The following is a 115343-nucleotide window of genomic DNA, read 5'->3' as shown; positions in this document are numbered from 1 at the left end:
TCTGCCACTTGGTCAATTTCCACTTCTGTATTGAATCGTCCAATCCCGAACCGAATGGAAGCATAAGCCAATTCCGGCGATCGCCCTAAAGCAGTCAACACATGGGAAGGTTTGATTTCAGCCGAAGTGCAAGCGGAACCAGAAGAAATTGCCACCACCGATTGCAACCCCAACAACAATGCCTGCCCATCTACTCCTGCCACACTGACATTGAGATTGCCAGGGAGACGTTGCGTGGGATGACCGTTGAGATAAATATTGCCGACTGTGCTGAGCTTTTGCCACAGGCGATCGCGCAGTTGCGCGAGCCGTTGAGTTTCTGTTGCTTGCTCTGCCAGCGCCAACTCTACCGCTTTAGCAAAGCCAACAATCTGCGGGGTGTAAAGCGTGCCCGATCGCATCCCTCGCTCATGCCCACCGCCATGTAGCTGAGCCGCGACTTGTACTCTAGGATTGCGCCGCCGCACATATAACGCACCAATCCCCTTTGGTCCATACACCTTGTGAGCGGTGAGCGACATCAGATCAATCTGCATCGCTGCCACATCTAGAGGAATTTTGGCGATCGCTTGAGCTGCATCGGTGTGAAACAGAACTTGATGCTGGTAACAAAGCGCTCCAATCTCAGCCAGTGGCTGCAACACCCCAATCTCATTATTGGCAGCCATCACCGAAACCAAAATCGTGTCAGGCCGAAAGGCTCGCTCCAGTTCTGCGAGGTCGATCAAGCCATCGGGCTGTACAGGTAAATAAGTAATCTCAAAACCCAACGATTCCAGATAGCGACAGGGATCGAGAACCGCATTGTGCTCAGTACTCACGGTAATGATGTGTCGTCCCTTGCTAATGTAAGCCTCCGCCACCCCTTTGATCGCCAAATTATTCGCTTCTGTAGCGCCACTGGTAAAAACAATTTCCTCTGGTCCGCAGTTGATGGTAGTTGCTAAAATCTCCCGCGCTTTAGCGATCGCGGCTTCGGCTTCCCAACCGTAGGCATGAGTCACACTCGCCGGATTACCAAAATACTCCGTAAAGTAAGGCAGCATCGCGTCTAGCACTCTGGGGTCTACCGGAGTCGTAGCGTGGCAATCTAGATAAATCGGACGGTGGGTCATAAATTCAAGTTAGACCAAGTCAAACAGATATTTTCTTCATATAGAAAAGGCTATTTTAGCTAAGACTTGGCTACTAGTAAGTAGATAAAAATATTACTTATATAGATATATGTGCAAAAAATAAGCTCCCTATTAATAAAATAATAAAAAAATAATATGCTACATGTGCCTTAATCTTGTAAAAATACTCTTCTATAATTGAAAATATAGTGAAAATAAACTCGAACCAAAGCAATTAAAAACTTGAGACAAATATTATTTAATACACCACATTTTAATCGTTCCATCTTTACTACCACTGATAAGATGTTGACCATCCGGGCTAATGACTAATGAACTTATACCATCTAAGTGGCCTTGAAAATTGTTTAATTCCCGCCCAGAAGCTATATCCCAAACTCGTATTATTCTTTCGTGTAAGCTCCCACTCACCAATGTTTTTCCATCGGGACTAATTGCCAGAGCTGAAACAGCCCCTTTATGTCCGACAATAGTATGAATTAGTTCTCCACTCTTTAAATTCCATATTTTGACTTCACCAAATTCTCCATTTTGGCTACCACTAGCTAGAACATCACCATTAGGACTAATTACTACATAACGAACGGTATCTGAATGACCAGTAAGAATATGATCAGTCCACACTATGACTGTTTTGTCATAGCTCCCACTAACTAAAGTTTGACCATTGGGGCTAATTGCAATAGAAGTGACACCACTGGAATGCCTAGCGTGCGTATGAGTTGGTCTTCCACTTTTTATAGACCAAGCATTTGCTAAGTTCCAAACATTAATAGTTTTATCTCCGCTACCACTGAGTACTGTTTGTCCATTTGGGTCAAATGCTACTGACATTACTTGACCTGAATGTGAAAAAGCATGAGTCTGTTGCTTGCTTTTAATACTCCATAGTCTTACCGTTTTATCTGAGCTTCCACTAGCTAGAATTTCTTGGCTAGGGCTAATTGCTACAGAGTTTACTTCGTCCCCATGGCCAGCAAGAGTAAAAACTTCCTTCTTATTATTTAAATTCCAAACTTTTATCGTATGGTCTGCACTACCGCTTGCTAGGAGCATTCCATCATTACTTATAGCTAATGATTTGACAGGAGCTGAATGCCAGGAGGACAAATCCCCAAGAGTACATTCAGGGACGATGTTTTGCCAACTTTTTCCTATCTTTGAGGTAGAAAAATTGGAGACTGAGTTTATATTCGGATATAAAGTATATTCAAGCTCTCGTAAGTCCTTTAGAATAATTTGAGTGTCTTGAGGCCGCTTCTTATATGAGCGAGCCATTAGAGAATCAATAAAGTCTGCCAATAACGAGGAAATTTGAGGAGCTTCATCACGCCAGTTCCATTCGTCATCAGTATTGGGGTCACGATAGGCTGTGCCAAGATCGCAAGGGTGCTTCCCTGTTAACAAATAGACAAAAGTACGTCCCAAAGCAAAAAAGTCAGATTGTGGTACAGCTTGTCCATTTATCTGTTCTAAGGGAGCGTAACCTTCAGAATAGTATTTTGTTATCTCTCTAGCCACTAATTTCTTTGCGTGTGTTTCATTAATTTCTCCTACTATACCAAAGTCAATTAATGTGAGCTGTCCATCGGCGTCAAGCATGATATTTGACGGCTTAATATCTCGATGATAAAGTTCTTTTTGATGAACTTCATGTAGGATATTAATCAATTGCTTAAGCCAGTTAATGGCTACTTTTTCCTGAATCGGTCGATTATTTCTCCTCTCTAACCACTCTTGCAAGTTGACTCCATTGACCTTACCCATGACTAAGCAATGAAGCAACTTTTCTTTATTACTTAGATAATAGTCAAAATATATTTCTCCTTTAGGAATTCCTCTGTGATCTAATTGTTTTAAAACTTTAGCTTCACGCTCAAATAGCTCTACCGCTTTCGATTCATCTCGAACAAGAACCTTTAAGGTTTTGAGTGTTTCACCATCAAATATTTCGTAAATTCGAGCAAAGCCACTTTTGTCACTAAGTAACCGCGTTGCTTTATACAATCCTTCTATAAGAAGCTCAGAACCGCAAGCTTGGCAAAAGAACAAGTTTTCATCGAGGTTCTCAGGATTTGGACAGTGAGGATTAATACAAAGACTCATTTATAATTAACTAAATTCTATAATATCTGTTAGTTTAGCTTGACTGATAAAAAGCTGCTATATAGCCTATTAATCACTATACTGAATTAATAATTTAGGTGCTTTTATCTAAGCTGTCAGATAGTAAAGATAAAACAGGTTACTGGCTATTACAGCAATACATTCAACTCAAGCGAGAAGTTAGGTACGATATCCTCACCACGGAGAACCGCTGTGGCTGGGTACTGGGTCACGGATTGATCGGCTCGATAGACATAAGCTTGCTGATTTTGGCGATCGATCAGCCACCCTAAACGAACTCCGTTGGCAATGTATTCCTGCATTTTGGTTTGCAACGTGTCCAGACTGTCAGTTTTGGAGCGAATCTCAATCACAAAATCTGGTGCTAGGGCTAGAAACTCATCCTCTCCCTGATCCCAGCCTTCCGGTAAACGTTCCTTAGCTACGAATGCCACATCCGGCGATCGCACCGCACCATTTGGTAATCTGAATCCTGTGCTAGAGCTGAAGACTTCGCCTAAATCGTGATTGATCACCCACAGCATCAGGTAAGTAACAGCTCTGGCCTTACGATTGCCAGAAGTGCCTCCGGTCGGTGCCATAGTCACAAGGTTTCCATTTGCATTGCGCTCAAAGCGAAGATTTGGGTTTTGAGAGTTTAATTGCATTAACTCCAAATCTGTAATAATCCGTGACTGCACCACGTTTCTTGCTCCCACGGCTCCAGCTCTCTAGCGCCAATATAGCAACTCTGTAACTTGGGCATGGGGCGGGCTTCTACAACTTGCGACATGCTCTCTGACTACTGAATCCCTCAAGGAGGGAATGTAAGGCACAGGCGATCGCGCTACTGTTGAGAAAAATTTGCTTCCCTGGTATGGAATTCCTTAGCTTAGCCAAAACATTTATAGATGTTCCAGTTCTGGTCAAAACCTTTGTGGCGGTCTTCGTCTTAGCTGATGCTTTGGGGAATGCCCCTATTTTCTTAGTTTTGACCAAGGGCATGGAAATAGAGCAGAAAAATAGCGTAGTCGATCGCGCTAGTCTTGTTGGCACTGCGGTAATTCTAGCCTTTGCCTTTGGTGGTCAAACAGTCTTGGATTACTTGCACATCAGCATGGGTTCCTTGGAGATAGCTGGCGGTTTGTTGTTGCTGATGATCGCCTTAAAGATGTTGGAAGGACATACAGAGACTCCAGTTATGGAGCAAGGTCGAGACGTAGCCATTACCCCGTTAGCATTTCCGCTCTTGGCAGGACCAGGCACCTTAACCAGTGTGATGTTGTTGATGTCTGACGCAGACTCCGCGATCGGTCATTTCAGCGTTGCGATCGGCATTGTGGGTGCGATGTTTGTCACTTGGTTTATTGTGCGGCAGTCTTCTCGGATTGATCATTGGTTAGGGGCAGAAGGCGCAATCATCATCACGCAACTTTTAGGGTTTCTGCTAGCGGCACTGGCGATTGAGATTAGCAGTTCGGGAATTCGAGAGTTATTTCTGAAGTGAACTGCAATCAATAAGACTTGCCATCACTGCCAAAGTACTCGCGGTAAGCACAAATTTTGTCTCCGCGTACATCAAAAGCAACAGCTACTCGATTTTTGTAGGGCTGACCGCGCATCATCCCCTCATCTCGAAACTCAAAAACAACGGTCGTTTCGTTGCTCATAACGCGATCGAGCGTCACAGTTAGACCATCCTCAAACGTATCAGAGACATACTGGAAGAACGCCTCAGTCCTCGCTTTTCCGGTATTGAGTCCGTGATACGGCCCGATCGGAAACCAGAAGCTGAAATCTTTGGTGAGCATGTCCAAAAAGGCCTGCCACTCTCCTGTTGCTAAACCGTGGGTAAAGTGCTCAAAAGCTTGATGAGCAGTTCTGAGGGTGTCAGTCTGAGCTGTATCCATCCTGGCTCACTCGCGACTCAAAAGTAGTACTAATGACGTTACTGCTTACCTTCCGCAGTTTTGCTCTTTCTAGCGAAATCTCAATAATCTAAATCCGAAATTCCACGCAGAGGGTAGTAGGTAATTCCATCAGTCTGGGTAAACCTGCGATCGCATCTCTGAAGATTCCCAGTTACAAACAAGAAGCTAGAGCGCGATCGCGGCTCAATCCGTTGACGCTAAAATTCAATTCGCTGGAGTAGAGTTGCATGGAATTTACCACTACGCTAGGACTAATTGCAGGTAGTTTAACCACGATCGCCTACTTGCCCCAACTGATTAAAACCTGGAAATCTAAGTCAGCCGATGACCTTTCTTGGAGCATGCTGATCACGCTTTGCGTCGGGATTGTACTGTGGCTCGTCTATGGCAGTTATGTTCACGATATTCCAGTCATTTGCGCCAATGTTGTGACCCTAGTTCTTTCCTCAATCATTTTGGGCCTCAAAATTCGCTACAAGCGTAGTGGGGAGCTAGGGTGAGGGGCTATGGAATGCAGCACTCTTACAGCTAACGCTTGGTTGTCTTTTTGAGAGGGATGAAAAGAAGGCCGAGCATAGCGCAACCCGCTGATGATTGCCCTGAACAAAAGCTTCTCTTTGAAGAACCAAAATTGCATTAGGTCTTGCCAAACTTGGCGATCGCTCCACTTTTTGTCTTGCTGCAACAGCAGGATTATGCCCCAGTTCATCAGACCCAGCATTAAAAGATTTGAGATGACTAAACCCAAGAGGCGCACTCCATAATTGCGAGTTGCAGATTGCAACACCTCAAAGGCCACTACTTGGTGTTCTATTTCTTCAGCGGCGTGCCATTCAAACAACGCTTTGAGATTGGGTTCTGCTGGATCGAGGAAGCGTTCAGTCAAAATGACCTCGGCCATCAGCGAGGTCAGGTGCTCTCCCCCAGCCACGATCGCTAGATTCAGGATCAAACTCCCATGTTGCGTCAGCCATCGCCAAATCCCCTGGGCATAACGGACATATCCCTCAAAGCAATACCCCTGTTGTTGGAGATTTTTCCAAAAATGGGTGTGCTGGCTGGCATGTTGCGACTCTTGGGCAACAAACGCTCGCACCTGTTGCTGAAGTTGGGGGTCAGTAACGTGAGGCAATTGCTGCTTAATGATGTGATTCATGTAGCGCTCGATATCAGGGAGCAGCAACGTCAAGCTATTTAGCAGATGAGTATTGTAAGCACTGTCACCGAGCCAATAGCGCTCAATGGTATCGGGAAAACGGAAGTGAATCGGACGTACCTGAATCTTGGGGATTGCCATCATGGGTACGGGGCACCGAGTTGCTTCGAGAGATATCTTTTCTATCACCTTGTAAGAGCGATCGCGGCGGAGTAACTCTATCCCTAGGAATGAAGAGCCCTAGGAATGAAGGTTCCTATAACCGAACGCTAAAGTGCGGCTTCCGCCCTAGTGAAAGCTGAGAGAATTGTTTACATTTGTTTACAGTAAAAGTAAACAATTTTTAGAGGTGCCCCGTATGAACGGCACTCTGCGCGTCGGTAATCTGTTTGGCATTCCGTTTTATCTCCATCCGTCTTGGTTTCTGGTCCTGGGACTTGTCACTTGGAGTTACGGCAGTGGGCTGGCGGCTCAGTTTCCTAGCTTGGGTGGCTTGCTGCCCCTTGGACTTGGCTTAGTCACAGCCTTATTGCTCTTTGCCTCGGTGTTGGCTCACGAACTGGGTCATAGCTTTGTCGCTCTGCGGCAAGGGATTGGCGTGAAATCGATTACGCTGTTTCTCTTTGGCGGACTCGCCCAATTAGAAAAAGAATCGGAGACTCCGGCTGAGGCCTTTTGGGTAGCGGTTGCAGGTCCCGCAGTTAGTCTCATAATTTCTGGACTTCTGACCGCGATCGCTCTAGTTAGCCCTGTCTCAGGTCCACTGGCCGCTATTTTAGGATTGGTTGCCTCCATTAACTTAGCCTTGGCCCTCTTTAACCTAATCCCAGGCTTGCCGCTCGATGGCGGAAACATCCTCAAGGCGCTGGTGTGGAAGCTTACCGGAAATCCTTACAAAGGAGTCGCCTTCGCCAGCCGAGCGGGTCAAGTTTTGGGTTGGGCCGCGATCGCCTCTGGCTTAATTCCTCTCTTGATCTTTGGCAGCACTGCTAACTTCTGGAACTTGCTGATTGGGTGGTTCTTGCTCCAGAATGCAGGCCGAACGGCTCAATATGCCACAGTGCAATCCAAGTTGTCAGGATTTACGGCAGCCGATGCGGTGACTCCCAATGGCCCAGTCGTACAAGCTGACTGGACCCTACGAGAATTTGCCGACTGGTCTTTATTCCACCAGATGGCTTGGCAACGCTTTTTAGTCACTGATACTACAGGACAGTTGATGGGAGCGATCGCGCTGGCTGACCTGCAACAGTTACCAGTAGAGCGTTGGGCTACAACTCAAGTCTGGAATGTGATGCAACCCATTAACCCAGAAACCACAATTCAGGCAGACCAACCGCTGAGCGATGTAGTGAATTTGCTAGAGCAACAACAACTGACAGCGTTACCTGTAGTTCGGACTAATGGCATTTTGGTTGGGCTTTTAGAAAAAACGGCCATTCTGCGCCTACTTCAAGGCAATCTCCAAGCTACGCCTGCCTAACTGGTTAGTTTTCCTCTCCTAGATTTCATAATTCCTACCCCCTTCCCTAGAGCCACAAATGGCCTGGGGAATTTTTTATGACTGAACTTTTATGGTTCAACTAATATCCAAGCGCTCTAATGGCCGTGAGTTTGAGTAAAAATGCACACACCAGGACGTTGCGGAGTAGGGTTTAGGAAAAAATTGCGGTAGCCACATAGGGACTGTCGTGAGCCAACCCAGAATGCTGCCAAAGATCAAGAGGGCGATCGCTACTTCACAGAAGTTGGTCATGGCTCGTTCGCTAGTTTGAGCTGGCTCCCCAGACAACTTCGCAGTTGTAGGAGCGGTTGCAGGGACAAGTTGTTCCTCAGCTTGGGAGTTGTTATGAATCGATGACTCAGCAGGATCAGGAGGAGCGATCGCTTCTCCCACCACACCCCCGCAAAGTGGCAACACGATGTAGGTCAGCGGTGTTCCTAGGAAGGCTGAAGGGTGAGTTACAAAAGGCTGATCCTTTGCAAACTCCCGCTGTTTATTTGTCATGATAAAAAGTAACTCCTAAGTAATACGGTCTTGGGAGAACAACCAGGGTTAAGTGTGGTAGCTGGACCCTGGTTGCCACCTAGAACAAATGCGATAAATTCAGTACCAGTCGTGACGCCAACCTAACTAGATTGGCGGATACCCCTGGATCAACACAGCTAGTTTCAGTGTTATTACTGTTTTCCTACTGTGATCTATTTTTTCGTTCGATCGGGTGATGACACGCCTATAAACCTGTGACCGTAATCGTCCGGAGACGTGATAAAGATTGGGTAAAGATGTGACTGACCTCACCCCGCTAAGCAAATTAGGCGTTAATTCAGTCACGAGATGATTGGAACCTGAGCGGGTCTGAGGTAAATTTTGAATAATTCCAGCGTCGTCCATCTGAGCCAGTCACAAAGATCCAGCCACAAAGATAGGGAGAGCCGCCGATGAGCAGTAACCAAAATAACGAGCAAACTCCCACCACACCCCTGTTGGCAAACCAGTTGGCCAATACTGCCACCACCCGCATGCGGAATTGGGGTACAGTCACCGCCCTAGAAGAAGGCAAGTGCTACCGCATCAATCGGATTGAGCTACAGCCAGGGCACCACATCAGCACCCAAATGCACTACCACCGCAGCGAGCACTGGATCGTGGTTTCTGGGACGGCCAAGGTAATCTGTGACGGCCAAGAAAAAATTCTGATTGAAAAGCAATCCACTTATGTGCCGATGTGCATGCCGCACCGAGTTGAGAATCCAGGCGTGATTCCGCTGGTGATGATTGAAGTGCAAAACGGCGAATATCTTGGAGAAGACGACATTATCCGCTTTGGGGATGCCGAAGAAGGATAAACGGTAGCAATCATCAGGCTTCTAGCGATTTGTTAGACTGAAACCAATAGGCTTGTCAGTCAACTTTCTGTAAGGACGCCCGCAGATGACGTTATCGATGCCTCCAAAGACTTTGTTGCTCTCTAAAGAATTACCCACCCTCCAATACAACTCCACCCGCGATCGCTTTGACGAAACCTGGCAAGCTCCCCTCTCCACACTGTTAGGGCTAGGACGAGCAGCGGGTGCTGATTTTATCGAATTTTTCTTGGAGCGCACCAACTACATCAGTTGCTTGGCAGAAGATGATGGCATTAGCAGCATTGCGCCTCGCTTATCGACAGGTGCAGGCGTGCGGGTGTTTCATGGCAAGTCGGACTGCTACGTCAGCACTAACGACCTGACTTTTTCTGGCCTCAAATCTGCTCTGGAAAAAGGCTTGTCGATCCTCGGTTTACACCTGCCTGCCCCCAGTGCTTTTGTCCCCGAAATTAACCTGGAACTGCTGCGCGACTACGCCACCAAAAAAGGCAAAGAAGCTTGGCTCGGTGGTTGCAGCTCCATGAGAGAGATGGGCGACATTCTCTTAGCTGCCAATGCTCAACTGCAAACCAAAGCTACTCACGTCCAGTCTCGACGGGCCGCTTACTTCCGCGATTGGCAAGAAGTGTTAGTTGCAGCTAGTGACGGCACTTTCGCGCGAGACATCCGCCTGACCCAATCCGTTGGTTACAGCTTGCTCTGTGCGGATGGTGCCAATCGTTCCTCCATTAGTCAGCGGGTGGGAGACACCAGCAACCCTGACTTCCTCCGAGGTTGGGACTATGCAGCGACCGCTGAAGATGTCGCAGAATCCGCAGGCAAGATGCTCTACGCCGACTATGTAGAATCGGGCACCTACCCGATCATTATGGCGAACAAGTTTGGCGGCGTGATCTTCCACGAAGCTTGCGGCCACTTGCTAGAGACCACTCAGATTGAGCGAAAGACCACGCCCTTTATCGACAAAAAAGGCGAGAAGATTGCCCACGAAAGCTTAACCGCCTGGGATGAAGGTCTGTCTACCGATGAGTTCGGCACCATCGATATGGACGACGAAGGCATGCCCGCTCAACAGACGCTGTTGATTGAAAATGGCATCCTGAAGAACTTCTTGAGCGATCGCACAGGTTCTATCCGCACCGGACATCCCCGCACAGGCAGCGGTCGTCGCCAAAGCTATACTCACGCGGCAGCATCCCGAATGCGGAACACTTACATCGCCCCTGGTGAGCACTCCGTTGAAGATCTATTTGCCTCGATCGACAAAGGGATCTACTGCAAGAAGATGGGCGGCGGTAGCGTCGGCCCTACCGGACAATTTAACTTCTCGGTGGATGAAGCCTACCTGATCGAAAACGGCAAAGTCACCAAGCCTCTCAAAGGCGCAACTCTGATCGGTGAAGCCAAGGAAATCATGAACAAGATCTCCATGTGCTCTCAAGATTTAGGCTTGGCAGCAGGCTTCTGCGGTTCGGTCAGTGGCAGCATCTACGTCACCGTCGGCCAACCCCACATCAAGGTGGATTCGATCACCGTCGGTGGACGTTAGGGGGTCCCCTGAAGACCTAATCCCCAGCCGCTTCCCCTCGGAGGGAAGGGGAGCCAAATTCAAAGCCCCTCGCCTCGCCTCGCAGGAGAGGGGTTTGGGGAGAGGTCTACTAAGACTCAATACAAGGTTTTTACAAAGACATACGTTAGCCAGTAAGACTGCAATATGCCGAATATTCAAGAATTATCGACTTACGCCAAAGAAAGTGCCACAAAACTTGGTATCCAAAAATTTGATATTTATGGTTCCTCAGTGGATGAAACCAGCGCTCAGGTAGACCAGGGAGAACCGAAGCAGGTTAAGGCATCGAATCGTTCTAGTGTCACGGTGCGGGTGTGGAATGAAGAACACCGAGTGGGAATTACCTCTACCACGGATGTTGATCCGGCGGGTGTGGACTTGGCGCTGAAAACCGCTTACGAAGCTAGTTTCTTTGGCGCTAAAGAGCATGTGCCTGACTTTAGCCCTGAAGCGACCGCTCCAATTCCCGAAACCTCTCACGAGAAGACTCCCCAAGCTCCAGTTTCAACGCTGATTGAGACGTTAGTGAAGGCGGAAAAAGAATTACTGGAGGCCCATCCGGCGATCGCTGGCGTTCCTTACAACGGCATGGCGCAACGCGATTTCGATCGCTTCTATCTCAATAGTGAGGGAGCGCAGCGGTACGAAGGTGGCTCCTATGCCTCGGTGTATCTCTACAGCAAAACTGAGGAAGAAGGCAAAAAGCCGCGTAGTGCTGGGGCCTTCAGGGTTGGTTATGGTTTCCCAGAGCTAGATGTGCAAGCTTGCGTGCAGGAAGCTGCCGAGAAAACTATCAGCCACCTGAACTACAACAAAATTCAGTCGGGCAAATATTTGGTGGCGTTCTCTCCAGAAGCGTTTTTGAGCTTGTTAGGAGCGTTCTCCAACCTGTACAACGCCCAAAGTATCCTCGACAAACAAAGTCTTTCTACTCCCGAATCTCTGGGAACACAGATTGCTTCGCCTCTACTTTCCGTCTGTGATGACCCACATCATCCCGGCAATATTGGCGCGGAGATGTTTGATGGCGAAGGCACCCCAACTCGCAAAGTCCCGCTGATTACCGAGGGTGTATTGAGCGGCTTTCTCCACAGTGCGGGAACTGCCAAGCGAATGAACGCGCAGCCGACAGGCAATGCCAATATGGGCGCAAAAATCACTGTGGGGCCGCACTACTACCATGTTGCTCCAGGTCAGGCAGTAGACACAACTTATAGTCTCGATACCGCTGAAAATGTGGTTTTGATTGACGATTTGCAAGCCCTCCATGCAGGAGTACAATCCTTGCAAGGCTCATTCTCACTACCATTCGACGGTTGGGTTGTGAACAAAGGCGATCGCGTCAGTGTGGAATCAGCCACCGTAGCGGGAGACTTCTTGGAACTGCTCAAGGCGATCGCTTATGTGGAGCCAGAAGCCGAAGTGACTCCCGGTGGGGTCTCTCCTCGGATTTGGGTCGATGGTCTCGCGATTACTGGCGAATAGCCATAACCCTTGAGGGCGGAGCGTTCGTATAAAAACACAGGTTGGCTGATGAGCCTGTTTACGAATGCTTCGCCCTGACAAACAGCCAGATCCCTGCCCCCGGCATGGAACTCTAAGCGGACTGGCTCTCAACAAGTTGATTGTCTTGGCGTAGACAAGCTTGGATGAAGAAATCTAGCTCGCCATTCATCACATCTGCGATCGCCGTAGTCTCCACCCCAGTTCGCAGATCCTTCACCAATTGGTAGGGATGGAAGACATAGTTACGAATTTGGTTGCCCCAAGCGGCTTCCACCATATCTCCCCGGATGTCGGCAATTTCCTTGGCTCGTTGCTCTTGAGCAATAATCAGCAATTTTGCCTTCAAGATTACCAGGGCTTTTTCTTTGTTTTGGAGCTGCGATCGCTCCTGCGTACAGCGCACTGCAATGCCCGTAGGAATGTGGGTAATCCGAACCGCTGTTTCTACTTTGTTGACGTTTTGCCCTCCCTTACCCCCCGCACGCGAGGTCGTAATTTCCAGGTCTTTCTCTGGAATCTCTAGGTTTACAGAGTTGTCAATCATCGGCATCACTTCTACACCAGCAAAACTGGTTTGCCGCTTGTCATTGGCATTAAAGGGAGAAATACGAACGAGGCGATGGGTCCCCTTCTCGACTTTGAGGTAGCCGTAGGCGTATTTGCCATCCACTTCTAGCGTGACTGACTTAATCCCCGCTTCATCTCCTTCCGAGATTTCTGCCAGATGTACTTTATAGCCGTGGTCTTCGCCCCAACGGGTATACATCCTTAACAGCATTTCAGCCCAGTCTTGAGCATCCGTACCTCCAGCCCCCGCATTGATTGTCAAGACTGCCCCTTTAGAGTCGTAGGGTCCAGAGAGCAGCTGTTGTAGCTCCCACTGATCGAGTTCGCGGCTCAGTTGGGAAACATTATTCTGGGCCTCTTGCAGTAAGGCTTCATCTGCCTCTAACTCCAGCAACTCCAAGATAGCCCTAGTATCTTCCAAGCTAGTTTTCCACTGTCCTAGCTGATCTAAATGAGATTTAAGGTCATTTAACTCTTGCAGGGTTTTTTGCGCCTGAGTTTGGTCATCCCAAAAGTCTGACTGGGCCGCAATTTGTTCTAAATCTTGAATTTTGGCATTTAAGGCTGGAACGTCAAAGATAGTCCTGGGTTTTACCCAGGCGCTCAGACAACGTTTCAACTTCGCGTTTAATCTCTAGTGCATCCATAGACAGTAACTATTAGCTCCTAAGCCACAAAAGGTTGCATAGTTCATCTTAGCGAGAGTCAGCGATCGCATTCATCGTTTAGCTCTGATTCCACTCCACTATGCCCTAATCCCTATGATGCTAAAAAAAGCTGCGGCCCGAAAGACCACAGCTCTGCATAATTTTAGACAATTGATTTTGCCAGTGCTCTCAGAAGTACCGCGGTCTTAATCGCGGCTGTTGATCGCAATTAGCAATCTCAGAATGAAAACAAACAAGTTGATGTAGGTCAGATACATCGACAAAGCTGCGGGCAAATACTGATCATCCCGATAGGTGCGGGGTAAAACATAGAAGTCTACAACCGCCACCCCAGCGAACAGCAACACGCCAAGGCCAGAAATAGCGATTTCGAGCCAAGTCGGCGTATAGATACCGAAGAAGCTACAAAGCAGCTGCCCCACTAAAACTACCAGCAGGGCGATAACGCCAAGGCGGACAGTTTGAGCTAAGGCCATGCCATCCTGCTCAGACAAGTTGGAGCCAATTTGCCGAGCCGCGATGAAGGTAACCCCACAGCCCAGCGCCGCAAAGCCCATGCCAGGCAAACCAACGCCAGGTGTCCCTAAGGCTACCGCTACCAACCCAGTCAAGGTATAACCTGACAACAAGCTATAGGTTGCTAGTAGTGGCAAGGCAACACCATTCTGCCCCCTCTCTGCAACTCCACTCGCAACGAAAAATAGAATCAGCTCCAGGATCAGAGCGCCCCAAAAGGTCGGGAAGAAGAGACCTGGATTGGCACTGAAGACCTGTAAGCCCCCATAAGTACCTAGCGCTGTTAAGAGCAACCCTGCCCCTAGGTAAGGCAGAGCATTAGCAATGACATTGGGACCAATTAACGCTTGCGTCTTGGCCTCACGAATGGCATTGCGGAAGTTACTGGTATTGCTCATAAGACTTCCTTGTTATCCACCAACAATAGAGCCCAACTACGCCCATTGTGACGTAAATCTTGCTTTCCCGCAGTTCCTCAGCTTTCAAAGTTAAAAATTTTCTTTGAAGGAAATTAGAAGCAGCTGTACCACAGACTGGGAAAGGAACACCCTCAAATTTGCGGGGTGACACTTACGTATTTCCGCCGACACCCTCCGGAGCACCCCAAAGGAGTACCGTGAAACAACGATAGTTCGACTGGGCTGCTGTAGGGAGAATGAGTTCAACTCTGATGCAAGGCTCTGTGTGATGACTACTCAATCTTCTCCCCGCTCTCAAGTCATGGAACTCCTGGTTGCTTACCACCAGAACCCCTCCGTCTCTCGTCGCAACCAACTCGTCCGCCTTAACGCTGGACTCGTGCGGAAGATTGCTCACCAAGTCAGCCATCAGTGTGCAGAACCCTACGAAGACCTGGAGCAAATCGGCCACCTCGGTCTCATCCGCGCCATCGAGCGCTTCAACCCCTCCCAAGGTTGTGCCTTCAGCTCCTTCGCCGTTCCCTACATTCGCGGTGAAATGCTCCACTTCCTCCGCGATCGCGGCAACACGGTAAAGATTCCCCGTCGCTGGCAAGACTTGCAGAAGGAAGGCCAGAAGGTAAGAGAAGCGTTGATGAAAGAGTTGGGACGGCAACCCCAGGACGCAGAAGTCGCCACTGAGCTAGGCGTCTCGGTCAACGAGTGGAGAGAAATCAAACTCGCAGGCAAGAATCGCTCCTTGTTGAGCTTAGACGCGACTGTTTCGCAGCAAGTAGACTCAACCGTAACATTGGGCGACATGCTCCCCGATGCCCACTACCAAACCTTGCAGTTACTCGAAGAAGACCGTCAGCAGTTGCAGAGAGCGCTGAGCCAGCTAGAAGACAAGACAAGAGCGGCGATCGAGCTTGTTTACTTCAGCGACTTGTCCCGCAAAGAAGTGGCAGAGCGGATTGAAGTCAGCCCGATGACAGTGACCCGCCGCATTCAGAGAGGCATCCAGCAGATGGTGGCCTATCTCCAGCCTCAAGAATTACAAAGCGATCCTTAACTTCAGGACTTAGTAAAAGCAGGTCAAGCTCCAATATTCATCGCAGCTAATTTTCTCGTCTTCTAGCAGGGTGCCTAGCACATCTAATAAAGCTTGAATTGCGACTTCGCGATCGATAAAATGACGTCCTGCTACCAAGGCAGCCGCAAAGCTGTTATAGGTCTCTCCTTCATTCATGCCACCCGGTACACTGGGGTGATGGGCATCGAACCTGAAGGAATCACCATAAGGGATGACCTCAAGGAGCCAGCCATGATAAGGCATCCGGTTCGGCTCGCTCTTCAACATCATAATCGTCTCCAGCAATCTCGTTATTCAGTACCAGGTGTTCAGCCGTCAATTTTGGCTGATGGTGTCATTATTCCCACCTGAACTGCCAGAAGAACCAGTCAAACCTAGAGTTGAACCTAGATTGCTAAACCTACAGGAATAGGCTAGTCTGTGAACAAAAAAGGTGGAGAGAACTTTGCTACATCGTTTCGCATTACCACTTCTTGCACTTCTAGCAACGAGTCCAAGTTATGTAATCGCGCAACCCAGTTCCCCATCTAACGTTGCTAAATCTTCCTCACTCACTACTACGTTGCCTGCTAATGTTGCGGGTGTAGTATTTGTCAACACCAATACTGAGACTTGGACCACACTGACACAGTTTCAGTTGTTTTCCCAAGCTGGACCTTTTCTAGCCGGACTGCCCGCTCTTTTTCTAGGTCTAGACTTAACCACAGATGTACAGCCTTGGCTAGGTGAGCGAGTGGCGATCGCTCTCATGCCCTTTACGGGTTCAGAAAAGAATTCCGACGATCGCTTAGAAAATAGCTCGGAACTTCTTAACGCAAACCATGCGCTTTTGCTAGCCCCAGTTAAAGACACTCAGCTTTTGAATGCTTTTTTGACAAAGCTCAAGGCATCTCGAAGCCAACCTCCGATCGAGCGTCAATATAAAGGAGTTACCGTTTGGGAGTGGCCTGCGGAAAAGCCAGCGCAGTGCGACAGTGCCTCACCAAACCAGCCAGGCTGCGAGTCAGCTCCAGAAACTGAATTAGAGCCTGAAACCACACCTCAAGCACCCTCTGAAGAAGAAATTCAGCCGACTGAACCAACGACTCAGACTTCGATAGGCAAGCCACAGGCATTTTCCAAACTCAAAGCTGTCGGTTCTACGCCTACTTTACCTTTACCTCCCATTCCCGGAGGGGGACTCTCGATTCCCTCCATTCCTAGCCCTCAGGCAGGTTTAGCGATCGCTGTCTTGCCTGGTTACTTGGTGACAGCTACCACTCCAGCCCCGATCGAACAATTAATTGATGCCCGCCGCAGCAAGAGCCCAGCGCTAGCAACGAATCCGCAGTTTCAGCGCACAATGCAGCATCCCCAGTTTCAGCGATCGCTGCTGGTAGCTTACGGCAACATCGCCGAGATTGCTCGCTTCCCTCAACCCCAATTTCCGATTCCCACAACGCCTCCCCCTGAAGAACCTACTTCTCCCCAGCCGCAAACTTCTCTGCCTCGTAAATTAAAAGCAGCTTCTCAGCCACCCAGCCCAGTGCCAATGGAAAGCCTGACGGTTGGTCTGGAACGCTTAGCCCAAGATTACAGCACCGTTGATGGCTATGTATGGTTGCAGCCAGAAGGCATTCACACCCAAATTAGTAGCTACTACAAAACGCCACAACCCACCAAGGCTGATGTTTTGACTCCCAATGCCGAGCAGATTCTAACGCGGATGCCAGGGGCCACTTATCTCGCCAGCACTAGCCGGAATCTCAAGCAGCAATGGCAATCCTTCGTAGATATTACTCAAGCGGAACCAACCCTACAACCAGCTTTACAACTCATTCGCGATGGAATTCGGACCTTTAGTGGTTTGGATTTGGAACGCGATTGGTTGCCCTGGATGGATGGGGAATATGCAGCGTTTTTGTTCCCCGACAATCAAGGCCCCTTCAGCCGCCTCTATCCCAACTTGGACCTGGGCTTGGGTTTGGTGATGCAAACCAGCGATCGCCCTGCCGCTGAAGCTGCCCTGACAAAGTTTGACCAGTTCATCAAATCGCAATCCGGTGGAGCTTTGAACATTGCCACCCGGGGCATTCAAGGCCAACCCGTCACCAGTTGGGAATTTGTAGAAGCAGGCGATCGCCAAAGTTTCTTCGCCCATAGTTGGGTGGATCAAGATACGTTAGTGGTCACAACTGGGCTCGGTCCCATGAAGGCACTCAACCCTAAACCGTACCTACCGCTTAACCAAAATCGCACCTTCAAAACCGCTACTGACTCTTTTTCACGTCCCAATCAAGGCTACTTTTATACGAACATGGGAGCTTCCCTGTCGTTTATCTACGGCCTATTTCAGCCTTATAGCAACGCCCCAGAGATGAGAGAAGTCAAGCGCTGGCTCGGCACAGTTTATAGCATTAGTGCTTCTAATTCTGCTACACCAGAAAAGCAACAGTTTGATAGTCTACTCGTTCTGGCACCAACCAGAAAGCCATAGCAGCGCCCATTGTCATGCTTAGTCAGATTAAAGAGATCGCTCATACCCTTGCCCCACGTTTAATTGAAATTCGTCGCCATCTGCACAGTCATCCAGAACTAAGCGGCCAGGAATATCAAACGGCTGCTTATGTAGCGGGTGTCCTTTCCTCCTGCGGGTTGCATGTGCAAGAAGCAGTAGGCAAAGTTGGAGTCGTAGGTGAACTGCCAAATCAAGGCACCGACCCACGGTTGCTCGCGATCCGGACAGATATGGATGCCCTGCCAATCCAGGAGCGAACTGGTCTAGAATTTGCTTCGCGACAGCCTGGGATTATGCACGCCTGCGGCCATGATATCCACACCACGGTGGGTTTGGGTACAGCCATGGTGTTATCCCAACTCAACGGCGCTTTACCAGGCCCGGTGCGTTTTCTGTTCCAGCCCGCCGAAGAAATTGCCCAAGGGGCAGGTTGGATGGTAGCAGATGGCGTCATGGATCAAGTCACAGCGATTTTATCCGTTCATGTCTTTCCGTCGATTCCCGCTGGTTCTGTCGGCATCCGCTATGGAGCCCTGACTGCGGCGGCTGATGATTTAGAAATTTTGATTGTGGGTGAGTCGGGTCATGGGGCGCGCCCCCACGAAGCGATCGATGCGGTTTGGATTGCGGCTCAAGTCGTGACTAACTTGCAACAAGCCATTAGCCGTACCCAAAATCCCCTCCGTCCCGTGGTTTTGACGTTTGGGCAGATTAATGGGGGACGGGCTCCTAATGTGATTGCTGACCAAGTGCGTCTTCAAGGAACTGTGCGATCGCTCCATCCTGAAACTCGCAGCAATCTGCCCGAATGGATTGAGCAAATTGTCGCCAATGTTTGCCAAACCTATGGTGCCAAATACGAGCTGCACTATCGTCGGGGAGTGCCTTCAGTCCAGAATGATCCAGCCTTGACCCAGTTGCTAGAAGCAGCGGCTCATGAAGCTTGGGGGAGCGATCGCGTACAGATTTTACTAGAGCCTTCTTTAGGCTCCGAAGATTTCTCTCTTTATTTAGAACATGCTCCTGGCAGCATGTTTCGCTTGGGTGTGGGCTATCCCGATAAATTCAATTACCCATTACATCATCCTCAATTTGAGGTGGATGAGTCGGCAATTCTAACCGGAGTTGTTACTCTGGCCCACGCTGTTTACAAGTACTGGCAACGAGAGCATCGTTAGGACGGAACGGTCTTGGTCAACACTCCGACCATACTCACCCCAACTCAACCAACCTCAATCAACCGAGCATTCTGCCCTACGAGAGATCAACTAGGAGAAAAGCTTAGCTAAATTGGCTGGTAAGGCAGAACTGAGAAGAATTAAATTCATGGCTTCACCTACACCTTTAAAGGGTACAGATCTGATTGACTGTGCTAAAGCCAATGCCAAACAAGGAGTTGAAACTGCTGCTCATCTCTGTGGCTATGGCAGTGATTTGAATACATTTGAGCGGGAATTGCACCAAGCCTGTCAAGACATTGGGGTTAACATTAACGAGCTCAGCGATCTGATTACAGATCAACAACAGCTAATCCAGTTTGCAGGCACTGAGGTCGCCCCTGATAGTCCCTCATCTTTATAAAGTACTAGGCTGTCTGATTTAGGTCTTGCAACAACCCTGCTCTAGTAAATTGAGCACGATTGTAGGGGTACCTCTGGTAGGTGCCCTTTTGCATTGAGTAGGGTCAAGATAGGTTCCTTGCAATTCTCTACTTAGGGCGCTGATAGAGAAATCTATAATAAAGGTCAATACAAAGAAGCAACCTTTATGAGCACCTGCTGTGAAAAAACGGGTAACTCTGACCTTTCCTAAACGTTCTGTGCAAATGCCTGTCACTTACCGGCTGGCCAAAGACTTTAATGTTGCCGCTAATATTATTCGCGCTCAGGTTGCCCCTAATCAGATTGGCAAGCTCGTTGTGGAGTTGTCTGGGGATATTGATCAGTTGGATGCAGCCATTGACTGGATGCGATCGCAAGATATTGGAGTTTCCTTAGCAAGTCGAGAACTGCTGATTGACGAAGATGTTTGTGTGCATTGTGGTCTCTGCACTGGCATTTGTCCCACCGAAGCCTTGACTCTCGATCCGCAATCTTTCCGACTTACTTTCACGCGATCGCGCTGCATTGTTTGCGAGCAGTGCATTCCAACGTGCCCAGTTCAAGCGATCTCAACTAATCTGTAAACTAAATGGATGGCAATAAATCGCGTGAATGGCATTGCTGAAAAAACTTCCTTGGCTCTCTCTAGCACTTTTAGTAGTTGCCTACTGTACATGGGGCTGGTTCCTTTACCCATCCCGCAGTTCGGGGTTTGATTGGTTGTTTGCTGCTGCCTTCGCCATCATTGTGGCAGGATTACTGACCGCGCCTGAAAAAAGCCTGCGATCGCGATTTTTCACTTGGTCTGTTTCTAGCATTGGTAGATTTATCCTAGTGCTTTGCGGCTCCGCGCTAACAGCCGTAGTTCTCTACATGGCTAATGTTTTTGTTCATATTTTAGTTACAATTTCTGCTTGTATGTTGGCAAGGCTAGACTTACAAACTGCCGGATTCAAGCAGTTAACCGCCTTCTGGGTCTTATCAGCATTTTCTCTAGTTGGCTTGGGATTGGGCTGGACCTTCCACTATTTCGCGTAAAGTCAAGCAATAGAGCAAGAAAAAAGCAGCCCTTGTAGGCTGCTGGTGTGGTGTGTGAGGAGTAGTTAGCTCTAGATTAAGGGAGTTCGATGGCAACTGCAATTCAGTTACAGTTTTCGATACAATCGCCTGAAACGCCTACAGCTTAAACTTTTCAAAAATTTTGCCTCACAAAACTCTCTCCAGTCACCGGATGGACAATGTAGAAAGCGTCACACGGTACCCCAAGATTAGAGTTGAATTTAACGACACTATGAAAAGCGCTTAACTGTCCTCTTGCCCTACAGCATTCTACGCAGTGGGGCAATTTTGTTTTTAAAGTAGATTGTCAGGTTCCTAGCTGAACCGGATCACACATGAGATAAACTCAGGGGAGTTTGGCATGCGATCGCATGTCACTGAGTTGACAGAGGAGTGAAGTCAATGAAAAGCAGCCTGGATCGAGGCTTAGCGACTCCCAGCATCATTTACACTCCGCTTGTGCGCTGGAGCATCATCAGCCTACTAACGGCTAGCTCAGTCGGCACCTTCGCATGGATGGCTGAAGCACAAGAAGCTGCCAACCAAGCGCCAACTGGTAGTACATTAACTAGAACTCCAGGTAGTTTGATTAATCGAGCGACCTTAAAACTAGGCACTCAAGGTCGAGACGTTTCTGAGCTACAGGCAACTTTAAGGTTATTGGGCTTCTACGCTGGGGCAGTAGACGGCTTTTATCGCGAAAGTACTGCGATCGCGGTCTCTCGCTTTCAAACAGCGGCAGGACTTCCTGCGGATGGCATCGTTGGGCCTGCCACCTGGGATCAACTCTTTCCACCTCCCGCTAACCTGCGTTCGTTTAGCACTAACACTACCAACACTACCTCTGCGGCCAATCTTTCCGCTACTACCAACTCTGCTGCGGCCTTTCCCACTCCTAATATCACTAATTCCAGCAACCCAAATCCTGATCGCTCCCCAGCTCTAGCTACTACCAGTCTCAGCAACTCAAACCCCAATAGGGACTTAGCAGGTAGTAATAGTTCTGCGAGGTCAGTTGTCCCTTCGAGCTCCACTGAACCTGAAGCCTCTACGGTAGAGTTACCAGTTTTAAGATTAGGCATGCAAGGCTCCGCAGTTTCTAGACTGCAAGAGCGCTTACAAGCCGCCGGATTTTTTCAAGGAGCCATAGATGGTGCCTTTGGGCCAGAGACCCAAAGTGCAGTTCAAGCAGCTCAGCGCCAGTATCAATTAGAAGCAGATGGTATCGTTGGGCCTGCAACTTGGAGTGCCTTGCTGCGTTAGCTAGTTTTTACTCAAAAGAAACTTGAGCTTTGAAAAAGTAGAGTAACTTTTGTTTCCTACTCTTTCAGCGATCGCGCTATAAAAATCTTCTTTAAAAAGTTAAATAAGCAAGTCAGCCTGGAGGTAGAGCAAATAATCCACTCTTCCGATAGAACTGTTTGTTATTGCAAACCAAGTATCTTTTGTATACAGAGCTCACGTAGAGCTAGTACAAAATACAGACTCAAAAACTTTAGAAGTCATTATTGAAATCTACTGACTTTAAAGTTCACCCATTAGGTTCTAGTAGTCTCTAGCGATTCAAATATTTCTTTGCTCTTTTTCTAAAAACCTTTGTTTTGAAAGCGTTCTGGCAATAAAAATGTACAACAGAGATAACCGCGAAACCCACAATTCAGAAGTTCGTCAAGAGACTTATCAAGACGCTCAAGGAAATACTCATACTCGTGTCACTCGCAACGCTGACACCGTTAATACCCGTACACCCACGACAGACGAGGTGTCTTATCGCGATGGCTACGTAAGCGGTCAGGTCACCGAACGGGAATTGCGAGACGGAAATCAAATTGCTCGTGATAACGACAATGCAGCTCGTGGGCTCCTGATCGGCATTATTCTGACCTCTTTGTTGGGGTTAGTTCTTGGTACACTATTTTTCTTGAATCAACGACGCGAAACTCCTGCGCCTGTAGCACCCATTATTGTGCCGAATCGCTCAGTTGCTCCAGCGGCCAAGCCATCACCTAGCCCGGTGACCAAAACCGAAACTCGAATCATCGAGAGAGACAGAGTGGTACCTGTTCCTCAGCCACAGGCTCCAGCACCTCAAGCACCCGCACCCGCTCCAGCTCCAGCACCTACAGTGAACGTAGCACCCGCTCCCGCTCCTGACGTAAATATCACAGTGCCCAGCAATCCTGCGCCTGCGCCTACTCAGCCTCAAACTGAAAATGACGCAACATCTACTCAGGGCAGCAGTGGCAGTACAACTGATACCGCACCTAGCACCAACGATCTGAATACGGGAGCTCAGTCAGATACTGCACCGACTCCAGAGGGCACAAGTACAACTGGCAATGACACAACTAGCACTGGTGACACCTCTGGAACCACTAACCGTTAATTAGCAAAGCTGAATTTCAACGACTAAATTAGTCTAATTTTCCGTAGGTCTAGTGAATATTTACTAGACCTACGATTATTTTTGAAGGTAATAATTATTCGGAGTGAGACCCAACGGCTTCAGCTTGATAACGAATGTTAGCTTGTTTCAATCGTTGCAAGGCTTCACCTAGGCGATCGCAATCCGCAATTAAGCTAATGCGCACATACCCTTCACCGCCAGGACCAAAGGCATTACCTGGGGTCACAACCACACCTGTTTGTTGCAGTACCGACAGAGCAAAGTCAGTCGAGTTTTGCCCTGGTGGACAAGGTACCCAGAGATACATGGTGGCGCGAGTCTTCGGAATGCTCCAACCCAGCTCTTCCAATCCTTGGATCAAGAAATCTCGACGGGTGCGGTAGCGAGCTTGAACTTCGTGCAAGTAAACATCGGGCAGTTGCAAGGCAGTTTCAGCCGCAGATTGTAAGGCCGCAAAGATGCCGTAATCCAGATTGGTTTTTAGCGTTCGCAGTCCTTGAATAATATGGCGATTGCCCACCACAAACCCTACACGCCAACCCGCCATATTATAGGTTTTGGACATGGTGTGGAACTCTACCCCAATGTCCTTAGCCCCTGGAATCTCTAGCAAACTGGTGGGCTGATAACCATCAAAAGCGAGCTCCGCATAGCAAAGATCATGGATCAGCAGAATTTCATGCTTGCGGGCAAAAGCGACAATATCTTCAAAGAACTCACGGGGGGCTGTGGCCGCCGTTGGATTACTGGGGTAGTTGAAGTAAAGAATTTTAGCTTGCTTGGCTACATCATCTGGAATTGCAGCCAAATCGATTAGCCAATCATTTTCTGGCTTCAAGATCAGGTTGTGAATCTTACCCCCAGCAATGAGCGGTCCCCGGAAATGAGCTGGATAAGCGGGGCTGGGAACTAAAACAACATCACCGGGATTGACATAGGCAATCGCCAAGTGAGCCAAGCCTTCTTTGGAACCCAGTAATGGCAAAGCTTCTCCATCAGGGTCGAGGCTGACGCCATAACGACGGTGGTACCAACTGGTGATGGCGCGACGAAAACTGGCAGTGCCTTCAAAAGGCGGATAACCGTGATTGGCTGGGTTTTGTAGAGCTGCGATCGCTGCATCTACGACAGGTTGCGGTGTAGGGCCATCTGGGTTGCCCATTCCCAAGTCAATCAAGTCTAAGCCCTGTTCGCGAGCGTGAGCTTTCAACTCATCTAAGCGGGCAAATACATAGGGAGGGAGCGCCCGCAGACGTTCGGCAGGGGTAATCCAATCCAGTTCCATTCCTTACACCTCGTTGCTGGTTGCCTGAGTCAGAGTGGTACGACTGACTTCAACCGGAGCCGTTGTCGAAACCATAGCTGCCATAAGTTGTGCAGGCACAACCGAGAATGGCAAACGGTGAATGTCCGAGCCTTGAGCACAGGCTACTTCAGCAGCATGTTGTAAATCTGCCAGCGAAATCTGCTCTAAACCCAGATCTCCTAAAGTTTGGGGCAAGCCGATTTCAGCATAGAACTTTAAGAGCTGCTGTCGTGCCGTTGCTGCCAATTGATTCCCTTGCAGCATTTCTTCCAGGCGTAGTTGCACCAGAATGCCATAAGCCACCTTCTCTCCGTGCAAAGCATCGTGACTTGCTAACAGATGGGTGAGGCCATTATGCACCGCGTGAGCTGCCACCGTACGGCATTGGGCTCCACCCAGACCACCAATCACCCCCGCCAACAACACGGAAGCATCTACCACTTCCCGCCAAGCGTCACCCCCTGGTTCTTGCAAAGCGGCTACGGATTTTTGAAACAGAATGTCGCGCAAAACGCGAGCCTGCTGCACTGCGGCAATCATTAACGTTTGGTCGGAGTGACCGCTGCTGACAGAAGCCTCGTACCATTTCGCCAAGGCATCACCAATACCTGCGACCAAAGTCCGCTGATCAGCCGTCCGAACCAAGCTATAGTCAAGCACCAACAAATCTGGACAGCGGGGTAAGCCTACGTCGTACAGAAAGGCTCCTTGGTCGGAATAGACATTGGAGAGGGCTGTCCAAGCCGCACAAGTGGCTGCTGAAGTGGGCACAGTCACAATTGGCAACTGGGACTGATGAGCAATCAATTTAGCCGCATCTAAAGCTTTACCACCCCCAACACCGATAATCACATCGGCTTGGTGAGTCGCAACTGCTTCCCGGAGTTCTGCTAGTCCTGCTTCGCTGCAATCCAAACCATAAGCAGCTTGAGCGAATGACAATTTTTCCTGTTGCAACACGGGTTCTAACCAAGGTTGCACCACCGCTAAGGTACGATCGCCCCCTACAATTAAAGGCCGCTGTCCTAAGCGACCAATTGCCTCCCCTACTTGAGCCAACGCTTGCTCGCCTCGAATCACTTGAGCGGGCGCAACCATCAGCGAGAGCAGCGCAGTCGTGGTTTTAGTTTGGGTTGATGATGAATCCGGTACTGAGGGATAAGGCATAGGGCACGATCGCGAGGTCGTTGACATTTACGTAGGGTAAGGACAACTTTACTACTATTTCTAGGCTAGTTTGCACTGAAACTAAGGCGTAAAGATCACTCAGTTTCTAACGAACCAATTGCAGTTTTAGGATGGGCGAGATGCAGTCTCTCCTTGAGGCAAACGAGCGAAATTCTGAGCATAAATTTTGATGGCTATATCGCTGTCTTCCCGCTCCCTGAGCGATCGCTTGGCTTCACCTAGATAGAGAGGCACTGACTGACCCACTTCTGGGTGAATCACAGTGCGAGCGCGAATGGTGAGTTGCTCGTCGGCTCCGCCTAAGCGACCAAAAGAGAACAAATCAGAGGCCGCTTGGCGCAGCGTAGCATCTAGCTCAGATTGGGTAATTTTGGGTGAAACCGAGATCACAGCCTGGCTCGCTCCAGAATCATAAATTAGAGAGAAATGCGTAGCACCCGGAATGATGGTATGGGTCAGAGGCACCAAACCGAGAGCAAAAAAGCCAACGGTTAGAACCCCCATAAAGCCTGTGACTCCTACAAAGCGGAACCGCACGCCCCACTGGAACACAAACATTAAGACTGTTAAGGCAGCGCAAACTAAGGTCAGAATGCCTGACCACTTAGTAGCAATTAAAAAATCAGCAGTTGTAGGCATGACGGTGGCAAACTAAGACGAACGACAGATCAATAAAGCTGAGGAAATCCCTCGGTTATTCGTTGCTAACAAAGCCCGCAGGCTGAGACGCTTCAGAGAGCTCTAAGGCTGCCTTTAAGGTATGCCAAGAAAGATTGGCACATTTAATCCGCACAGGAAACTGAGAAACCCCCTGCATTACGTTTAACTTCCGCAATTCTTGGGGAAACTCTGCTTCCCCTTTCATCATGGTTTGGAAGCGTTGCACCATTTCTAGGGCTTCGACAACGGTGCGACCCCGCAGCGCCTCAGCCATCAGATCTGTAGAGGCGATCGCGATCGCGCAGCCTTCCCCTTCAAATTTGACATCCTCAATCCGGTCGCTGTTCTCGTTGAGTTGCAAAGTCAGTTCGATCGTGTCACCACAAGAAGGATTATGGCCTTTTTGATAACGATGGACTGGAGAGGTTGTACCCTTGTTACGAGGTTTTTTATAACGCTCCAGAATCACTTGTTGATATAGATCACGTAAGTTGCCCAGAGTCATGATGGGTTGATGATGTGTGTCTCCGTCTATTCTCGATCCTATCAGGGTCTTCCAGCTTGATAGGTAGCGATCGCATTATTACCTAGAGAATTTCCAGCATATCAACTGCTAGCTCGATCCGCGATCGGTTTGCCGTAGCGCTCAGGCCAGAAATTCGGAATCAATTTCCAGGTAAAACCTTGCCAGCTTTTGATAATTGGCGTTGATGCTGCGGATGAGGACTGAGCTGGCGAGCGCGGCAATGATATTGCTGAGTTAGCAGGGTGGTGATGACAGCAGCAGACACAGGTTTAGAGAACAGGTAACCCTGCCCGTACTCACATCCCATCTGGTTTAGTTGAGTATGTTGAACTGCCGTTTCTACGCCCTCGGCAATTACTTGCATCCCCAAATTGTGGGCTAGCGTGATGATCGTCTGAACAATTGCTGAATTTTTACTATTTGTGTCTATCGTGGTGATAAAAGAGCGATCGATTTTGAGGACATCAATCGGAAACCGGTGCAAATAGCTCAAAGATGAATATCCAGTGCCAAAATCATCCATATATAGCTGAATATTCAGAGTTTTCAGGGCTAGTAGCATGGCGATCGCGGGTTCCGAATTTTCCATCAACACAGTCTCAGTAATTTCCAGTTTTAGGCTCCCAGGCGCTAGCTGGGTGGTCTGCAAAATTTGACTGACTTGGGTCATCAAATCCGTCTGAGAGAACTGTCGCCCCGAAATATTGACACTGATCGTCAGGGGTTGGCAGAAGGGAAACCGTACTTGCCAGTTCGCTACCTGTTGGCAAGCTTCCTGCAACACCCAATGCCCCAGTGGCACAATCAAGCCTGTTTCTTCAGCAACTGCAATAAACTCCGTCGGAGCAACCAAGCCGCGTTGAGGATGGTGCCAACGCACTAAAGCCTCAAATCCCACAATTGCACCTGTGGCTAAAGCCACAATGGGCTGATAACGAACCTGAAACTCTTGGCGATCGATGGCTCGCCGCAGATCCGTCTCCAGTTGCAATCGCTCCACCGCGTGAGCATGCATACTCAGGTTGAAGACTTCATAACAAGCCTTCCCTACGGCTTTGGCGCGATACAGGGCAATATCAGCATCTCGCAACAAATTCTCTGATTGAACATAGCTGCGGGTATATAGTGCAATTCCAATGCTGGCAGTCGCAAAGACCTCATAGCCATTGAGATTGAAAGGTAGGGCTAGCGCCTGGTTAATCCGCTCAGCAATTTGGGTGGCACCGCTTAAATCTGAAATGTCTTCTAGTAAAACGGCAAACTCATCCCCGCCTAACCGCGCCACTGTATCGCCTAATTTTAGGCAGGCTTCTAGACGGCGAGCGATCGCAACTAACAGTTGATCCCCAACTAAGTGACCCAAACTGTCGTTAATTAGTTTGAAGCGATCTAAATCGATAAATAAGACTGCAAACAAATCCCCTGTGGAACGCTTGGCCCGCTGCATGGCATGTTCTAAGCGATCCATAAACAAAGTTCGATTGGGTAGATGCGTCAGTGCATCATGTATCGCGCTGTGCAACAACTGTTCTTCTGCCCACTTGCGCTCCGTTACATCCTGAGCCAGTGAGGCAATGCCAATCAGGTTCCCGTTTTGATCAATCAGAGGTGTGTTGTACCACTCACAGAAAATAGTTCTGCCGTCTTTCGTCTGGTTGGCATTGGTGCTCCGCATGCCTCCCCTTTGGGCCAAGAGTTCTACCCAAACCTGCTTGACCTGCTCTTTGGCGGCGTGGGGCACAATTAAGTCTAAAACGTGACAGCCTACTACTTCGCTTTGGGAATAACCAAAAATTTTTTCTGCCGCTGGATTCCAGTCCACCACTTCAGAATCTAGGTTCCACTCAATGACAGCTAGGGGAGTTTGCTGCACATGGAGTGAGAGCTTTTGCTTGGATTGCTTCAGTTCGGCATCCAGGCGAGCGCGCTCTGTGAGGTCTCGAATTGCCAAGACAGCATTAGTTCCCTGACCCTTAAATTGGATGCAAGTGGCATAAATCTCTAAGACTTGCCTGGTTTCAGCCTGTTGAAATTCATAAATGCCAGTCACATTCAGTCGTTCGTGTAACACTCGATTGACTGGGTGTTCCTCCGGCGTAAGTGGTTGATTCTGTTGCTCTAGGCACAATAAATCTAGAAGCGGTGTACCCAACACTTCAAAGCGTTGCCGATTCACTAAACGGTCGAACGTAGTATTAGACCATTGAATTCTGCCATCCTCGTCCGTCCAAACGATGGAATCGACAATGGCTCCTAAGGCCACTTCCATCTTGCCTAGTGTGGAGCGCAGTTGATTGAGCAGGATGGTGGGATCGCCTAGCATTAGGACTTTTGCTCCGTGAGGGGTTGTTACGACTCCAGAGGCCGTAAGATAGCACCAAACATCCATTGGCCAAGCTGCTGCTCTGCGGTAATAAAATGCTCGGATAGAATTTCTCTACCATCCTGAGTGACTGCCATTAATCGCAGAGGATGGTTCATGATCGTCGGTTGCTCAGTCAGGGTAAAGCGGGCAAATCCGAGGTGATGGGAATCGTGATAGCTCGTAGGAATGACTACTGTAAGCGGTTGACCGAGAATCTCCTCACTCTGCCAGCCAAAAGTGGCTTGAAAGGCAGAATTGACAAAGGTAATGAAGCCTTGATGATCTGTAATTAGCACAGGCACGTCGGTTGTAGTCGTCAGTTCCTGAAGCGTCATCATAATGGTCTGCTTCTCTTGATTTGCTTTTTTGGGTTGCTTCTGGGATGGGTCGCGATCGCAGCAATAATTAACAGTAATTAAAAAAGTTGGTTTTTTGAGTAGGCCATAGTTGTGTAGAAACTCTCTGCACAACTCCGAGAAAAACGCCTAAGTTCTAAGCAATTAAAAATGCTGTAATAGAGTCTAGTTTGGCAGTAACTAGAGCGGCAAAAATCCGCAAGTTGAGCTAAAAACATCCGCCACTTGCGCAAACTAGAGCACTTTTCTTCAAGTGCTAAAAATAAAGGCTAGAAACTGAAGTGATTTAGATAGGCAAGTCAGTACGGGGATAGAAACTTTCAATTTGACGGAGTTTTTCGTAGAGATTGCGTTCTTCCGCAGTCAGGTCCCTAGGCACCGCAATTTGGATTTCCACAATCTGGTCTCCCCGTACCCCCTGATCACTAGGATATCCTTTGCCAGCTAAGCGGAGGCGTTGACCCGGACGTACGGCTGGGGGAATTCGCATTTTCACCAGTCCATCTAGCGTGGGCACCTCAATCTGCCCCCCTAAAACCGCCTCTACTGGCGTGATCGGGAGCTGGCAGAGAATATCAGTCCCTTCTAGCTTGAAATAAGGGTGAGAGGTGACTTCAATTTTTAGGTACAGGTCGCCCCCGTTAACACCTTGCCCCTTGAGCCGAATCCGCTGCCCAGAAAACATGCCACCGGGCATATTCACTTCTAGCGATCGCCCATCTTCTAGCCGCACTCGTTCGCGACCGCCTGTATAAGCTTTATCGAGGGGCACGCTCAGTTTGGCTTCGGCATCCCGGCGACCTGTCCGCACCGTATAGGCGGTCTTGGTGGTGCCTGGGCGGTAATATTCTTGGGTGGCAGTGGTAGTGCGGGAGTTTGTGCCAGCGGTCGCCGTTTTAGCGGTGGTGCGCCGATTGAGCAGCTGATCCACAAAGCTGTTGAAATCGGGGAAGGAACCGAAATCCAAGTCATCGTTGGTGCGACCATTGTTGCGATCGCTCCATGCCGCTGCCCCCCGCGCCGCATTTCCCCCTTGAAAGCCTTTCTGCTTCCAAAAAAGACTGAATTGGTCGTACTGCGCTCTCTTGGTGGTGTCGGAAAGCACTTCATACGCTTCTCCGACATCTTTGAATTTTTCCTCAGCCTCTTTATTCCCCGGATTCAGGTCGGGGTGATATTGCCTTGCCAGCCGCCGATAAACTTTTTTGATTTCTTCTATAGAAGCATCTCTGGAAACTCCCAGAATTTCGTAGTAGTTCCGAAAGTTTTGCATAAGGAAGTTAACACTCAATGATTGATTGTCCGTTGTTGATTGTGAGGAGCTAGTAGTCGGCGTTCAAACCTAGCTCCCCACACCCAAAAACCTATTAGAGCCAGTCATCGTCATCTTCGTCCCAGTTGTCATTCTGGTAATTAGGCCCAGAACGGCCTGCACCCACGCCATAGGCAGAGCCAGAACCAGGTCTGCGGTAGGGCGTATCAAAGCTGTCATCATAATCGCGGCGGGAATCACGAGGCGAGTCACCCGTAATTGTCCGGCGGATCGACCCAAAGAAGTCGTCTTCTTCCTCTTCGGCCTGGGCGTATTGATACGCTTCTCGCTTGAGATTGTACAGCGCATCTTGCAGATTCGCCTGGGCCAAATCCACGCTGCGCTCGTCGTTAGATTCCAGAGCTTCCCGTAGTTCTTGAATCAAGACTTCGATTCGGCGGCGCTTGTCGCTGGCAAAGTACATGCCATAGTCGAGCGCGACTTGCCGCAACTCTCGCTCCGCTTCAAAGGTAAGCGCTTCTGAACGGGTTCGCTTCTCCACGCGATCGCGGCGTTGGCGATCGGCATCCGCAAATTGCTCCGCTTCCCGAATCATTTTCTGAACTTCGGCTTCGCTGAGATTTGAAGCTTCTTGGATGACGATGGTTTGCTCGCGGCCTGTGGTGCGATCGAGCGCGGTCACTTGCAAAATCCCGTTGGCATCAATATCAAAAGATACCTGTACTTGGGGCAGCCCTCTAGGAGCTGGGGGAATGCCACTCAGCTTGAACCGCCCTAGAGATTTGTTATCCGAGGCCATCTCACGTTCACCCTGCAGCACATGGATTTCCACCACGGTCTGATTGTTTTCGGCAGTGGAGAAAATGTCAGATTTGCGGACCGGAATTGTGGTGTTGCGCGGAATCAACTTCTTCATCGCTCCAGAAATGGTTTCCAGACCGAGAGAGAGCGGAGTCACATCCAGCAGCAGAATATCTTTGACTTCTCCCGCCAAAATCCCTGCTTGAATCGCTGCTCCGACTGCGACTACTTCATCGGGGTTGACGTTCTGGTTGGGTTCGCGATCGATCAAGCCCCGCACCAGTTGTTGCACCATCGGAATCCGAGTGGAGCCACCCACCAAAATCACCTCGTCAATATCGCCCGGAGACATAGTGGCATCGGAAAGCGCCCGCTTCACGGGAATTCGTAAGCGACTGACTAAATCGCCACACAGTCCCTCAAACAGCGATCGCGTCAGTTTAGTTTCTAAGTGCTTCGGCCCATCAGCGGTGGCAGTAATGAAAGGCAAGTTGATTTCGGTGACGGTGACACCAGACAGCTCGATCTTGGCTTTTTCTGCTGCTTCGGTAAGACGTTGCAGGGCTTGGCGATCGCGGCGCAGATCCACGCCTTCTTCTTCTAGAAACTGCTCGGCTAGCCAATCGACAATCTTTTTGTCAAAGTCATTGCCGCCCAGCTGGGTGTCGCCACTGGTGGATTTAACTTCAAACACACCTTCCCCAACTTCCAAGATAGATACGTCAAACGTGCCGCCACCCAAGTCAAACACTAATACCGTTTGGCTTTGTTGACGATCTAAACCGTAGGCGAGGGATGCAGCGGTGGGTTCGTTGAGAATTCGCAGCACTTCCAAACCCGCAATTCGTCCCGCATCACGGGTGGCTTGGCGCTGGGAGTCGTTGAAGTAGGCAGGAACCGTAATCACCGCCCCTGTCACAGACTCACCCAAGTAGCGCCCCGCATCATCGGCTAATTTTCGCAGAACTTTTGCTGAGATCTCTTCAGCCGCAAAGTCTTTATCCAGTCGGGGACATTTAATTTTGACGTTGCCGCGATCGTCCTTGCGAATGGTGTAGGGAACTCGCTTGGACTCTGGACTCAACTCGGCATATTGCCGCCCAATGAATCGCTTGACCCCATAGAAGGTGTTTTGCGGGTTCAAGACTGCTTGCCGCCGAGCCATTTGCCCGACTAACAATTCACCTTCTTTGCTAAAGCCGACCACTGAGGGGGTAGTCCGCATGCCTTCGGCATTGGCAATGACCACTGGCTTTCCGCCCTCCATGACGGCAACCACTGAGTTTGTCGTACCCAGGTCAATGCCGACTACTTTACCCATGCGTTGAAATTCTCCCCGCGTATCTTAACTATTGTTGAGATCATTTGCTGGATTCATTCTATCTTGCTAGCGAGGCTGCGCAGTGCTAGGGTACCCATCAATCCGTCGGTAGACTAGGTTCGGGTTTCCGCCCTATTTTCCCCTCTCCAGGATCGGCCATTTGCGATCGCGTTAGCTGCCAATCTAAATACAACATCACAATCTGAAGTTTGAGGACATTATATAGATGCTTTAGGTTGCGATCGCTGATCAACTTCTCCAAGAGCTTGTCAAGCACTTTATCAGCCAACCGCTCAAGCACCAATAATAGGATGAGGTTCATGAGTCGTTTGCATCACTACCTCTTTAGCTTCTTAGGCCCATGTCTGTGATCAAGTTTGAATCGAGTTTGATAAACGTCTGACCTTTGCCTGTATTAGGTATGACTTCTCTAAGCAGGGCTAAAATAGGCACAAGTTTTGTGCTTGTGTTATGGCTGGGCGATCGCTCCAAGTATCAGTAGAGGCTCTCAAAAAAGTCAAAAGGGCTTTAGGTAAAAGGTTTGGAACTCAAAAGGCTTTACAGGAGGAGCTAGGAGTATCTCGTCAGCCTATAGGAAACTTTTTCAACGGTAGAACAGTTGCGCGTTACATCTTTATCGAGATTTGTGAGCAACTCGATTTAGATTGGCAAGATATTGCTGAGTTGACTCAAGATGAAGAACCTGAATTATTAGAGCAAGAGCAAAGGGAAGATTCCGAGATTAATAAGTTAGTGCAAAAGAGTTCGCTCAGTTCCGAATCAGAGTATTTTGTGGGACGGCAAGAAGCCACGGAAGATATCAGCAATCTTGTTAAAGCCACAAAAGTCATTCTAATTCAAGCAGAAGGAGGCATAGGAAAAACAACATTTGCTCGCAAATGGTTTAAACAAAAGGGTTTGGATGTTTTAGAGCTATCAGTAGGAGCAGGCTCTCAGAGCATCTATTCAGCAGATGATTGGATTAGGTATAAGCTAAAATCCCACTTCAAATTGCAACCAGAGCAGAGTTTTAGAGCAGCCTTAGAACAATTCAAAGAGCAGTTAAAAGCTCACAGGGTTGGGGTTCTTATTGACAATCTTGAATCAGTCCTCGTTAATGGCGAACTTATTGAACCACATCGTTGCTACTATTCAGAGCTGCTTTTAGCCTTGTCTAGCACAAATTCGGTAACGCTTATTACCAGCCGAGAAGCTTTAAGCGAATACGGTATTAAGATTCAAGTTTATCAATTACAAGGACTGCTCCATGAAGACTGGAAAGAGTATTTTGAGTACCAAGGCATTCAAATTTCTGAATCCACTTTGAACGAGATGCATCGTGCTTATGGAGGCAATGCAGAAGCAATGTCTCTGTTTAGTAGTGATATAAAAATCTCCTTCCAAGGAAATTCCGATCTTTATTGGCAAGCCAATCGCACAGATTTAACAATAAACCCTAAGCTCGAAAATCTAGTCAAAAGACAATTTGAAAAGATCAAGCAGGACGATTATCAAGCCTATAGCCTTCTCTGCCGTCTTGGATGTTATCGCTATGAATGCATTCCCTATATAAACAAAGAAGGAGTATTTCGTTTAGCTTGGGATCTAACAGGTAAACAAAAGCAAAGAGCTCTTGATGCTTTAATATCCAGATCACTCATGAAAACCCAAGGTTTAAGCTATTATCTCCATCCCATATTTAGAGAAGAGGCAAGAGAAAGGCTTCAGCTCAATCCTGCAGCCTGGAGTGTAGCCAAGCGTGAGGCATCATTTTTTCTAATAAAAATGATGTATGAGTACCAAGATTTCGAAGACAGGCTAATTCTATTAATAGAAATTCTTGGACAAATTCTAGAAACATCTGTACTGGATCTTTCGGAGATACTTGAATTAGAACGAAGTGAAAAAATCAGCCCCGATGTATTTACAACGGTTGTAAACTTTGCTCATCTGGCCTATGACTCAGGGATAATACTTCATCAGCTTGGAATTACTTGCCACCAGCTAGGAAATTCAGAAGAAAGTAGAAGAAATTTTCAAGGGAGTAGGAAAAAACTTCAGCGGGCGAGTTTGATCTTTAATCAGTTACGAATGACTCAATCTGCCAAAACGGTTGAACAGGCCATAGATAGCTTGGAAATCAGCGAGAGAAGTTGTTACAGCCTCACCCTAGATCAATCTTGTAGCGGAAATACGCTCACCGATCGCCGAAATTGAGAAACGGAAGCAGCAGTAGCACGATCGCCCGTAAGACAAAAGATGCGATCGATCTTACTGCACCAGTAAGCAATCCCCCCTACCTGGATAGCGATCAACGACCAGAGGGTAGAAAACAGCGATTTGAGCGATTAACTTTACTAAGACTTCAATATGTAACGGTTTGCAACGTATAATGAGGAGCGGGAAACCGTTAAAAAATTCTGAAGAGCGGTAGGTTACATGCGAGTTGCGATCGCTGGAGCAGGCTTAGCAGGGCTTTCCTGCGCCAAATATTTGGTTGATGCGGGGCACACCCCGATCGTCTTGGAAAGCCGAGACGTATTGGGTGGGAAGGTAGCTGCGTGGAAAGATGAAGATGGCGACTGGTATGAGACTGGGTTGCACATCTTCTTTGGTGCCTACCCTAACGTGCTGCAACTGTTTAAAGAATTGAACATTGAAGATCGGTTGCAGTGGAAAGAGCACACCATGATCTTCAACCAGCCCACCGCTCCGGGCACCTATTCACGGTTTGACTTTCCCGATATTCCTGCTCCCATCAATGGCGTCACTGCCATTCTGCGGAACAACGACATGCTGACTTGGGGAGAAAAGATCCGTTTCGGCTTGGGTCTGATTCCCGCGATGGTTAAAGGTCAGAACTATGTCGAAGAGATGGACAAATACTCCTTCTCCGAGTGGCTAAAGAAGCAAAACGTGCCACCTCGCGTTGAGAAAGAAGTGTTCATCGCGATGGCCAAAGCCCTCAACTTTATTGATCCTGATGAGATCTCTGCGACGGTAGTGCTAACTGCCCTCAACCGCTTCTTGCAAGAACGTTACGGCTCCAAAATGGCATTCTTGGATGGAGCGCCACCGGAACGGCTCTGTCAACCGATGGTAGATTACGTCACGGAGCGCGGTGGTCAGGTTCGCCTGAAGGCTCCGCTGAAAGAAATTGTGCTGAATGAAGACAACACGGTGAAGCACTTTGTGATTCGTGGGTTAGATGGCGCACCCGACGAAACCCTAACCGCTGATTTGTATATCTCTGCGATGCCCGTTGATCCGCTGAAGGTGATCCTACCCCAGCCTTGGAAGCAGATGGACTACTTCAAAAAGCTCGATGGCTTAGAAGGCGTACCTGTGATCAACTTGCACATGTGGTTCGATCGCAAACTGACTGACGTGGATCATCTGTTGTTTTCGCGATCGCCCCTGCTCAGCGTCTACGCCGACATGAGCAACACCTGCCGCGAATACGAGAACCCCGATCGCTCCATGCTGGAATTGGTCTTGGCTCCTGCTAAAGATTGGATTACCAAATCTGACGAAGAGATTATCGCCGCCACGATGCTGGAGATCGAAAAGCTCTTCCCCGATCATTTTGTCGGCGATGACCCTGCCAAGTTACTAAAGTACAAAGTCGTGAAGACTCCCCGCTCCGTGTACAAGGCGACACCAGGACGCCAAGCATGCCGTCCTACCCAAACGACTCCCATTAGCAATTTCTATCTAACGGGAGACTATACAATGCAACGCTATCTAGCCAGTATGGAGGGGGCCGTACTTTCTGGTAAGCTGACAGCGCAGGCGATCGCTTCTGCTCATCCCAATTCAGCTGCTCCAGCTCCAGGGCGGAAGTCCCTGCAAACCACTACTGCCTAGCCTGCGACGTTAGCGAAGCGCCCCGAAGGACATGCTGCAACTGCCTGATTCCCCTCGTGTGAGAACTCTGGCCTCTTTAGAGGAGTCCTACGAATTTTGCCGCCAAATTACGGCAAAGTATTCTAAAACCTTTTACCTCGGCACGCTCTTGATGCCAGAGGCAAAGCGTCGTGCAATCTGGGCAATTTATGTTTGGTGCCGTCGCACTGATGAGTTAGTCGATGGGCCGCAGGCAGCACAGACAACACCGGAAACACTCGATCGCTGGGAGCAGCAATTAGAGTCGGTTTTCGCCGGACATCCGCTGGAAGACCCCGATGTCGCCTTAGTGGATACCTTAGAGCGGTTTCCCCAGGATATTCAGCCGTTCCGCGACATGATTGCGGGGCAGCAGATGGATTTGTATCGCAGCCGCTATGAGACGTTTGAAGAGCTAAATCTTTATTGCTATCGAGTCGCAGGTACAGTTGGGCTGATGTCTACAGCGGTGATGGGCGTAGACACCACCTATCGCACCGCTCCCTGGGACCGCAACACGCCTCAAGGACCCATCGAAGAAGCGATCGCGCTGGGGGTGGCAAACCAGCTCACCAATATTCTGCGTGATGTGGGTGAAGATGCACGGCGCGGCAGAATCTATTTGCCTTTAGAAGACTTAGCCTTATTCAACTACACCGAGCAAGATCTATTTAATGGGGTCGTAGATGAGCGCTGGCGAGGATTGATGCGCTTCCAGATTCAGCGGGCCCGCAAGTTTTATGCCCAAGCAGAAAGAGGCATTAGTCGGCTCAGTCCTGATGCTCGCTGGCCAGTTTGGGCAGCTACAGGACTCTATAGCCAAATTCTCAACGCGATCGAAAGTAACCAGTACGATGTGTTTCAGCAGCGGGCTTACGTTAGAGGCCCTCGGAAACTAATGTGCCTGCCAGTTGCTTGGTTACGCTCTAAGGCGCTCTAAATTATTCTTTTTCTGTGCTTTAGATCACACTACAGTTGTGATCTACTTTTGTTTTCACGGTTTACAGGCTCGTGATTCTGGCTATGATGGGGATGTCTGTGCGAGAGGCAGAACTAGCAACGGCAGGCTAGAGCTTTCCTGAAGTAGTGACGTTGGCGATTTCTGCCGTTTTCCTCAAAAAGCGTCTTTATTGTTTGTTAATTGTGTTTTTTAACACTCTTCAAAAGCAATTGATTCGCTTACGTTAAAGGACGATTGTTGCCTCATACAAGGATAGTGCGTAACGCAAGGGAAGATCCGAGTAGTGCGTGATACCAGCCTACTAACCGAAGTGCTCCACCTGGTGGTTCAACCGAATGACACAGAAGCGCATGCCTTCTTCTGTGAGCTAGGCTTGCAACCGATTCCTGATGTTCCACAACTGCTCTGCTTGGTGCTCGATGAAAGCCAACTCCGAGGAGTTTTTTGCCAAATCAGCCAGAGGCTCTCGGAAACTGGACAAGCCGATTCTCGCTTTATTCTGACGCGATCGCCCCTCCAGTCGAAAGCACTATTGATTGAATTTCTGCACGCTCAACCGCTGAGCAGTGTTACGGTGCCGATCAAGCATCAATGGTTTTTTCAAGCCTTAGCCGATCGCGCTTTTGTCTTTAAGTATCAGCCCATTTATAACTTGGCTTCCGGCGAGGTGCTGGCTTATGAATGTTTGGCGCGGGCGGTGCAGGGTCAAGGTCAATACTTCAATGGCAAACAGATTTTAGATGCGGCCCTCTCAACTCATTGCACCCATGAATTTGATGAGCTGGCTCGTGAAACTTGCATCAATGCGATCGCGCAGGTAAGCAATGGCCAAACCTTTTTTATCAACGTGCTCCCCAACGCCATTTTGCAAGGGCCTAAATCTTTAGAGCGCAATTTGCAACAAGTTCTGGCTCTAGGGTTGCAACCACAGCAGATTGTTTTCGAGTTAACCGAAGTAGAAGCGCTGATTCAACATCCAGACCTCTCACGCTTAATTCATCAAATTCGAGACTACGGGTTTGGAGTCGCCATTGATGACTTAGGGGGGCAAGTTGCGATCGATCATTATTTCATGGCTCTCCACCCGGATGTGATCAAGCTAGATCGTCAGCTCGTGCAAGGTTGCAGCCGCCATCCAGTCCAGCAAATTCTGCTCAAGAGCCTTCTTTACTCAGCCCACGAAATGGGCATTTTAGTCGTGGCCGAGGGTTTGGAAACGGCTGAAGATATTGCTTTTTGTCGGGATCTAGGCGTTGATTTTGGTCAAGGCTTTGGGCTAGCTAAACCCGAAGTGACACTGCAACAGCAGAGATTGGATATTTCTAGTTTTTGTCCTCTGATCAATCGCCGACCCGCGATCGCGCCTCTATTTGCTGCTAAGCTAGCCGCATTTAACAGCCGCCAACCCCGCCTTACCCATGCCATTAGCTAATTGGTAACTGGCAGCTCTAGATGGCCCTCCGAGGTTGCATTAAGGCCCCTCCAGCTTGCATAGTAGATGGAGTCCAAGCCCTGCGACGATTCATGCAACTCGAATTTGTGCCTGTTGAAGATTTTTATTTCGCTCTCACCTTAGCGGTTCGTACTCTCGAGGATATCCCCGATCCAGGGCTCATTGAGCAAATGCGATCGCGCCTTCAGGAAAAGTTTGGTCAGCCTTCGACCGTTGCCGCAGCGAAACAAAATACGTTTAACTACGTGTTTCGAGTGCATAACTACGACAACAGTCCTGCCAATCAACTAATCGTCTCTGTGGCAGACTGGCAAGATAAATTACGTCTCAGCAGCGACTATGGCTGGACCTTAGATGCCGAGCGCAAACCGATCCGCACCGAATGGTTTGACCGCCGTCCAGAATTTTGTCAACAACTGCGATCGCACCTACAAGAGTGGCTAAAGGTACCCATTGGTTGAAATCAACTGCTGGTAAGCCTCAAAACCAGGGCGATCGGTAGGGGTAGATTGTCTGCCCTCGAAAATGAAAGGGCACCTACAAGAGGTGCCCCTACTAGCTTCATTCTTTCAATCGGCAGTTCTTAGCCAGAACTTATTTAGCGAGAGGGAGCCTGACCAGGGGTGCGGCCACCTTCGTCATTGCTGCCACCACGGGGGCTAGAGTTGCCTGGATCGCAACCCTCGGCACCGTTACCAATGCCTTGGTTACAGTTTTGCTTGCCCTCTTTCTCGTCGTCTTGCTCTTGAGTCTGAGTTTCTTGCTCAGTTTCGGTCTCTTGCTCAGTTTCGGTCTCTTGCTCGGTTTGAGTTTCAGTTTGGGTGGTGCCCTGCTGAATCACATAGGGAGAAGAGAAGCTTTGAGCTTTACCTGTGCTAACCAAAGCTTGGTACAAGAACGCACAAACTTCTGCGCGAGTTGCTACGCGGTTGAGTTCTAAGCGATTGGTGTTGGGATAGTTGATCACGATTCCCCGCTCGGTCAGGGCCGCGATTAGCGTCCGGACATCAGCAGGAATAGTAGCTGCATCCCCATAACCTTGCAGCAAGGTTGCAACAGTGCTGGTGCTGCTGACGGAGGTGTAGTTTAAGCCTCTGGCTAAGGCTACCAACACATCCAGACGAGTCAGACGAGCAGTGGGGTTGAAGAGGCGATCGCTATCAGCACCAAAGAAGCCCATCGAGTAAGCTTCGCGAACAGCGGTGTAACCCCAATAACTAGTGGAGACATCACGAAACTCAATGGCTTCGCGAACGGCTCTTTGGTCAAAGGCTTTGCGCAACACTGCGGCAAATTGAGCCTTAGTAACTGCTTCGCTAGGACGGAAGGTATTGTCCGGGAAGCCCTCAACAATATTCTGTTGAGCCAAGCGAGCGATGAACTCATAGGCCCAGTAGCTACGAGAAACATCCGTAAAGCTACCTTGGGTAGTGCTGGTCGTGGTTTGCTGACCACCGGTTTGCTGGCCAGTAGAAGTAGTACCTTGGCCAGTAGTAGATTGGCTGGTTAGGCGAGCCATTAGAGTTTGGGTGGCAGCTTGGTCGAATGCCAATACTGAGCCAGTCGCGTTGGTACGATATACCCAAACTTCCTCGGAGCTGGCTACAACTACTCGGAAACCAGGAACATCACCAGGAGTGCAGGTAGATGCAGTGCCAGGAACACCTAAGCAGCTATCAGACCAAGTCTCTTGTTGGACGGAAACCACCCGCAGTTGAGTCGCTTGGACTTGGCTACGAGCCGTGATCGCTTGGTATACAGAGGTGGCGATCGCTTGAGTAAATCTAACTTGGCTGCTGCTAGATTGTGTAGTTGTGGTGGTTTGACGAGTTTCAGTAGTTTGAGTGGAACTAGTAGTCTGACTAGCAACGGTCCGAGTTGCAGCCTCGTCATACACAACTTGAGAGCCAGTGGCATTGGTGCGGAAGACCCAAGTTTTGTTATCACCTTCTACAAAAACCCGGTAGCCTGGAACGATCGCCTGGGTGCAACCAACACCAGCACCCCCCAGACCCAAACAACCATCGGACCACTCTACTCTCTCTGCTCTAGCGATTCGCAGGCTAGCAAGTGATATCTTCTGGCTGGTAGAGATTTGTTGGAGGATAGTTCTGGAAGCGCCTTCAGATAGTTCGACTTCCTCGCCACCATCGTCATCGCCATCATCGTCGTCGCTATCGTCGTCTCCACCATCATCGTCGCTGTCATCGTCACCATCATCACTATCGTCGTCATCGTCTGACTGACTGATGAGCAACTCGCCAGACTGCTCTGTAGAAAGCTGTTGGCTAGTAACAGGTGAATTCGTAGCCTCAGCTTCCGAAGTTACAGCATTTGCTGGAGCAAAGGCAGTCATCGACAAAATCGTGGCAGCCAAAAACAGCTTGCCCAAAGAGGCCAAAATGCCTTGATTCATAGATCCTCACACTCACGTAAACGGTTAAAGGGACGGTTTTTAATTGGTATATGTTCCCTGATTGATGCCTTAGAGGTCTTTATGGCTGAGCGTAGGCCAAAAAATATATGATGAACGAAGACTATTTACAAATCTTAAGAAGATAGTGGGAATGACCCAGCAGTTAACAAAGACCAATATTTTTGAAAAACTGACTTGGACTTGGCGCGGCTACCCGATCCAGTACACCGTCATGGGCACTGGACGCCCACTGGTGCTGATTCATGGTTTTGGAGCCTCCATTGGCCATTGGCGCAACAATATTCCAGTTTTGGCAGCGGGTGGCTACCGAGTGTTTGCCTTGGATCTACTGGGGTTTGGTGGCTCGGCCAAGCCAGATATTGAATACAACTTAGAACTCTGGCAAGCGCTGCTCCAAGACTTTTGGGAAGACCAGATTCAGCAACCTGCTGTTTTTGTGGGTAACTCCATTGGTGGCTTGCTGAGCTTAATGGTGCTGGCTAATCATCCCGAAATTGCTGCTGGAGGCGTGCTGCTCAATTGTGCGGGAGGGCTAAATCATCGCCCCGATGAACTGGTGCTGCCCTTGCGCTTGATTATGGCCACTTTTACCAAACTGGTCAGTTCTCCCCGATTTGGTCCGTTTTTGTTTAACCGAGTTCGCCAAAAACATCGCATTCGGAACACGTTGCGTCAGGTTTATCGCAATGCTGAAGCGGTGACGGATGAACTCGTAGACTTGCTTTATGCCCCATCCTGCGACGAAGGTGCCCAACGGGTCTTTGCGTCTATTCTGACGGCCCCTCCTGGCCCTACTCCCACAGAATTGCTGCCCCAAGTCCAGTGCCCTTTGCTGGTGCTGTGGGGAGAACGTGACCCTTGGACTCCGATCAGAGGAGCAGAGGTTTACCGAAAGCTGAGCGATCGCGAACCTGGGGAAGATGTGCCTCCAGTGCGTTTTGTCGCCATTCCTGACACAGGCCACTGCCCACACGATGAGCGACCAGAAGTGGTGAATGCTCTAATTTTGGATTGGCTCGCAGAAACGGCTTTGTAAACTCATGCCCTGGAAAACTCATGACGGTCTTTGAAACGCCACGCCTGCTTTTACGACAATTCACTCAGGATGACGTGGATGACCTAGCAGCGATGTATGCTGACCCTGCTGTCATGACTTATTTGGGTGGGGTTCGCTCTTACGAGACCACACAGCAGCATATTGAGCGCATCATCCAAAACTATCGGGAATACGGTTTTGGGCTGTGGGCGGCGATCCATAAGGGCGATCGCCGATTAATAGGTCGTTGTGGGCTGATTCCTCAGACCATTGAGGGACAAGGCCAAGTTGAGATTGGCTATTTACTTGCCCACGCTTATTGGGGGCAGGGATTGGCGACGGAAGCAGCTACGGCGATTCGAGATTATGGGTTCAATACGGTGGGGTGCGATCGCTTGATTTCTCTGATCGATCCTCACAATTTGGCTTCGCAGCAGGTGGCGCTGCGAGTGGGTTTAACGTATGAAAAAGATGTGATTTTGTCGGACAAGCCGATTCGGGTTTATGCCATTTATAAGCCTGCTGACTCTTAGCATTGTTTAAGCTAGTTGAAACCGAACCTTTGGGGGTAAACGCTTCCAAACCCTCGCTGAAGGACGGTTGCGTCCCTCAGGCTCCCTCAAAAAGTGTGCTCGGGTTTTCGCGAACTTCTCTCTGTGATGGGATGCGGGCGATCGCTTTTGATTGTGTAATGAGGGGCGAGTGGTGACGGTTGCAACAGGAGGGAACGATGGCTAGCGATCGCAAAATTGCTGTGGTGACGGGTGCAAATCGAGGTTTGGGTTTGGAAACGTCGCGGCAATTAGCTAAGCAAGGCGTTTATATCATTCTCACGAGTCGTGATCAGGCGAAGGGGCAGGCTGTCGTTCAGCAGTTGCAGTCTGAGGGGTTTGAGGTTGGATATCATCCCTTAGATGTGACTGATGCGGCCAGTGTGCAACAACTCGCCCAGTTTGTTCGTGACCAATTTGGCCATCTAGAAATTCTGGTCAATAATGCTGGCATCGGCCTTGATTTTGACAATGGCAGTCTCTTTAATCTACAAATTGAGACACTGGCGCAAACCTTACAGACCAATCTTTATGGCCCGATTCTGCTCTCCCAGGCACTCATTCCGCTGATGCAAATTCGGGGATATGGCCGAGTGGTGAATGTCTCTTCTGGGGCGGGGCAATTGAGCGAGATGAACAGTGGCTATCCTAGTTATCGAATGTCGAAAACGGCTCTCAATGCTTTAACTCGCATTCTGGCGAATGAGTTGCAAGGGAGCAATATTTTAGTGAACTCGGTGTGTCCCGGCTGGGTAAGAACAGATATGGGTGGCCCTGATGCCCCTCGTACCCCAGAGCAAGGAGCAGACACGATCGCCTGGTTAGCCACTCTACCGGATGGTGGCCCCACCGGAGGTTTCTTCCGCGATCGCCAACCCATTCCCTGGTAAAGCATCTTACAAATGAGATTTAGCTATTTCTGTGCTCACCCATGATCACTGGGGCAAACTTAGAACATGGCTGCTTAATGACACTAAGGCGATCGCGGGTTTGGGAGACAGCAATCTAGCATGTTTAACGCCACAGAACTTTTAATCGAAAACTTTTTAGAACAACTCAGAAGTGCCTACCAACGTACCTATGGCGGCTGGAAATCCGAATACCAGGAGATCATTGCCTGGGTAGGGAGCATGGCCCTGGAGAATATTGCCAACAGTGATGCGCTCTACCACAACGTAGAGCACACGATTCTCGTCACGTTGGTAGGGCAGGAAATCTTACGGGGTAAGCATATCCGGGATGGAGGGGTCTCCTGCGATGATTGGCTGCACTGCATGATTTCCCTGCTATGCCACGACATTGGCTATATCAAAGGGGTTTGTCGTCGCGATCGCCTAGGTTTATACGCCACGGGTATGGGCGACACAATGATTTCTCTACCACCCGGAGCGACCGATGCCAGTCTCACGCCTTACCACATCGATCGCGGCAAGCTGTTTATTGAGGAGCGGTTTGGTGGACACCCACTAATTGACGCCGAAGAAATTAAGCGCAATATTGAACTTACCCGTTTCCCAGTGCCAAACGACAGCGACCATCAAGACACAATTAACTACCCCGGTTTGCTCAGAGCCGCAGATTTAATTGGTCAACTGAGTGATGTTCGTTATTTGCAAAAAATCAATGCGCTGTTTTACGAATTTGAAGAAAACGGCACCAACAAACATTTGGGTTATCACCATCCCGGTGACCTACGGCAAGGCTACCCAAAGTTCTTCTGGAATGTGGTTTACCGCTACGTAGAAAACGCCCTTACTTATCTGCAATTAACTCAACAAGGCCAACAAATTATCGCCAATCTTTACGCCAATGTTTTTGTGGTAGAACATGGCCCAGCGGTAATTTAAGGAAGGAGTTTAGAAAAAGCGCGATCGCCTCTCTCCTCCATCAAGCTTCCAAAAGAATTACTCCAAGCAGGGGGTTGACGATGTTGGTTTTTCTCTGTTAGCGTCAGTGGATAAGGCTTAAAAACTCGCAAAAGATTTTTTCGCAGATGCTATCTCTTCGCAGCAGATACTTTTATTTTTGGTTTATGGAGGTTCACTTGGAGTGAATCCGGCTTTTGCTGATTCTCCAGGTGGACCGCAGACAACAGGCTCTGCGGTCTTTTGCTTTTTAAGGACAGATTTCATCCCAAACATATAGGCAGGACTCAAACTCGTGACGACTCCCCACACTAAAGCAATTTCTCAAGTGGCCGCAGCTAGTCTGTGTGCCATCAGCTTTGGTGATTCCCTCAAGACGCAGTGTATTTCCTACCTGCGTCTTTCTTTTTGGGGAAGCTGGTTTTATAGCTTTTACTTTTGGACCAGGAGTTCCGGGTAAAGTCGCCATGCTGCTTACTGCACGACCCGGAACTCTCACAAGGTTCCGGGTTTTTTGTTATCTCTCACTTCTTTACTCTCTCGGAGACCCATCATGTTAAACGCCAAACTCGCTAGCAAAGCCGACGCCAACCACAAAAGCGTGATTCAACTGTCTGATCACGTGACCGTTGGCGGTAAAGATCTGCTGATTGTCGGTGGCCCTTGCACTGTAGAAAATTTAGCCCAAATGGAAGCTGTGGCTAGCCGCTTACTCACAGCCCCGATCCAAGCCTTGCGGGGTGGAGTTTACAAGCCTCGTACCTCTCCCTACGCTTTTCAAGGTATGGGTTTGGAAGGCTTGGAGATTTTAGCCACGGTGCGGCAGCGCTACCACTTGCCTGTAGTGACTGAAGTGATGGCGATTTCTCAGATTGAGGAAATTGCTGCTCAGGCTGATATGTTGCAGATTGGTAGCCGCAACATGCAGAACTACGACTTGCTTAAAGCGCTAGGCCAAGCAGGGAAACCGATTTTGCTGAAGCGGGGTCTCTCCGCCACGATTGAAGAATTCGTTCTGGCAGCGGAATACATCCTGGCTCACGGCAACCCTAACGTAGTGCTGTGTGAGCGGGGAATTCGCAGTTTCGACACCTACACCCGCAACGTCCTCGACTTGGGTGCGGTTGCTGCCCTAAGGCAAATCACCCATCTGCCGATCATTGTTGATCCGAGCCATGCCGCTGGAAAGCGCGAACTAGTAGCAGATCTAGCGAGAGCCGCGATCGCCTGTGGTGCTGATGGCCTGATCATTGAGTGCCACCCTGAACCAGAGCAATCAGTCTCGGATGCTCGCCAAGCCCTCTCTTTAGAAGAGATGGCGGAACTAGTCGCTAGCTTGAAGCCGATCGCGGTTGCGGTTGGGCGAGGCATTGCAGAAATGAATACCCGTCCTCTAGTTCCAGTTTTAGCGGGAATGGTGGGTGTCAAGTAACAAACAAGTAGCAAAGCAGATTCCAAACACTTACTTCAAAGGCTTGCCTCATGATCAGCATATAGAGGAATATGCCTTTATTCCCTGAAATGAGACTTCAGCTTTATGCCTGCCCTCAGTCAAGCAGCTAGTCTGCCGCTGCTTCCAGAACTGATTGATGGATTGCCCAATATTTCTGGCTGGGAGGCAGAAGTGCGATCGGTGGTGCAGCACGATCGCCCCATTTTTCTACCCACTACCAATATTCACCTTCAGGATGTCTCCGCTGCGTTTGCGATCGCCCTCCACATGCACCAGCCCATGATTCCCGCTGGGCCGCAAGGAGAGTTGATCAGCAACTTGCAGTATATGTTTGAGCATCCCTACGAAGGAGATAACCACAATGCTGGTCCCTTTGCCTACTGCTACAGCCGCATTGCCGACTTCATGATTGATCTGGTGCGGCAAGGTTGCAATCCTCGTATCATGCTGGACTACTCTGGCACTCTTTTGTGGGGGTTGCGCCAGATGGGTCGGGGAGACATTTTAGAAAATCTCAAGCGCATCACTTGCGATCGCACTTACCACCCGTATGTCGAGTGGCTAGGTACCTTCTGGGGTCACGCGATCGCCTCGACCACTCCGATTCCTGACCTGAAGCTGCACATTCAAGCTTGGCAACATCACTTTGCGGCCATCTTTGGCTGGGATGCTTTAGCACGAGTGAAAGGATTTTCCTTGCCAGAAATGCACCTTCCCAATCATCCCGACACCCTATTTGAACTCATAAAAGCCTTAAAGGAAGCGGGGTATCGTTGGCTTCTTTTGCAAGCAGATACAGTAGAAACCACCACAGGCCAACCGCTATCGCAGCCCCATCTCCCGCATCGATTGGTGGCCCGCAACGCTGAGGGAGAAACTGTTAGCATCACGGCGCTGATTAAAACCCAGGGTGCTAACAATCAGCTAGTCGGTCAAATGCAGCCCTACCAGAAAGCTAGAACTCTCGGCCCGCAACTCGTTGGCCAGGTCACTATCCCGCCATTGGTAACGCAAATTGGTGATGGTGAAAATAGCGGAATTATGATGAATGACTTTCCAAGTACTTTCCGAAATGCCTGGTATGACATGAGCGCCCAAGCTCAAGGCCACTTTGGTGTCGTTGGCTTAACGGGCACTGAATATCTAGAACTCGTAGAGGCAGCAGGTTGTACCCCAGAGGATTATCCGGTTTGTCAAGCCAAGGGACAGCACCGAATTTGGCAGCGAGTTTCCGAAGCAGATACTCCCAAAGCGATCGCGCGGGCCATTACCGAACTCAAGCGAGAAGATCCTAGTTTTCAGGTAGAGGGCGTCTCTTCCGCTCATGCTCTGCGCTGGAGTCAAGGTAACGACCCTGTTTTGGCTTCTATGCAGAAACTCAGTGCGTTGTTTCATCAAACCCTTGATCCCCTCCTGCAAGCTCAATCGGGCAATAGCGAGGCTAACCCTCACACTAATCCGTTAAGTTCTGCTTTAACTCAGCAACCCCGTTATCGCCAAGCCCTCCTTTACAACCTGTTAATCCAAACCAGTTGTTTTAACTACTGGGGGCAAGGGATGTGGACTGAGTATGCCCGTACGCTCTACAGTCGGGGGAAAGAGAGGATCTCCAGTCATTTCTAGAGAGTTGCTTAGTTGCGGCTGATTCGATAGAAGTTTGTCGTGGCGATCGCTCTAGCATTCCTTACCCAAAGTTTCTTTCTCGACGGATAAAAAGTTGCAAGGCTAGGTGTTTAGCACTCCATCAAGCTAATTTTCCTCAGAAAAAATTAGTTGAAATTAGTGATTAGTCTAGGAAAAATATCAATTTCAATCTTGCTTGGAGGCTGAATTCACTAGCCGATTAAAATTTCCGTAGGACTGCATTTTTTTGTATTAATTGCAACAAAATTATTGGACTAATGCAGAGACATTTGAGCGGCTCAAAGTCCTGTTAAATCAAACAATGGTATGGTAAGCTGTACTCGAAGAGTTTTATTCGGTTGTAGGGTTTGTTTTCTCATTTCGACAGGCATCTCTCCGAATTTAAATCTCTGCAATTTCTTTGATTCTGGAGAGTTTCATGTCCATTTACGTTGGTAATCTGTCTTACGATGTCACGCAAGACGATTTAAATGCCGTTTTTGCAGAGTACGGCACTGTTAAGCGAGTTCAACTCCCTCTAGACCGGGAAACGGGTCGCCCCCGTGGTTTTGGCTTTGTTGAAATGTCTACAGAAGCAGAAGAAACCGCAGCAATCGAGGCTCTGGATGGAGCTGAGTGGATGGGTCGCGATCTAAGAGTCAACAAAGCTAAGCCTCGCGAAGAGCGCAGCGGTAGCGGTGGTGGCGGTGGTAGAGGTCGTGACGATCGCAATAGCTGGGGCGGCGGCGGTGGCGGCGGTGGCGGCAGAGGCTACTCCCGGTATTAATCATTTCCTAGAAACTGAAGCACTGGCTTGAGTGGATTGAATTTGCGGTAATCCTGGTAAACAATACTCATCACGATTCAGAGGCAACCTGAGGGATATACAGAATGACCCAAATTGTTCTGGGCGAAAACGAAGGAATTGAGTCAGCGCTACGTCGCTTCAAGCGTCAAGTTTCTAAAGCTGGAATTCTCGCTGATGTGAAGCGTCAACGCTTCTTTGAAACTCCTCAGGACAAGGAGAAGCGTAAAGCGTTAGCCAGACGTCGCAAACATCGCTTTCACTAAACTAGGGCTAGCTAAAGCTAAAGCGAAGAGTTGTCAGTTGGCACTCTTCGCTTTTAGTTTGAGGCGGGCTGAGGCAGAGCTACGACTTGTGGTTGGCTAGCCGCTTGGACAAATGCCTTAAAAATCCTTTGTTGCCCAGAATCTTCTGGGGCAAGTTCTGGATGCCACTGCACCGCGATCGCCCAAGGATGATGCTGATGTTCTAGCGCTTCAATCACACCATCCGGGGCTTGAGCGGCAACGCGCCAACCGGGAGGTGCGCTTCGGGCGGATTGGTGGTGCCAAGACACTACATTAATTTCTGTTTCTCGATGGAGCAAAGTTGCAAGTCGCGTTCTGGGCACAAGTTGCACAGGGTGCTTGGCACAGTGAGACTGATCGGCTCGGTGAATGACGGTATTGCCAAATTCGTCAGGAATGTGAGGAACCAACTGGCCGCCGCTCACAACCATAAAAATTTCCAGCCCTCGGCAAATTCCCAACATTGGAATTGACGTTTTCAGAGCTAGGTTAGCAAGTCCGAGTTCAAAGGCATCTCGCTCAGCATTGACGCGATAGATGCTGGGGTGTGATGAACCCTCGTACTCGGCTGGGTCAATATCGCCGCCCCCCGAAAAGAGCAGGCCATCGACAAAATCGAGGATTCGAGCCTGATGCATTTCACCAGGAGTTAGGAGTACAGGCACACCTCCAGCACGTCTGACCGCATCTATGTAGTTGCTGAACAGAGAGTAGTGTCCTGTTTCGTTTTTGCAAGAAGTCGTGATGCCAATAATTGGCGGCTTCGTAATTGAGTTGGGGGATGGAAGAGGGAACAACATGCTGCACAATCATCCTAAGCAAGACAACCAGGAGAGCGCAGTCTTAGAACCAGAGTGCGATCGCCCGCTTTATGATCAACCACATTGGGATCATTCACTATTACTAAATTTCCCTAATTTGTTCTAGGAGTTGGCACGGTCTCAAACATAATTTTAGGGTCGAAATTTAGGATACTTTAGTTGCCTTAGTTCTAACTGTGTTCAAACTGTCAGACTTGGCTTTAATCTCGCTCTAAACTTCAAGATTCTCTATTAGCTGACGCCGCTGGAGTGGCGAAGTAGCGATCGCAGGCATTGGAGTCGCAGGCAGGATAAGCAGAATGGTAAACGGTAGTGCGCTGCCCAAACAGGGTATAGCGGTTGTCGCGCACTTGTTCATAGATGCGATCGCCGCTCCATTTCAGCCCAGGAAGGGCACGATAGGCAGCCACAAATACACTGCCTAGAGGAAATAATTGACCAATTTCTTCAGCGGCATCACTTCCTTGCCAGCGGCGTTCTGGAGCTTCTGCATCAATCAAGATCATGCCTAGTTCGCAGTCCTGAGGGGTGACGTTCCAGCGCTGCAAGGTTTCTGGATCTTGCATGGGAATGTACTGAAAGCGATCGCCTTGGTCTAAGCTTTCTAGAAGTTGTACCAGGGTAACGCAGAGGTTGCATTTGCCGTCATAGATTACGGTGTAGGGCATCAGTTTTTTAGAGAGTTGCCTTTCTATTGTGAATTATTCTCCTCTGTAGAGCAGAAGGCACCTGTACCTAAGCGTTCGGGGATGTCCGGAAATCCAGCCTGTCATCGCTTGCTCAAAATTGACTAGAGTGAGAGAGCTAATCCTTGTTCAATTCGCCTAGATCCGAGCGATCGCCCTTCTGTGACTAATTCGCCCTTTGCTGCCGAACGCCTCCTCTTTACTCCCGCTACACCCAACCCTGACGCTATTCCCACGATCTTTGCCTTCCCTAACGAGTACAACGTCGGCATCACCAGCTTGGGCTATCAAGTCGTTTGGGCCACCTTGGCCGCTCGCTCGGATCTGCAAGTTAGCCGCCTGTTCACCGATGTTCATGAGCCTTTGCCATCTCAACCAGAACTGCTCGGCTTTTCGGTGTCTTGGGAACTGGACTATGTAAATATTTTGAACTTGCTGGAATCTCTCGATATTCCGATTCGGGCTAGCGATCGCACCAACACTCACCCGCTAATTTTCGGAGGCGGCCCTGTCTTGACGGCGAACCCCGAACCCTTCGCTGACTTCTTTGATGTGGTGCTGCTCGGAGATGGCGAGATTCTGCTAAATGCGCTGGTTGCCGCCTACAAAGAAGTGCGAGGCAGCGATCGCGTTACTCAACTACGGCACTTGGCCCAAGTTCCAGGGATCTACATTCCTAGCTTGTACGAAGTTACTTACCGAAGCCCAGACGGAGCAATCGCCACTATTCAACCCGTTGACTCCACCATTCCTGCTCAGGTCGAAAAGCAAACCTATCGGGGCAATACTCTCTCCGCCTCTACTGTTGTCACCGAAAAAGCTGCTTGGGAAAACATTTATATGGTGGAAGTGGTGCGGAGCTGTCCAGAGATGTGCCGCTTCTGCCTCGCCAGTTACCTGACTTTGCCCTTCCGCACCGCCGATGTGGAAACGTCATTGATTCCCGCGATCGAACAAGGTTTAACCGTGACCGATCGCCTCGGTTTATTGGGAGCTTCAGTTACCCAACATCCAGAATTTGACTCCTTGTTGGATTACATCAGCCAACCTCAACATGACCAAGTACGGCTGAGCATTGCTTCGGTACGGACCAACACTGTCACCGAGAAACTGGCGCGAACCCTCAGTCAGCACGACACCCGCTCGATCACGATCGCGGTGGAAAGCGGCTCAGAGCGATTGCGGCAAATCATCAACAAGAAACTGCACAACGACGAAATTAATCAGGCAGCGGTGAATGCGAAAGCAGGCGGTCTGAGCAACCTGAAGCTCTACGGCATGGTGGGCGTTCCGGGTGAAGAAACGGATGATCTAGAGCAAACCGTGGTGATGCTGCGGGGCCTCAAGAAAGCAGCTCCGGGTGTGCGCCTCACCTTCGGCTGTAGTACCTTTGTGCCCAAGTCTCATACCCCGTTCCAGTGGTTTGGGGTGAATCGCCAAGCCGAGAAACGGCTGCAATTTCTGCAAAAACAACTGCGATCGCAAGGCATTGATTTTCGACCGGAAAGCTACAACTGGTCGGTGATTCAAGCCTTGATTTCTAGGGGCGATCGCCGTCTCTCTCGCTTATTGGAACTAACTCGTCATTACGGAGATTCCCTAGGCAGTTATCGCCGCGCCTTCAAAGAACTGCGAGGACAGTTACCCGACCTGGAATTTTATGTCCATGCTGATTGGACACCGGATCTCGTATTGCCTTGGCAGCACTTAAAGGGACCATTACCCCAAAACACGCTGCTGAAGCATTTGGCAACGGCCACCAGTCTATTTAACTGGGAACACCAAGCCGCGTTAGAGCAACAGTTAAGCGTTCCCGCCTAAGACCCTCCTATAGGTAAAATGAGGGTTTTGCGCTGCACCTGAACTCATGCAAAACACGGCTGAATACTTCTGTGCCTTCTGTGGTGAACCTAACTTAACTTTTGTGGACTTCAGCGCTGGGGGACAGCAATCCTACATCGAAGATTGCCAAGTTTGCTGCCGCCCCAATGTGCTTTATGTCCGTATTGATGAAGACACGCTGGATATTGAAATCGACAGCGACTATGAAGGTTGAGCGTTAACGTCGCTCAGCATCAACTCGTTGGGCCACCCCGACAGGCTGGAAACGCTTGGCAAAGTTGATGAATTTGGGGATTTTATCTCCCGTAATATTCAGCACAGGTAAATTGTGAGTTTCCTGCGCAGCATTATTGCCATAGCCAAAACGAATTAGGGTACGCTCTTTGCGACCCTGCCCATAGGCATTGACCACATCGCGCACCAAGTTGCAGCCCATGACGAAGCGGCCCATGTTGATGTCGCCATTGCCTGCAAAGTAGTTCCACTCCACACTCTGCCAATCGTTAGTGGAGCAGTAGAGATTGGCGACTTCAAACATTTTGGCTAAATGCACATCGTAGCGACGCAAAGAGCCACCATAGGCCGAGCGAGCAGTGTCGCGATCGGGCACGATGAAAATGCCACGAGCTTGCCCTCCTTGGCTGGCTGGCAGGAAACGAATGCTAGCGACGGGAACGGTTGTGTCTGTTGGCGTAGTAGCTGGAGCAATCGAGACAGGCTCGCTATAACCGCCGATCGCTGGCCCAAACTCAGAACTGGGAGCAGGCCGAAATTGCTGAACGGTATCTTGAAAGCGGGCTAAGCGATCGCCTCGCAAGTTCAAGGTGGGGATGTACTCTACTGTCTTAGTTCCTGTAGCCCGATAAGTCATAGTCGTGGGTTCGGAGTTAGTCAGACCATAGGTATCCACCACTTCCTGAGCCAGTTCGCAATTGATCGAGAATTGATCCAAGTTCAGATCGCCATTGTCCCCAACATATTGCCATCGCACTTGTTGAATATGAGGGCGCAACTGGTCGCAGTGGGCAAACGTGACCTCAAACATTTTGGCCATGTGCAGGTTGTAGCGGCTCAGAGCACCACTGGAACCGTTATACAGATTACGATCAGGCACGATCAGGGTTAACTGCTCCTGACCATTTCTCTGCATGGGTTCAATTTGGATCGCGGTAATGTTCGCGCTGGGACGGGACCAGGCTGGCTGAGTTATTGAGAGCAGACCGAGCGCAGCACAGATAGAGGCACTGATTGTGAGAGATGGTTTAAACATAGGAAGCTTGCCACAGCAAAGCAATAAACAAAGCAACTAAAGCCTGATTGGTAAGTAGCTACAGTCGCGATCGCTATAATTTCCGATCTTGCCATGACCGATGTTACAAAAATTGCAACGGTCGAGATCGGTAGCTTTCAGCATGTCATGGTAAGAGTCAACCGCGTTCGGTCTAGCGATTCTTTTCTACTGCTAAGAGTTTAAGTATGAAATTTGCCTATGCTCTGCCTGCTGCTACATTGCTCCTAGTTGGCACAATAGGAGCGATCGCCCACTTTTCTATTGCTCAATCGGCGAGGTCAGTGCCTCTGCGCCCTACAATCGTGAATCCAACTTCAATGGATAACGCTGCTGAGCCGACACCTACTCCTGCACCCGGTGGTTTATTTGGGCAAAAGGATGGGCAGCAGCAAGCCTTTGTGCTCAAACATACGGAGGTGAAGGCAAAGGTAGCGGGCAATATCTCTCGCGTTGAGGTGACTCAAACCTTTGAGAATCCCTTTAAAGATCCCCTAGAAGCCATCTATGTTTTTCCCCTGCCCGATGAGGCGGCAGTAGATGACATGGAAATCAAAATTGGCGATCGCGTGATTAAGGGAGACATCAAAAAGCGGGAAGAAGCGCAGAAAATCTATGAGCAGGCGAGACAGCAAGGCCGCACCGCAGGGCTATTAGAGCAAGAGCGAGACAACATTTTTACACAGTCCTTGGCGAATATCCGACCTAGTGAGCGAATTGAAGTCACGATTCGCTACAGCGACAGCCTCAAGTTTGAGGGTGGTGATTACGAATTCGTCTTCCCGATGGTGGTGGGGCCGCGCTACATCCCTGGCAACGCGATCGATAATAGCGGCGATACAGATGTGGTGCCTGATGCGTCTCGGATTACGCCTCCGGTGCTCAAACCGGGTACCCGTTCTGGTCATGACATTGGCGTCACCGTTGAGATTGATGCAGGTTTGCCTGTGCGAGAGGTGCGATCGCCTTCTCACAAACTGAGCGTGGAACCGTCAGGTAATACAACCAAAGTGCAACTGGTAGCAGAAGACAAGATCCCCAACAAAGATTTGATTCTGCGTTATCGGGTGGCAGGTAACGAGACTCAAGCCACAGTACTAACTCAAGCTGACAAAAAAGGCGGGCACTTTGCGGTCTATCTCATCCCCGCTGTGCAGTACCGCAGCAATGAGATTGTACCGAAAGATGTGGTGTTCTTGATGGATACCTCCGGCTCTCAAGAAGGCGATCCGTTGGCGAAGTCGCAAGAACTGATGCGCCGCTTCATCAATGGGTTGAATCCCAACGACACCTTCTCGATTATTGATTTTTCCAATACGACCACCCAACTCTCTCCTGCACCACTGCCAAATACATCCGCTAATCGAGCTAAGGCGATCGCTTATGTGGACCAACTCAAGGCCAACGGCGGCAGCGAATTGTTGAATGGCATCCAAGCGGTGATGAATTTTCCAGCGGCGGAATCGGGTCGGCTACGCAGTGTTGTACTGCTCACGGATGGGTACATTGGCAACGAAAACCAGGTAATTGCCGAAGTGCAACGCCAGCTTAAGCCGGGGAATCGTCTCTATAGCTTTGGGGTAGGTAGCTCGGTCAATCGCTTCTTGCTCGATCGCTTGGCTGAGGTAGGGCGAGGCACATCTCAAGTGATTCGCCAAGATGAGCCAACTCAGCAGGTATCCGAGAAGTTCTTCCGGCAAATCAACAACCCCGTTCTGACCAACGTTCAAGTCACCTGGCAAGGCTCCGGTGCTGCCCCAGAAATTTATCCCTTAGCAGCTCCCGATTTGTTTGCCAGTCAACCACTGGTTTTATTTGGGCGCAAAAGCGATCGCGCCAGTGGCAGCCTCAAGATTACCGGAGTTGCCGCTGGAGGTGAGCGTTACGAAAAGACGCTCAAAGTGAATTTCGACCAAGGAGACAACAATCCCGCGATCGCTCAGCTTTGGGGCCGGGTTCGGATCAAAGACTTGATGAACCAAATGTTTGGTGGCGAAACCACGTCTGGCGTGGCAGCAGTCACAGATACAGCCCTGGCTTATCGTCTGCTCTCTCAATACACAGCGTTTGTCGCGGTCAGCGATGAGGTGCGAGTCAATCCAGATGGCACTCGCCAGAGGGTACAAGTGCCTGTGGAAATGCCAGAGGGGGTTAGCTACGAAGGTGTCTTTGGGAGTGCTCAAGACGCTGCGATGGGGTCAGGTGCCGCTGTTCCTATGCCTGCGATGGCTCCATCTAGGAGGTTAGCGGGACGACCAGTGGGGAGTAACAACCAAGCAGGAACAGCGAGTCCTCCAGTAGCTAAGACCAGGGTGGCTGCTGAAGCAGAGGCGATCGCTCCTGTACCTAACAATTCTCGCTTGCAAGTGGTAAGTATCACGGGTTTAGATCCAGCCCAAATGCCTGCTCTCTCCCAATATCTACAAAGCCTCAATCTGCCCACTGGGTTTAGCGGCGATGTGGTGCTAGAGTTCTCGGTGCAGAATGGTCGAGTCGGTCGCATTTTGTTGGATGACAAGACTTCTACCCTAAAAGAGGCGGCTGTGGTTGATGTGATCAAGCGATCGCTCCAGGGCTGGCAGCCATCGCAAGGTGTGACGGGTAAGGTGCGGGTGACGTTACGGTTGCGTTAGGGTGGATTTAGTTGAGCATTTGTGGCCATCTGCCGTGACTGAGAATCTGCTGGAACTAGCTAAACAAGGGAATCCTGATGCGATCGCTACGTTGATGAATCGGGCTCTGAAGCCGCAGGGGATAACGGCGGCGGTGGAGTTGGTGGGCGATCGCTTGCAGGTGGAGCTGGTGGCGGAGCGGTTGCCTAATCAGTCAGCAGCAGTGGGCTATGTGCATCGGGGTTTGCTGGCTTTGGGTGTGACAGGAATTCAGCAGGTGCAGGTTTCGGGGAAGCAAGTTGATCAGGTCGCACTGGGTTGGATGGAGGAGTTTGCGATCGCGGAGCAAGCTTCTGTGTCTGATACAAGGCCAACAACGGCTACTCCTGCGGCTCTCTCTGTTGCCAGTTCGCATTCTGTGACTCAGGCTGGTTCTGGTCAGAAGCAAAAGTCTGCGGGGCCAGGAGATGTAGTGGCGATCGCGAGTAAAGATGCTTGGTTCGCGGCGAATTTATCTTTGTTGTTTCCTGGTTTGGGCCAAATCTATGTAGGTCAGATAGTTAGGGGATTACTATTCGCGGGGATGGCGATCGCCCTGATTTGGTTGGCTTTCTGGTCAATTTTGAGCCCTGCGGGCAATACGTTAATCGGTTTGAGTTGCATTCTGCCAGTTGTCTTTATCTATATTGTGGATTTGTTTGAAGCGTACCGAGGTGTAACGGGGGGTAGCATTCTAGAAGTTCACAAGGAGGACGCGAGCCAAAAAGAGAGTTGGTTGGCTGTTTTTTTGTCGCAACTTTTGCCTGGATTGGGGCAGGTTTACCTTCAGCAAAACCTTCTTGGCATGGTCTTGATAGTAGCCATGATTGTTGCTGCCAGTGGTTTGGTGGGCCTCAAGATTCATGTTTGGCTACCTGCAATGATTACGGGTTTTGCTTGTTATCACGCTTATGTTCATGCGCCGAAAAAATCAGCGATTCGAGCACAACAGATTATTGTTTTAGTGATTGCTAGTATTGTTGCAATTCGCTTATTAATGGGAGCAGTTCCTGCATCTCTCCAGCAACGAATTGAGAGGTTTGTAATTCCTAGCAGTTCGATGGAGCCAACGCTGCAAATTAAGGACCGAATCTTTGTTTTAAAGTCTTTAAGATATGTGCCAAAAGATGGTGATCTGGTTGTTTTTCATCCACTGCAAAGAAGTTCCGCAGACAGGCCAATGAAAGATAAGTTTTTCGTCAAACGAGTGATTGGTACGCCGGGGGAAACAATTCAAGTCAAAGATGGTAAGGTCTATCGCAATGACCAGCCTTTACAGGAGAGCTATATTTCTGAGCCTCCTGCTTACGAATGGGGGCCAGAAGTAGTGCCTAATGATGCCTACCTAGTCTTAGGGGATAATCGCAACGATAGTTTTGATTCTCATGTTTGGGGGTTTCTCCCAGACAGAAATATTGTGGGTAGGGCGTACAAAATCTACTGGCCACCCGCTAGAATTCGACCTCTAAACCAGCAGTAAGTTTATTGTTCACTGGATTGATGCAATTAGCGCTAATAACTCAGCTTCAGTAAGTTGAGGAACACCTAAAGATTGGGCTTTCTCTAGCTTTGACCCAGCGTTTTCTCCAGCAACCAAATAGTCAGTTTTTGCACTCACGGAATCGGTGACTTTACCTCCGGCTTGCTGAATCAAGGCTTTAGCTTCATCCCGCTTGAGCGTAGGCAGGGTACCTGTGATCACGAATGTTTTGCCTGCTAAAGCTTGATTTCCGCTAGTGGGCTGGGCAGTGACTTCAGCAGCAAACTGGAGTCCGGCGGCACGTAAGCGCTCAATTAGGGTTTGGTTGGCGGGAATGCGGAACCACTGATGTACGGCTTGGGCGATTTCGGAGCCGATGCCATAGACGCTCGCGATCGCACTTACCTCAGCACTCGCCAACTCTTCGACACTGGGAAACCGAGCAGTGAGGGTTTGGGCATTGACGCTGCCAACATGACGGATACCCAAGCCGTAGAGGACGCGAGACCAAGGTTGCTCTTTGGAGTGAGCGATCGCATTGACGAGTTTCTGAGCGGATTTCTGGCCCATGCGCTCTAGGGTCATCAGTCGCTCTGTGGTGAGGTCGTAGAGGTCGGCGACGGAATGTACCAAGCCGTGCTCGACAAATTGCTGCACCAGTTTCTCGCCCAAGCCGTTGATATCCAAAGCATCGCGGCTGGCCCAGTGAATCAAGGCTCCCCGCAAAATCGCGGGGCAAGAGGCATTGATGCAGCGGGTGACGGCTTCCGTTTCGGGCTTAACGACGGGTTGGTTGCACTCCGGGCAGTGAGTTGGCATGGTGAAGGAACGGGCATCAGCGGGACGCAGTTCTTTCAGCACTCGCACGACTTCCGGGATGATCTCACCTGCTTTGCGGACAATCACGGTGTCGCCAATGTGGATGTCGAGTTCGACAATGCGATCGCGGTTGTGGAGTGTGGCGCGGGAAACGGTAGTGCCTGCGAGCTGCACGGGTTTGAGTTCGGCGACGGGGGTGATGGCTCCGGTGCGACCGACGTTGACGCTAATGTTCTCCAGCAGGGTGGGGGCTTCTTCGGCGGGATACTTGAGTGCGATCGCCCAACGGGGAAACTTTTGGGTGAATCCGAGCTGGGTTTGCAGGTCAAAAGAGTTGATTTTGATCACTACGCCGTCGGTCATGTAGGGCAACCCCACCCGCTCGGTAGACCAGCGATCGCAGTAAGCTTTGACGGCTTCTAGGTTGGGGCAGCGATCGCGGTTGGGGTTAACGCGAAATCCCACTTGTTGCAACCATTCCAGAGCTTCCCATTGGCTTTGAATTTGGAAGGGATGGGCAACTTCACCTTGAGCTGAAGCATCGGGGATGTGCAGAGTGTAGGCAAAGAAGTCTAAGCGACGCTTGGCGACGATGCGTGAGTCAAGTTGGCGCAGGGTTCCGGCGGCGGCGTTGCGGGGGTTGGCAAATGCGGCTTCTCCTGCCTGGGCGCGTTCTTGGTTGATTTGCTCAAACACGTCTAGAGGTAAGAAGGCTTCGCCTCGCACTTCGACTAAAGGGGGCGGATTATCCAGGTCGAGCCGCAGAGGAATAGAGCGAATGGTTTTGATGTTTTGAGTAATCTCTTCACCAGAAATGCCATCGCCACGGGTGGCACCGCGTACCAGCAGACCATTTTCGTAGGTGAGAGCGATCGCGTTACCATCAATTTTTAGTTCACAAATGTATTCTGCTGCGCCGACATCTGGCGCAACTCTCCGCCAGCGTTCCTGCCAAGTGTTCAAATCGGCATTGCCAAAGGCGTTTTCTAAGCTGTAGAGCGGCACGTTGTGGCGGACGGAGGTGAACTGGGAGGCAGGTCTTTCGCCAACCCGCTGAGTAGGGCTATCGGGGGTGATTAACTCTGGATACTGAATTTCTAAGTCTTTGAGTTCTCGGTAGAGCTGGTCGTAAACCGCGTCTTCCATCGCCGGAGCATCTAGCACGTAGTACTCGTAGCTAGCCTTTTGCACTAGTTTTCGCAGTTCTAGCACTCGCGCTGCGATCGCAGGGGTTGGCTGTGCAGTTGGCTGTTCCACAGAGACGCTCCGTTGCCCATGAATCAAAACTCCAGACGCTAGTTTAACGCTCCCACTTCCGATTCTGGTTGGGGAAAAAGACCGAAAGCGATCGCGGTTTAACCCACTCCTAAACAGCCATTAACAAAAACCTAGACTTAAGCTTAATCTGAACCCCGTATTTTTACTCAAGGAGGCGTTGTTCACCTGCTAGTGAGGAGTTTTTCATGCTGCGTTTGTTCAAGCTAGGATTGCTAGCAAGTACCGTGCTGGCAGTATGGCCGATGGTTGAAGTGAAAGCTGCGACCTTAACCGGGCAACCCCCAATTGTAATTGGTCATCGAGGCGCGAGTGGTCTGCGGCCAGAGCATACCTTGGCGGCTTATGAGTTAGCGATCGCCCAAGGCGCTGATTACATTGAGCCTGACTTAGTTGCGACCAAAGATGGGGTATTGGTGGCCCGTCACGAAAATGAGATTTCTGGCACAACCGATGTGGCTGAGCGTCCAGAATTTGCCACCCGGAAAGCCACCAAAGTGATTGATGGCGTGACCTATACTGGATGGTTCACCGAAGACTTTACCTTGGCAGAACTAAAGACGCTGCGAGCCAAGGAGCGAATTCCTGACCTACGTCCGGGCAATACAGCGTTTAATGGGCAGTTTGAAGTTCCGACGCTGCAAGAAGTGATTGATTTAGCCCAGCGGAAGAGTGCTGAGCTAGGCCGTACGATTGGTATTTATCCGGAAACCAAGCACCCTAGCTACTTTGACTCGCTTGGTTTGTCGCTCGAAGAACCTTTAGTCGAAACCCTGAATAAGAATGGCTATATCGGCCTCAATGCTCCGGTGTTTATTCAGTCGTTTGAAGTAGGTAACCTCCAGCAACTCAACCAACTCACCGATGTACCTTTGGTGCAGTTGTTTGGCGGGGCCACTGAAAAACCCTACGACTTTGTTTTGAGTGGCGACGCTCGCACCTATGGTGATTTAACTCGACCCAACGCCTTGACTGCGATCGCCTCCTACGCCAACGGCATTGGCCCTTCCAAGCGCTTGATTATCCCTGCGGCAACCGTTGATCAAAACCAAGACGGCAAGCCAGATGACTTGAACGGAGATGGCGTAATTAGCGATGCTGATCGGTTTTTACAATCGCCGACTACGTTAGTCGATGATGCTCACACAGCTGGTCTGTTGGTACATCCCTACACGTTCCGCAACGAGAACTTCTTCCTAGCCCAGGATTACAACGGCAATCCGGAACAGGAATACGAACAGTTCTTTGCGTTGGGCGTAGATGGTGTGTTCAGCGATTTCCCTGGAACCGCGGTGCAAGTGCGGAATCGGGTTGCTGGTGATCCAAATGGCGGTAAGGAAGTCCCCGAACCCGGTTTGACTTTAGCGCTAGGAGTTATCCCTGTCGCAGCCTTCCTCCGCCGTCGTCGCACTCAATCTGAACTGTCTTAGGTTTGCGCGATCGCCACCCTACCATCCACAGCGATCGCCACTCGTAGGGGCAGGTCTCGTGCCTGCCCTATTTAGATCAATAGCGTTCATAAGAAGTGCCCCTACCAGCAATCAAAGATGGTACAGCTTGAAACCTTGCGATATAGTACAGCTCTGGTACATGAGTGGAGCGCTTGGAGCTGAGCCATGAAAATCTGGGCAACTACGTTTGTCGTTTTGTTTGGCTTGGTGGAACTGTACCAATGGGTGCAGCATTTTAACTGGACCATTACCTTGCCATTGCCCGTGTTTATCTTGGGCGGGGCTGCTTTAGCGATCGCCTCTAACTATGACAAACGTGCAGGCTTGCCTTTCGCCTTGAAGTTCGAGGAATCAAAGGCGATCGCTAACCCAACTCCTACGGTGATTAATTCTGTCACATCAGGAATTCCCGTTCAGCTCAACTCAGCCCAGAAACCTTTAGAGCCTCAGTTACCCAACCTAAAATCTCAACCACCTCATCCCATTTCGTTTAGGATTCAGCGCCCTGAGTCCCAAGAGTAAAGCCCAAAGCTGGTTCTGCATTGAGTCGGGTTAAGTGTTGCTGCGATCGCTAAATTTTAGACTTCCAGCTTTTCGCAGGAAGTTGGAACTACCGGCCCATGTTGCGCTTTAGTTGATCTAGTTCCTCGTCCATTTCCCAGCGCTTGAACTGAGCTTCTAGGGGGTCGGCGCTGTTGTGCAGGTAAGTGTTACTTTGGTTCCAGCCAATCGTCTGCCAACTCGTTGCGGTTTTGGCACTCGCATTGGCATTAGCACTCGCACGAGCTGCCTCCGCTTCCACCGCCTTGGCTCTGACTTCCTGGCGACGAGCTTGAATCTTCCGCTGCAACTCTTCTGTTTGCTTCATGCGTTCCTTCAGCACTTGCATTTGGCCCCAGCGTTGATTGCCTTCGCGCAACAAAGCGGCCTCTCGCTCCTCGGCTGGCTTCACCAAGTCCCATCTCCCGGCAGTTTTGGCTTTCCCAATCCGCTCATGCCAGCGCTGGATTTCTTGAGCTGTTGCCAAAATATTATCTTGCGCTTGCTTCTCTTTCAGACGCAAATCGGCCATGAGTCGCAGCGCTTCTTCCTCTTGTTCCCGCAGTTGTTCTTCCAGAGCTTGCAACTCCAAATGAGGGTTGTTCCGCAGAAATTCCTCTAGTCGAGTTTCCAGAAAACGGCTGAAATCTTCAAATAAACCCACGGCCAGAACTCCTGCGGTCGGATAAAGCTTTGTCTGATGGTAGCAAGGGGTAACCCAAAGTCCGCTACAAGCTTAAGGAAGAACTTACGAAGACTGGCTCAGTTTGAAACTAGCTCAAAACTGCTGCCCTACGTAAACCGATCGCACCTCTCCATTGCGGCGAATTACGGCTTCTTTGTTACTGACTTTCACCAAAGTCCAACCGCTAGAGCCAATGCCCTCACCCAAATTAATTCGCTGGGTGCTACCGCCAATTTCAAACAAGGCGGCAGAGCGATCGCCCCATTCCACAACCCCTTGCAGAGTTACTTTAGGTGCAGGCGCGGCAGGTGCAGCAGGAGCAATGGGGACAGAAGCGACAGGTGCAGGAGCCACACTAGGCATGGGGACTACGGGGCGCACAACCACAGGGCGCGGTACCACAGGGGCAACAGGCGCAGGAACAGGGCGATTGTAAGGGCGTTGCGGTATCTTCGGCAGAGTGTAGATGCGCTCTAATGCGCTGGGAATCCGGGTCAGCGGCTGGGCTAAGTTGCCAGTCACAGGTACGGTCGGTAGAGTTCCGGCAGGTTGGGGTGCAGTGGTGGGAGCTGCTGCTACTTGTTTGCCTGGGTTTTCGAGTTGAGCAATGGTTTCTAGCGATCGCTGCACATACGCACCAAATTGAGCATCTGCTAGCTCTTTAGTTGTGGGGGCGGGTGTGGTTATGACAGAGGAGGAGTTACTAGTAGGGAAGAATCGCCCCAACTTACCCTGGTTACCTAACCAGATCAAGATAATGCCGACGATGGAGGCACAAGCCGCCCCCAACAAGATCTTGTCGAACGAGTGGCCAACCTGGCGATGCTTTTCGATCGAGCTATCGGTTTCTACCAAAGCTGTGTCGGGAGCGTCGCTGCGAACAGGCTGGGAGGTGAGACCTTGGCGTGGCATCAGTGCTGAAGCCAGGATCATTTGAGGAATGGCTAGAGCTTGGACCGAAGTGTTCTCAATCGGTGTAGTTTCTGTAGGTAGTGAGGTGCCGCCTTCCACGACGCGATCTACGTCCTCAAACAGCTCATCCATCAACTTGTCAGCGTAGTCCTCTACAGACCAAACAGGACTCGGCATTGAGTTTTCTAGTGAGTCTGAAGCCATCTGGCTGGTTACGACATCCTGGGACATAGACTGCTTGCTCGGTGACAGTTCAATTAATGCGGGTATTGCTGGAGGAGGTTGGAGTGATTCTGCTCAACCAATCTCTCAAAAAAGCTAATGCTAGTGCGCCCTGAATAGATATAAAGATTGCTTCCTGAAATCGGTTGCGAAGTAGCTTGTTAAAGGCGATCGCGGCCTCATCTGTAGAAGGTTCTACGCGGAGGCGGAAAATCATGAGTAGTTTACAGGAAGAATACAACGAATCGTGTGATCTGAAGCTGCGATCGCTGAATCTACCAAAATTTAGCAAGAGTGGTGATGATTACAGGGTTTTGGGGTTCAGATTTTAATTAGTTGTTACAAAAAGCTAGGGTGGCTCTGGCTAGGTTTGACTGAATTCGAGCCTTGGGAGCACTCGCCCCAAACCCCCGCTGAAGGACGGCTGCGTCCTCCAGACCTCCTCAACACGAGTCTAGTTGTCGGTGTTTCGAGGCTTGGAATGCCCTAACCCCTAAATTTCTGGCTCATTCCTCATCCTTCCTCCGTCATCCCTCAGTTCCAACCAACTGCCGCGCCCGGACTTCTAAGTAAACTAGGAGGGCGTTGATGTCGGCAGGGTTGACGCCACCGATGCGGGTGGCTTGGCCTAGGGTAAGGGGTTTGATTTTGGCTAGTTTCTCGCGGGATTCTTTCGAGAGGGTTTCGATCGCGGCATAGTCGAGGTCGGCAGGAAGTTTACGGTGTTCTTGGCGGGCGATTTGCTCGATTTGGTGTTGTTGACGGTGCAAGTAGCCTGCATATTTGATGTCGATTTCCGCGCCTTCTTTTTCGACGCGTTCCAGTTCTGGGTTGCCGAGGTTGTAGTGGTCGAGGTTGGTGTAGTGGAATCCGGGGCGACGCAGTAAATCGGCTAGGGTAACAGAGCCTTTGATGGCTTGTTGGGTATCAGTGGCGATCGCTTTGCCCACGGGGTCGTGTTCTTTGATGCGGGTTTCGTGCAGGCGTTCTTTTTCGGCGGTGATGTTGGCTTGCTTACGGGTAAAGAGTTCCCAGCGGCGATCGTCGATGAGGCCAATTTCGCGACCGAGAGGGGTGAGGCGCTGGTCGGCGTTGTCGGAGCGCAGGAGCAATCGGTACTCGGAGCGGCTGGTGAGCATGCGGTAGGGTTCGCGCAGGTCTTTGGTGCAAAGGTCGTCGATTAAGGTGCCGATGTAGCTTTGCTCGCGGGGCAGAATGACCATTTCCTGGTTGTAGGCGTAGCGGGCGGCGTTCAGGCCTGCGACTAAACCTTGGGCGGCAGCTTCTTCGTAGCCTGTGGTGCCGTTAATTTGCCCTGCACAGAATAGCCCAGCTACTTTTTTGGTCATCAGAGTGGGATAGCACTGGGTGGCGGGTAGGTAATCGTATTCCACGGCGTAGGCGGGCCGCAACATGGTGCAGTTTTCTAGACCTGGAAGCGATCGCAGCATTTGCAGTTGCAAACCTTCGGGCAGTCCGGTGGAGAAGCCTTGGATGTAAAGTTCTGGGATGTCTCGGCCTTCTGGCTCAATAAAAATTTGGTGGCTCTCTTTGTCGGCAAAGCGCACAATTTTGTCTTCGATGCTGGGGCAGTAGCGTGGCCCTTTGGCATCGACCCAACCGCCATAAACCGGAGATAAGTGTAAGTTGTCACGAATCAAGCGGTGCGTCTCGGCAGTGGTACGAGTCAGGTGGCAATTCATCTGCTCTCGCTCTACCCAAGCTTCTGGGTCAAAGCTGAACCAGCGCACATCTTCGTCGGGGGGCTGGGCTTCCATTTTGCTGTAGTCTACCGATCGCCGATCTACCCGCGCTGGGGTACCAGTCTTCAAGCGTCCGGTTTCAAATCCGAGTCTGTTCAGGATTTCGGTGAGTCCTACAGCGGCGAATTCTCCTGCTCGTCCTGCATCCATCGACTTGTTGCCCACCCAAATCTTGCCGCCCAAGAATGTGCCTGTGGTTAGGACAACAGCTTTGCACTGAAAGGCCACGCCAAAGTAAGTTTGCACGCCGATCACTTCATCGTTTTCGCCCAAGATCAGGTCGGTCGCCATGCTCTCTCGCAGCACCAAGTTCTCTTGGTTCTCCACGATGACTTTCATGATGTTGGCGTATTCGCGCTTGTCGGTCTGCGCGCGCAAAGCCCAAACTGCTGGCCCTCTGGAGTTGTTGAGGATGCGTTTTTGCAAATAGGTGCGATCGGCCATTTTGCCAATTTCGCCACCCAGAGCATCGGCTTCATGGACAAGTTGAGATTTAGCAGGTCCGCCAACAGCTGGATTGCAGGGCTGCCAAGCAATTTTGTCGAGGTTGAGGGTGAGCAGCATCGTACGGCAACCTAACCGTGCGGAAGCGAGAGCTGCTTCACAACCAGCGTGACCCGCTCCAACCACAATCACATCAAAAGCATCTAAGAATTCTACGGGTGTTTGCAGGGTCATAGTTTGGTTCGAACGCTGGAGAATCTCAACTCACTAATTTTAGCGGTTATACTCAACCGTCAGGCTATATCCACTTAACTGTTGCCAAAGGAATTGATGCTGCACATCAACCTAAGTAAAGACAGAAAAATCAACAGAATATTGTTGGATTAGCAAAAGCTTTTCTCCTAGATCCTTCGCCCCAACAACTACAAGTTAATTCTTAAAATCTTTGCTTACCAGCTAATTCCATGAGCAATGCTCTTGAAGATTAATTAATACTTATTGAGGTTTTTACAAGCAATTCATCTACTAGGCGTTGAACAGGTTTACTGACGGAGGGCGATCGCTATATTCTCAATCCCGCAATGTTTGCACTTGACTCCTAGAACTCTTTAAAAATACTTCCTGAAAAGTCCTGAAAAGTCTACAAAGCTAAGAACATTAAATATTTTAGTGGTTTGTAACTGCAAATCATCAATTTGCATATTTCAAAGGTATAAGCTCTAGCAAAAATCTTTCTGATTTCAGACTAGAAATAACTTTAAAAGTGGCTGTAAGCTGGCGATCGCCCAGACAAACACCTCTCCCTATTTGAGCCTTTTCCCCTTAGCTTTGACTTTGCTGACGATCCTGGTGAGTTGCAACAAATACTGAATGATCCTGAAGCATTGGGAAATACTGGATTTAGAACGCCATAATTTCAGAGCCATTTTTCATTTTTAACCGCTTGTGAAGTACTTCTTTTTATCAGACGGCTGGACTGTGGGGCGAGTGTGGGAGTCAGCAGGATTGTGGAGCGAGGTGGCCTGGAGACGCAAACCAGACATCAAGAAAATGAACGTTTCCATCCTAGAGCAAGGAGAAAAGTTGTGGCTTTACCGAGTTGAAGAAGCGGTACTGATGGTAGAGGTAAGGCCCACGGAGTCAGCAGAGCTAAATCCTGGGGCTCAAGTCATTGGACAAGTCGTGCTCAAGCGCTTAATCACAGCAGAGCAAGTCTTAGAGTGGCTGTCTACGTCCAGTTCGGTCTGCACCCAAGGAGATGACTGAGCTGGACTTTATCTAAAGTTGCAGTCGTGTAAGCGTTCACTCATTCGGGGGAAGAAGATTTTTGGGACATCACTCAGACTAAATAAATAGGCGTTGAAGCCACCTCAGACTCTAGTGCAGCACTATATAAGCTAGTGGAATCTTTAGTGGGAATGAACTTGGTCGAACAAGCGTATCAGCGTCTTGCCATCGCCACAGATTTGGTCAAGAGTAGTGTTGATTCCCTCTCCGAAGTAAGCGATCGCTCAGAAGTGACGTTTGAGGTTTTACAGGATTTAACAGTTGTCCTCTACGAACTGGAAAAACTAGCTCAAGATTTCAACACGCTGCTGAAAAACTGAGCCAAGGTTCTACAATCCTGCCAAAAAGAGATCTTTAGGCAAAACAAATAGAGAGAAAAGGGCAAGGAAAGACTTGCCCCCGTAAGTTCTATGGAGCGGTAGCCGCAGGCGTTCTACCTGTAGAGGCACTAGGAGCAGCGCCTAGATTGGTAATCGATCGCTGGAGGGCAGCTAAAGCTCGGTTGTAGTTCAGAATCGCATTCAAGCGATTGCCTTCAGCTCTAGTCAACTCGTTTTGGGCGCTGATTACGTCTGTTTGAGTCCCAACACCCGCTTGGAAGCGTAGTCTGGCTAGACGCAAACTCTCACGGGCTTGCTCTAAGGCGACTGAAGCCGTTTGAATATTCTCGAAGTTAGATTGCAGGTTAAAGAACGATTGCTCTACGTCGAGACGAACTTGATTTCTCGTATCCGCAAACTGGTTTTCAGAAATTTCTGCATTAATTTCTTCCTGTCTGGCTCTGGCTCTAGCTGCACCGCCGTCAAACAAGTTCCAGTTCACTTCAGCCCCTAGAGAATAACTTCTCAGCGCGTCTCGGTCATCGTCAAACTGATCTTGCAAACTGGTGTTGAGGAATGCGCTGATTCGCGGTCGGTTATTGGCAAGGGCAATTCGACGCTGTTGCTCGTTGATTTCTCGTTGGAGCAGTTGTTGCTCTAGCTCTGCTCGGTTTTTAAAGGCTTGGACAATGCTCTGTTCTAGCGACAGATTCCACAAGCCTGCAATTTCGACTGGGTCTGCTGCTGACAAATCAACCGATTGGATAATGTTTAGTCGTTGGGAAAGTTGCCGCCGGGCCGTCCGTTGATCGCTGAGAGATTGGGTTAAATCTTGCTGAGAGTTGGCTAAGTCTACTTGAAATCGCAGTACATCAAAGCGGGTACCAACCCCTGCTCGTTCTAGAGCGAGAGCATCGCGCAAACTGGCTTGAGCCGTTTCGACCGCAGCCCGCGAAATGCGAACTTGCTCATCGCTTTGTTGCAAATCATAGTAATTGTTCGTGACATCCAGCCGGAGTTGCTCTCGCTGCACCTCAACTTCTAATTCGTTAGAGCGCACCTGTTTTTCAGCAGCTCTGACTGTAGCAGACCGTTGGCCTGAGGTAAAAATGTCGTAAGAGACTCCAAGAGTACCGCTTAGAGATGTGCTGGCAGAGTCAGGATCGGCTGGCTGTGGCTGCGGTGTTAGGTCGTTTTGGTTAGAGTCCTGGCGCGCTATTCTAGCTCCAGCATTCACGTTGGGGTAATAGGCTGCCTGTGCCTCTTTTAGAGCTGCACGACTTCTTTCTAGGTTCAGTCTAGAAACCTGTAGGCTCGGCGTATTACGCTCGGCTAGTTCGATCGCTTCTTGCAGGGTAATGGGTTGAGTGCCCTGAATCTGAACTTCGCTAGGTCTGGTCGGGAATCTCAATGGATTCGGGTCAGGATTGAGATAACCACGAGGAACAGGGCGAACGAATTGGTTGCTATTGCTAGCAGGACTCGTTGGAGTTGCGGTTGGTGTGACGGGTAGCGTCGGACTTGAGTTATTTGGCTGCGCTGGTTGTGGCGATCGCGGTGCTTCAGAACCAGTCGGATTAGTAGGTTCTAGCGTTGGTAAAGGAGCGCTGGTTTGCGCCGTTTTTTTAGCAGGGGTTGTGGTTTTGTCTATGCTCTTTTCTGCTGGCTTCTCGGCCCGCTTAGTAGTGGCACCACGAACCTGACTCGCTGTCTGAGTCTTAGCTTTAGAGCGAATATTGGGCTGAGGGGTGGCTTGCTGAGTTGCTTGTTCCTCAGCTATCTCCTTTAGCGCTGCCTCCACACTGGAAACGGTAATTTTTGCAGAGTTGGAGCGAATCTTACGGCTACTCTGGGGCTTGGAGCGGATCTTGTTTTTGAGTGCCGGATCTTTGGATGCCGAATCTTTTTGTACCGAGCTTTTCTCAGCAGCGGGTCTAGCAGTATCAGAGCTAGTTTGGGTAACACGCTCGGAGGTGGAATCAGAGGTAGCAGCGTCAGTCTTAGTAGGATCGTTTGACGTTGCATCAGTAGAAAGCTGAGCCGAAGTTTTATTAGATTGGGCTGCACTGGGCTCTGGGCTACCCAACGTACTTCCCAACGCGATCGCCGCACTCACACCTACAGCCATCAAATAGCGAATGGTTTGCATAAGTTTTATTCAGTCTGCAATCCAGAGAAACGTTTAGAAGTCGGGCAACCAACCTTAAGCAGAATACTGGCTGGCAAAGTCACTTGGCAAATAGTTCAGCTTGATTCTTGCTGCTCTGCTCTAATTTACTAAGCGTATAAACCAAAAGCACCCTAAAGATATCAATAAACCTGTTACTCAGCATCCGGAGATGCAGAACTGGCAACTAATGTTTCATCGGCTACCATAACGCGATCGCGCCCAGCAGCTTTGGCGCGGTACAAAGCAGTATCTGCCATCCGAGTCACTGCCTCTCCAGTAGGCCCATGCAGCGGATAACTCGCAACCCCAGCAGAGAGCGTAATCATGCCGAGAGCTTGGCGGTGATAATGAACACTCAGGTGGCTAACGGCTTCTCGAATATGTTCCGCTCGTTGACGGGTGGCTTCTAAAGAAGCATCGGGCAAGAGTAACATCAGCTCTTCACCGCCATAGCGACAAGCAATATCGGAGGCCCGAATAGAGTTTCTGATGAGTAAGCCTACCTCACGCAGCACTGCGTCTCCTGCTTCGTGTCCAAAGGTATCGTTGAAGCGCTTGAAGTGGTCAATGTCTAGCATGACAATACCGAGGGGTTGTCGATTACGTTCTGCCCGTCGCACTTCTCGCTCTAGCGATTCTTCCATATAGCGCCGATTGAATAAGTTAGTCAGAGGGTCGCGAATGCTCTGATTCCGCAAGCTTTCGCGCAGCTTGAGGTTAGCAAAAGCTAGGGCAATATGCTCAGCCACTGTCCCTGTCAGTAGCCGCTTTGTCGGCGTGAAGTCGTCTTTGTTGGAGGCCGCTAGATACAAAGTTCCTAGAGCGTCTCCCTGAGCCATGAGAGGAATGCAGCAGTACTGAGTGGGCCAAGGAGCCTGGAGATGTTGGCAACGCAAGCTGCTATCACCGTTGTCAATGAAGTAAGCTCGGCCTCGACGGAGCGCCCAGCAGTCTGTCGGGTCAAACATGATCGGCTGCAAGGATAGCGGTCCCCAAGAGGCGATCGCTTCGACTAAATTGCGAGACTCACTGGTGATATAAATCGCCCCAGATATACCCGGAAACAAAGGCTGCACCAACTCAGCCACCACAGCGTAAGCTTCGCCCAAGGTGAAGCAGGCTTGCAAAACATCGCTCAACTCTCCTAAGAGAGCAATCTCGCGACTGCGTTGTTCTAGCTCCCCTACCCAACCTTTCAGCTTGGTTTCACTTTCTTGCAGAGCCAGCTCTACGGTTTTGCGCCGTCTGATGTCTCGGTTGAGGGTAATGGCCGCGATCGGTAGCAACGCCGCTGCAAGAAATCCACTAATGGCAACCACTAGCGTTGTATTGCGAGTTGCTAATTCTGCCTGATGCGATCGCTGTTGCAGTAAGCGATTTTCCTCGGTGGTCATCTCATCCATGAGGCGACGAATTGCATCCATCACCTGACGGCCTCGAGCTTCACGGATTGCTTGCTGAGCCGCTGTAAAGCCTTGTTCCTGCCGAGTGTCTAAAACTGCTTGCAGCTTGTCTAGGCGCTGCTGGAGCAGAGGACGCAAAGTATTAAGGCGCTGCTGCTGCCTGGGATTATCAGCAGTGAGCCTCTGAAGCGTATCAACTTGGTCATTAATGGTGTTAGTGGAAATGTAATAAGGTTCTAAATACTCCTCTTGCCCCGTAATAACATACCCCCGCTGCCCAGCTTCAGCGTTGGCAATGTGAAAGAGTAAAACTTCTTGTGCCTCTAGCACCCGATAGGTATGATTTACCCAGTTTGCAGTGGCAACGAGTTGTGTGATGTTATGGTAGCCGAGACCACCAATTAAGCTAAGCACTAGAAGGGCAATGCCAAAGCCGCCCGTAATACTTTTCTCGATTGACCACTTCATATCGTCTTGCAGCTCATAGAAGCGACTGGCACTAGACGCAAGAGGGAGCCTTGGGAGTTCCAGAGATACAGGGTTGGGCAGCTGCATCGAGCCAGAGACAAGTCTCCATAAATTCCTCAACGTTGCTAATCAGCCAAATTTTTGTTTGGAGTTGGCGAGCTAAGTCCTCAACCGTAGTGTCATCCAAAAAGCGAGACTCTCCATGTTTCAACATAACCGTTGGCAAGAGAATACCATCACCTAGGTCCTTAGCTTGGAGCGCTGGCAATAAATCGTGCCCAGTCAGCAAGCCCGTCACGGTGATTGACTGCCCCCAGTAGTCGCTGCAAAGTGCGACTAGTTCTACAGTGAGTCCTTCCACTTGATTGAGACGTTGTAGCAATGGTTGAAACGCTTGCTCAACTGCATTTCCCACTACCCAAGTCAGTTTCCGGGGAGGGGAAATTTGCTCAGGTAGGCGAGCCGTGGCAGCAGCAAAAGTTTTTAGGAACTGCTGAATTGACCCAACGCCATTGCCAATTTGTGGGTAGTCTTCGTAGTGGGATTCTGGTGGTAGGGCTTGTCCTGCAATCAAAAACCACTCATCTGCTAACCAGGCGAAGGTAGAGCTAAACTGCTGTTGAAACTGAGTTTGCAGTGTCTGAACTTGGGCAATCACTTCTTGAGCTTTTTCCGGTGTCACAGGCACCAACTCGTCTTGGTCAGGCCGAAAGCGCGTGAGTCCTACAGGCACTACAGCCACAGAAGCCACAGCAGGCATCTCACCCTGATGAAACTCGGCTAAGTCTAGTAAGGTGCGCTCTAAGTGAACTCCATCATTAATCCCTGGGCAAACTACCACCTGGGCATGAATCTGCAAACGCCGCTCTTGGAACCACTGCAACTGCGATCGCAACTGTCCTGCTCTAGGATTCTTCAGCAGCCGACTTCTAATTTCTGGCTCAGTGGCATGGACTGATACATAAAGCGGGGAAAGCCGCATCTGCTCAATCCGATCCCATTCTCGTTGGGTCAAATTGGTGAGGGTTAAATAGCTGCCATAGAGAAAGCTAAGGCGGTAATCGTCATCTTTGAGATACAGCGTTTCTCGCATTCCGGGCGGTTGTTGATCAATAAAGCAAAATGGGCAGCGGTTGTTGCACTGAAGCAGCCCATCAAACAAAGCAGTTTCAAACTCTAGGCCTAGATCTTCATCGAAGTCTTTTTCGATCTCGATCTCATGAGCTTTTCCTTTGGCATCTAAAACTTCTAGTTCTAGAACTTCATCGGCGCAAAGAAACTGGTAGTCGATCAAGTCACGCGGTTTTTGACCATTGATGGCAACGAGGCGATCGCCCGGCTCAAACCCAATCTCAGCAGCAATCGAATCAGGAAGAACCTTGGTAATTAAAGCCGGACGAATTGAAACTTCGCTCATGAAGATGCCACTGGAATGCTAAGGCCAATTTCTATTCTAGAGAGTCCAGCCTCAGGTATTCCGTAAAGCGCCAGCTGCCACTGCCGTCAGAATTGCTGCACCAAAGCCCAGACGATACCAAACAAAGATCCAGGTGTTGCGATTTTGCAGATAGCGCAGTAACCAGGCAATGGAGAGGTAAGAAAAAATGAAGGATGACAGCGTGCCAACCACTACTAAAGACAGGTCGATTTGGCCCAGTGCTTCCTTAAAAAACTGGTATAAGGTCGCGATCGCTAACGTCGGCAACCCTAGTAGAAAAGAAAATCTAGCCGCTGTCTGTCGTTCCAACCCTAAAAAGAGAGCAGCCGTCAAGGTAGAGCCAGAGCGAGAAACTCCTGGCACCAAAGCCAACATTTGCCCCAAACCAATCAAAATGCCATCTTGAATTCGCAACGCCGAGAAATCCCGTTTCCGACTCCCTAAGTTTTCTGCGGCTCCTAACAACAGCGCCATGACGATAGAGGCGATCGCGATCGTCGTCATGCTGTTAATGGTCGAGCCGTCATCATTCAGGGCTTTTTTGAGCAAAAATCCCCCCGCCAACGCTGGGATAGTGCCCACTACAATTCCCACTAAAAGTTTCCATTCCTCCCGCTGCCAATCTCGCTTCTGGGCGGCTTGCCATCCTCCTAGCAAAATGGTGCGAATGTCCGACCAAAAGTAGATCACCACTGCGACCACACTGCCGAATTGAATCGTCGCCACAAACGGTTTAGCGCCTACAGTAGCCCAGCCCAACGCTTTAGTAAAAACCTGCAAATGGGCAGTACTACTAATGGGCAAAAACTCTGTAATGCCCTGCACAATTCCCAAAATGAAGGCTTGAAACAACCCAGCCAACCAGTTAACAGCACTCGCTTCTGGGGTAGCAACGGCTAATAGAGAGGAAATATTCGCTAAATGATCCATCTGTACTGATGGAATTGAAACTGGTTCCAAGGAATAGCTGAGCCACACCAAACTGTCTATTCCAATCGTCATGCACATACTCCAGAAAACTAATCAGTTCAGTATCCAGTTTTTACTGCTGCTCTCAACTAGGAGCAGGACAAACCACTCTCAGGTTCCTTAGCTACGTTGCTTCAGCCAAGAGCGACAGCAAGCAATTTGACCCTACGCCAGCAGCTAGAAAAGCTCAACTTTCACCTGCTCTGGTATAGCGTAATTGAGTGTTGCAAACTTGCGAAAGTTTCAACGATTACATCAGAGGCACTGATCTCAAGCTTTGGCAAGAGAAAAACTAAGTTATCATAAACAAGATGCCCCCCCAGGGGATGTGCTTGTGTTATGTTAAAAAAAGTAAATTAAATAAGAAACTTAAAAATACTTTGTCTTCCTTCACACCCTTCCCCCCATCCTCACGCATGGTTGATTCAGCCCAGGAAAGGTCGCCTGATTCAGCTTGGCAGCTTCGAGTTAGCCAAACTTGGCTTGTGCTGGCTGCTGCTGTCCTGCTAGTAGCGGTACCTGTTTTTATTCAGGCTCCCTTAGTGCGCTGGCAGCCAGTGCTGAGTTTACTTCTGACTGGTGGTTGGCTTGGACTCAGCTTAGTCTTGATGGCTCGCGATCGCACCCAACTCTGGGGTGACTTGCTTTTTGGATTCACCTGGAGTTGGTTAGCAGGTTCTATTTATTGGGGATGGTTTCGCTGGGAGCCACTGCTGCACTTACCCATCGAAGCCATTGGGTTGCCCGTTGCAGTTTGGTGCCTGATGCGCCAGTGGGGGAAGGTAGGAAATTTCTTTTATTTAGGGTCTTTATTCGGGACCGTGGTTACCGATCTTTACTTCTACATCGTAGATTTGATCCCCCATTGGCGACGATTGATGCAAGTTGATCCAGCGCTGGCATTACCTATTTTTCAGGATGCGATCGCTCAAATGCGGACACCCTGGGGAGCAGCTTGGGCAGCGGTGCTGGGGGTAACTTTGCTGGTGGTGGGATTGTTGCCACTACGCTCTCAGAAAGCTCACTGGTGGGCCTTTGGCGGAGCTGTGCTGAGCACAATTTTAGTAGATGGTTTATTCTGGTTGGTAGCTTCTGCGGCTTAAGTTCCTGAGCTGCTAGTCAGCATTTCCAAGATTAATCTCTTTGGACTTCAGGGCAAACTGCAAGCGCAACGAGATTTTGCTTACAATTCTTAGTTAAATCTTCGAAAGCATTCATTGGCATAAGTAGATGTGTCATGGATAGTCGTAGATAGATGTGTCAGGATGCATCATAGGGAAAGATGCAGTGATTTCTTAGCCTGTGGTGACTTTTCAATCCACTCCTCATTTAGTGCTCCGTTCTGAGGCAGGTGATCGATATCTTCCATTAGTCGGCAACAACTGCTGGACGATTGGTCGAAGCGATGACAACAACTTTGTGCTGCCCGATCGCTGGATCTCCCGGAACCACGCGATGCTTCAATGCATGGAAACAGGCGAGTTTTATCTCATTGACTTGGGAAGCCGCAATGGCTCCTTTGTGAATGGCCGCCGAGTTAGTGTTCCGGTAACGTTACAAAACGGAGACCAACTCACCTTTGGTCAGATCGAATTAGAGTTTTACTGTCCTTCCCCAGAGCACCTCACTGATCCGTCAATGGGAATGGACTCCAAAGAATTTACCGCGACCGCAACCTTACACGTCCGCCGCCTGATCTCAGTTTTGGTGGTGGATATTCGTGACTTTACGGGGTTGACTCGGCAACTGGACGAAAAAATTCTCTCTGAGGTGATCGGCACCTGGTTCCGACGCGCTGGCGATATCATTCGCGAACACGGCAGTTGGGTCGATAAATACATTGGAGATGCGGTGATGGCAGTCTGGATTCACGGCACCCAAGGGGTCAGTGACGAAGAGATGCTACGCATTTTTAGTGCCCTCAGCGCCATGCATAAGATGACGAGTGAGCTGTACGACCAGTATCCGCTGCCCTTCCCGCTACGCATTGGGGCAGGAATTAATACTGGGTTTGCGATGGTGGGCAACACGGGGAGTGGCGATCGCCCGGACTATACCGCCCTAGGAGACACAGTTAACGCTGCCTTCCGCTTAGAATCTGCCACGAAAGAAATCCGTCTGGATGTAGCCTTAGGAGAAACAACCTACAAGCATGTGCCGATGGGCCCAACTTATCAAGCTTTGTTTCAGACTCATACAGTGGACTTGAAAGGTTACGACGTACCCACTGTTACCCATGCCTGTACCTTCGCTGACTTGAATCGCTTTCTGCAAATGCAGGAAGAAAGTCTAGTGCTGGGTAATGAAAGCCCTGAACCTCTCTAGAGCGTTGTCAAGATTGCTGTCACAGAGTACTAGTAGTTTAGGTTTACGCTTTAAGATCTAAGGCGGTAAAGCGCATCAGCGCCGAGCAACGCAAAGTTTAGAGGTTTTCCAGGGTACCTGGGTACGCTACCCTAGACTTTAGAAAATTTGTGGCATTTGCTGCTTTGCACGACCTTAGAGAGCATCGCGCTTTTCCAGGGTTGCGTATTCTTGTGCCAATTCTATAAATGCTGTGTGTGGATTTTATCTGCTCAGAGGAAGGTATAAATCGATGAAACGCTTTGTTCGCTGGCTATCAGTTCTCAGTTTGTTAGTGGGCTGCCTAGGATGGCTAGGGTTGCCTCAACAAGCGATCGCTGCAAATTTGAGCCATTTGGTTCTGCAACCGATCCCCGTCTTAGCTGCTGAGGTCGCTCCTCGCAATGCAGTCGATGATAAGCGGGCCAAAGTCGGGGACAAGATCGATCTTAACAACACCAATGTTCGGGCTTTCTTGCAATATCCTGGCTTGTACCCCACCTTAGCGCGTGCGATCGTCCAGCACGCACCTTATGAAAAGGTGGAAGATGTTCTTGATCTACCTGGCATCAGCGATCGCCAGAAAGAGACATTGCAAGCAAATTTCAAGAACTTTACCGTGACCGATCCAGATTCTGCCTTGACCGAGGGAGACGATCGCTTCAACAACGGTATCTACCGCTAAATCTGCCTCCAGCTCTGCCACTGTTGACTGAGTTTGTAGAAGCCCGGTGCTTTAGTTGCCCTTGTCTCTACAGCTTCTGGGTCAGAACTGGGTGTTTAAACGCTGCAATAATATCTTTGCTCTCTGTACAGTAAGGTTAATCCTTACGCGCGATTGATGACAGGGAGCAATTTTTATTGGACACTTCGTTACCTCTTCCACCCCCTGCTCCAGCCCAGAGTCCTGACTTCACTCAGCCTTTTGATGTTTTAGTGGTAGGAGCGGGAGCCGCAGGGCTTTATTCCGCCCTTTGTCTACCGCCGTCGTTTCAAGTCGGCTTAATTACCAAAGACACCTTATCTCTTTCGGCGAGTGATTGGGCTCAGGGTGGGATTGCTGCCGCGATCGCTCCAGATGATTCTACAGCTCTCCACATTACTGACACGATCAAAGCGGGTGCAGGGCTTTGCGATCCCGCAGCAGTAGAGTTTTTGGCTGAGAACGCTTCTGATTGCATTCGATCCTTGGTAGAGATGGGGGTGGCATTCGATCGCCACGATGGAGAACTCGCTTTGACCCTGGAAGCAGCCCATTCTCGACGACGAGTCTTGCACGCAGCAGATACCACAGGACGGGCTGTGGTCAATACGCTCACGGCGAAGGTGCTGGAGCGCAAAAATATTCAAGTATTTCCTCAAACGTTTGCTCTGAGCTTATGGATTGATCCCCAAACTCAACGTTGCCAGGGAATTAGCCTGATCCATCAAGGGCAAGTTGTTTGGGTTCGAGCGACAGCCGTGGTCTTGGCGACAGGTGGGGGAGGGCAGGTATTCGCCCAGACGACTAATCCCGAGTTGAGTACAGGAGATGGAGTGGCGATCGCTTGGCGAGCCGGGGCTTTGTTGCGGGATTTAGAATTCATCCAGTTTCATCCCACGGCGTTAAGCAAGCCTGGAGCCCCCCGGTTTTTGATTAGTGAAGCGGTACGCGGAGAAGGAGCGCACTTAGTGGATACGGCAGGCCAGCGGTTTGCCTTCGAGTACCATCCAGCGGGAGAACTGGCCCCTAGAGATGTAGTTAGTCGAGCAATTTTCAATCACTTACAACAGACGGAATCAGACCCAGCCAGCGCCCACGTTTTGTTAGACCTCCGGCCCATTCCTGTAAACACGATTCGGCATCGCTTCCCTAACATTATTCAAGTCTCTCAACAGTGGGGCGTAGATGTATTTCGGGAGCCCATTCCCGTGACACCTGCAGCCCATTACTGGATGGGAGGTGTGGTAACTGACACCATGAGTCGGACGTCGATTCCAGGGCTTTATGCGGTGGGGGAAACGACCAGTACTGGCGTGCATGGAGCCAACCGTTTAGCCAGCAACTCGTTGCTAGAGTGTTTGGTTTATGGGGCTCAGTTAGCCCATTTAGAGTTAGGCCAATGGAACGCCGTTGACTCAAGCTCAGAGGCGAGCGTCCCTGAATCTGAGGGCTATCATCCTGAGCCTACAGATTGGCAGCGTCAGCAGGCGGCGATCGCCACTATGCGCCAAGAATTGCCTCGCTTAATGTGGCAAAGCGCCGGAATTTGCCGCGAAGAAACTACCCTTCTGGCCGCGATCGCTCAAGTAGAAATCTGGCAAGCAGAATTTGCCGCCTTACCTTTAAGCCAATTCCTGCTGAACTTAGCACCGACTCAGGCCGCTAGTGTGGGCTTGCCGGATGCTGACTTAGCCATCCGCACTTGGAGCGAAACCCAAAATCTTTTGGATGTTGGCTACTTGATTTTGAAAAGCGCTTTATTTCGCACTGAGAGCCGGGGTGGGCACTATCGAGTTGAATTCCCGCAGCCCGAGCCGCACTGGCAAGCTCAGACTTTGGTACAAGACCACCATTGGTGGACAGCCCCCATTTCAGCCCTCTCAGAGTAAGCCAGAGGCAAACTCAAGCCTAAGCAGCAGTCTAAGGGAGAAACCTTGAGGTGAGAAGCCGCCTCGCTAAAGTACTTCGTGTGTGTACTTATGCTGTTTCACATTGTCTTCAGCTCTGACAATGCGCTGGGAGTTTAGCACTCGCTTGCGTTCGGTGGAGTAGTTGAAGTCTTGACGAGTCGTTCCGGGGGGGACATGAGCTTGTGCTGCGGTCTTGGCTTTGTAGGTACGAGCGGCAGCAATAGCACGCTGCACAAACTCATCACAGAATTGGGCATCTTCCGGGAACCCATCTGGCTTTTGTAGGGTTTCTCCAGCTAGGACCGTGCCTAAAGTTGTGGCAATGGCCATTTCGTAGGAGGTGGGCACTCCTTTCGCAATGGCTTCGATCGCGGCTGAGGGGATCGGCTCCAAAATCCTCACTTCGTGAAGTTTGCCATCTTCTTTGAGAAAACAAGTAGCTAAACCGATGACTAAATACTCATCTGTGGAGAGGTCGGGGGCTTGAGGCAGGGAAGTCGCAGTTGTCATGGAAGGTTTGGATTGGCACTGCCAATTTCAACGGAATTGAAAAATTTAAGGAGCCACGCATCACAGTTCGTTAAATTGCGATCGCAGGTAAGCTCCATAGGAATTTTAGCTCGGTTAAGCCTTCTGGCCACGTCCATCCCCGAGGCGTGTCGAACAGTTAGATTTTTAACTGCTAATGCTGTGTTCAGGCAAGGTATGCGGTGCACTTCAGAAATTGGCTGAGTTGCTCTTGTAGTCTTGCTATAAGTTCTCAGCATTGTTTTCAGTATTAAGGGTGTCTATTCTGTCACTTGCTCGGCATCAGTCTTAGGAGACAGCTTCAAAGCTAAGGCTTGCGAGTTTAACGTCTGGAAATCATGACTTAAGACACATCGGTAAGTGACACACGGATAGAGCAACAATTGCGGCCAACTGGATATCGTGAGTCTACAAGCCCAAAGATACAAACCCAGAGATACGGTCACTGATTCAGGAGAAGAGTATGAGTAGTCGTTCGGCTTTCAACCCTCAAGGCAGCGCTCAGCGTCGGCGTCAGGGCTCAACTCTAGCTTCTGTGGCTGGGCAAGCAAACATTGGTACTGGCGTCGGGCAGGTGGGTCCTCATCGGCGGCAAGGCAACCAACTGCGTCTAACCGGGACTCCATCTCTTCGTCCTAGTGGGAAGCCTGAGGTACACACTGACGAGCAAGACCAACAATTGCGACAGCAAGCGATCGCCGCAGCGCAGCAAGGTTACTACGAGGTAGCAATTGATCTACTGAGTGAATTGCTAGAGCGGCACCAAACTAGTGCGACAGATTACAACAACCGGGGTTTGGTCTACTTTCAAAGCGGACAAAGCGAAAAAGCGATCGCAGACTACAACCAAGCCATTGAACTAAATCCCAAACTCGCCAGCGTCTACAACAATCGAGCCAACTACTATGCAGCTCAAGGTCAATTAGCTGAGGCGATCGCAGACTACGGAGTTGCTATTGACCTCAATCCGGGCAACACTCGCGCTTGGATCAACCAAGGAATTACTTTTCGGCAGCTGGAGATGTATGAGCAAGCGATCGGCAACTTTGAACTAGCGCTGCACTTCGGCCAGCTTGAGGGCCACATTTACGCCGAGCGGGGCCGCACGTTCCACATCATGGGGGATTGGAACTGCGCGATCGCCGACTATCAGAAAGCTCTACAAATTCTGCTTTTGACCCATACCGAGTCTGCACAACGACTCCGCCAGCAAGTGGAGAATTGGCTCAACGACCTTCTCAGTCCCTTAAGAGCGTAACCAAAGCTACCTCCTCGCGATCTAGCCAAGCTAAACCCCAGCCTCCAGCAACTCCAACTCTAGGGAGTAACCTCGTCGGTATCAGCCAAATCAGCCACGTTTGTCCACACGACCTGTAGCTGCTTTGGGTCTACCCGATTACTCTGTTCCTGCATAAGCGCTTTTGTCTGCTGTGGATCAAAGTGGCGACTAAAGTCGTCTCGTAAGCGATTCACTCGCCCTTCAGTCACATTGACTTCAGCTCGAATTTCTTGCAACTTCTCTTGCTGCGATAACTGGTAAGGCAAAATCCGCATCAACGTAGAGACAGCAGCAACGGACAACGTGACGTTCACAGCTAACTTCAGCGTTGTTTCCATCACAAGACCAACAGGTAGCTTCGTGGCTGCTTTGGCAGGTTTGCGGCGCTGGCGCGGATTAGGCGGAGTAGCCAGCCGCAAATGGTTGTTAGTTCTTAAAGGGGGGCTTGAGGGTTGAATCGCGTTCATACGGAGTGGGGTGACGTAAAACCTTGAATGTGACGCACCTTTGCTACCCAGGCTCAATGGTAGGTTTAGATCAACCAATTCCATAGCACCCAAAAGCTCCAATTGGAGCCTATCTCAGCAGCAAAGCCTAGTTGCTATCAGACAATCTACACTAAATTTCTAAGATTGCCCGGAGGTTTTGACCCCACCCCTAAGATAGGCTCCAATCGCTCAATTTGCGAGCTTACTTATACAGTTCGGTGGCTAACCGGAAAGCCATAATCCCTGGGATCAAAGCAACGACTAGCGCAACGTAGACTTGGGTATCTGATATAGACATGTTTGAAAACTCCATATTTTGAGGTTGCTAGTTCACCAATTTCGGCCAAATTCCTGGCTTCTGGAACAACTTGTTACATGATGTAACAAAAAATCAGCTAAAGCTGCGATCGCAGCCTGGTCTACTTCTAAGCATAGTTGAGGCTGCAAAACCTAGCTCCAATTGGTTCTGCAACTAGTCGCAGGAGCACAGCCGATACACTTTCAACAAAGAGTTCTGAATGAACAGTTAGGGCTGAAGAGAAACTGCATGCTTACAAATGCTGCTTATAGCGACCTATAGCCAAAATGCTTTGATTTAGAGCGATCGGGACTACATCTTTCTAAGTTTTAGGTGGCTATACTTAAGCTATTTCAATGAGATAAATCATCTTTGCAAAACTCGAAAGCCCCGTCTTCGAGGCGAAGTTTAATAAAATCTACATATTTTTAAGATTGGTAACTGTTTCGTTGGAAAGCCAAAGATCTGTCCGAACCCATTTCGATCGCCAGCTTAAACGCCTGCAACGGGACGTTCTACGCATGGGTGCCTTGGTAGAAAAATCCTGTCGCTTAGCCCGCCAAGCTTTATTTGAGCGAGATTTAGAAGCCGCTGAGCGGATCAGTCAGCAAGATAAACAGATTGATCAGCTCTACCGTCAAATAGAACTAGATTGCGTCAGCATGATGGCCCTACAAGCCCCTGTGACACAGGACTTACGAATGATTAGTGCCTTAATGCAGTTGGTGCGAGATTTAGAGCGGATCGGCGACTACGCGGAGGACTTGGGTGAAATTGCGGTTAAGTTGTTCCCTTACCCGATTCATCCCTGCATGGAGCGAGTGCAACTCATGCTAGACCGTTGCCAAGCCATGCTCGCTATGAGTTTGGCTGCTTTGTCTGATCTAGATGCAGAGTCAGGTCTGGATTTGAAGACAAAGGACGACGCGGTCGATTCAGATTACCAAGATTTATACGACCTCCTGGCACATCAAACTGATCTTCGAGGCGTCGTAGAGCCAACGGTTTTGTTAGTTTTAGTGATTCGTCACCTAGAACGAATGGCTGATCACGCAACTAATATTGGCAAACGTGTCGCTTACATTGTGACTGGACAGCGTTATTAGGAACTGGACAAGGAATCATTTAGGACTGCCATAGTCTGATGAAAAAGAGTGTTTCTTGGTTCTAAAGACGTAATTCTGATGAGAGATTTGGTGAATAGCGTTTGACAGGTTTACATTCAGTGCGAAAGTATTAAATAGAGTGTGTACAGTGCCAAGGTAGACGCAATTAAAGCACTGGAACATTGTCAACCCGAATCTAGCGTTCGTTACTCCTGCCTCCTACAACGTCTCGATGTACTATGGCTGTCCTTTCATCTGGCTGGTAGCTCCAGAAACGTAACTCTAGAGCACTAATCAATGAAGAGATGGTATTCCCCAGACCCTGTCAAAAAGCAAGTTCGCGCTGTTGCGGCTGCTATGTCTAGGGCAGGATCGAGGTTCATCAGCTGTGGATGACCTAGGGCTTAGTAAATGCAAGGAGCTGAGTGACTGGCATACCTGAGCTGCAAGGCATGGGTTGGCGTGCGATGTAAGCTGTATTGCCTGTATAAATGCGAAGCGTTGTATTGATGCAGGTTTACAGCAAGTGACATCGTTAGGTGCCTATTCGGAAACTCTATTGAGTTTTTGAAATTCAAAGCCCCTCCGGGGTTTTCGGATAGGTTCTAGGTAAATCGGGGATAACACAGGCTAAGCGATGCCTGGGTCATCACAGCAAGGGTGAGAGAACCGAATCAACAGAAATTTAAGGACCTATCGCTACATGGAATTTTCGATCGCGGCACTGTTAGCAAATTTCGCGGATGACAAGCTGATCGCCCCTAAAGTCTTGGAAAAGAAGCTGAACTGCCAAGACGATGCGGGTCTGCGTAAGCTCCAAATTGCCCTAGATGCCCTGGAAAAGGTAGGCATTTTGGTAAAAGAGCGAGGCAAATACCGTCGGGTCTGGGAAGAAGGCGTCGTTGAGGGCAAACTGCGTTGCTCTAGCAAAGGGTTTTGCTTCGCGATTCAGGATGAAGAAGGCGCAGAAGACATCTACGTCCGCGAGAGCCAACTCAGCAACGCTTGGAACGGCGATCGCGTCTTGGTCAGAGTCACCAAGGAAGGCAGCCGTCGTCGCAGCCCGGAAGGGGAAGTGCGGCTAATTTTGGAGCGGGCCAATAGCTCAGTGCTGGCGCGGGTAAAGCAATCGGAAAAAGGCTATCAAGCGGTGCCCCTAGACGATCGCTTGCTGTTTGAATTGCATTTAAAGACCAATGGAGTAGATCTAGAAGCCGCCCTGGATCATTTAGTTCATGTTGAAGTGCAGCGTTACCCATTGGGACAGCAACCTCCCTTAGGAAAAGTGACCCAAGTTCTAGGCAGTGATGCTCAGTCAGCCGCAGATACCGATATTGTCAGCTGCAAGTACGATCTGCGTCGAGAGTTTCCCCCCGCAGTGCTGAAAGCTGCGGAAGCGTTACCTAAGAAGCTCAAAGCCGCCGACTTAAAAAACCGCTTAGATCTCCGCGATCGCTTAGCCTTAGCCTTGAAAGCAGACAGCACCCAGCAACCTGTCGATGGTTGTGATGATGCCCTCACTTTGGAAAAGACCGAGGAAGGCAACTGGCGCTTAGGGGTGCATATTGCAGATGTGTCTCACTATATCCAGGCTGGCTCACCGCTGGATATCGAGGCGCAGAAGCGGGGCATTTCAGTTTATTTGGGAGACGTGGTGCTACCGATGTTGCCCGATGCAGCGGCGCAATTGTGCTGCCTAGTACCAGGACAAGATCGCCTTGCCATCTCCTTACTCTTTACCGTTAGTCCTGAAGGCCAAGTGGTTGAGTATGAGCTGCAACCCACTGTGCTCCAGGTGGACCATCAACTCAGTTATCAGCAAGTGCAGACAATTCTAGAGCGCCAGCAGCCGCAGTCTGAGTCGCTAGATAGCCAAACGGCGGCTTTTGTCGAGTCATTGCCTGATGGAGTCAGGGAGATGGTCGATCAATTGGCATTGCTCAGTCAGGCATTAAAAACCCAGCGTCGCCAGCGGGGTGCCTTTGAACTTAACTTGCCGCAAACCCGCTTCCACTACGACGACGAGGGAGCTTTAGGAGCAGTCATCGTCTCCTCCGACCTCTCGGCGCGAGCAATGGTAGTAGAGTTTATGCTGCTGGCGAACCAAGTCGTAGCGGCCCATTTGCAAGCTCTGGGTGTACCTGGGATTTATCGAGTGCATCCCACGCCCAATGTCGGGGAGGTGCAAGAACTCATGAAGCTCGTCAGCAACATGGGCATTAACTTGCGCTTGGAGCAGGAAGATACGATTCAACCGCAGGACTACCAAAACTTTACTCAGCAGTTTGCGGAGTCACGCGCCGAAAAGGTGCTCACTTATCTGCTGCTGTCTACGCTCAAGCCTGCCGTTTATACCACGCATCCCCGACCGCATTTTGGTTTGGCGCTAGAGCAGGGATACACTCACTTCACTTCTCCCATGCGGCGCTACCCAGACTTGTTGGTGCATCGGGTGCTACAGAGTGTGTTTGAGCAAGGCCGCGATCGCCGTTCTACCCGCGCTAAGGACAGCGTCAACCTCCGAGATGGTTCTTGCTACGGCAAAATCAACTGGAATGTGTTGCCCCCAGAATTGCACCAAGACCTAGAGAGCCATATTGCCACCATCGTCAACAACCTGAGCGAGCGGGAGAAGGTGGCGCAAGAGGCGGAAGACGACTTAGAGGGTCTGAAAAAAGCTGGGTTCATGAAAGAACATACCGGCGAAATCTTCCAGGGCTTAATTACTGGGGTGCAATCCTACGGTTTCTTCGTCGAAATTGAAGATCTACTAGTCGAAGGTCTGGTACATGTCAGTTCCTTGAAGGATGACTGGTATGAGTACCGATCGCGGCAGCAGAAGCTAGTAGGTCGGAAGAACCGGAAGCAGTACCGTTTGGGCGATCGCGTGGAAGTCCAAGTGAAAAGCGTTGATTACTATCGCCAGCAAATTGACCTGATTGCTGTCGGTGGTGGTAGCGAAGCATCCGAAGATGACTCCGACGAACCCGGAAGCACTAACGCTGACCTGGGTTACGATGCTGACCCTGCTGCCCGTCATCTTGAAGAGTAAGGCTGAGTTCAAAAACCTGTGTCTAATCCTGTGGCTTCTGCCCTACCTCGGCCTCTGATTCTCGGCGTATCAGGGGCATCGGGTCTCATTTATGCCGTGCGGGCACTCAAGTTTCTCTTGAGCGCAGATTATGCCATTGAACTGGTAGCCTCTAAAGCTACCTACATGGTTTGGCAAGCCGAGCAAGACATCCGGATGCCAGCCGAACCCTTGCAACAAGAACAGTTCTGGCGGCAGCAAGCGGGGGTTTTAACAGGTGGTCAACTGACTTGCCACTCAGCGGGCGATGTGGGAGCTAACATTGCCAGCGGCTCTTTTCGCACCTTAGGGATGTTGGTGATGCCTTGCAGTATGAGTACTGTTGCTAAATTAGCTGGGGGGTTGAGTTCGGATTTGCTAGAACGAGCTGCCGATGTCCAGCTCAAAGAAGGCCGCAAATTGGTAGTAGTTCCTCGCGAAACCCCCCTAAGCTTAATTCACCTCCGCAACTTGACCACTTTAGCGGAGGCAGGCGCTAGGATTGTCCCAGCTATCCCCGCTTGGTATCACCAGCCTCAAACGATCGAAGATTTAGTGGATTTTGTCGTAGCTCGCGCCCTAGATCAGTTTGAGCTGGATTGCGTACCACTAAAGCGCTGGGAGGGGCACTGATGCCGCCATCATTGGCGCTAGGCAAGCTATAGGATGTAGGGTATAGGGTGTATAAGGTCAAGCTGGCAATATTAACAAGTAGAAGACAATTTAGAGCTGAGTGCTGAATAGCATGCCTGTGATCCGCCTCTTACTACTGCTATTGATTTTGGTAGCGTTAGCTGCATTTACCCTGCAAAATTGGGTATCTCAACTGCCGCTGGTGTTTCTCGGTAAGCAGACCTTGCTATTACCCCTCTCAGTCTGGGTTTTAGGGGCGATCGCGGCTGGAGCACTTACGACGTTGCTGCTAACGGGGCTTTTCCAGTTATCCAACACTCTAGCTGTCAAGAAAATGCGATCGCGGGTCGCTACTGCTTCGCGGCTAGAAACAGAAGCCGCTGCCTCGCGTTCCAGTTGGGATAGCAGCAGTCGCTCAGCTAGCGATCAAACTAGCTACACCAGTCCCACAGCAGATCGCTTTACTGATGAAACAGACTTTGGGGACGAAGAAGAGGAAACAGACCCCGTAGACCGCTCTGACTATAGTTCCGGCGATCAGCGCGATCGCACAAACTACGAAGTGCCCCAAGAGCCAACCTCTAGTTATCGCTCTGGATCATCCTACTCCTATAGCTACAAAGAGCCAAACACCTCTGGCGTAGGCCGATCTGAATCTGTCTATGATGCTGATTACCGAGTCATTATTCCACCGCCCCAACCGCTGGAAGAGACAGAAGATGACTACGGCTTTGAAGATGAAGATTTTGAGGATGAAACGCCTCATGATGTTGAACGCCGTGACTGGGCAGAGCGTCCCGACAGGCAAGACCGGGGAGACTCCCAAAACGATGATTGGGGGGATCAAACCTGGCGAGACAAAGGTTGGGGCGATCGCTCAAAGTCTGATTGGTAGCGGCTTACCCCCTATCCCCAATCCACCCATTGACTATTTCTACAGCGGCGAGTTTATATCGGCGGATTGATGTTCGTCCTGCATAAACAAGCAACACTGATGACGTTGCTCTATATGAGGATGTTTATGATTCGAGTTATTCGTCGTTTACAACAAATTCAACTACGCCAAGTTCTCAGTGCTTTTCTAGTCGGAATGACATTCTTTTTGAGCGCTGCTCTAGGTCAAATCAGCTATATCCCTTCCGCTCAAGCTGCTGCGACCCCTGAAGCCGCTCAATACAACCCAGATGGCAATAGCACTGGGACGGCTAGCGGCATCCAAATTGACACCAAAAATTCCAAAAAGAATCTTCAGGCAAACACTAAAGAAGCAGGTGGCTTCGTCGGCGCGATCAAAGATGCGGCTGAAAACGTAACTGAAAAGCTGAACCTGAATGAGCCTTTGCCTGAGAGCACCAAAGAGTTTTTAGATTCTGTGACGAACGATCCAGCAGAAGCGACACAAAATGGCTTAAAAGATGCAGCTGCTTTCCCTCAAGGTGGCTATAGCCACTAGTTCTAGATAAATTTATCTTTTTCAGCAAGCGATCGCTCTTGGCTTAAGTCCAAGCAAGGCGATCGCTTTTTTTCACTCAATTTGGGCAATTTAGGATTAATTTAACCCATAGTTCAAGTTCCTTAACCTACTAGAAACGTTCCAGGGCCCTCGGAAATCACCGATAAGAAATCTGTGTAACCTTCCACAACACCAACCAAGTCACCGGATGTAGTAGAGAGGGTTAAACTACCGTTCACTACTTGCTGAACGTACACTTCGGGAGAGCCTGCTAACTGGATATAATCGCTTTGGATGTCAAAGCTTCGGATAAAGGCATAATCACTGTTGCCATTTCCGAGGTATAACTGCACAGGACCAAATGCGTCCTCCAGTCCAAGAATGTAGGTATTAGATTCGCTACCTCCAATTAAATAATCGATCTCGCCAGTTCCTAAGCTTTGCACTATACCTGTTCCTGGGTCTTCACTTACTCCTAGCAATTCAGAGTTAACACCGAAACTGACAATAGTATCGTCTCCATCCGTTCCCGTGAAGAAACCTGTTCGGTGTGGCTCGAATTGGCCAAAGATGCGATAGTGGTCCTCACCAGAGCTAAACGCGCCAGCTTGGATCGCATTATTCACGTCAGGATTAGCTGAACGATAGAGGTATTCATCAAAGCTAGTGCCAGAACGGCCTTCTTCTTCGCCATATTCAGCAAAGTGAGCCAACCCAGAACTGAAAAAGCCCGCTTCGACGGCATTCGCTACATCCGGGTTGTCACGCAGGTAAAAGCCTTCATTAAAGAAAGTCCCACCAGAGCGATTCTCACCTAAACCATGATTCAGGTAATGCTGTAACCCAGAACTAAAGAAGCCCACAGCAACGGCATTCGCTACATCAGGATATTTTTGTAAATAATATTGCTCGTTATACAATGCCTCGAAGCGGCCTTCATCAAAGCCAAATTGCTCGAAGTGACTGAAACCAGAACTGAAGAAGCCCGCAGCAACGGCATTTGCTACATCGGGATATCTGCTTAAGTAAGCTTGCTCATTGAATGTCCCATACAAGCCAAAGCGTCCTTCGTCTTCACCATAGGCCATGTAATGCACTAAACCAGAGCTAAAGAAACCCGAGGCAACCGCATTGGCTACATCTGGATTTGCTTGCAAGTACAGACTCTCGTTATACAGCGGGGAAACGGAAACCCGCCCTTCGGCAAATCCGAATGTATTGAAGTGGTCAGCACCAGATTCAAAGAAGCCCGCAGCAACAGCATTCGCTACATCTGGGTTAGTGGCAAGGTAATATTCCTCATCAAAAATATCAAAGGTCATGATGTCACCCGAAAGTACTGATTAAGACATCAAAGCTAGATATTTCTATTTCGGAATTTACGGAGGAATTTTGTAGAACCTACGCAATCTTTTAAACCTAAATAGTAGACCACTGGATAAGTTGTATCTACACAACTCGGCAGATTTGTCAAATCTAAATTAAAACGTACTAACCCAATAAAAAAGTTCCAGGCAAGACACTAGGACCAATTATTGATAGCGAAACAACACCCTCTACAACACCAATCAAGTCACCGGCAGTATTAGAAATAGTTAAGTTACCATCTACAACTTGACGCGTATATTGGTCTTCGCTACCTGCCAGAACAATAAAATCTTCATTCAAATCGAAATTCTTGATCAAGGCGAAGTCTGTACTGCCTGCTCCTACATAAAAGGCTGTAGGAGTACCATAGAATTGACCACCAAATCCTAGATAAAATTCATCAGCAGCGTCTCCACCAACTAAGGTATCCACCTCACCTACACCAAAGCTTCCCAAAGCTAAGTTTTGGAGGCTCTCTACTGTAGCTGTGATTCTACTGACTTGAACTCCCATTACAGAATTAACAAAGTCATCATTTAAGCCAAAATCGCTACTTGAGGCAGCAATAATATCGTTGCCTTTACTACCACTAAAAAGAGGACTCCTGAAATCTTCAAATTGTCCAAACTGTAAATAATGGTCTAACCCAGAGCTAAAAATCCTTGCTTTCACTGCATTTGCAACATCAGAATACAGAGCTAAATAAACTTGCTCATTGAATGCAGTACCAGAACGGTTCTCAGTTTGTCCTGACTGGGCAAAGTGGGCCAAACCAGAACTAAAAATTCCAGCAGCAACTGCATTTGCCACATCAGGGTATCTACGTAGGTAGAAACCTTCATTGAATAAAGTTCCGCCCGATCGCCCTTCAGTGAGACCAAATTGCAAAAAGTGCTGCGATCCAGAACTGAAAATACCTGTCTGCACCGCATTGGCGACATCTGGATACTTCTGCAAGTAATACTGCTCATTAAATAGAGCAGCAAAGCGACCTTCCTCAAAACCAAACTGCACTAAGTGCTGAAACCCAGAACTAAAAATGCCTGACTGAACTGCATTCGCGACATCAGGATATCTTTGCAGATAAGCTTGCTCGTTATACAAGCCCAATAATCCAACCCGGCTTTCTGTTTCGCCATACAAAATGTAGTGCTGCAATCCAGACCTTAAGCTGCCAGTGGCAACCGCATTCGCTACGTCTGGGTTGGCTTGTAGGTAAAGGTCTTCGTTGTAGAGGGGTGAAACAGAAACGCGCCCTTCAGTAATCCCAAATAGTTGAAAATGCTGGAGTCCAGAGCTAAAGAAGCCTGCTTGAACCGCATTGGCTACGTCTGGGTTAGTAGCCAGATAGTACCGCTCGTCAAAAATATCGAAGCTCATCTATTACCTTAGGAATTTTTATTGCAGTTTGAGTAAAATTACGTAGGAATCCTTTAGTAATATCACAACTTTAAGCAGAGCAGTAGAGACTTTATGTTTCAGTAATCGATCGCCCTAGCCAGTCGGCGCTCAGGTGAGGTGAGATTTTAACGGTTTGTTTTACTGAAAGCAGTAAGCTACAGGAAGACCCCACAGAAGTAAATCTCATCAAGCGGTGCTTTAAGGGTGGTCTTGCTATTTCTTTTAACCTCATGAAATTAATCTCATGAATCAGTTGCTAAAAGGAGTCAATCTCTACCTCGTTGGAATGATGGGGGCTGGCAAAACAACGGTAGGACGCCTACTTGCAAAAGAGTTAGGCTACCGCTTCTTCGACACAGACACGTTGATTGAGCAGTCCCAGAAAAAATCGATCAATGAAATCTTTGCGGAAACCGGGGAATCGACATTTCGGGATATTGAAACTGCTGTATTGGCCGAGCTATCGTCTTGTGTCAGATTGGCGATCGCGACAGGCGGAGGGATTGTACTCCAGCGCAAAAACTGGAGCTACCTGAGGCATGGCTTAGTTGTCTGGTTAGATGCTCCGGTAGAGGTGCTTTACAGCCGATTGCAAAACGATGCGACTCGCCCCTTATTACGAGAGACTGACTTAAAGGTAAAGTTGCAAAGCTTACTGGAGCAGCGCCAAGCTCTTTATGCCCAGGCTGATTTGCATCTGACTTTGCAGCCGGGAGAAACTCCAGAGCAAATCACTGCCAGAGTCATAGCAGAAATTCCTACAGTGCTTTGCCCAGAACGAAGGCCAGTCACTGAGCTAAATTAGTCAGCGATTGTTGATGAGCGATCGCATTTCGTTAGACTCCACGGCTTTCATTCCCACCCTTAGGGATATTAAGCTCTACTAGACCTGACTTTTCGCCCAATCCAGCCCTCATGGTTAACGACAGCGAATATTTTCGGCAAGAGGATGCAACCCGCGTCCGCATCCTCAGTGAAGCCTTACCTTACATCCAACAGTTTGCCGGACGCACCATCGTGATCAAATACGGTGGGGCGGCGATGAAAGATAGCAATCTCAAAGAGAAGGTGATGCGGGACATCGTCTTCATGGCTTGCGTCGGGATTCGGCCTGTAGTGGTGCATGGCGGTGGCCCAGAGATTAACACTTGGCTCGATAAGCTGGGGATTGAACCTCAGTTTAAGAATGGTCTGCGAGTCACCGATGCTGCCACGATGGACGTGGTGGAGATGGTCTTAGTCGGTCGGGTGAATAAAGAAATTGTCTCTTTGATTAATCAAGCGGGCGGCTGTGCGGTTGGGCTTTGCGGCAAAGACGGCAGCTTGGTCAAGGCACGCCCCGAAGGCCAAGCAGACATTGGCTTTGTCGGTGAGGTGAATAGCGTCAACGTACGGATTTTAGAATCGCTGCTGAAGGCAGGACATATTCCGGTCATCTCTAGCGTGGCGGCAGACGACACGGGGCAAGCTTATAACATCAATGCGGATACAGTCGCGGGAGAGCTAGCAGCGGCTCTCGGAGCCGAGAAGCTGATTCTGCTGACCGATACAGCCGGAATCTTGCACGATTATCATGACCCTTCCACCTTAATTGACAAGCTGGATATCCAAGAAGCTCGCCAGCTAATCGAATCTGGAGTGGTTTCTGGGGGCATGATTCCTAAAGTCAATTGTTGTGTGCGATCGCTGGCTCAAGGTGTAAAAGCGGCCCACATTATTGATGGCCGTCTGCCTCACTCCCTGCTGCTAGAAATCTTTACTGATGCTGGCATTGGCTCCATGCTCGTGGCTTCTGAGTTTATGAAGTAAGACGAATGATCACTTATTCTGAGCAAATTACCGCGATCGCTCACCGAGCCCAGGCACGAGAAGATGCTTTGCCTGTACGAGACCCTGCTTGCCGTTCCCGGTTTTGGTTTCACCCGCGGCCCACTTCTAAGGTTTGCTTGTTCTTCCACGGGTTCACGGCAGGCCCCTACCAATTTGAGCCGATGGGTGAAGCCTTTTACCAAGCAGGCTACAACGTTCTGGTACCCCTACAGCCAGGGCACGGAATCGCTGGCGACTGGAATCGCGATCATCCGCCACCGCTCCCCACAGATGTGCTCATCTATCAAAATTTTGCCGTGGATTGGCTCCAGCAAGCCCAGTCTTTAGGGCAGCAAGTCGTGGTGGGCGGACTTTCCAGTGGAGCGACCTTAGCGGCTTGGCTAGCCTCTGAGTACCCGCAGCAAATCGCTCGTGCCCTGCTGTTTGCACCGTATCTGAGTGGCACGAATCGATTGGTCGATTTTTTGGTAGAAATTCTGCCTGTCTACTTTGAATGGTTGAACAAAGACGAGCCTGGGCATCATGGCTATGATGGCTTCCGGATTCCCACGCTGCGCCTGTTCTTGGATCTAGGCCAAGAGTTGCTCGACCGCGTGGCTCATCGCCCAGCCGCACCCATGTTTGTGATTTCTAGTGCCAGCGATCGCGCTACTAACCCTCAGGATCACCAAGCCTTGGCGCAAGCTGCCCAAACGCTTCAGCCTCAAACTTGGTATCACTGTCTGGACGAAGCCCTAGATATTCCACATACGATGATGACCCAAGCGGAGGGGAATGATTACCAAAACTTGCTGATCACCTTGGCAAAAGCTTTTGTGGAAAGCAACTTAACTTGGTCGGAGGTGTTGGCGATTGGCGATCGCTTGCTGCACGGAAACACGTTTGATGGTGCTGTAGCTGAGCTAAATCTTCAGCAACGCACGGCTGCGGAGTTGTCTGTGATGATGGCATTGCTCGACCTCAAGGCCATTGTTGCAGCGCACCAAGCTGAACTCAAACCCTAAAGAAACCAAACTGGCTGTTTTATGCCCAATTACTCTGCTACGATTGCCGCGATCGCCAAGCAAGCAAAAGCGCGGGAAGATGCTCTACCCCTGCGTCATGAAGCCTGCCGCTCCAAGTTCTGGTTTCACCCCCAACCCACCCAGCGAGTTTGCCTCTTCTTTCATGGCTTTACAGCCGCACCCTACCAGTTTCAGCCCATAGCTGAGGCGTTTTACAAAGCGGGTTACAACGTGTTGGTTCCTTTAATGCCAGGGCATGGCGTCACTGGCAATTGGGGGCCTGACAATCCTCCCCCGCTCCCAAGCGATCCAGCAATTTATAAGCAATTCGCCTTGCAATGGCTCCAGCAGGCACAAGCACTAGGAAAGCAGGTGATTGTCGGTGGCCTTTCAGGGGGAGGGACACTAGCAAATTGGCTGGCCTTCGAGCGATCGCAGCAGATTTATCGCACGCTGCTATTCGCTCCCTACCTCAGTAGCAGCAGCAAAGTCATAGATTTGTTCGTGCAAAAGGCCAGTTCCTATTTTCAGTGGGAAAGCAAACCAGGGAGCGTTCCCGTTGGTTATTCTGGATTTTTGTTGCCGAACTTACGAGTTTTTCTGAATATTGGCCAAGAGGTGTTGACTCGCTCCAAGTCTCTAGATCCGGTGGCTCCCATGCTGATCATTTCTAGCGAGAGCGATCGCGCAGTCGGCAATAACGACCACAGAGCTATGTTTCGTGCTGTCTTGTCACGACAACCCAAAACCTGGTATCACCGTTTCGATCGCGTCCTCGACATCCCCCACACCATGATGACTAAGCAGGAAGGCAACGAGTACCAAAACCTGCTGATCACGATGGCCAAAGCCTATACCGAAAGCAGCTTAGCCTGGAAGGACGTAGAAGAAATTGGCTACCGCATGACTCAAGGTAAGACCTTTAACGCAGTAGTAGCTGAGTTGAACTGGCAGAAACGAGTCTCGGCAGACATGCCTGCCATGATGACAATGGTAGATAAGCGAGAGATTGTCCTGGCCCGCAATAAGGCTGATGTTGGCGCTGACTAGAACGAAATACTAAAAGACCCCCGCACCCCAGGACGATACCGAGGTCGCTCGATAATCACGGGATTGACCAAGGTGGAGTTGTAGATGGGCGAGTTGACTACCACCGGATTCACTAAGGTAGAATTCACCACGCTGCCGTTGAGAATGTTCTGGCTCGTTCCACCCACAGCAGGATAGGGCGTAATACAGGGATGAAAACACCCATAACCCACGGAACCATAGTGATTAGAAAAACTAGGTGAGGCGATCGCGGGACTCAAGAATAAGGGGTCGATCTGAGGTGGATGGTAAATCACATAATTAGGTGCTTGGTTGACTAAAATCACGCGCCTAATCGTCACTTTTTGACCTGCTACTACCGGAGTGGCACTTAGCAAAGAGCCACCAATGCTTACTAAAGCAAAGGTTGAAATTAAACTGAACTGGAAAGCAGACTGTAACTGAGAAGAGTGAGACATAAGGGTGACCTGAAAGTAGGAGCGATTGACTAAGCCAAAGCTGAACCTCAAGGCTGAACGTGGCGACACCCTGACAGGTATGAATTTCTCAAAGCAACTGATCGCTAGCTCTCAGATCTAGACTAACGCCCTTTGCTAGGATCTTGAAAGGTGCTTTACCGTAGCTTTAGACGGTAGAAAAAGCATCGAAGTTGCTCAGAAATGTAGCAGCTTCCAGATTTGTAGTGTGATTTAAGGCGAATAAGTTAAGCATGTTGATGTTTGGCCCAGTCCCAGTCCTGATCTAACTTTAAGAAGCGTGAGTTCAGAAAACCTAGAAATCGTTGAAGCTGAATACGAGGCTGGCAAAGCTACCTTTGAGCGAGGACAGTATCGCCAGTCGGTGCAGCATTTAGAAAAAGCCAGTGCTTTGGTCAACCGTACGTCTCCTTTGGGTGGAGAGGTGCAAATGTGGTTGGTGACAGCCTATGAAGCCGCAGACCAGCGCCCCGAAGCGATCGCCCTGTGTCAGCAGTTAACTCGGCACCCCGACTGGCAAACTCGTACCCAAAGTAAGCGGTTACTCTATATCCTAGAAGCCCCTAAATTAAATACTCGCCCCGAATGGTTGACCCAAATTCCCGATTTGGTAACTTTAGCGGAAAGCGATCCTAAAGATCGGCGAGGCAGTGCGGGAACGGCACCCGCGCGATCGCCCCGCAGAGTAACCGCAGCCGAAGAACCGGAGTCTCCTTTTAATCTCGGTCAAGCTAGCTCTAGAAATGCCAACTTTTTCTGGTTCGCCTTAGGTCTGATGGCGCTAATCTTGGGCAGTTTGTGGTGGTTTAGCTAAAAGCTGTTGCATACCTTAACTACAGACTAGTGCCGCTGCAACAGAACAGATAGGATGAGCAAGTATGGGAATCAACCTGGGAGTCAAGCCAGTGGGTAGAACGATCAAGCAGTCATCGCTCACAACTCGCCATTCAAGTCGGGCAACTCAGACAATCACAAAAGCGATCGCCCAAAAGCTAGGACAGCAGCTTAGGCGCTTTCGAGTGGTTTGGATGATGCTCTTAGCTTCCTTACTGCTTTCTGGTTGCGTTCAGTATGATGTCGGCATCAACTTCGAGAGTCCCAACCGGGGTGAAATTGTCCAACACATCAAGTTGGACGATCGCTTGACCAGCTTGAGTGGAGCCAGCGCTCAGCAGTGGCTAGAGACGGTCGAACAGCGGACTCGGCGCTTAGGTGGCAAAATCCGCCGCAACTCTAACCAAGAAGTCACAGCCATCATCCCCTTCAGTAGTGGCGCTGATCTGAATACTAAATTCAGCGAGTTTTTGCAGCCATCAACCCAAAAAGGTACGGCGAAACGAGCCGAACCAGTTTTGCCTGAGATTACGTCAGACTTTCAGCTGGCGCAAAGTAACTTCTTGCTCCTGCTACGGAATCGCCTCAGCTATACTCTCGACTTGCGATCGCTCGGTGTGACGAGTGCCAATGGAGATTTGTTGGTGAGTCCTAGCTCATTATTAGACTTGGAGTTTCGACTCAACACGCCTTGGGGAGCCCGCAGCATCGACACGGCAGCTAACGCCGTTAGTGCGGAGCGTCGTCAGCAAGGTCATGAATTGATTTGGACGCTGAAACCAGGCGAGATCAACCACTTAGAAGCAGCTTTTTGGCTACCGAGCCCGTTAGGAATTGGCACTGTGGTCATCGTCTTTTTAGTGCTAGGTGGGTGGTACTTGAAGTATCAATCTCTGCCAGGACAAACAGCGGGTTCGACTCAAGTTTCTGCCCCAGAAGGTTAGTCAAACCTGCTAGCTGCTGACTCACGGATTATCTACAATGCGCCGTTCAAACAATCTCCAGCGTTTGTTTCTATTGGGTTTGAGCGGCCCAATTGTAGCTTTGAACGTTTGGATTCTGTCGCAGGTTTTTCGCTACTTTGAGCACTCGATTACGCTGCTAGTAGTAGCGGCAATTTTGGCGTTTCTGCTCAACTATCCGGTGCAGATCTTGGAACAGACTCAAATTAGCCGTTCTCAAGCCGTGATCGCGGTTCTGCTGCTAGCACTGGCGCTATTAGTCGTGCTGGGTGTGACCTTGGTGCCGATTTTGGTGGAGCAAGCCGCTCAGTTTGTGGACAAGCTTCCTGCGTCGCTAGCGGATAGCCAGCGTCATGTAGCTTCTTTAGACATTTGGGCGAAAGCACATCGTCTCCCGTTAGACCTCCAAGGTTTTAGCACTCGGATTAACAACCAAATCGAAAATCAGTTACAAGCTTTAGCCAGTCAAGCATTGGGTTTGGCAATCATAACGGTTTCGGGGCTATTTGACTTGGTTTTGGTGGTGGTGCTGGCCTTTTATATGCTGCTCTACGGCGATCGCATGTGGCAAGGCTTAGTCAACTTGTTGCCAGCCAGCATTGGTTTACCGCTCAGCGCCTCTCTGCGCCTAAATTTTCAAAACTTTTTCATCAGTCAGTTGTTGTTGGGATTTTTTATGTTCTCAACGCTGATTCCCATTTTCATCGGGCTGAGGGTGCCCTTTGCGCTGCTCTTTGCCCTGTTGATTGGCGTGGCTGAGCTGATTCCCTTTATTGGAGCCACGTTGGGAATTGGGGTCGTGATCCTGCTGGTCATGTTTCAAGACTTTTGGCTCTCGCTACAGGTGGCCTTTGCCGCAATCTTAATGCAGCAGATTAAGGACAATGTTTTGGCTCCTAGATTGATGGGCAATTTCACCGGACTAAACCCCATTTGGATTTTTATTGCCATTTTGATGGGGGCGCAAATTGCGGGATTACTCGGCGTTTTAGTAGCCGTTCCGATCGCAGGCACCATTAAGAGCACTATTGATGCAATTCGGGAGATCAACCGCCCCAAAGTCGTTACTACAGAAGTTTTGCCAGAAGAGAAACAGGTGCACCGCTAATTCACTGAACCATACAGAACCATTCGATCGAGTGAGCAGGCTGCTAAGCTTTTCTTCAGATATAGGATCTGAGATTTAAGTTACAGTCCTGATGATGCTTAAAAAACTTGTGAAGTTAGCCAGACCTGTGAAATTGAGGAGTTGATAAATGCGCCAGATTAACTTTTTAATCATCTTTGTCATTGCGCTAGCTCTAGTCTTGTTCAGCTTAGAAAATACCGAACCTGCCACCATTCATATTGTTCGAGACATCCAAATTCAAGCTCCCTTAGCAGTAGAGCTAATTTTGGCCTTGGGCGTGGGTGCAGTACTGGCTTGGGTCTTCAGCGTTTGGGCCCAACTACAACACATGCTGGAAATTCGCAAAGGCTTGCAACAAGTTCAAGAGCGGGAGCAACGCATTGAAGAGCTAGAACAAGACCTCGATCGCTACAAAGCAGAACTGCAAAACCAGCAACCCCTACTGCCTGCGGTTGATTCTATGGCCCAAGAAGTCTAGACTGCTGGGAGGCTGGCTGGGATGTGGACTGCTGATTTGACTAACCCTGATAGTCTCTGGAGTTTGATGGTGCCAGTGTTCTTGCTGGGCCTGATTGTCTTAGCGGCGATTGCCTTTGTTCGCATTAACAGCAAGTAGGAATTGGTGGCATGGTTCTGTCTCTGGCCCAAAGCGCGATCGCCTTACTGACCGAGTTGGCAGAGCGGGGTGAAATTGACCCTTGGGATGTCCAAGTAATTGAGGTGATCGATCGCTTTTTGAGTGAATTGACTCCCAGCGACACAGTAGAAATGAACCGAGCTACCTACGAAGCTGACCTGTCTCGTTCTGGGCAGGCTTTTTTATACGCCTCCATGTTGGTGCTCCTCAAAGCTGACACGTTAGTCCGGGCCGAATCCTCTGAAGTTGAAGTGCTCGACGAGGGGGAATTCCTAGAGCCAGATGGGTTGATGGAAACTCAGATGCCACTACATCTAGAACGGCGCTTACGGCGACGAGCGGTGGCAAAACCGCCGCAAAACCGCCGAGTCACCTTGCAGGAGCTGATTGAGCAACTGGAACTGATGGCCGCAAGCATGGTCGAAGCCGCTCCCCGCACGCGCCCCCGTCGCCCCCGTCCCCAATCGCGCAGCCAAGCAGTCCGAGCGATCGCGCAACTAGCGCACCAAGAAAACCTTTCCGAAGTGGCAGCCGCATTAGACCAATTCCTGGCGACCCAATGGCTAAAAATCTCCCAAGGAGAAGATTGGCTAGACTTTGATTTGTTGATAAAACTATGGTCGGGTGCTGCTCAGCAAGAATTAGATCTTCCTGGCTTATCTAATGGCTCGCATCACAGCACCAGCGATCGCGTCGCCATCTTCTGGGCGCTACTATTTTTGTCCGCTCAGTCCAAAGTAGAGTTATCGCAGGAGGAATTTTACCAAGACTTAAAAGTTCGGAGTCTCGCAGAATTGCCTATTTTTGCAGTATCCGAATAAGCGGAGCATCCTAGCAAAACAGATCACCAGTTTTACCAAGCCAGTTTCACCAAGAATGTAAAAGATCTGTTAGCATCTTGGCGACTCCCAGCCAGTTATGTCTGGTAGTGATAAATTTTGCCGGGTTAGGCAGTCAGGTTGAGATCAATGAAGAGAATGGTTGGTAGATTATCTACAAACCATTGGGTTGCATCAATACGAGTTTTTCCAAAGCGGCTGATTGAGGCCGTTTGGTAATGAGAGGGGGAGGAGAGCGAGTGCCACAGCACTGGAACTCAACCGCCAAATAATGTATCGATTATTGACAGTGTAGTGGTCTAGGGTGAGAGATAAATATTTATGAAAGCCATGATCCTGGCAGCTGGTAAAGGTACGCGCGTTCGTCCGATTACCTACACCATTCCCAAGCCCATGATTCCAATCCTGCAAAAGCCAGTGATGGAATTTCTCTTAGAACTCTTGCGCCAGCATGGTTTTGACGAGATTATGGTCAATGTCAGCCACCTAGCCCATGAAATTGAAAACTACTTCCGAGACGGGCAGAAGTTTGGCGTCCAAATTGCTTACTCTTTTGAAGGGCGCATTGTAGATGGTGAGTTGGTCGGTGAAGCGCTAGGCTCGGCAGGAGGCATGCGCCGAATTCAAGACTTTTCCCCTTTCTTCGACGACACCTTTGTGGTGATGTGCGGCGATGCCCTGATTGATCTTGACCTTACCGAGGCAGTGAGATGGCACCGAGAAAAAGGTTCAATCGCCACTGTAATCATGAAATCCGTGCCCAGGGAAGAAGTCTCCAGCTACGGGGTTGTGGTAACTGATGAGTCAGGTCGCATCAAAGCCTTCCAAGAAAAGCCTGCTGTAGATGAAGCCCTAAGCACTAGCATCAACACAGGTATCTACATTTTTGAGCCTGAAGTTTTAGATTACGTTCCCTCAGGCTGCGAGTTTGACATTGGGGGTGAGTTGTTCCCCAAACTCGTAGAAATGGCTGCGCCCTTCTATGGCGTTACAATGGACTTTGAGTGGGTAGACATCGGCAAGGTGCCTGACTACTGGCGCGCGGTGCGTGGAGTTTTGCAGGGCGACGTTAAGAATGTGCAAATTCCAGGACATGAAGTCGCACCAGGCATCTACACCGGATTAAATGTGGCCGTGAACTGGGACAAAGTTGATATTCAAGGCCCAGTCTATATCGGCGGCATGACTCGAATTGAAGATGGAGCCAAGATTGTTGGTCCCACCTACATTGGCCCTAACTGCCGCATTTGTGGTGGGGCAACCGTTGACAACAGCGTGATCTTTGAATACTCACGGCTAGGTCCTGGGGTACGCTTGGTAGATAAGCTGGTCTTTGGTCGCTACTGTGTTGATAAAACCGGGGCAACGATTGATGTCCAAGCGGCAGCCCTCGACTGGTTAATCACCGATGCTCGCCAAGAAATTCCCTCTCAGCCAGCGCTGGAACGGCAAGCGATCGCGCAACTCCTCGGCAAGGATATCAGCGAGATCGGCAAAGATAGCCGAGCCATGCTTTCCTAAGCGTCGGGCCTCAGATTAGTTCTAGCCTCTGAGCAAAATCAAAATCCGATTCTTGAATGCTTTAAGTTCGAGGGTCGGATTTTTGTTGACACTCTTTTTTGTTGGTGCTGAATAAAACAGCAGCATGACGAAGGCTCTAAGGTCTGATTACAGGTTGCCGCAGTACTAAAATTCCTTGAGCATTCACCCGGTAAGCTTGACCCACATAGCCCGTGCGATCGTACAACACTTGATGGATATGTTGATCTAGCTTGACTTCATCGGCAATGCGATCGCGATAATAGCCTTTCATTTGCTCCTCAACGCCCATTTCGCTGAGGCGATCGTGCACTTGGGTACTGTTGCCCTCAAAATAGGCAGTTCTGGCGGTGTTGTCTTGGAGAAAGCTGACGATGACCGAGAAGGGTACGCCTCCAATCGTCACATACTCCCCCACCACTAAGACAACCCAAAGTCCTAAAGATAGCAGGATGCCTGAGCCAGCCAAGACGACAATTTGCTGAGGCGATCGCAGTGAACCTGAACCCGGAGTTTTGGCTTGTTTGTGTAAGGCTTGCTTTGATTGAGGTGTGAAAGCACCCATGATCTCAGACCTCTAGCGATCGCTCTTAATCTAGCTTAGGGGGTCAAAGGCTGCCAAATCCTTGAACAATTGAGCAGCAAACTCAGTCTCAATTGCTAAGGTTAGAAATTGGGAAATGTACTGGATCAATCGCACATATGAGCGTATAAGGTTTCAGGTACCCAGTCGCTACCTAAAAAATCATTGCCCAACTGACTGCTCACCCTGAGTGGTGTGACGAGAAGCCCTGAGTGCAACCCCATGAATTTCTTTTTGTCTGGTTTTGTGGCCCTGACCCTGCGGCGGTGGCAATTGCAACTTGTTTCTACTGACCATCGCGTTGTTCAGACTCACCCTGTAAAACGTTGGGCTCTGCTAGGACTGGGAGTCTTGGGCAGTGGGCTGTTACTACCCAGTCTCACTCACCCGGCGGCAGCGGCAGAACGTGTTTACGTCTCCTATGGCTCCGTCGAACGCTCCATTTCCGTAGACACATTAGAGACTTATGCCAGAACGGGCACCATCAATGATGATTTAGCGGCTTACGCTCAATATGCAGACCCCAAACAGCTGCAAGATTTACGAGAAGTTCTACTCACACCAATTCAACTTTCGTCGGTCGCCGTTTCTCAGTTCCTCTACACCCCCCAAGCGGAAACGTTACTAATGCGCTTGGGGCAGGTGATTCAAACAGAGGCGCGTCAGACTGGGTTTTATGCCATTCGCTCGGCCTTGATTTTGGCAGCAGCTCAGCCAGAGGGCTTGACCTTGCTCAATGTGATGCGACAATTTCCCACGGATGGCATTCGAGTGAACTTGGGTCGCAGCCTAGAAATTGCTAATGCCTTGGATGAATTTGTGGAGCAAACAAGGCAAGCCTCTGTCGCAATTAGCCAACAAGCAACGGCAGAAGCGGCTTTGGCACCTGTGACTGATTTTTCTGCCCTCGCGGACTTGCGTCAAACGGGAGGATTTGAGTGGGAGAAAACCACCATTACTTTGAGCGATCGCACCCGTAAAACTATTCAACGATTTCCCAATCGTCCGCCGATAGAAGTTCCTCGAGAACGGGTGTTTCCAGTTGATATCTACATGCCATTGGCCAGCGCTGCACAAAACCAGGCCCAACCTTACCCAGCTCCAGTGATTGTGATTTCTCACGGGTTGGGGTCAGATCGCACGACCTTCGATTATTTGGCTAAGCATCTGGCTTCCTACGGCTTTGTGGTAGCTTTGCCAGAGCATTTGGGGAGTAATGCGGGTCGATTGCAGGCACTCTTGAGTGGTACAGCCACTGATGTCGCTGAATCCTTTGAGTTTGTCGATCGCCCCTTGGATGTTAAATACTTGCTGGATGAGTTGGAGCGGCGATCTAAGTCTGAACCGTTGTTTCGAGGGCGGCTCAATTTGCAACAAGTGGGAGTAGTCGGGCAATCCTTCGGAGGCTACACAGCTCTCTCTGTAGCTGGGGCGACGTTGAACTTTGAGCAATTGGCCGAGAACTGTCAGCGCAGCAATGAGTCTTTGAACTTATCACTGTTGTTGCAATGTCGGGCGCGGGAATTGGCAGGGCGGCAGTACGAGTTACGAGATCCTCGCATTAAAGCCGCGATCGCGATTAATCCGGTTGATAGCACTGTATTTGGAGAACCGAGTTTGAGCCAAATCCAAGTACCGTTGATGATGATTGCTGCCAATGCCGACACAGTTGCGCCTGCCTTGCCTGAGCAAATTCGACCGTTTACTTGGCTCACCATGCCAGAAAAGTATCTAGTGCTGATGAATGGAGCTACTCACTTCTCGGCCATTGGTGCTTCTGCTACTAATAGTGAAGTTGTGCCTATTCCTACCCCAGTGATTGGGGCAGCTCCAGCGTTGGCTTACCGCTATATCCAAGCCTTAAGCGTGGCTTTCTTTAAAACTCACATCACGAATCAAGAGCAATTTCGACCTTACTTAACTTCTGCCTATGCCGCTAACATCAGCCGAGCGCCGCTCAAACTGGATTTAGTGCAATCTTTTACTGCTGCTCAATTGACCCAAGCCTTGGATGGTGAGACAGAAGAACCAACCGTACCGCCAGAACCTGGCCCTACGCCCCCTGCAACCTCTCCCTCCGAGCCATTGCCCGCGCCCGTCCCGCTGGAGGAGCTAGTTCCTACGGTGCCCTAGAATTGAGCCGCTTCTAGCGCATGAACCGCGATCGCCCTGTTCAAGACTTGACCAAAGCGCATACAGTTCTAAAGGAAGCAAATTTTAGCTGTCTTGAGATTAAGTTATCCGTGCCAGTGCCTAAGCATCAACAAATTATCGGGGAATTGATTGGACTGCAAGCCCAAGATCGTCAGTGTAATCTATCCCAATTTAGAAGTATCACCAGCGCGGAGCAGTACCAAAAGCTTTACCAGTTATTGCAGCAATATGTAGCTCCAAGGAGTGCGGTTTTAGATTGGGGTTGCGGCAATGGTCACTTCTCCTATTTCCTAGCCCGCTCCGATTATCAAGCTTATGGTTATGCCTTTGAAGACTTTTACTTACGACAAAAGCTAAATCAATTTACTTACGAATTTAAGCAAGGCACTTCTACAGATGCGATCGCCATCCCGTACGCCGACCAACAATTTGATGCGGTGGTTTCTGTGGGCGTTTTAGAGCATGTACGAGAAACTGGAGGGAATGAAATCGCCAGCTTAAAAGAGATTTTTCGCCTGCTTAAACCGGGCGGTTATTTCATTTGCTACCACTTGCCCAACCAGTTCAGTTGGATTGACCCGATCGCCGCGCTAGTCCCTAACAAACACCACCACCTTTATCGCTATACTCACCAATCCATTCAAGCTTTGTGCCAAGCAGCAGGCTATGACTTGTTAGAGTTACAACGTTATGGAGTTTTGCCCCGCAATTTTTGGGGCAACTTGCCCGGAAGTATTCGCACCTCGGCAGCGATCGCTCAAGGCTGGCAGCTAGCGGATACAACTTTGAGCTACATTTTCTCCCCGTTCTGTCAGAATTATTGGTTTGTGGCGCAAAAACCAAGCAACAGCCACTGTCCTACCGCGTAGAGAGACTTAACTGAGACTGTGCAAGGGTTTTTGAACTTAAACAAACCAGCAGGAATGACTTCCCATGATTGTGTGGCGAAGCTGCGTCGTCTGCTGAAGCTGAAGCGAGTGGGACATGGTGGCACCCTTGACCCCGCAGCAACCGGAGTGCTGCCAGTCGCGATCGGACGAGCTACCCGTCTCCTGCAATTTTTGCGATCGGATAAAGCTTACAAGGCTACCGTGCGTTTGGGAGTCAGGACTGCCACAGATGACCTAGAGGGAGAAACCCTGACGGCTCAAGCAGCACCGAGCTTAACGTTGGCGGCGGTGCAAGCAGCCCTACCCCAATTTCAAGGCCCGCTCCAGCAAATTCCTCCCGCTTATAGTGCCGTCCAAGTTGAAGGTCGGCGGCTTTACAGCTTAGCTCGTGCAGGAACACCGATTGAAGTGCAGCCTCGTGCCGTGGAGGTGTTTGCCATTGAAGTACTGGATTGGCGATCGGGCGACTTTCCCGAACTCGATTTGGCGATCGCTTGTGGTCCGGGCACTTATATCCGGGCGATCGCGCGGGACTTAGGCGAGGTGTTAGGGGTGGGGGGCACGTTGGCTGCTTTGAGTCGTACGGAGAGTTGTGGCCTCACGTTAGCGGAGAGCCTCACCTTTGCCGATTTAGAAGCGCAGCTACAGGCAGGCACCTTTGAGGCGATCGCTCCCCTGAGTGTTTTGCAGCATCTACCTTCGATTATCCTCTCCCAGGAGTTAGCGCGACGTTGGTGCTGGGGACAACGAGTGTTTCAGCCGCTGGATCAGCATTTATTCCAAGCAGTTGAGTCCGCAGATGCCCCAAGTTTAGCGGTACGAATTCACCACGAAGATGGACGGTTTTTGGGCGTGTCTCAGCAAATTCAAGAACCAGAAGGCACGCTATTAGCACCTCAAATGGTCTTGGAGCCTGACTTATAAAGTTCGTCTTCTGGCTCATCGGGTAACTCAGTTTGCCAGGTGGACACCGGACGCAGCGCCGCTGGAAGTTCACCTTGGTCTAGGGGAAACTCCAAAATAGTTTCTGACAATCCCAAATAGCCAGATTCACTAAACGAGATCAGCATCCGTTGCAAGGCATGCCAAATCTCCGCTTCATATTCCCAGTCGCGATCGCGGTTTGCTCTCCCAGCGATCGAGCGTAAGGCCCAGAAGTAGCTATTCCGCACCATCGACCCACCTTTCTTGTAAGGCGGGACATCCTCATGGTGGAGGAACAGAATGTCATCAACGATCTTGGCTCTCATGGTTGTTTCTAGGGGGTGATTCTGGGTTAAGACGATCCGGAGGGCGAAAAAGCTTCTATCCTCAATTTTAGGAATCGCTGACCCGCCTTTGGAGAATACTCATGCCCTCATCCCAAGTTGCCGCTTACGGTACATGGAAGTCCCCCATTACTTCAGATTTGATTGTCACCGGGACGATTGGCCTCAGTCAGGCAGCCTTAGACGGAGAGGATATCTATTGGCTGGAGCTAAGACCCACAGAGGCAGGCCGAACTGTGCTGGTGCGCCGGACTCCCGATGGGCAAACTTCAGATGTTACACCCGCTCCCTTCAATGTGCGGACACGAGTGCATGAATATGGTGGGGGGGCTTATGTGGTTCACCAAGGCACCGTCTACTTCACTCATTTTGCTGATCAACGCCTCTATCGCCAAACGCTAGGCTCAGAACCACGAGCTCTGACACCGGAAGGCAACTGGCGCTATGCCGATGGCGTGGTAGACGAATCACGGCAGCGCTTTATCTGTGTGCAAGAAGACCACACGGCTGGTGAGCAGGAACCCGTCAACACAATTATCAGCCTCAGCTTAGAGGCAGGCCAAGAACCAAAGATTTTGGTAACTGGCAATGACTTCTACTCCTCCCCGCGCCTCAGCCCTGATGGCTCACATTTAGCTTGGTTGACTTGGAACCACCCCAACATGCCCTGGGATGGCACCGAGCTTTGGGTCGCCGCCTTTAACCCTGATGGTTCCTTGGCAGAACCGGAGAAGGTTGCAGGCGGCACTACCGAGTCGATTTTTCAGCCAGAGTGGTCTCCTAGCGGCATTCTGCACTTTATCTCCGATCGCTCTGGTTGGTGGAATCTATACCGTTGGCAGCAGGGTCAGGTAGAGGCTTTGTGCGATCGCGCTGCTGAGTTTGGTGAACCGCAGTGGGTGTTTGGTCAGTCTACCTACGGGTTTGATACGAGCGGTGGCAGTGAGCAAATTATCTGCACCTATGTCGAGAAGGGTACTACCCACCTCACTCGGCTAAACCCAGAAACTCAAGAACTCCAGCCAATTGCAATTCCCTATACAGTGGTGCGAGGGTTGCAAGTAGCAGCGGGGCAAGCTGTGTTCTTGATAGGCTCCCCAACCGAATCACTCGCGATCGCCCGACTCGATTTAGCTACAGGCGAAATCACTGTTTTGCAGCGTGCCAGCCACCTGCAGGTTGATCCAGGCTATCTCTCGGAACTACAAGCGATCGAGTTTCCGACCGAGAATGGCTTGACCGCCTATGCTTTCTTCTATCCACCTAAAAACCAAGACTATCAGGCACCCGACGGAGAAAAACCACCTTTACTCGTCAAAAGTCATGGTGGCCCCACCGCTGGCACTTCTACGCTTTTGAGCTTGAGCATTCAGTATTGGACGAGTCGGGGGATTGCTGTTTTAGATGTGGATTACGGCGGCAGCACCGGATATGGTCGCGCATACCGGGAGCGACTGAAAGGGCAGTGGGGCATTGTCGATGTGGATGACTGTGTGAATGGAGCCCGCTTCCTAGCAGAGCAAGGTTTGGCAGATGGCGATCGCCTAGTGATTGATGGCGGAAGCGCGGGAGGTTATACGACGCTCTGTGCTTTGGTGTTTCGCGATGTATTCAAGGCAGGCGCGAGCTACTACGGAGTCAGCGATTTGGAGGCATTGGCGAGAGATACGCACAAGTTTGAATCCCGCTATCTCGATGGCTTAATCGGCCCCTATCCCGAACGGCAAGATTTGTATCAAGCGCGATCGCCTGTCCATTTCTGCGATCAGCTTGCTTGCCCAGTCATTTTCTTCCAGGGTTTAGAAGACAAAATTGTGCCGCCTAGCCAAGCCGAGGCAATGGTGTCAGTGCTGGAATCGAAGGGCTTACCCGTAGCCTACATTGCGTTTGAAGGCGAGCAACATGGTTTCCGCAAGGCTGAAAATATTAAGCGATCGCTGGACGGCGAACTCTATTTCTACTCGCGTGTATTTGATTTTGAGCTGGCCGATCCGGTTGAACCTGTCGCGATCGCCAACCTGTAGGGGTCTAAGGCTTTCATCGGTGCTAGGGTAAAGATTGGTTGCATTTTCGTTCGGTTACTCATGTCTGCTGCGATCTCCCTGCAAAACGTCTACAAAACCTATAGCGATCGCCCGGTCGTTCAGGATCTTTCACTCACGATCAAATCAGGGGAGATGTTTGGCCTACTCGGCCCCAATGGTGCAGGGAAATCCACCACAATTCGCATGCTAACGACGCTGACTAAACCCAGCCAAGGCCAGATTCAGATTGCTGATTTTGATGTGGTGCGTCATGCGGCTCAGGTGAAGCAACGCATTGGCGTAGTGTTGCAGCAGACGAGTGTAGATGGCGACCTCACGGTTTGGGAGAACATGGAGTTTCATGGTCGCTTGCACCATATCCCCAATCGGGTACGTCAAGAACGGATCGATCGCTGGTTAGATTATGTAGAACTGAGCGATCGCCGGAAGGATTTGGTCAAAACCTTGTCCGGAGGGATGAAGCGACGTTTACAGATTGCCCGTGCTCTACTGCATGAACCAGAAATTTTGTTTCTAGATGAGCCCACTGTCGGTTTAGACCCGCAAACTCGCCGCCGCCTCTGGGAGATCATCCGTGACTTAAACAAGCAGGGCATGACCATGTTGCTCACCACGCACTACATGGATGAAGTGGAGTATCTGTGCGATCGCATTGGCGTGATGGATGCGGGCAAGTTGATCGAGTTGGGCACGCTCTCCGAACTCAAGCAGAAATATGGCGAAGGCTTGGTCATGACCCAGAAAGGCGACAAATGGGATTACCAATTTTTCCCCGACTTGGAGCAAGCCAACGCCTATCTTGATCAGCAGCCAAACAAGACTGGTATGATGGTGCGACCTTCCAACTTAGAAGACATTTTTGTTGAATTGACAGGACGTAATCTGGATTGAGCGATCAACCAACGCTTTGGGAAGAACCGCCAAAACAGACGGGACTCGCCAGCACCATCGAAGCAATTCTCTACTTGAAGGCCCAACCGCTGACAGCCAGCGAGATTGCCAAATATGCAGGCTGCGATCGCGCCACGGCAGAAGAAGGCTTGATCGAGCTCATGACCGATTATGCTCATCGCGACAGTGCCTTAGAAGTGGTGGAAACCCCAGAGGGCTACAGCCTGCAACTGCGTCCTGCCTTTCACAAACTGGTCCAAACTTTAATTCCGGTGGATTTGGGGGTGGGGGCTTTACGAACTTTAGCGGCGATCGCCTTACGAGGACCGATTGCTCAGGCAGATTTGGTGAACTTGCGCGGTTCAGGTGCCTATCAACATGTACCAGAATTAGTCGAGCAAGGCTTTGTGCGGAAACGGCGGCAATCGGATGGTCGGTCCTATTGGTTACAAGTCACCGAGAAGTTCCACCAGTATTTTCAGGTAGACAAACTCCCGATCGCTCTAGAGCCACAAACTCAAGAGCCTGCTGACGAATCTTAAATTTTGCCATTCGACAACCACCCCTTACCCGTCCCTAGAGGTTCGGAATTTTCACCTTTTTGAGACTGGTCACAGAGGTGGGTGGAAGTGCCACAATAGTACAAATAAGCAAGCAAACCCTTTAGCGTCCTTATGGTCTTTAACCCTGAAAGTGCTAAGTTCCTTGGCTCTGACCCCGAAAATGCTCAAGCAAATCCGTTGCTGAAATACCTGCAACATCAGTCACCTGAGGTGCTAGCACGGGTTGCCAAGTCGGTCAGCCCGGAGGTAAAACAAATTATTTCCCATAACGTTCAGGGTTTGGTGGGAATGTTACCCAGTGAAGGCTTTAACGTTCAAATTACGACCGATCGTGACAACTTAGCAGGGCTGCTCGCCTCTGCCATGATGACGGGCTATTTCCTGCGCCAGATGGAGCAACGCATGGAACTAGAAGGCGTTTTAGCGGGTTCAATGTCTCTTCACGAAGACCCCCCTTCTAACCCATAACCTGCAAGCGCAAAAAGAAATTTTTAGGATCGCGAAGATTGACCTAACCCCCGGCCCCTTCCCTGATAGGGAAGGGGAGAGAGATGGTAAATCAACCCATTTCTTCGGTCGGAAAAGCGCTGGGTTGAATCCGCAAGCGCTGAGCTTTGCCGTTGCGGTTAATTTCGAGATTGAGCTGTGCCCCTACGACACTCGCTTCCACCATCTCTTGCACTTCAGAAGCAGTTCTAACCGACTTGCCGTTAATTTTTTGAATCACGTCTCCCTGCTTTAAACCTGCCTTGGCAGCGGGTGAGTTGTCCAAAACCTTAACAATCAAAACGCCTTGATCCTGCGTCACCTTAATGCCCAGCTCGCGATCGCGGTTGATTTCCTCTTTAATTTCGCCCGTTAGGTCAACCATCTGGATGCCTAGGTAAGGATGCTCGGCGCGACCACTGCGAAATAGTTGCTCGGCAATGCGCTCTGCCGTCTCGATGGGAATCGCAAAGCCTAAACCTTGAGCGTCAGCTCGGATAGCTGTGTTAATACCCACAACTTCTCCCTGCTCGTTTAGCAAAGGTCCGCCAGAGTTACCGGGATTGATCGCCGCATCGGTTTGGATAAATTGCACCCGTTTGTTCGGCACGCCCACCTGAGAGCTAGAGCGACCAATAGCACTGATGATGCCAGCGGTGACAGTGTTATCCAGACCTAAGGGATTGCCGATCGCGATCGCCCATTGCCCTGGAACTAGTGATTGAGACTTGCCCAATTTGACCACAGGCAAGCTAGAAGCACTGATTTTGACCACCGCTACATCCGTCACTGGATCCGTTCCCACCACTTGGCCGTTAAAGCTGCGACCATCCTTCAGCGTCACTTTGACAGTATCAGCCTCAGCCACGACATGGGCATTAGTCATGAGTCGGCCATCCGCACTCAAAATAAAGCCAGAACCTGTCCCTCGTTCCACACGATCTTCTGGGATAGGGGCTTCACCGCCAAAGAAGCGTTTGAACATGGGGTTTCTAAACGCCTCCGGCACATTACCCGTCACTGTCCGCGCTGAGTCAATTCGCACCACCGCAGGCCCTACCTTTTCGACCGCTGCGGCAATAAAGTTAGGGCTGGTAGGGGAGATGGGTAGGCTGGCAGTGGTACGGGCAGACGGCTTCTGAGTCGGTGGTTGAAGAAAAGGTGCTAGCCCGCCGGATGAAGTTGTTCGCTCTGCGGTGAGGTAGCGATTACCCCACGCTCCTGCACCACCGCCAATGGCTAACAAAGCTAGGTAAATCGTTAGTTGTTTGAACGACAAACTCATAGTCTCAACACTGAATGGCAGTGGCGCAGGAAATATACCTCTACTGTAATCGATGGTGCTTCTGAGCAGGAAAATCGGACTGAGCTAGGCGATCGCTTCCGATTGCGATTCAATAAAGCTAGGAAACAGCAGTCAGAAGACAGGAGTCAAAATAGATGCAGTTCTTCTGACTTCCAATTCTTAACTTCTGACTCCCCCAGATATGACACCCATGAGTTTTTCTCGCTGGTTTGCTCTACCCACTCTGCTCTGGCTCACTTGGTATACACTCAGCAGTAGTGCTGCAACGCCGGAAGTCAGGTCAGGGATACGGCCAGGGGCGATCGCTCAAATTTCCAGTCTTTGTCCAAAGCCTGCATTAGAGCGCTTGACTCGCTACAAGGTTAAGTCGGGTGAAACGCTAGAGAGTATTGCTCAGAAATATAATTTGATTCCTGCAACTTTGATGGGGTTTAATCCTAGCCTGAGGAGTGGCAAAGCAACTCCTGGCGCAGAGATTGTGATTCCACCTTACAACGGGGTGCAGGTAAGCGTTCCGGCAGGCCAAACTTGGCGGGATGTCGCGGCTACCTACAAAGTGCGGGCTGATGTGCTGTTTGAAGTCAATGGTTGCTCAGCCAAACCTGCCACTGTTTTTGTCCCTGGTGTAAATTGGTCTCCAGTCGGCTCTGCTCCACCCAGCATCAGTCCCAAAGATCGCGATAACTATGGCTTAACAAGCTACCCGCTGCCCACCACGGCGACGGTGCTGCTAGGTTACGGTTGGCGGCTACAGCCTGCGATCGCTCAAGTGGCTTTTCATAGCGGCATTGACCTTGCAGCTCCAGTCGGCACCAATGTTCTAGCGGCAGGCGATGGTGTGGTAGCTTTTGCTGATCAGCAAGGCAGCTATGGCAGTTTAGTTGTGATTAACCATGCTGGCGGACGGCAGAGCCGCTATGCACAGTTGGGCAGCATCAAAGTCAAGGCGGGCCAGACTGTGAAGAAGGGCACGCTAGTTGGTACGGTCGGCACGACTGGAACACCTAGCTCAAAAGCAACTCATCTACATTTTGAGGTGCGCTACAACTCCAATTTAGGGTGGGTCGCTGAAGATCCAGAACCTTATATTCAAGGCATGAAAGTGGCAAAACAGTGATTCAATAAGAAACTGTGAATAAATATTAAAGATGAGCCACCCATCGCCTGAACAACTCCAAATCTTTTTAGACGTTGCCACGGAAGCAGTGCTGGCAGCAGGAGTCATCTTGCAAGATTACTGGGGCCACCTAGAAGGGATTGAGGAGAAAGGTCGTCCCGGAGATTTAGTCACAAAAGCGGACAAGGCCGCAGAAACAGCGATCCTACAGGTGCTGCGTCGCCATGTTCCGGACCATCCCATTTTGGCTGAAGAATCAGGTCAACTCGACAACACGGCCAGCGAATATTTGTGGGCGATCGATCCCTTGGATGGCACCACGAACTATGCCCATCAGTATCCTGTTGCCGCAGTTTCGGTAGGGCTATTGATTGAGGGGGTGCCGCAAGTCGGAGCTATTTTTGACCCCTTCCGCCAAGAACTATTTCGCGCCGCTACAGGATTGGGAGCCACTCGCGATCGCCGTCCGATTCAAGTCTCAAAAACCGCTGAACTTAGCAAGAGCCTTTTAGTCTCAGGCTTTGCCTACGATCGCCGTGAAACCTTAGACAATAACTACGCCGAATTTTGTCATCTCACCCACCTGACTCAAGGGGTGCGTCGCAGTGGCTCTGCTGCGCTAGATCTAGCCTATGTCGCCTGTGGTCGCTTCGATGGCTATTGGGAGCGGGGCTTGTCTCCTTGGGATATGGCAGCGGGTATTGTGTTGGTTCGAGAAGCGGGTGGACAGGTCACAGCTTACGACCAAAGCCCTGTAGTCATCCCTTCCGGTCGGATTCTCGCCACGAATCAGCAAATTCACAGCGCTTTGAGCAATGAACTGTTACAGGTGAGCGCTGCATCAGCCGCAAGAAGTGATAACAATGTATTAAGTCAGGATGCTAGCCACCCCTCCTAAGGCATGCATCCCCTGCGAGGCAAAGTAGACTAGAAGCATTTACGTAGTAGGAAGTGAGACCACAAACCATGTCTTTTCAAATTGACCGAGGGCTATTTAAGCTGGATTTCACTGACTACTACGCCATCTTGGGAGTCCCAATCAACTCGGACGCTAAGGAGATTCGGAAACGCTATCTTAAAATCGCGCGTAACCTCCATCCAGATAGCTTTTCATCCGAATCTGAGGACGAAAAGCAGCAAGCCACAGAGTTGTTATCCAAGCTCGTTAATCCAGCTTACGAAAAATTATCTCAAGATCGCGAACGAGCTGAATACGAAGTCTTAGTGCGGCTGAAAGGTCAACAAGCTATTAAAGAAAAAGATTCTGTTCAAATCTTTAGTGAAGTAGCAACACAACTCTCTAAAGCTAATGATGTTGACCATGCCTACAAAACGGCACTACAAGAGATAGCAACTAAGCAGTATCAAACTCTAGATCAGATCTTGGAACTGACTGGTCAAATTAGTGAGTTAAATTTTGTCTATCTCCTACGCAAAGGTGGTGCTGTTCCGGGGTCTTCACAGACTAAAAATCAGGCTACCGGGGCTGCAACTTCTAATCAAGCAGGTAAATCTAATCAAGCGGCGAATGCTGCTCCAGCACCTTCTAATGCTTCACAAGCCAAGCCAACCGCTGTAGAACAATATTGCCGTCGGGCCGAAGAACTGATTGTTAGAAACGCTTTTGCTCAAGCAATTTTGGAACTCCGAGATGGTTTGAAATTAGAACCAAATAACAGCCGCTGTCATGGCTTGTTGGGCATGGTGTATTTGAAGCAAAACCAGGCCAAGATGGCTAAGATTCATATTGAGCGAGCACTACAGTTAAATCCGAAAGACGAGATAGCTTTGGAAGCGAAGCAGAAATTAGATAAGCTGTCTGCTGGGACTGGCGGCAAAGCTAAACCAGCCAAGGCTGGTCAGTCTGAGAAACCCCGTGATTCGGGTGGTGGTTTGTTTGGTTTGTTTGGTGGAAAGAAAAAATAATGGTTTATCAACCACCTGCTGGAGCTAGAGATCTCCTGCCACTCGATGTGGCTCAAAAGCGCTGGATTGAGAAGGGTCTACAGCAAGTGTTTCATCGCTGGGGCTATCACCGCATTATTACTTCAACCTTGGAGCGGCTAGACACCCTGATGGCAGGGGGAGCGGTGCAGCGCTCTACGGTGATTCAAGTTCAAGATGCTGAGAATGAGGTGTTGGGGCTACGGCCAGAACTGACAGCTTCGATCGCACGGGCAGCAGTGACTCGGATGGCGGGTGCTACCTATCCCCAACGGCTCTACTACAACGCCAATGTATTTCGACGGGCTGCTCAAGCGAATCACAACCGTCAGCAGGAGTTTTACCAGGCGGGCGTGGAGCTATTGGGCGGCGGTGGCCTAGTCGCAGATGCTGAGATTCTGCTGTTGCTGGCCGACTGCCTGAAGAATCTCGGTCTAGCCCAGTGGCACTTGATATTGGGAGAAGCAGGACTAACGCGATCGCTCCTCTCTCCGTTTCCGAGCCACTTGCAAGACACAGTGCGGCAGGCGATCGCTCATCTAGACCGCATTGCCCTAGAAACTCTCCCTCTCTCGCCAGAACTGCGGGAACGAGCGCTGTTTTTGGTGGATCTGCGCGGTCGCCCAGCGGATGTGCTGCAAAAGGTGTCAAGTTTAGACCTGGATGCGGCTCAGCGTGAAGCGGTAAATAACCTCAAGTCTTTGGTGGAGCTGCTGAGCGATAGTTTTGCTGCACAGCCAGGCCAATCTCCCCTAATTCTCGATCTCAGCTTGATTCAAACCTTCGACTATTACACAGGCATTGTGTTTGAAGTGGTGAGTGAAGCTGAAACTGGGCAGCGCGTGTTGGGCCAGGGTGGCCGATATGACCAGTTGTTAGGTCTGTATCATCCTCAAGGAGAAACGTATCCTGGAATTGGTTTCTCGCTCAATATCGAGGATTTGCATCAAGTGCTGTTGCCCACCGAGCAATTGCCTCAGGAAACACCGAATAGTGATTGGTTGGTGGTGCCAGAAAGCGCTCAAGCTTATACGGCAGCTTTTGCTTA

Annotated in this window: 106 protein-coding genes (2 of these 106 cut by a window edge); 66 read left to right on the top strand and 40 right to left on the bottom strand. The window is 49.9% G+C overall.

The window, feature by feature from the left end:
• The 4 genes from NDA01_RS02905 to NDA01_RS02890 all read right to left on the bottom strand — a co-directional run.
• A protein-coding gene (locus NDA01_RS02905; protein WP_348226796.1) for an IscS subfamily cysteine desulfurase crosses the window boundary here: on the bottom strand, positions 1-1115 show its 5' portion. The gene continues 58 nt to the left of window position 1, outside the view; the window shows 1115 of its 1173 coding nt (coding positions 1-1115); it begins with the start codon at positions 1113-1115; its stop codon lies off the left edge, out of view.
• 255 nt (positions 1116-1370) lie between these two features.
• The gene (locus NDA01_RS02900) at positions 1371-3242 is read right to left on the bottom strand and encodes a protein kinase domain-containing protein (RefSeq protein ID WP_348226795.1); all 1872 of its coding nucleotides are present in this window, start codon (positions 3240-3242) and stop codon (positions 1371-1373) included.
• A gap of 149 nt (positions 3243-3391) precedes the next feature.
• Complete coding sequence (locus NDA01_RS02895) at positions 3392-3910, bottom strand: Uma2 family endonuclease (protein ID WP_431193307.1); 519 nt, start codon at positions 3908-3910, stop codon at positions 3392-3394.
• Entirely contained in the window at positions 3910-4035 is a 126-nt protein-coding gene (locus tag NDA01_RS02890; protein ID WP_348226953.1) for a hypothetical protein, read from the bottom strand. The genes NDA01_RS02895 and NDA01_RS02890 overlap by 1 nt, the downstream gene beginning before the upstream one ends.
• A gap of 84 nt (positions 4036-4119) precedes the next feature.
• Here NDA01_RS02890 and NDA01_RS02885 point away from each other — a divergent pair, with 84 nt between their 5' ends.
• Positions 4120-4749, top strand: a complete 630-nt coding sequence (locus tag NDA01_RS02885) for a MarC family protein (protein ID WP_199296182.1) — start codon at positions 4120-4122, stop codon at positions 4747-4749.
• A gap of 7 nt (positions 4750-4756) precedes the next feature.
• Here the strand turns inward: NDA01_RS02885 and NDA01_RS02880 are convergent, their stop codons facing one another.
• Positions 4757-5152, bottom strand: coding sequence for a nuclear transport factor 2 family protein (locus NDA01_RS02880; protein WP_348226793.1), 396 nt, complete (start codon positions 5150-5152; stop codon positions 4757-4759).
• A 248-nt stretch (positions 5153-5400) separates the two neighbouring features.
• On the opposite strand from NDA01_RS02880, the gene NDA01_RS02875 reads away from it, so the two are divergent.
• Positions 5401-5673: a SemiSWEET transporter gene (locus tag NDA01_RS02875; RefSeq protein WP_348226792.1), complete on the top strand. Its 273-nt coding sequence runs from the start codon at positions 5401-5403 to the stop codon at positions 5671-5673.
• Here the strand turns inward: NDA01_RS02875 and NDA01_RS02870 are convergent.
• Complete coding sequence (locus tag NDA01_RS02870) at positions 5646-6473, bottom strand: metal-dependent hydrolase (protein ID WP_348226791.1); 828 nt, start codon at positions 6471-6473, stop codon at positions 5646-5648. The genes NDA01_RS02875 and NDA01_RS02870 overlap by 28 nt on opposite strands.
• Positions 6474-6687: 214 nt before the next feature.
• Between NDA01_RS02870 and NDA01_RS02865 the strand changes: the two genes are divergently transcribed.
• Positions 6688-7812 carry a site-2 protease family protein gene (locus tag NDA01_RS02865; protein WP_348226790.1) on the top strand — a complete coding sequence of 375 codons (1125 nt, stop codon included), beginning with the start codon at positions 6688-6690 and terminating at the stop codon, positions 7810-7812.
• 96 nt (positions 7813-7908) lie between these two features.
• Here the strand turns inward: NDA01_RS02865 and NDA01_RS02860 are convergent, their stop codons facing one another.
• Positions 7909-8337 carry a hypothetical protein gene (locus NDA01_RS02860; protein WP_348226789.1) on the bottom strand — a complete coding sequence of 143 codons (429 nt, stop codon included), beginning with the start codon at positions 8335-8337 and terminating at the stop codon, positions 7909-7911.
• 434 nt (positions 8338-8771) lie between these two features.
• Here NDA01_RS02860 and NDA01_RS02855 point away from each other — a divergent pair, with 434 nt between their 5' ends.
• The 3 genes from NDA01_RS02855 (at position 8772) to NDA01_RS02845 (ending at position 12255) form a co-directional block, all read left to right on the top strand.
• Complete coding sequence (locus tag NDA01_RS02855) at positions 8772-9179, top strand: phosphomannose isomerase type II C-terminal cupin domain (protein ID WP_190433610.1); 408 nt, start codon at positions 8772-8774, stop codon at positions 9177-9179.
• 85 nt (positions 9180-9264) lie between these two features.
• Positions 9265-10749, top strand: coding sequence for a TldD/PmbA family protein (locus NDA01_RS02850; protein WP_431193297.1), 1485 nt, complete (start codon positions 9265-9267; stop codon positions 10747-10749).
• 165 nt (positions 10750-10914) lie between these two features.
• The gene (locus tag NDA01_RS02845; protein WP_348226788.1) at positions 10915-12255 is read left to right on the top strand and encodes a TldD/PmbA family protein; all 1341 of its coding nucleotides are present in this window, start codon (positions 10915-10917) and stop codon (positions 12253-12255) included.
• 112 nt (positions 12256-12367) lie between these two features.
• Here NDA01_RS02845 and prfB read toward each other — a convergent pair.
• Together prfB and NDA01_RS02835 are read right to left on the bottom strand one after the other, a co-directional pair.
• A protein-coding gene (gene prfB / locus NDA01_RS02840; RefSeq protein ID WP_348226787.1) for a peptide chain release factor 2 occupies positions 12368-13490 on the bottom strand; the annotation gives its coding sequence in 2 pieces (ribosomal slippage) (positions 12368-13417 and positions 13419-13490; 1122 coding nt in all).
• 206 nt (positions 13491-13696) lie between these two features.
• Complete coding sequence (locus tag NDA01_RS02835) at positions 13697-14425, bottom strand: Bax inhibitor-1/YccA family protein (RefSeq protein ID WP_190554973.1); 729 nt, start codon at positions 14423-14425, stop codon at positions 13697-13699.
• 289 nt (positions 14426-14714) lie between these two features.
• Between NDA01_RS02835 and NDA01_RS02830 the strand changes: the two genes are divergently transcribed.
• On the top strand, positions 14715-15497 hold the full coding sequence (locus tag NDA01_RS02830) for an RNA polymerase sigma factor SigF (RefSeq protein ID WP_348226786.1): 783 nt from the start codon (positions 14715-14717) through the stop codon (positions 15495-15497).
• 9 nt (positions 15498-15506) lie between these two features.
• Here NDA01_RS02830 and NDA01_RS02825 read toward each other — a convergent pair whose 3' ends face one another.
• Complete coding sequence (locus NDA01_RS02825) at positions 15507-15788, bottom strand: hypothetical protein (protein ID WP_190433622.1); 282 nt, start codon at positions 15786-15788, stop codon at positions 15507-15509.
• Between the two features lie 175 nt (positions 15789-15963).
• Between NDA01_RS02825 and NDA01_RS02820 the strand changes: the two genes are divergently transcribed.
• The 7 genes from NDA01_RS02820 to NDA01_RS02790 all read left to right on the top strand — a co-directional run bounded on the left by NDA01_RS02820 (position 15964) and on the right by NDA01_RS02790 (position 23061).
• A complete protein-coding gene (locus NDA01_RS02820) occupies positions 15964-17994 on the top strand; it encodes a DUF3352 domain-containing protein (RefSeq protein ID WP_348226785.1) in 2031 nt (676 codons plus the stop codon).
• A gap of 14 nt (positions 17995-18008) precedes the next feature.
• Positions 18009-19193, top strand: coding sequence for a M20 family metallopeptidase (locus NDA01_RS02815; RefSeq protein WP_190433626.1), 1185 nt, complete (start codon positions 18009-18011; stop codon positions 19191-19193).
• A gap of 148 nt (positions 19194-19341) precedes the next feature.
• Positions 19342-19596 (top strand): hypothetical protein, encoded by a 255-nt coding sequence (locus NDA01_RS02810; RefSeq protein WP_190555522.1) that lies wholly within the window; start codon positions 19342-19344, stop codon positions 19594-19596.
• A 199-nt stretch (positions 19597-19795) separates the two neighbouring features.
• Positions 19796-20200, top strand: coding sequence for an NIL domain-containing protein (locus NDA01_RS02805; RefSeq protein WP_190433629.1), 405 nt, complete (start codon positions 19796-19798; stop codon positions 20198-20200).
• 28 nt (positions 20201-20228) lie between these two features.
• Positions 20229-20654, top strand: coding sequence for a hypothetical protein (locus tag NDA01_RS02800; RefSeq protein WP_190433631.1), 426 nt, complete (start codon positions 20229-20231; stop codon positions 20652-20654).
• 423 nt (positions 20655-21077) lie between these two features.
• Positions 21078-21938 (top strand): peptidoglycan-binding domain-containing protein, encoded by an 861-nt coding sequence (locus NDA01_RS02795; protein ID WP_348226784.1) that lies wholly within the window; start codon positions 21078-21080, stop codon positions 21936-21938.
• A 361-nt stretch (positions 21939-22299) separates the two neighbouring features.
• Positions 22300-23061, top strand: a complete 762-nt coding sequence (locus tag NDA01_RS02790) for a hypothetical protein (RefSeq protein ID WP_348226783.1) — start codon at positions 22300-22302, stop codon at positions 23059-23061.
• 94 nt (positions 23062-23155) lie between these two features.
• Here NDA01_RS02790 and NDA01_RS02785 read toward each other — a convergent pair whose 3' ends face one another.
• The 9 genes from NDA01_RS02785 to NDA01_RS02745 all read right to left on the bottom strand — a co-directional run bounded on the left by NDA01_RS02785 (position 23156) and on the right by NDA01_RS02745 (position 33200).
• Positions 23156-24367 (bottom strand): aspartate aminotransferase, encoded by a 1212-nt coding sequence (locus NDA01_RS02785; RefSeq protein ID WP_348226782.1) that lies wholly within the window; start codon positions 24365-24367, stop codon positions 23156-23158.
• Positions 24368-24370: 3 nt separating this feature from the next.
• Positions 24371-25555: an iron-containing alcohol dehydrogenase family protein gene (locus NDA01_RS02780; protein ID WP_348226781.1), complete on the bottom strand. Its 1185-nt coding sequence runs from the start codon at positions 25553-25555 to the stop codon at positions 24371-24373.
• A gap of 126 nt (positions 25556-25681) precedes the next feature.
• Positions 25682-26215 (bottom strand): Ycf51 family protein, encoded by a 534-nt coding sequence (locus NDA01_RS02775; protein WP_348226780.1) that lies wholly within the window; start codon positions 26213-26215, stop codon positions 25682-25684.
• Positions 26216-26270: 55 nt separating this feature from the next.
• Positions 26271-26741, bottom strand: a complete 471-nt coding sequence (gene sufU, locus NDA01_RS02770) for a Fe-S cluster assembly sulfur transfer protein SufU (protein WP_348226779.1) — start codon at positions 26739-26741, stop codon at positions 26271-26273.
• 160 nt (positions 26742-26901) lie between these two features.
• Positions 26902-29151 (bottom strand): putative bifunctional diguanylate cyclase/phosphodiesterase, encoded by a 2250-nt coding sequence (locus NDA01_RS02765; protein ID WP_348226778.1) that lies wholly within the window; start codon positions 29149-29151, stop codon positions 26902-26904.
• Positions 29112-29465, bottom strand: coding sequence for a PAS domain-containing protein (locus NDA01_RS02760; protein ID WP_190433643.1), 354 nt, complete (start codon positions 29463-29465; stop codon positions 29112-29114). Before NDA01_RS02760 ends, NDA01_RS02765 begins: the two co-directional genes overlap by 40 nt.
• Before the next feature lie 304 nt (positions 29466-29769).
• Positions 29770-30756, bottom strand: coding sequence for a DnaJ C-terminal domain-containing protein (locus NDA01_RS02755; protein ID WP_348226777.1), 987 nt, complete (start codon positions 30754-30756; stop codon positions 29770-29772).
• Positions 30757-30850: 94 nt separating this feature from the next.
• The gene (dnaK, locus tag NDA01_RS02750; protein ID WP_190563274.1) at positions 30851-32878 is read right to left on the bottom strand and encodes a molecular chaperone DnaK; all 2028 of its coding nucleotides are present in this window, start codon (positions 32876-32878) and stop codon (positions 30851-30853) included.
• A gap of 97 nt (positions 32879-32975) precedes the next feature.
• On the bottom strand, positions 32976-33200 hold the full coding sequence (locus tag NDA01_RS02745; RefSeq protein ID WP_348226776.1) for a hypothetical protein: 225 nt from the start codon (positions 33198-33200) through the stop codon (positions 32976-32978).
• Positions 33201-33349: 149 nt separating this feature from the next.
• Between NDA01_RS02745 and NDA01_RS02740 the strand changes: the two genes are divergently transcribed.
• From NDA01_RS02740 to NDA01_RS02720, 5 genes are all read left to right on the top strand, one after another.
• On the top strand, positions 33350-35095 hold the full coding sequence (locus tag NDA01_RS02740) for a helix-turn-helix domain-containing protein (RefSeq protein WP_348226775.1): 1746 nt from the start codon (positions 33350-33352) through the stop codon (positions 35093-35095).
• A gap of 222 nt (positions 35096-35317) precedes the next feature.
• The gene (gene pds / locus NDA01_RS02735) at positions 35318-36745 is read left to right on the top strand and encodes a 15-cis-phytoene desaturase (RefSeq protein ID WP_348226774.1); all 1428 of its coding nucleotides are present in this window, start codon (positions 35318-35320) and stop codon (positions 36743-36745) included.
• Between the two features lie 31 nt (positions 36746-36776).
• Positions 36777-37703: a 15-cis-phytoene synthase CrtB gene (gene crtB / locus NDA01_RS02730; protein ID WP_190433653.1), complete on the top strand. Its 927-nt coding sequence runs from the start codon at positions 36777-36779 to the stop codon at positions 37701-37703.
• Between the two features lie 304 nt (positions 37704-38007).
• Positions 38008-39156 (top strand): EAL domain-containing protein, encoded by a 1149-nt coding sequence (locus NDA01_RS02725; RefSeq protein WP_348226773.1) that lies wholly within the window; start codon positions 38008-38010, stop codon positions 39154-39156.
• A gap of 92 nt (positions 39157-39248) precedes the next feature.
• Complete coding sequence (locus tag NDA01_RS02720; RefSeq protein WP_190433654.1) at positions 39249-39638, top strand: hypothetical protein; 390 nt, start codon at positions 39249-39251, stop codon at positions 39636-39638.
• Between the two features lie 137 nt (positions 39639-39775).
• Here NDA01_RS02720 and NDA01_RS02715 read toward each other — a convergent pair whose 3' ends face one another.
• Entirely contained in the window at positions 39776-41593 is a 1818-nt protein-coding gene (locus tag NDA01_RS02715; protein WP_348226772.1) for an S-layer homology domain-containing protein, read from the bottom strand.
• Between the two features lie 151 nt (positions 41594-41744).
• Here NDA01_RS02715 and NDA01_RS02710 point away from each other — a divergent pair, with 151 nt between their 5' ends.
• From NDA01_RS02710 to rpsU, 8 genes are all read left to right on the top strand, one after another.
• Positions 41745-42650 carry an alpha/beta fold hydrolase gene (locus NDA01_RS02710; protein WP_348226771.1) on the top strand — a complete coding sequence of 302 codons (906 nt, stop codon included), beginning with the start codon at positions 41745-41747 and terminating at the stop codon, positions 42648-42650.
• A 20-nt stretch (positions 42651-42670) separates the two neighbouring features.
• Entirely contained in the window at positions 42671-43183 is a 513-nt protein-coding gene (locus NDA01_RS02705; protein ID WP_348226770.1) for a GNAT family N-acetyltransferase, read from the top strand.
• 197 nt (positions 43184-43380) lie between these two features.
• Entirely contained in the window at positions 43381-44091 is a 711-nt protein-coding gene (locus NDA01_RS02700) for an SDR family oxidoreductase (protein ID WP_348226769.1), read from the top strand.
• A gap of 120 nt (positions 44092-44211) precedes the next feature.
• On the top strand, positions 44212-45048 hold the full coding sequence (locus tag NDA01_RS02695; protein ID WP_348226768.1) for an Npun_R2479 family HD domain-containing metalloprotein: 837 nt from the start codon (positions 44212-44214) through the stop codon (positions 45046-45048).
• Between the two features lie 532 nt (positions 45049-45580).
• On the top strand, positions 45581-46498 hold the full coding sequence (gene aroF, locus NDA01_RS02690; protein ID WP_431193296.1) for a 3-deoxy-7-phosphoheptulonate synthase: 918 nt from the start codon (positions 45581-45583) through the stop codon (positions 46496-46498).
• A 105-nt stretch (positions 46499-46603) separates the two neighbouring features.
• The gene (locus tag NDA01_RS02685; RefSeq protein WP_348226767.1) at positions 46604-48142 is read left to right on the top strand and encodes a glycosyl hydrolase family 57; all 1539 of its coding nucleotides are present in this window, start codon (positions 46604-46606) and stop codon (positions 48140-48142) included.
• Positions 48143-48581: 439 nt separating this feature from the next.
• On the top strand, positions 48582-48929 hold the full coding sequence (rbp, locus tag NDA01_RS02680; protein WP_190433663.1) for an RNA-binding regulator: 348 nt from the start codon (positions 48582-48584) through the stop codon (positions 48927-48929).
• 104 nt (positions 48930-49033) lie between these two features.
• Entirely contained in the window at positions 49034-49213 is a 180-nt protein-coding gene (rpsU, locus tag NDA01_RS02675; RefSeq protein WP_190433665.1) for a 30S ribosomal protein S21, read from the top strand.
• Between the two features lie 53 nt (positions 49214-49266).
• Here the strand turns inward: rpsU and NDA01_RS02670 are convergent, their stop codons facing one another.
• Together NDA01_RS02670 and NDA01_RS02665 are read right to left on the bottom strand one after the other, a co-directional pair.
• On the bottom strand, positions 49267-50034 hold the full coding sequence (locus NDA01_RS02670) for a gamma-glutamyl-gamma-aminobutyrate hydrolase family protein (protein WP_348226766.1): 768 nt from the start codon (positions 50032-50034) through the stop codon (positions 49267-49269).
• Between the two features lie 239 nt (positions 50035-50273).
• The gene (locus tag NDA01_RS02665) at positions 50274-50723 is read right to left on the bottom strand and encodes a thiol-disulfide oxidoreductase DCC family protein (protein WP_348226765.1); all 450 of its coding nucleotides are present in this window, start codon (positions 50721-50723) and stop codon (positions 50274-50276) included.
• Positions 50724-50903: 180 nt separating this feature from the next.
• Here NDA01_RS02665 and NDA01_RS02660 point away from each other — a divergent pair, with 180 nt between their 5' ends.
• Positions 50904-52562 carry a B12-binding domain-containing radical SAM protein gene (locus NDA01_RS02660; RefSeq protein ID WP_348226764.1) on the top strand — a complete coding sequence of 553 codons (1659 nt, stop codon included), beginning with the start codon at positions 50904-50906 and terminating at the stop codon, positions 52560-52562.
• 46 nt (positions 52563-52608) lie between these two features.
• Positions 52609-52797, top strand: coding sequence for a CPXCG motif-containing cysteine-rich protein (locus tag NDA01_RS02655; RefSeq protein ID WP_190433673.1), 189 nt, complete (start codon positions 52609-52611; stop codon positions 52795-52797).
• Positions 52798-52800: 3 nt separating this feature from the next.
• On the opposite strand, the gene NDA01_RS02650 is transcribed toward NDA01_RS02655, so the two are convergent.
• Positions 52801-53853, bottom strand: coding sequence for a hypothetical protein (locus NDA01_RS02650; protein ID WP_348226763.1), 1053 nt, complete (start codon positions 53851-53853; stop codon positions 52801-52803).
• A gap of 206 nt (positions 53854-54059) precedes the next feature.
• On the opposite strand from NDA01_RS02650, the gene NDA01_RS02645 reads away from it, so the two are divergent.
• Positions 54060-56504, top strand: a complete 2445-nt coding sequence (locus NDA01_RS02645; protein WP_348226762.1) for a VIT domain-containing protein — start codon at positions 54060-54062, stop codon at positions 56502-56504.
• Between the two features lie 34 nt (positions 56505-56538).
• Entirely contained in the window at positions 56539-58002 is a 1464-nt protein-coding gene (gene lepB / locus NDA01_RS02640; protein WP_348226761.1) for a signal peptidase I, read from the top strand.
• A gap of 9 nt (positions 58003-58011) precedes the next feature.
• On the opposite strand, the gene ligA is transcribed toward lepB, so the two are convergent.
• Complete coding sequence (gene ligA / locus NDA01_RS02635; protein ID WP_348226760.1) at positions 58012-60078, bottom strand: NAD-dependent DNA ligase LigA; 2067 nt, start codon at positions 60076-60078, stop codon at positions 58012-58014.
• A 206-nt stretch (positions 60079-60284) separates the two neighbouring features.
• Between ligA and NDA01_RS02630 the strand changes: the two genes are divergently transcribed.
• Together NDA01_RS02630 and NDA01_RS02625 are read left to right on the top strand one after the other, a co-directional pair.
• Complete coding sequence (locus tag NDA01_RS02630) at positions 60285-61526, top strand: glycerophosphodiester phosphodiesterase (protein WP_348226759.1); 1242 nt, start codon at positions 60285-60287, stop codon at positions 61524-61526.
• Positions 61527-61712: 186 nt separating this feature from the next.
• Positions 61713-62069, top strand: a complete 357-nt coding sequence (locus NDA01_RS02625) for a hypothetical protein (RefSeq protein WP_348226758.1) — start codon at positions 61713-61715, stop codon at positions 62067-62069.
• 88 nt (positions 62070-62157) lie between these two features.
• Here the strand turns inward: NDA01_RS02625 and NDA01_RS02620 are convergent, their stop codons facing one another.
• From NDA01_RS02620 to mnmG, 3 genes are all read right to left on the bottom strand, one after another.
• Complete coding sequence (locus NDA01_RS02620; protein WP_190555488.1) at positions 62158-62751, bottom strand: TIGR04376 family protein; 594 nt, start codon at positions 62749-62751, stop codon at positions 62158-62160.
• 114 nt (positions 62752-62865) lie between these two features.
• A complete protein-coding gene (locus NDA01_RS02615; RefSeq protein ID WP_348226757.1) occupies positions 62866-63915 on the bottom strand; it encodes a hypothetical protein in 1050 nt (349 codons plus the stop codon).
• Between the two features lie 518 nt (positions 63916-64433).
• Positions 64434-66347 (bottom strand): tRNA uridine-5-carboxymethylaminomethyl(34) synthesis enzyme MnmG, encoded by a 1914-nt coding sequence (gene mnmG, locus NDA01_RS02610; protein ID WP_348226756.1) that lies wholly within the window; start codon positions 66345-66347, stop codon positions 64434-64436.
• A gap of 711 nt (positions 66348-67058) precedes the next feature.
• Between mnmG and NDA01_RS02605 the strand changes: the two genes are divergently transcribed.
• Positions 67059-67379, top strand: a complete 321-nt coding sequence (locus tag NDA01_RS02605; protein ID WP_190433683.1) for a hypothetical protein — start codon at positions 67059-67061, stop codon at positions 67377-67379.
• A gap of 152 nt (positions 67380-67531) precedes the next feature.
• Entirely contained in the window at positions 67532-67720 is a 189-nt protein-coding gene (locus NDA01_RS02600; RefSeq protein WP_190433685.1) for a hypothetical protein, read from the top strand.
• Positions 67721-67808: 88 nt separating this feature from the next.
• Here NDA01_RS02600 and NDA01_RS02595 read toward each other — a convergent pair whose 3' ends face one another.
• From NDA01_RS02595 to NDA01_RS02580, 4 genes are all read right to left on the bottom strand, one after another.
• Positions 67809-69869, bottom strand: coding sequence for a TolC family protein (locus tag NDA01_RS02595; RefSeq protein ID WP_348226755.1), 2061 nt, complete (start codon positions 69867-69869; stop codon positions 67809-67811).
• A gap of 173 nt (positions 69870-70042) precedes the next feature.
• Positions 70043-71761: a diguanylate cyclase gene (locus NDA01_RS02590; RefSeq protein WP_348226754.1), complete on the bottom strand. Its 1719-nt coding sequence runs from the start codon at positions 71759-71761 to the stop codon at positions 70043-70045.
• A 31-nt stretch (positions 71762-71792) separates the two neighbouring features.
• Complete coding sequence (locus NDA01_RS02585; protein ID WP_348226753.1) at positions 71793-73178, bottom strand: TIGR03279 family radical SAM protein; 1386 nt, start codon at positions 73176-73178, stop codon at positions 71793-71795.
• 51 nt (positions 73179-73229) lie between these two features.
• Entirely contained in the window at positions 73230-74201 is a 972-nt protein-coding gene (locus NDA01_RS02580) for an undecaprenyl-diphosphate phosphatase (protein ID WP_242024617.1), read from the bottom strand.
• Positions 74202-74584: 383 nt separating this feature from the next.
• On the opposite strand from NDA01_RS02580, the gene NDA01_RS02575 reads away from it, so the two are divergent.
• From NDA01_RS02575 to nadB, 4 genes are all read left to right on the top strand, one after another.
• Positions 74585-75271 (top strand): DUF3120 domain-containing protein, encoded by a 687-nt coding sequence (locus tag NDA01_RS02575; protein ID WP_190554722.1) that lies wholly within the window; start codon positions 74585-74587, stop codon positions 75269-75271.
• A gap of 202 nt (positions 75272-75473) precedes the next feature.
• Positions 75474-76493: an adenylate/guanylate cyclase domain-containing protein gene (locus tag NDA01_RS02570; protein ID WP_313930198.1), complete on the top strand. Its 1020-nt coding sequence runs from the start codon at positions 75474-75476 to the stop codon at positions 76491-76493.
• Between the two features lie 271 nt (positions 76494-76764).
• Complete coding sequence (psbU, locus tag NDA01_RS02565) at positions 76765-77196, top strand: photosystem II complex extrinsic protein PsbU (protein WP_190554721.1); 432 nt, start codon at positions 76765-76767, stop codon at positions 77194-77196.
• A 176-nt stretch (positions 77197-77372) separates the two neighbouring features.
• The gene (gene nadB / locus NDA01_RS02560) at positions 77373-79103 is read left to right on the top strand and encodes an L-aspartate oxidase (protein WP_348226752.1); all 1731 of its coding nucleotides are present in this window, start codon (positions 77373-77375) and stop codon (positions 79101-79103) included.
• Positions 79104-79169: 66 nt separating this feature from the next.
• Here the strand turns inward: nadB and NDA01_RS02555 are convergent, their stop codons facing one another.
• Positions 79170-79634, bottom strand: a complete 465-nt coding sequence (locus tag NDA01_RS02555) for a hypothetical protein (RefSeq protein WP_348226751.1) — start codon at positions 79632-79634, stop codon at positions 79170-79172.
• A 481-nt stretch (positions 79635-80115) separates the two neighbouring features.
• Between NDA01_RS02555 and NDA01_RS02550 the strand changes: the two genes are divergently transcribed.
• On the top strand, positions 80116-80910 hold the full coding sequence (locus NDA01_RS02550; protein WP_348226750.1) for a tetratricopeptide repeat protein: 795 nt from the start codon (positions 80116-80118) through the stop codon (positions 80908-80910).
• A 59-nt stretch (positions 80911-80969) separates the two neighbouring features.
• Here NDA01_RS02550 and NDA01_RS02545 read toward each other — a convergent pair whose 3' ends face one another.
• Together NDA01_RS02545 and psaM are read right to left on the bottom strand one after the other, a co-directional pair.
• A complete protein-coding gene (locus tag NDA01_RS02545) occupies positions 80970-81398 on the bottom strand; it encodes a slr1601 family putative cell division protein (RefSeq protein ID WP_348226749.1) in 429 nt (142 codons plus the stop codon).
• Positions 81399-81621: 223 nt separating this feature from the next.
• Positions 81622-81717, bottom strand: a complete 96-nt coding sequence (psaM, locus tag NDA01_RS02540) for a photosystem I reaction center subunit XII (protein ID WP_190433706.1) — start codon at positions 81715-81717, stop codon at positions 81622-81624.
• A 449-nt stretch (positions 81718-82166) separates the two neighbouring features.
• Between psaM and phoU the strand changes: the two genes are divergently transcribed.
• From phoU to NDA01_RS02515, 5 genes are all read left to right on the top strand, one after another.
• Positions 82167-82823, top strand: coding sequence for a phosphate signaling complex protein PhoU (phoU, locus tag NDA01_RS02535; protein ID WP_190433708.1), 657 nt, complete (start codon positions 82167-82169; stop codon positions 82821-82823).
• Between the two features lie 703 nt (positions 82824-83526).
• On the top strand, positions 83527-85875 hold the full coding sequence (locus tag NDA01_RS02530) for a ribonuclease R family protein (RefSeq protein ID WP_190554716.1): 2349 nt from the start codon (positions 83527-83529) through the stop codon (positions 85873-85875).
• Positions 85876-85893: 18 nt separating this feature from the next.
• On the top strand, positions 85894-86526 hold the full coding sequence (locus NDA01_RS02525) for a flavin prenyltransferase UbiX (protein WP_348226748.1): 633 nt from the start codon (positions 85894-85896) through the stop codon (positions 86524-86526).
• A gap of 112 nt (positions 86527-86638) precedes the next feature.
• Entirely contained in the window at positions 86639-87421 is a 783-nt protein-coding gene (locus tag NDA01_RS02520; protein ID WP_348226747.1) for a LapA family protein, read from the top strand.
• Positions 87422-87547: 126 nt separating this feature from the next.
• Complete coding sequence (locus NDA01_RS02515) at positions 87548-87979, top strand: hypothetical protein (RefSeq protein ID WP_190434389.1); 432 nt, start codon at positions 87548-87550, stop codon at positions 87977-87979.
• A gap of 122 nt (positions 87980-88101) precedes the next feature.
• Here NDA01_RS02515 and NDA01_RS02510 read toward each other — a convergent pair whose 3' ends face one another.
• Together NDA01_RS02510 and NDA01_RS02505 are read right to left on the bottom strand one after the other, a co-directional pair.
• The gene (locus tag NDA01_RS02510) at positions 88102-89301 is read right to left on the bottom strand and encodes a hypothetical protein (protein ID WP_348226746.1); all 1200 of its coding nucleotides are present in this window, start codon (positions 89299-89301) and stop codon (positions 88102-88104) included.
• Positions 89302-89470: 169 nt separating this feature from the next.
• Positions 89471-90727, bottom strand: coding sequence for a hypothetical protein (locus NDA01_RS02505; protein WP_348226745.1), 1257 nt, complete (start codon positions 90725-90727; stop codon positions 89471-89473).
• A 265-nt stretch (positions 90728-90992) separates the two neighbouring features.
• Between NDA01_RS02505 and NDA01_RS02500 the strand changes: the two genes are divergently transcribed.
• The 4 genes from NDA01_RS02500 (at position 90993) to NDA01_RS02485 (ending at position 94632) form a co-directional block, all read left to right on the top strand.
• On the top strand, positions 90993-91553 hold the full coding sequence (locus tag NDA01_RS02500; protein ID WP_348226744.1) for a shikimate kinase: 561 nt from the start codon (positions 90993-90995) through the stop codon (positions 91551-91553).
• Between the two features lie 110 nt (positions 91554-91663).
• Entirely contained in the window at positions 91664-92557 is an 894-nt protein-coding gene (gene argB, locus NDA01_RS02495) for an acetylglutamate kinase (RefSeq protein ID WP_190433721.1), read from the top strand.
• 5 nt (positions 92558-92562) lie between these two features.
• Entirely contained in the window at positions 92563-93582 is a 1020-nt protein-coding gene (locus tag NDA01_RS02490; RefSeq protein ID WP_348226743.1) for an alpha/beta hydrolase, read from the top strand.
• A gap of 21 nt (positions 93583-93603) precedes the next feature.
• Positions 93604-94632, top strand: a complete 1029-nt coding sequence (locus NDA01_RS02485) for an alpha/beta hydrolase (RefSeq protein ID WP_348226742.1) — start codon at positions 93604-93606, stop codon at positions 94630-94632.
• Here the strand turns inward: NDA01_RS02485 and NDA01_RS02480 are convergent.
• Entirely contained in the window at positions 94629-95090 is a 462-nt protein-coding gene (locus tag NDA01_RS02480; protein ID WP_348226741.1) for a hypothetical protein, read from the bottom strand. The genes NDA01_RS02485 and NDA01_RS02480 overlap by 4 nt on opposite strands.
• A gap of 298 nt (positions 95091-95388) precedes the next feature.
• Between NDA01_RS02480 and NDA01_RS02475 the strand changes: the two genes are divergently transcribed.
• The 6 genes from NDA01_RS02475 to NDA01_RS02450 all read left to right on the top strand — a co-directional run bounded on the left by NDA01_RS02475 (position 95389) and on the right by NDA01_RS02450 (position 101030).
• Positions 95389-95922, top strand: a complete 534-nt coding sequence (locus tag NDA01_RS02475) for a hypothetical protein (RefSeq protein ID WP_348226740.1) — start codon at positions 95389-95391, stop codon at positions 95920-95922.
• A gap of 64 nt (positions 95923-95986) precedes the next feature.
• Positions 95987-96886 carry a DUF3153 domain-containing protein gene (locus NDA01_RS02470; protein ID WP_348226738.1) on the top strand — a complete coding sequence of 300 codons (900 nt, stop codon included), beginning with the start codon at positions 95987-95989 and terminating at the stop codon, positions 96884-96886.
• Positions 96887-96923: 37 nt separating this feature from the next.
• Complete coding sequence (locus NDA01_RS02465) at positions 96924-98012, top strand: AI-2E family transporter (protein WP_348226737.1); 1089 nt, start codon at positions 96924-96926, stop codon at positions 98010-98012.
• Positions 98013-98160: 148 nt separating this feature from the next.
• The gene (locus NDA01_RS02460; RefSeq protein ID WP_190433729.1) at positions 98161-98511 is read left to right on the top strand and encodes a LapA family protein; all 351 of its coding nucleotides are present in this window, start codon (positions 98161-98163) and stop codon (positions 98509-98511) included.
• A gap of 149 nt (positions 98512-98660) precedes the next feature.
• Positions 98661-99491, top strand: coding sequence for a segregation/condensation protein A (locus NDA01_RS02455; RefSeq protein WP_190433730.1), 831 nt, complete (start codon positions 98661-98663; stop codon positions 99489-99491).
• Between the two features lie 339 nt (positions 99492-99830).
• Positions 99831-101030 (top strand): nucleotidyltransferase family protein, encoded by a 1200-nt coding sequence (locus tag NDA01_RS02450; protein ID WP_190554707.1) that lies wholly within the window; start codon positions 99831-99833, stop codon positions 101028-101030.
• 136 nt (positions 101031-101166) lie between these two features.
• Here the strand turns inward: NDA01_RS02450 and NDA01_RS02445 are convergent, their stop codons facing one another.
• Positions 101167-101613: a hypothetical protein gene (locus NDA01_RS02445; protein ID WP_190561665.1), complete on the bottom strand. Its 447-nt coding sequence runs from the start codon at positions 101611-101613 to the stop codon at positions 101167-101169.
• A gap of 240 nt (positions 101614-101853) precedes the next feature.
• Between NDA01_RS02445 and NDA01_RS02440 the strand changes: the two genes are divergently transcribed.
• From NDA01_RS02440 to truB, 3 genes are read left to right on the top strand one after another with little or no spacing between them, the layout of a single operon-like run.
• Positions 101854-103764, top strand: coding sequence for an alpha/beta hydrolase (locus NDA01_RS02440; protein ID WP_348226736.1), 1911 nt, complete (start codon positions 101854-101856; stop codon positions 103762-103764).
• Between the two features lie 20 nt (positions 103765-103784).
• The gene (locus NDA01_RS02435) at positions 103785-104654 is read left to right on the top strand and encodes a class I SAM-dependent methyltransferase (RefSeq protein WP_348226735.1); all 870 of its coding nucleotides are present in this window, start codon (positions 103785-103787) and stop codon (positions 104652-104654) included.
• Between the two features lie 18 nt (positions 104655-104672).
• Complete coding sequence (gene truB / locus NDA01_RS02430) at positions 104673-105599, top strand: tRNA pseudouridine(55) synthase TruB (RefSeq protein ID WP_348226734.1); 927 nt, start codon at positions 104673-104675, stop codon at positions 105597-105599.
• Here truB and NDA01_RS02425 read toward each other — a convergent pair.
• On the bottom strand, positions 105572-105925 hold the full coding sequence (locus NDA01_RS02425) for a hypothetical protein (protein ID WP_190554702.1): 354 nt from the start codon (positions 105923-105925) through the stop codon (positions 105572-105574). The two genes, truB and NDA01_RS02425, sit on opposite strands and share 28 nt — an antisense overlap.
• Before the next feature lie 101 nt (positions 105926-106026).
• On the opposite strand from NDA01_RS02425, the gene NDA01_RS02420 reads away from it, so the two are divergent.
• From NDA01_RS02420 to NDA01_RS02405, 4 genes are all read left to right on the top strand, one after another.
• Positions 106027-107967, top strand: coding sequence for a S9 family peptidase (locus NDA01_RS02420; protein ID WP_348226733.1), 1941 nt, complete (start codon positions 106027-106029; stop codon positions 107965-107967).
• Between the two features lie 60 nt (positions 107968-108027).
• On the top strand, positions 108028-108879 hold the full coding sequence (locus NDA01_RS02415; RefSeq protein WP_190554700.1) for an ABC transporter ATP-binding protein: 852 nt from the start codon (positions 108028-108030) through the stop codon (positions 108877-108879).
• Positions 108876-109421, top strand: a complete 546-nt coding sequence (scpB, locus tag NDA01_RS02410; protein ID WP_190433747.1) for an SMC-Scp complex subunit ScpB — start codon at positions 108876-108878, stop codon at positions 109419-109421. Before NDA01_RS02415 ends, scpB begins: the two co-directional genes overlap by 4 nt.
• Positions 109422-109553: 132 nt before the next feature.
• Complete coding sequence (locus NDA01_RS02405; RefSeq protein ID WP_190433749.1) at positions 109554-109910, top strand: DUF760 domain-containing protein; 357 nt, start codon at positions 109554-109556, stop codon at positions 109908-109910.
• A gap of 91 nt (positions 109911-110001) precedes the next feature.
• On the opposite strand, the gene NDA01_RS02400 is transcribed toward NDA01_RS02405, so the two are convergent.
• Positions 110002-111213, bottom strand: a complete 1212-nt coding sequence (locus NDA01_RS02400) for an HhoA/HhoB/HtrA family serine endopeptidase (RefSeq protein ID WP_190554699.1) — start codon at positions 111211-111213, stop codon at positions 110002-110004.
• Between the two features lie 211 nt (positions 111214-111424).
• On the opposite strand from NDA01_RS02400, the gene NDA01_RS02395 reads away from it, so the two are divergent.
• The 4 genes from NDA01_RS02395 to NDA01_RS02380 form a co-directional block, all read left to right on the top strand.
• On the top strand, positions 111425-112351 hold the full coding sequence (locus NDA01_RS02395; RefSeq protein WP_190554745.1) for a peptidoglycan DD-metalloendopeptidase family protein: 927 nt from the start codon (positions 111425-111427) through the stop codon (positions 112349-112351).
• Positions 112352-112382: 31 nt separating this feature from the next.
• Positions 112383-113249, top strand: a complete 867-nt coding sequence (locus tag NDA01_RS02390; protein WP_348226732.1) for an inositol monophosphatase family protein — start codon at positions 112383-112385, stop codon at positions 113247-113249.
• A 68-nt stretch (positions 113250-113317) separates the two neighbouring features.
• Positions 113318-114277 (top strand): J domain-containing protein, encoded by a 960-nt coding sequence (locus tag NDA01_RS02385; RefSeq protein ID WP_348226731.1) that lies wholly within the window; start codon positions 113318-113320, stop codon positions 114275-114277.
• Positions 114277-115343 carry the 5' portion of an ATP phosphoribosyltransferase regulatory subunit gene (locus NDA01_RS02380; protein ID WP_348226730.1) on the top strand. The gene runs 163 nt beyond the window's last position, so only the first 1067 of its 1230 coding nucleotides appear in the window; it begins with the start codon at positions 114277-114279; the stop codon falls past the right edge of the window. Before NDA01_RS02385 ends, NDA01_RS02380 begins: the two co-directional genes overlap by 1 nt.

Source organism: Trichocoleus desertorum AS-A10, from assembly GCF_039962155.1.
Classification (GTDB): Bacteria; Cyanobacteriota; Cyanobacteriia; order FACHB-46; family FACHB-46; genus Trichocoleus.
The sequence above is the reverse complement of the archived record's forward strand: the minus strand, read 5'-3'. Positions and strand labels throughout refer to the sequence as shown.

Excerpts from the sequence above, each read along its gene's own strand:
- NDA01_RS02900 (WP_348226795.1), bottom strand. The coding sequence starts at position 3,242 with ATGAGTCTTTGTATTAATCCTCACTGTCCAAATCCTGAGAACCTCGAT.
- NDA01_RS02895 (WP_431193307.1), bottom strand. The coding sequence starts at position 3,910 with ATGCAATTAAACTCTCAAAACCCAAATCTTCGCTTTGAGCGCAATGCA.
- NDA01_RS02890 (WP_348226953.1), bottom strand. The coding sequence starts at position 4,035 with ATGTCGCAAGTTGTAGAAGCCCGCCCCATGCCCAAGTTACAGAGTTGC.
- NDA01_RS02885 (WP_199296182.1), top strand. The coding sequence starts at position 4,120 with ATGGAATTCCTTAGCTTAGCCAAAACATTTATAGATGTTCCAGTTCTG.
- NDA01_RS02880 (WP_348226793.1), bottom strand. The coding sequence starts at position 5,152 with ATGGATACAGCTCAGACTGACACCCTCAGAACTGCTCATCAAGCTTTT.
- NDA01_RS02875 (WP_348226792.1), top strand. The coding sequence starts at position 5,401 with ATGGAATTTACCACTACGCTAGGACTAATTGCAGGTAGTTTAACCACG.
- NDA01_RS02870 (WP_348226791.1), bottom strand. The coding sequence starts at position 6,473 with ATGATGGCAATCCCCAAGATTCAGGTACGTCCGATTCACTTCCGTTTT.
- NDA01_RS02865 (WP_348226790.1), top strand. The coding sequence starts at position 6,688 with ATGAACGGCACTCTGCGCGTCGGTAATCTGTTTGGCATTCCGTTTTAT.
- NDA01_RS02860 (WP_348226789.1), bottom strand. The coding sequence starts at position 8,337 with ATGACAAATAAACAGCGGGAGTTTGCAAAGGATCAGCCTTTTGTAACT.
- NDA01_RS02855 (WP_190433610.1), top strand. The coding sequence starts at position 8,772 with ATGAGCAGTAACCAAAATAACGAGCAAACTCCCACCACACCCCTGTTG.
- NDA01_RS02850 (WP_431193297.1), top strand. The coding sequence starts at position 9,265 with ATGACGTTATCGATGCCTCCAAAGACTTTGTTGCTCTCTAAAGAATTA.
- NDA01_RS02845 (WP_348226788.1), top strand. The coding sequence starts at position 10,915 with ATGCCGAATATTCAAGAATTATCGACTTACGCCAAAGAAAGTGCCACA.
- NDA01_RS02835 (WP_190554973.1), bottom strand. The coding sequence starts at position 14,425 with ATGAGCAATACCAGTAACTTCCGCAATGCCATTCGTGAGGCCAAGACG.
- NDA01_RS02830 (WP_348226786.1), top strand. The coding sequence starts at position 14,715 with ATGACTACTCAATCTTCTCCCCGCTCTCAAGTCATGGAACTCCTGGTT.
- NDA01_RS02825 (WP_190433622.1), bottom strand. The coding sequence starts at position 15,788 with ATGATGTTGAAGAGCGAGCCGAACCGGATGCCTTATCATGGCTGGCTC.
- NDA01_RS02815 (WP_190433626.1), top strand. The coding sequence starts at position 18,009 with ATGCTTAGTCAGATTAAAGAGATCGCTCATACCCTTGCCCCACGTTTA.
- NDA01_RS02810 (WP_190555522.1), top strand. The coding sequence starts at position 19,342 with ATGGCTTCACCTACACCTTTAAAGGGTACAGATCTGATTGACTGTGCT.
- NDA01_RS02800 (WP_190433631.1), top strand. The coding sequence starts at position 20,229 with ATGGCATTGCTGAAAAAACTTCCTTGGCTCTCTCTAGCACTTTTAGTA.
- NDA01_RS02795 (WP_348226784.1), top strand. The coding sequence starts at position 21,078 with ATGAAAAGCAGCCTGGATCGAGGCTTAGCGACTCCCAGCATCATTTAC.
- NDA01_RS02790 (WP_348226783.1), top strand. The coding sequence starts at position 22,300 with ATGTACAACAGAGATAACCGCGAAACCCACAATTCAGAAGTTCGTCAA.
- NDA01_RS02785 (WP_348226782.1), bottom strand. The coding sequence starts at position 24,367 with ATGGAACTGGATTGGATTACCCCTGCCGAACGTCTGCGGGCGCTCCCT.
- NDA01_RS02780 (WP_348226781.1), bottom strand. The coding sequence starts at position 25,555 with ATGCCTTATCCCTCAGTACCGGATTCATCATCAACCCAAACTAAAACC.
- NDA01_RS02775 (WP_348226780.1), bottom strand. The coding sequence starts at position 26,215 with ATGCCTACAACTGCTGATTTTTTAATTGCTACTAAGTGGTCAGGCATT.
- sufU (WP_348226779.1), bottom strand. The coding sequence starts at position 26,741 with ATGACTCTGGGCAACTTACGTGATCTATATCAACAAGTGATTCTGGAG.
- NDA01_RS02765 (WP_348226778.1), bottom strand. The coding sequence starts at position 29,151 with ATGGATGTTTGGTGCTATCTTACGGCCTCTGGAGTCGTAACAACCCCT.
- NDA01_RS02760 (WP_190433643.1), bottom strand. The coding sequence starts at position 29,465 with ATGATGACGCTTCAGGAACTGACGACTACAACCGACGTGCCTGTGCTA.
- NDA01_RS02755 (WP_348226777.1), bottom strand. The coding sequence starts at position 30,756 with ATGCAAAACTTTCGGAACTACTACGAAATTCTGGGAGTTTCCAGAGAT.
- dnaK (WP_190563274.1), bottom strand. The coding sequence starts at position 32,878 with ATGGGTAAAGTAGTCGGCATTGACCTGGGTACGACAAACTCAGTGGTT.
- NDA01_RS02745 (WP_348226776.1), bottom strand. The coding sequence starts at position 33,200 with ATGAACCTCATCCTATTATTGGTGCTTGAGCGGTTGGCTGATAAAGTG.
- NDA01_RS02740 (WP_348226775.1), top strand. The coding sequence starts at position 33,350 with ATGGCTGGGCGATCGCTCCAAGTATCAGTAGAGGCTCTCAAAAAAGTC.
- pds (WP_348226774.1), top strand. The coding sequence starts at position 35,318 with ATGCGAGTTGCGATCGCTGGAGCAGGCTTAGCAGGGCTTTCCTGCGCC.
- crtB (WP_190433653.1), top strand. The coding sequence starts at position 36,777 with ATGCTGCAACTGCCTGATTCCCCTCGTGTGAGAACTCTGGCCTCTTTA.
- NDA01_RS02720 (WP_190433654.1), top strand. The coding sequence starts at position 39,249 with ATGCAACTCGAATTTGTGCCTGTTGAAGATTTTTATTTCGCTCTCACC.
- NDA01_RS02715 (WP_348226772.1), bottom strand. The coding sequence starts at position 41,593 with ATGAATCAAGGCATTTTGGCCTCTTTGGGCAAGCTGTTTTTGGCTGCC.
- NDA01_RS02710 (WP_348226771.1), top strand. The coding sequence starts at position 41,745 with ATGACCCAGCAGTTAACAAAGACCAATATTTTTGAAAAACTGACTTGG.
- NDA01_RS02705 (WP_348226770.1), top strand. The coding sequence starts at position 42,671 with ATGACGGTCTTTGAAACGCCACGCCTGCTTTTACGACAATTCACTCAG.
- NDA01_RS02700 (WP_348226769.1), top strand. The coding sequence starts at position 43,381 with ATGGCTAGCGATCGCAAAATTGCTGTGGTGACGGGTGCAAATCGAGGT.
- NDA01_RS02695 (WP_348226768.1), top strand. The coding sequence starts at position 44,212 with ATGTTTAACGCCACAGAACTTTTAATCGAAAACTTTTTAGAACAACTC.
- NDA01_RS02685 (WP_348226767.1), top strand. The coding sequence starts at position 46,604 with ATGCCTGCCCTCAGTCAAGCAGCTAGTCTGCCGCTGCTTCCAGAACTG.
- rbp (WP_190433663.1), top strand. The coding sequence starts at position 48,582 with ATGTCCATTTACGTTGGTAATCTGTCTTACGATGTCACGCAAGACGAT.
- rpsU (WP_190433665.1), top strand. The coding sequence starts at position 49,034 with ATGACCCAAATTGTTCTGGGCGAAAACGAAGGAATTGAGTCAGCGCTA.
- NDA01_RS02670 (WP_348226766.1), bottom strand. The coding sequence starts at position 50,034 with ATGTTGTTCCCTCTTCCATCCCCCAACTCAATTACGAAGCCGCCAATT.
- NDA01_RS02665 (WP_348226765.1), bottom strand. The coding sequence starts at position 50,723 with ATGCCCTACACCGTAATCTATGACGGCAAATGCAACCTCTGCGTTACC.
- NDA01_RS02655 (WP_190433673.1), top strand. The coding sequence starts at position 52,609 with ATGCAAAACACGGCTGAATACTTCTGTGCCTTCTGTGGTGAACCTAAC.
- NDA01_RS02650 (WP_348226763.1), bottom strand. The coding sequence starts at position 53,853 with ATGTTTAAACCATCTCTCACAATCAGTGCCTCTATCTGTGCTGCGCTC.
- NDA01_RS02645 (WP_348226762.1), top strand. The coding sequence starts at position 54,060 with ATGAAATTTGCCTATGCTCTGCCTGCTGCTACATTGCTCCTAGTTGGC.
- NDA01_RS02630 (WP_348226759.1), top strand. The coding sequence starts at position 60,285 with ATGCTGCGTTTGTTCAAGCTAGGATTGCTAGCAAGTACCGTGCTGGCA.
- NDA01_RS02625 (WP_348226758.1), top strand. The coding sequence starts at position 61,713 with ATGAAAATCTGGGCAACTACGTTTGTCGTTTTGTTTGGCTTGGTGGAA.
- NDA01_RS02615 (WP_348226757.1), bottom strand. The coding sequence starts at position 63,915 with ATGTCCCAGGATGTCGTAACCAGCCAGATGGCTTCAGACTCACTAGAA.
- mnmG (WP_348226756.1), bottom strand. The coding sequence starts at position 66,347 with ATGACCCTGCAAACACCCGTAGAATTCTTAGATGCTTTTGATGTGATT.
- NDA01_RS02600 (WP_190433685.1), top strand. The coding sequence starts at position 67,532 with ATGAACTTGGTCGAACAAGCGTATCAGCGTCTTGCCATCGCCACAGAT.
- NDA01_RS02595 (WP_348226755.1), bottom strand. The coding sequence starts at position 69,869 with ATGCAAACCATTCGCTATTTGATGGCTGTAGGTGTGAGTGCGGCGATC.
- NDA01_RS02590 (WP_348226754.1), bottom strand. The coding sequence starts at position 71,761 with ATGAAGTGGTCAATCGAGAAAAGTATTACGGGCGGCTTTGGCATTGCC.
- NDA01_RS02585 (WP_348226753.1), bottom strand. The coding sequence starts at position 73,178 with ATGAGCGAAGTTTCAATTCGTCCGGCTTTAATTACCAAGGTTCTTCCT.
- NDA01_RS02580 (WP_242024617.1), bottom strand. The coding sequence starts at position 74,201 with ATGACGATTGGAATAGACAGTTTGGTGTGGCTCAGCTATTCCTTGGAA.
- NDA01_RS02575 (WP_190554722.1), top strand. The coding sequence starts at position 74,585 with ATGGTTGATTCAGCCCAGGAAAGGTCGCCTGATTCAGCTTGGCAGCTT.
- psbU (WP_190554721.1), top strand. The coding sequence starts at position 76,765 with ATGAAACGCTTTGTTCGCTGGCTATCAGTTCTCAGTTTGTTAGTGGGC.
- NDA01_RS02555 (WP_348226751.1), bottom strand. The coding sequence starts at position 79,634 with ATGACAACTGCGACTTCCCTGCCTCAAGCCCCCGACCTCTCCACAGAT.
- NDA01_RS02550 (WP_348226750.1), top strand. The coding sequence starts at position 80,116 with ATGAGTAGTCGTTCGGCTTTCAACCCTCAAGGCAGCGCTCAGCGTCGG.
- NDA01_RS02545 (WP_348226749.1), bottom strand. The coding sequence starts at position 81,398 with ATGAACGCGATTCAACCCTCAAGCCCCCCTTTAAGAACTAACAACCAT.
- psaM (WP_190433706.1), bottom strand. The coding sequence starts at position 81,717 with ATGTCTATATCAGATACCCAAGTCTACGTTGCGCTAGTCGTTGCTTTG.
- NDA01_RS02530 (WP_190554716.1), top strand. The coding sequence starts at position 83,527 with ATGGAATTTTCGATCGCGGCACTGTTAGCAAATTTCGCGGATGACAAG.
- NDA01_RS02520 (WP_348226747.1), top strand. The coding sequence starts at position 86,639 with ATGCCTGTGATCCGCCTCTTACTACTGCTATTGATTTTGGTAGCGTTA.
- NDA01_RS02515 (WP_190434389.1), top strand. The coding sequence starts at position 87,548 with ATGATTCGAGTTATTCGTCGTTTACAACAAATTCAACTACGCCAAGTT.
- NDA01_RS02510 (WP_348226746.1), bottom strand. The coding sequence starts at position 89,301 with ATGACCTTTGATATTTTTGATGAGGAATATTACCTTGCCACTAACCCA.
- NDA01_RS02505 (WP_348226745.1), bottom strand. The coding sequence starts at position 90,727 with ATGAGCTTCGATATTTTTGACGAGCGGTACTATCTGGCTACTAACCCA.
- NDA01_RS02500 (WP_348226744.1), top strand. The coding sequence starts at position 90,993 with ATGAATCAGTTGCTAAAAGGAGTCAATCTCTACCTCGTTGGAATGATG.
- argB (WP_190433721.1), top strand. The coding sequence starts at position 91,664 with ATGGTTAACGACAGCGAATATTTTCGGCAAGAGGATGCAACCCGCGTC.
- NDA01_RS02490 (WP_348226743.1), top strand. The coding sequence starts at position 92,563 with ATGATCACTTATTCTGAGCAAATTACCGCGATCGCTCACCGAGCCCAG.
- NDA01_RS02485 (WP_348226742.1), top strand. The coding sequence starts at position 93,604 with ATGCCCAATTACTCTGCTACGATTGCCGCGATCGCCAAGCAAGCAAAA.
- NDA01_RS02480 (WP_348226741.1), bottom strand. The coding sequence starts at position 95,090 with ATGTCTCACTCTTCTCAGTTACAGTCTGCTTTCCAGTTCAGTTTAATT.
- NDA01_RS02470 (WP_348226738.1), top strand. The coding sequence starts at position 95,987 with ATGGGAATCAACCTGGGAGTCAAGCCAGTGGGTAGAACGATCAAGCAG.
- NDA01_RS02465 (WP_348226737.1), top strand. The coding sequence starts at position 96,924 with ATGCGCCGTTCAAACAATCTCCAGCGTTTGTTTCTATTGGGTTTGAGC.
- NDA01_RS02460 (WP_190433729.1), top strand. The coding sequence starts at position 98,161 with ATGCGCCAGATTAACTTTTTAATCATCTTTGTCATTGCGCTAGCTCTA.
- NDA01_RS02455 (WP_190433730.1), top strand. The coding sequence starts at position 98,661 with ATGGTTCTGTCTCTGGCCCAAAGCGCGATCGCCTTACTGACCGAGTTG.
- NDA01_RS02450 (WP_190554707.1), top strand. The coding sequence starts at position 99,831 with ATGAAAGCCATGATCCTGGCAGCTGGTAAAGGTACGCGCGTTCGTCCG.
- NDA01_RS02445 (WP_190561665.1), bottom strand. The coding sequence starts at position 101,613 with ATGGGTGCTTTCACACCTCAATCAAAGCAAGCCTTACACAAACAAGCC.
- NDA01_RS02440 (WP_348226736.1), top strand. The coding sequence starts at position 101,854 with ATGAATTTCTTTTTGTCTGGTTTTGTGGCCCTGACCCTGCGGCGGTGG.
- NDA01_RS02435 (WP_348226735.1), top strand. The coding sequence starts at position 103,785 with ATGAACCGCGATCGCCCTGTTCAAGACTTGACCAAAGCGCATACAGTT.
- NDA01_RS02425 (WP_190554702.1), bottom strand. The coding sequence starts at position 105,925 with ATGAGAGCCAAGATCGTTGATGACATTCTGTTCCTCCACCATGAGGAT.
- NDA01_RS02420 (WP_348226733.1), top strand. The coding sequence starts at position 106,027 with ATGCCCTCATCCCAAGTTGCCGCTTACGGTACATGGAAGTCCCCCATT.
- NDA01_RS02415 (WP_190554700.1), top strand. The coding sequence starts at position 108,028 with ATGTCTGCTGCGATCTCCCTGCAAAACGTCTACAAAACCTATAGCGAT.
- NDA01_RS02405 (WP_190433749.1), top strand. The coding sequence starts at position 109,554 with ATGGTCTTTAACCCTGAAAGTGCTAAGTTCCTTGGCTCTGACCCCGAA.
- NDA01_RS02400 (WP_190554699.1), bottom strand. The coding sequence starts at position 111,213 with ATGAGTTTGTCGTTCAAACAACTAACGATTTACCTAGCTTTGTTAGCC.
- NDA01_RS02395 (WP_190554745.1), top strand. The coding sequence starts at position 111,425 with ATGAGTTTTTCTCGCTGGTTTGCTCTACCCACTCTGCTCTGGCTCACT.
- NDA01_RS02390 (WP_348226732.1), top strand. The coding sequence starts at position 112,383 with ATGAGCCACCCATCGCCTGAACAACTCCAAATCTTTTTAGACGTTGCC.
- NDA01_RS02385 (WP_348226731.1), top strand. The coding sequence starts at position 113,318 with ATGTCTTTTCAAATTGACCGAGGGCTATTTAAGCTGGATTTCACTGAC.